The 115,343-nt window shown below is 63.9% G+C and carries 103 protein-coding genes, 1 pseudogene and 1 riboswitch (1 of these 105 running past the window's edge); of the genes and pseudogenes, 60 read left to right on the top strand and 44 right to left on the bottom strand.

The features are described from left to right. The 3 genes in view from AC5RTB_RS04390 to AC5RTB_RS04380 are tightly spaced (at most 45 nt apart) and all read left to right on the top strand, a layout consistent with a single transcriptional unit that may run on beyond the window. On the top strand, positions 1 to 365 hold the final stretch of the coding sequence (locus AC5RTB_RS04390; RefSeq protein ID WP_494059870.1) for an ABC transporter permease subunit. It extends 1,225 nt beyond the left edge of the window; 365 of the gene's 1,590 nt are visible here — the last part of the coding sequence; its start codon lies beyond the left edge, outside the window; its stop codon occupies positions 363 to 365. Then, complete coding sequence (locus tag AC5RTB_RS04385) at positions 365 to 1,300, top strand: sugar ABC transporter permease (protein WP_494059869.1); 936 nt, start codon at positions 365 to 367, stop codon at positions 1,298 to 1,300. Before AC5RTB_RS04390 ends, AC5RTB_RS04385 begins: the two co-directional genes overlap by 1 nt. Positions 1,301 to 1,345: 45 nt before the next feature. Then, positions 1,346 to 3,178 carry a glycoside hydrolase family 13 protein gene (locus AC5RTB_RS04380; protein WP_494059868.1) on the top strand — a complete coding sequence of 611 codons (1,833 nt, stop codon included), beginning with the start codon at positions 1,346 to 1,348 and terminating at the stop codon, positions 3,176 to 3,178. 105 nt (positions 3,179 to 3,283) lie between these two features. On the opposite strand, the gene AC5RTB_RS04375 is transcribed toward AC5RTB_RS04380, so the two are convergent. From AC5RTB_RS04375 to AC5RTB_RS04355, 5 genes are all read right to left on the bottom strand, one after another. After that, a complete protein-coding gene (locus AC5RTB_RS04375; RefSeq protein WP_494059867.1) occupies positions 3,284 to 5,659 on the bottom strand; it encodes a glycoside hydrolase family 3 protein in 2,376 nt (791 codons plus the stop codon). A gap of 9 nt (positions 5,660 to 5,668) precedes the next feature. After that, on the bottom strand, positions 5,669 to 8,251 hold the full coding sequence (locus tag AC5RTB_RS04370; RefSeq protein ID WP_494059866.1) for a family 78 glycoside hydrolase catalytic domain: 2,583 nt from the start codon (positions 8,249 to 8,251) through the stop codon (positions 5,669 to 5,671). A 68-nt stretch (positions 8,252 to 8,319) separates the two neighbouring features. After that, on the bottom strand, positions 8,320 to 9,150 hold the full coding sequence (locus AC5RTB_RS04365) for a carbohydrate ABC transporter permease (protein WP_494059865.1): 831 nt from the start codon (positions 9,148 to 9,150) through the stop codon (positions 8,320 to 8,322). Then, entirely contained in the window at positions 9,147 to 10,076 is a 930-nt protein-coding gene (locus tag AC5RTB_RS04360) for a carbohydrate ABC transporter permease (protein ID WP_494059864.1), read from the bottom strand. The genes AC5RTB_RS04365 and AC5RTB_RS04360 overlap by 4 nt, the downstream gene beginning before the upstream one ends. Positions 10,077 to 10,159: 83 nt before the next feature. Further along, on the bottom strand, positions 10,160 to 11,479 hold the full coding sequence (locus AC5RTB_RS04355) for an ABC transporter substrate-binding protein (RefSeq protein ID WP_494059863.1): 1,320 nt from the start codon (positions 11,477 to 11,479) through the stop codon (positions 10,160 to 10,162). 265 nt (positions 11,480 to 11,744) lie between these two features. Between AC5RTB_RS04355 and AC5RTB_RS04350 the strand changes: the two genes are divergently transcribed. The 6 genes from AC5RTB_RS04350 (at position 11,745) to AC5RTB_RS04325 (ending at position 16,166) form a co-directional block, all read left to right on the top strand. After that, entirely contained in the window at positions 11,745 to 12,770 is a 1,026-nt protein-coding gene (locus tag AC5RTB_RS04350) for a LacI family DNA-binding transcriptional regulator (protein ID WP_494059862.1), read from the top strand. A gap of 166 nt (positions 12,771 to 12,936) precedes the next feature. Then, entirely contained in the window at positions 12,937 to 13,218 is a 282-nt protein-coding gene (locus AC5RTB_RS04345; protein ID WP_494059861.1) for a hypothetical protein, read from the top strand. A 53-nt stretch (positions 13,219 to 13,271) separates the two neighbouring features. Continuing rightward, on the top strand, positions 13,272 to 13,760 hold the full coding sequence (locus AC5RTB_RS04340; RefSeq protein WP_494059860.1) for a DUF2243 domain-containing protein: 489 nt from the start codon (positions 13,272 to 13,274) through the stop codon (positions 13,758 to 13,760). A gap of 9 nt (positions 13,761 to 13,769) precedes the next feature. Next, a complete protein-coding gene (locus tag AC5RTB_RS04335) occupies positions 13,770 to 14,576 on the top strand; it encodes a cytochrome c oxidase assembly protein (RefSeq protein WP_494059859.1) in 807 nt (268 codons plus the stop codon). A gap of 9 nt (positions 14,577 to 14,585) precedes the next feature. Beyond that, positions 14,586 to 15,434, top strand: a complete 849-nt coding sequence (locus AC5RTB_RS04330; protein WP_494059858.1) for a DUF222 domain-containing protein — start codon at positions 14,586 to 14,588, stop codon at positions 15,432 to 15,434. 21 nt (positions 15,435 to 15,455) lie between these two features. Beyond that, complete coding sequence (locus tag AC5RTB_RS04325) at positions 15,456 to 16,166, top strand: HNH endonuclease signature motif containing protein (RefSeq protein ID WP_494059857.1); 711 nt, start codon at positions 15,456 to 15,458, stop codon at positions 16,164 to 16,166. Positions 16,167 to 16,238: 72 nt separating this feature from the next. Here the strand turns inward: AC5RTB_RS04325 and AC5RTB_RS04320 are convergent, their stop codons facing one another. From AC5RTB_RS04320 to AC5RTB_RS04280, 9 genes are all read right to left on the bottom strand, one after another. Next, a complete protein-coding gene (locus AC5RTB_RS04320) occupies positions 16,239 to 16,487 on the bottom strand; it encodes a hypothetical protein (protein WP_494059856.1) in 249 nt (82 codons plus the stop codon). A gap of 117 nt (positions 16,488 to 16,604) precedes the next feature. Further along, entirely contained in the window at positions 16,605 to 19,622 is a 3,018-nt protein-coding gene (locus tag AC5RTB_RS04315; RefSeq protein WP_494059855.1) for an alpha-mannosidase, read from the bottom strand. A 4-nt stretch (positions 19,623 to 19,626) separates the two neighbouring features. Next, positions 19,627 to 20,517, bottom strand: coding sequence for a carbohydrate ABC transporter permease (locus AC5RTB_RS04310; protein ID WP_494059854.1), 891 nt, complete (start codon positions 20,515 to 20,517; stop codon positions 19,627 to 19,629). Then, complete coding sequence (locus AC5RTB_RS04305; RefSeq protein ID WP_494060400.1) at positions 20,517 to 21,308, bottom strand: carbohydrate ABC transporter permease; 792 nt, start codon at positions 21,306 to 21,308, stop codon at positions 20,517 to 20,519. The genes AC5RTB_RS04310 and AC5RTB_RS04305 overlap by 1 nt, the downstream gene beginning before the upstream one ends. Positions 21,309 to 21,490: 182 nt before the next feature. After that, on the bottom strand, positions 21,491 to 22,864 hold the full coding sequence (locus AC5RTB_RS04300; protein ID WP_494059853.1) for an extracellular solute-binding protein: 1,374 nt from the start codon (positions 22,862 to 22,864) through the stop codon (positions 21,491 to 21,493). Positions 22,865 to 23,095: 231 nt separating this feature from the next. Beyond that, positions 23,096 to 23,725: a DUF305 domain-containing protein gene (locus AC5RTB_RS04295; protein WP_494059852.1), complete on the bottom strand. Its 630-nt coding sequence runs from the start codon at positions 23,723 to 23,725 to the stop codon at positions 23,096 to 23,098. Between the two features lie 72 nt (positions 23,726 to 23,797). Beyond that, entirely contained in the window at positions 23,798 to 24,286 is a 489-nt protein-coding gene (locus AC5RTB_RS04290) for a hypothetical protein (protein ID WP_494059851.1), read from the bottom strand. Between the two features lie 18 nt (positions 24,287 to 24,304). Further along, on the bottom strand, positions 24,305 to 26,458 hold the full coding sequence (locus AC5RTB_RS04285) for a heavy metal translocating P-type ATPase (RefSeq protein ID WP_494059850.1): 2,154 nt from the start codon (positions 26,456 to 26,458) through the stop codon (positions 24,305 to 24,307). A 311-nt stretch (positions 26,459 to 26,769) separates the two neighbouring features. Next, the gene (locus tag AC5RTB_RS04280; RefSeq protein ID WP_494060399.1) at positions 26,770 to 27,966 is read right to left on the bottom strand and encodes an ROK family transcriptional regulator; all 1,197 of its coding nucleotides are present in this window, start codon (positions 27,964 to 27,966) and stop codon (positions 26,770 to 26,772) included. Positions 27,967 to 28,119: 153 nt separating this feature from the next. Between AC5RTB_RS04280 and AC5RTB_RS04275 the strand changes: the two genes are divergently transcribed. Both AC5RTB_RS04275 and AC5RTB_RS04270 read left to right on the top strand, forming a co-directional pair. After that, positions 28,120 to 29,772, top strand: coding sequence for a sensor histidine kinase (locus AC5RTB_RS04275; protein WP_494059849.1), 1,653 nt, complete (start codon positions 28,120 to 28,122; stop codon positions 29,770 to 29,772). Positions 29,773 to 30,033: 261 nt separating this feature from the next. Then, on the top strand, positions 30,034 to 30,801 hold the full coding sequence (locus AC5RTB_RS04270) for a response regulator transcription factor (RefSeq protein ID WP_494059848.1): 768 nt from the start codon (positions 30,034 to 30,036) through the stop codon (positions 30,799 to 30,801). Here the strand turns inward: AC5RTB_RS04270 and AC5RTB_RS04265 are convergent. Beyond that, positions 30,798 to 31,199 carry an Hpt domain-containing protein gene (locus AC5RTB_RS04265; protein ID WP_494059847.1) on the bottom strand — a complete coding sequence of 134 codons (402 nt, stop codon included), beginning with the start codon at positions 31,197 to 31,199 and terminating at the stop codon, positions 30,798 to 30,800. The two genes, AC5RTB_RS04270 and AC5RTB_RS04265, sit on opposite strands and share 4 nt — an antisense overlap. After that, positions 31,192 to 31,371: a hypothetical protein gene (locus AC5RTB_RS04260; RefSeq protein ID WP_494059846.1), complete on the bottom strand. Its 180-nt coding sequence runs from the start codon at positions 31,369 to 31,371 to the stop codon at positions 31,192 to 31,194. The genes AC5RTB_RS04265 and AC5RTB_RS04260 overlap by 8 nt, the downstream gene beginning before the upstream one ends. 154 nt (positions 31,372 to 31,525) lie before the next feature. Here AC5RTB_RS04260 and AC5RTB_RS04255 point away from each other — a divergent pair, with 154 nt between their 5' ends. From AC5RTB_RS04255 to AC5RTB_RS04190, 14 genes are all read left to right on the top strand, one after another. Then, complete coding sequence (locus AC5RTB_RS04255; RefSeq protein ID WP_494059845.1) at positions 31,526 to 32,188, top strand: GntR family transcriptional regulator; 663 nt, start codon at positions 31,526 to 31,528, stop codon at positions 32,186 to 32,188. Between the two features lie 250 nt (positions 32,189 to 32,438). Continuing rightward, positions 32,439 to 33,206: an SDR family NAD(P)-dependent oxidoreductase gene (locus tag AC5RTB_RS04250; protein ID WP_494059844.1), complete on the top strand. Its 768-nt coding sequence runs from the start codon at positions 32,439 to 32,441 to the stop codon at positions 33,204 to 33,206. Continuing rightward, positions 33,199 to 33,792, top strand: a complete 594-nt coding sequence (locus AC5RTB_RS04245) for a carboxymuconolactone decarboxylase family protein (RefSeq protein WP_494059843.1) — start codon at positions 33,199 to 33,201, stop codon at positions 33,790 to 33,792. The genes AC5RTB_RS04250 and AC5RTB_RS04245 overlap by 8 nt, the downstream gene beginning before the upstream one ends. Before the next feature lie 56 nt (positions 33,793 to 33,848). Beyond that, a complete protein-coding gene (locus AC5RTB_RS04240; protein WP_494059842.1) occupies positions 33,849 to 34,862 on the top strand; it encodes a TAXI family TRAP transporter solute-binding subunit in 1,014 nt (337 codons plus the stop codon). A gap of 18 nt (positions 34,863 to 34,880) precedes the next feature. Next, positions 34,881 to 35,384, top strand: a complete 504-nt coding sequence (locus AC5RTB_RS04235; protein WP_494059841.1) for a hypothetical protein — start codon at positions 34,881 to 34,883, stop codon at positions 35,382 to 35,384. Beyond that, the gene (locus AC5RTB_RS04230; RefSeq protein WP_494059840.1) at positions 35,381 to 37,561 is read left to right on the top strand and encodes a TRAP transporter permease; all 2,181 of its coding nucleotides are present in this window, start codon (positions 35,381 to 35,383) and stop codon (positions 37,559 to 37,561) included. Before AC5RTB_RS04235 ends, AC5RTB_RS04230 begins: the two co-directional genes overlap by 4 nt. 23 nt (positions 37,562 to 37,584) lie before the next feature. After that, positions 37,585 to 38,793 carry an MFS transporter gene (locus AC5RTB_RS04225; RefSeq protein ID WP_494059839.1) on the top strand — a complete coding sequence of 403 codons (1,209 nt, stop codon included), beginning with the start codon at positions 37,585 to 37,587 and terminating at the stop codon, positions 38,791 to 38,793. Then, entirely contained in the window at positions 38,790 to 40,022 is a 1,233-nt protein-coding gene (gene lhgO / locus AC5RTB_RS04220; RefSeq protein ID WP_494059838.1) for an L-2-hydroxyglutarate oxidase, read from the top strand. The genes AC5RTB_RS04225 and lhgO overlap by 4 nt, the downstream gene beginning before the upstream one ends. Beyond that, entirely contained in the window at positions 40,019 to 40,909 is an 891-nt protein-coding gene (locus AC5RTB_RS04215; protein ID WP_494059837.1) for a dihydrodipicolinate synthase family protein, read from the top strand. The genes lhgO and AC5RTB_RS04215 overlap by 4 nt, the downstream gene beginning before the upstream one ends. After that, positions 40,909 to 41,682, top strand: coding sequence for an SDR family oxidoreductase (locus AC5RTB_RS04210; protein ID WP_494059836.1), 774 nt, complete (start codon positions 40,909 to 40,911; stop codon positions 41,680 to 41,682). Before AC5RTB_RS04215 ends, AC5RTB_RS04210 begins: the two co-directional genes overlap by 1 nt. Before the next feature lies 1 nt (position 41,683). Next, on the top strand, positions 41,684 to 42,544 hold the full coding sequence (locus AC5RTB_RS04205) for a fumarylacetoacetate hydrolase family protein (protein WP_494059835.1): 861 nt from the start codon (positions 41,684 to 41,686) through the stop codon (positions 42,542 to 42,544). A gap of 38 nt (positions 42,545 to 42,582) precedes the next feature. Next, entirely contained in the window at positions 42,583 to 43,761 is a 1,179-nt protein-coding gene (locus AC5RTB_RS04200) for a CaiB/BaiF CoA transferase family protein (protein ID WP_494059834.1), read from the top strand. A 14-nt stretch (positions 43,762 to 43,775) separates the two neighbouring features. Further along, positions 43,776 to 44,930: an acyl-CoA dehydrogenase family protein gene (locus AC5RTB_RS04195; protein WP_494059833.1), complete on the top strand. Its 1,155-nt coding sequence runs from the start codon at positions 43,776 to 43,778 to the stop codon at positions 44,928 to 44,930. Next, on the top strand, positions 44,927 to 46,624 hold the full coding sequence (locus AC5RTB_RS04190; RefSeq protein WP_494059832.1) for an IlvD/Edd family dehydratase: 1,698 nt from the start codon (positions 44,927 to 44,929) through the stop codon (positions 46,622 to 46,624). Before AC5RTB_RS04195 ends, AC5RTB_RS04190 begins: the two co-directional genes overlap by 4 nt. A 1,233-nt stretch (positions 46,625 to 47,857) precedes the next feature. On the opposite strand, the gene AC5RTB_RS04185 is transcribed toward AC5RTB_RS04190, so the two are convergent. From AC5RTB_RS04185 to AC5RTB_RS04170, 4 genes are read right to left on the bottom strand one after another with little or no spacing between them, the layout of a single operon-like run. Next, positions 47,858 to 49,285: an aspartate ammonia-lyase gene (locus AC5RTB_RS04185; RefSeq protein WP_494059831.1), complete on the bottom strand. Its 1,428-nt coding sequence runs from the start codon at positions 49,283 to 49,285 to the stop codon at positions 47,858 to 47,860. A gap of 31 nt (positions 49,286 to 49,316) precedes the next feature. Beyond that, positions 49,317 to 50,477: a M20 family metallopeptidase gene (locus tag AC5RTB_RS04180; RefSeq protein ID WP_494059830.1), complete on the bottom strand. Its 1,161-nt coding sequence runs from the start codon at positions 50,475 to 50,477 to the stop codon at positions 49,317 to 49,319. Then, positions 50,467 to 51,138, bottom strand: coding sequence for a DUF1028 domain-containing protein (locus AC5RTB_RS04175; RefSeq protein WP_494059829.1), 672 nt, complete (start codon positions 51,136 to 51,138; stop codon positions 50,467 to 50,469). Before AC5RTB_RS04175 ends, AC5RTB_RS04180 begins: the two co-directional genes overlap by 11 nt. Further along, positions 51,135 to 51,560: a RidA family protein gene (locus AC5RTB_RS04170; RefSeq protein ID WP_494059828.1), complete on the bottom strand. Its 426-nt coding sequence runs from the start codon at positions 51,558 to 51,560 to the stop codon at positions 51,135 to 51,137. Before AC5RTB_RS04170 ends, AC5RTB_RS04175 begins: the two co-directional genes overlap by 4 nt. A gap of 162 nt (positions 51,561 to 51,722) precedes the next feature. Here AC5RTB_RS04170 and AC5RTB_RS04165 point away from each other — a divergent pair, with 162 nt between their 5' ends. Further along, entirely contained in the window at positions 51,723 to 52,697 is a 975-nt protein-coding gene (locus AC5RTB_RS04165; protein ID WP_494059827.1) for a LysR substrate-binding domain-containing protein, read from the top strand. On the opposite strand, the gene AC5RTB_RS04160 is transcribed toward AC5RTB_RS04165, so the two are convergent. Then, complete coding sequence (locus AC5RTB_RS04160; RefSeq protein ID WP_494059826.1) at positions 52,694 to 53,308, bottom strand: TetR/AcrR family transcriptional regulator; 615 nt, start codon at positions 53,306 to 53,308, stop codon at positions 52,694 to 52,696. The two genes, AC5RTB_RS04165 and AC5RTB_RS04160, sit on opposite strands and share 4 nt — an antisense overlap. An 80-nt stretch (positions 53,309 to 53,388) precedes the next feature. Continuing rightward, the gene (locus tag AC5RTB_RS04155) at positions 53,389 to 55,371 is read right to left on the bottom strand and encodes a primary-amine oxidase (RefSeq protein ID WP_494059825.1); all 1,983 of its coding nucleotides are present in this window, start codon (positions 55,369 to 55,371) and stop codon (positions 53,389 to 53,391) included. Between the two features lie 119 nt (positions 55,372 to 55,490). Between AC5RTB_RS04155 and AC5RTB_RS04150 the strand changes: the two genes are divergently transcribed. From AC5RTB_RS04150 to AC5RTB_RS04125, 6 genes are all read left to right on the top strand, one after another. Next, positions 55,491 to 55,949, top strand: a complete 459-nt coding sequence (locus AC5RTB_RS04150; protein ID WP_494059824.1) for a hypothetical protein — start codon at positions 55,491 to 55,493, stop codon at positions 55,947 to 55,949. 41 nt (positions 55,950 to 55,990) lie between these two features. Beyond that, positions 55,991 to 57,484 carry an aldehyde dehydrogenase family protein gene (locus AC5RTB_RS04145; RefSeq protein ID WP_494059823.1) on the top strand — a complete coding sequence of 498 codons (1,494 nt, stop codon included), beginning with the start codon at positions 55,991 to 55,993 and terminating at the stop codon, positions 57,482 to 57,484. Between the two features lie 179 nt (positions 57,485 to 57,663). Further along, positions 57,664 to 59,187: an APC family permease gene (locus AC5RTB_RS04140; RefSeq protein WP_494059822.1), complete on the top strand. Its 1,524-nt coding sequence runs from the start codon at positions 57,664 to 57,666 to the stop codon at positions 59,185 to 59,187. Between the two features lie 51 nt (positions 59,188 to 59,238). Then, positions 59,239 to 60,645 (top strand): purine-cytosine permease family protein, encoded by a 1,407-nt coding sequence (locus tag AC5RTB_RS04135; RefSeq protein ID WP_494059821.1) that lies wholly within the window; start codon positions 59,239 to 59,241, stop codon positions 60,643 to 60,645. Next, positions 60,642 to 62,294, top strand: a complete 1,653-nt coding sequence (locus AC5RTB_RS04130; protein ID WP_494059820.1) for an amidohydrolase — start codon at positions 60,642 to 60,644, stop codon at positions 62,292 to 62,294. The genes AC5RTB_RS04135 and AC5RTB_RS04130 overlap by 4 nt, the downstream gene beginning before the upstream one ends. Positions 62,295 to 62,489: 195 nt before the next feature. Then, positions 62,490 to 63,767, top strand: coding sequence for a flavin-containing monooxygenase (locus tag AC5RTB_RS04125; protein WP_494059819.1), 1,278 nt, complete (start codon positions 62,490 to 62,492; stop codon positions 63,765 to 63,767). 67 nt (positions 63,768 to 63,834) lie between these two features. On the opposite strand, the gene AC5RTB_RS04120 is transcribed toward AC5RTB_RS04125, so the two are convergent. Next, positions 63,835 to 65,163 (bottom strand): bifunctional o-acetylhomoserine/o-acetylserine sulfhydrylase, encoded by a 1,329-nt coding sequence (locus AC5RTB_RS04120; protein ID WP_494059818.1) that lies wholly within the window; start codon positions 65,161 to 65,163, stop codon positions 63,835 to 63,837. Between the two features lie 43 nt (positions 65,164 to 65,206). Continuing rightward, a riboswitch (SAM riboswitch) is annotated at positions 65,207 to 65,323 on the bottom strand. A 154-nt stretch (positions 65,324 to 65,477) separates the two neighbouring features. Here AC5RTB_RS04120 and AC5RTB_RS04115 point away from each other — a divergent pair. From AC5RTB_RS04115 to AC5RTB_RS04105, 3 genes are all read left to right on the top strand, one after another. Continuing rightward, complete coding sequence (locus AC5RTB_RS04115; protein WP_494059817.1) at positions 65,478 to 67,820, top strand: galactose oxidase-like domain-containing protein; 2,343 nt, start codon at positions 65,478 to 65,480, stop codon at positions 67,818 to 67,820. A gap of 167 nt (positions 67,821 to 67,987) precedes the next feature. Beyond that, a complete protein-coding gene (locus AC5RTB_RS04110; protein ID WP_494059816.1) occupies positions 67,988 to 69,406 on the top strand; it encodes a sensor histidine kinase in 1,419 nt (472 codons plus the stop codon). Then, positions 69,400 to 70,047, top strand: a complete 648-nt coding sequence (locus AC5RTB_RS04105; RefSeq protein WP_494059815.1) for a response regulator — start codon at positions 69,400 to 69,402, stop codon at positions 70,045 to 70,047. Before AC5RTB_RS04110 ends, AC5RTB_RS04105 begins: the two co-directional genes overlap by 7 nt. Before the next feature lie 55 nt (positions 70,048 to 70,102). On the opposite strand, the gene AC5RTB_RS04100 is transcribed toward AC5RTB_RS04105, so the two are convergent. After that, positions 70,103 to 70,726: a hypothetical protein gene (locus AC5RTB_RS04100; protein ID WP_494059814.1), complete on the bottom strand. Its 624-nt coding sequence runs from the start codon at positions 70,724 to 70,726 to the stop codon at positions 70,103 to 70,105. Positions 70,727 to 70,813: 87 nt separating this feature from the next. On the opposite strand from AC5RTB_RS04100, the gene AC5RTB_RS04095 reads away from it, so the two are divergent. The 9 genes from AC5RTB_RS04095 (at position 70,814) to AC5RTB_RS04055 (ending at position 80,488) form a co-directional block, all read left to right on the top strand. After that, positions 70,814 to 71,548, top strand: coding sequence for a DUF72 domain-containing protein (locus tag AC5RTB_RS04095; protein WP_494059813.1), 735 nt, complete (start codon positions 70,814 to 70,816; stop codon positions 71,546 to 71,548). 95 nt (positions 71,549 to 71,643) lie between these two features. Next, the gene (locus tag AC5RTB_RS04090; protein WP_494059812.1) at positions 71,644 to 72,747 is read left to right on the top strand and encodes a type I restriction endonuclease; all 1,104 of its coding nucleotides are present in this window, start codon (positions 71,644 to 71,646) and stop codon (positions 72,745 to 72,747) included. A gap of 66 nt (positions 72,748 to 72,813) precedes the next feature. Further along, positions 72,814 to 73,527 (top strand): DUF8548 family protein, encoded by a 714-nt coding sequence (locus AC5RTB_RS04085; protein WP_494059811.1) that lies wholly within the window; start codon positions 72,814 to 72,816, stop codon positions 73,525 to 73,527. Between the two features lie 198 nt (positions 73,528 to 73,725). After that, positions 73,726 to 74,577 carry an SDR family NAD(P)-dependent oxidoreductase gene (locus tag AC5RTB_RS04080; RefSeq protein ID WP_494059810.1) on the top strand — a complete coding sequence of 284 codons (852 nt, stop codon included), beginning with the start codon at positions 73,726 to 73,728 and terminating at the stop codon, positions 74,575 to 74,577. Then, the gene (locus tag AC5RTB_RS04075) at positions 74,574 to 75,941 is read left to right on the top strand and encodes an aldehyde dehydrogenase family protein (RefSeq protein ID WP_494059809.1); all 1,368 of its coding nucleotides are present in this window, start codon (positions 74,574 to 74,576) and stop codon (positions 75,939 to 75,941) included. The genes AC5RTB_RS04080 and AC5RTB_RS04075 overlap by 4 nt, the downstream gene beginning before the upstream one ends. 96 nt (positions 75,942 to 76,037) lie before the next feature. After that, complete coding sequence (locus AC5RTB_RS04070; RefSeq protein WP_494059808.1) at positions 76,038 to 77,678, top strand: LuxR C-terminal-related transcriptional regulator; 1,641 nt, start codon at positions 76,038 to 76,040, stop codon at positions 77,676 to 77,678. Positions 77,679 to 77,850: 172 nt separating this feature from the next. Beyond that, complete coding sequence (locus tag AC5RTB_RS04065) at positions 77,851 to 78,741, top strand: alpha/beta fold hydrolase (protein ID WP_494059807.1); 891 nt, start codon at positions 77,851 to 77,853, stop codon at positions 78,739 to 78,741. 56 nt (positions 78,742 to 78,797) lie between these two features. Beyond that, the gene (locus AC5RTB_RS04060) at positions 78,798 to 79,646 is read left to right on the top strand and encodes a class I SAM-dependent methyltransferase (RefSeq protein WP_494059806.1); all 849 of its coding nucleotides are present in this window, start codon (positions 78,798 to 78,800) and stop codon (positions 79,644 to 79,646) included. 140 nt (positions 79,647 to 79,786) lie between these two features. Continuing rightward, positions 79,787 to 80,488: a hypothetical protein gene (locus tag AC5RTB_RS04055; protein WP_494059805.1), complete on the top strand. Its 702-nt coding sequence runs from the start codon at positions 79,787 to 79,789 to the stop codon at positions 80,486 to 80,488. Here the strand turns inward: AC5RTB_RS04055 and AC5RTB_RS04050 are convergent. Both AC5RTB_RS04050 and AC5RTB_RS04045 read right to left on the bottom strand, forming a co-directional pair. Further along, positions 80,485 to 80,670, bottom strand: a complete 186-nt coding sequence (locus AC5RTB_RS04050) for a PspC domain-containing protein (protein ID WP_494059804.1) — start codon at positions 80,668 to 80,670, stop codon at positions 80,485 to 80,487. The two genes, AC5RTB_RS04055 and AC5RTB_RS04050, sit on opposite strands and share 4 nt — an antisense overlap. A gap of 56 nt (positions 80,671 to 80,726) precedes the next feature. Beyond that, on the bottom strand, positions 80,727 to 81,413 hold the full coding sequence (locus AC5RTB_RS04045) for a DNA alkylation repair protein (RefSeq protein ID WP_494059803.1): 687 nt from the start codon (positions 81,411 to 81,413) through the stop codon (positions 80,727 to 80,729). 157 nt (positions 81,414 to 81,570) lie between these two features. Here AC5RTB_RS04045 and AC5RTB_RS04040 point away from each other — a divergent pair, with 157 nt between their 5' ends. After that, positions 81,571 to 83,058: an MFS transporter gene (locus tag AC5RTB_RS04040; RefSeq protein WP_494059802.1), complete on the top strand. Its 1,488-nt coding sequence runs from the start codon at positions 81,571 to 81,573 to the stop codon at positions 83,056 to 83,058. 246 nt (positions 83,059 to 83,304) lie between these two features. After that, on the top strand, positions 83,305 to 84,006 hold the full coding sequence (locus tag AC5RTB_RS04035; RefSeq protein ID WP_494059801.1) for a hypothetical protein: 702 nt from the start codon (positions 83,305 to 83,307) through the stop codon (positions 84,004 to 84,006). An 84-nt stretch (positions 84,007 to 84,090) separates the two neighbouring features. Here the strand turns inward: AC5RTB_RS04035 and AC5RTB_RS04030 are convergent, their stop codons facing one another. The 7 genes from AC5RTB_RS04030 to AC5RTB_RS04000 form a co-directional block, all read right to left on the bottom strand. Beyond that, complete coding sequence (locus AC5RTB_RS04030; protein ID WP_494059800.1) at positions 84,091 to 85,029, bottom strand: DUF368 domain-containing protein; 939 nt, start codon at positions 85,027 to 85,029, stop codon at positions 84,091 to 84,093. 157 nt (positions 85,030 to 85,186) lie between these two features. After that, on the bottom strand, positions 85,187 to 86,386 hold the full coding sequence (locus AC5RTB_RS04025; RefSeq protein ID WP_494059799.1) for a serine hydrolase domain-containing protein: 1,200 nt from the start codon (positions 86,384 to 86,386) through the stop codon (positions 85,187 to 85,189). Positions 86,387 to 86,427: 41 nt separating this feature from the next. After that, entirely contained in the window at positions 86,428 to 87,207 is a 780-nt protein-coding gene (locus AC5RTB_RS04020) for an ABC transporter ATP-binding protein (protein WP_494059798.1), read from the bottom strand. Then, positions 87,204 to 88,142 carry an ABC transporter ATP-binding protein gene (locus tag AC5RTB_RS04015; RefSeq protein ID WP_494059797.1) on the bottom strand — a complete coding sequence of 313 codons (939 nt, stop codon included), beginning with the start codon at positions 88,140 to 88,142 and terminating at the stop codon, positions 87,204 to 87,206. Before AC5RTB_RS04015 ends, AC5RTB_RS04020 begins: the two co-directional genes overlap by 4 nt. After that, the gene (locus AC5RTB_RS04010; protein WP_494059796.1) at positions 88,139 to 89,122 is read right to left on the bottom strand and encodes an ABC transporter permease; all 984 of its coding nucleotides are present in this window, start codon (positions 89,120 to 89,122) and stop codon (positions 88,139 to 88,141) included. The genes AC5RTB_RS04015 and AC5RTB_RS04010 overlap by 4 nt, the downstream gene beginning before the upstream one ends. Then, a complete protein-coding gene (locus AC5RTB_RS04005; RefSeq protein ID WP_494059795.1) occupies positions 89,119 to 90,135 on the bottom strand; it encodes an ABC transporter permease in 1,017 nt (338 codons plus the stop codon). Before AC5RTB_RS04005 ends, AC5RTB_RS04010 begins: the two co-directional genes overlap by 4 nt. Before the next feature lie 48 nt (positions 90,136 to 90,183). Then, positions 90,184 to 91,764, bottom strand: a complete 1,581-nt coding sequence (locus tag AC5RTB_RS04000; RefSeq protein ID WP_494059794.1) for an ABC transporter substrate-binding protein — start codon at positions 91,762 to 91,764, stop codon at positions 90,184 to 90,186. 112 nt (positions 91,765 to 91,876) lie between these two features. On the opposite strand from AC5RTB_RS04000, the gene AC5RTB_RS03995 reads away from it, so the two are divergent. Next, a complete protein-coding gene (locus AC5RTB_RS03995; RefSeq protein ID WP_494059793.1) occupies positions 91,877 to 92,767 on the top strand; it encodes a LysR family transcriptional regulator in 891 nt (296 codons plus the stop codon). Between the two features lie 156 nt (positions 92,768 to 92,923). On the opposite strand, the gene AC5RTB_RS03990 is transcribed toward AC5RTB_RS03995, so the two are convergent. From AC5RTB_RS03990 to AC5RTB_RS03975, 4 genes are read right to left on the bottom strand one after another with little or no spacing between them, the layout of a single operon-like run. Then, a complete protein-coding gene (locus tag AC5RTB_RS03990) occupies positions 92,924 to 94,306 on the bottom strand; it encodes an MFS transporter (protein ID WP_494059792.1) in 1,383 nt (460 codons plus the stop codon). A 42-nt stretch (positions 94,307 to 94,348) separates the two neighbouring features. Continuing rightward, the gene (locus AC5RTB_RS03985) at positions 94,349 to 95,587 is read right to left on the bottom strand and encodes an NAD(P)/FAD-dependent oxidoreductase (RefSeq protein WP_494059791.1); all 1,239 of its coding nucleotides are present in this window, start codon (positions 95,585 to 95,587) and stop codon (positions 94,349 to 94,351) included. Positions 95,588 to 95,590: 3 nt separating this feature from the next. Further along, positions 95,591 to 95,914 carry a 2Fe-2S iron-sulfur cluster-binding protein gene (locus AC5RTB_RS03980; protein WP_494059790.1) on the bottom strand — a complete coding sequence of 108 codons (324 nt, stop codon included), beginning with the start codon at positions 95,912 to 95,914 and terminating at the stop codon, positions 95,591 to 95,593. Between the two features lie 30 nt (positions 95,915 to 95,944). Further along, complete coding sequence (locus tag AC5RTB_RS03975; RefSeq protein WP_494059789.1) at positions 95,945 to 97,258, bottom strand: cytochrome P450; 1,314 nt, start codon at positions 97,256 to 97,258, stop codon at positions 95,945 to 95,947. Between the two features lie 114 nt (positions 97,259 to 97,372). Here AC5RTB_RS03975 and AC5RTB_RS03970 point away from each other — a divergent pair, with 114 nt between their 5' ends. After that, a complete protein-coding gene (locus AC5RTB_RS03970; RefSeq protein ID WP_494059788.1) occupies positions 97,373 to 98,284 on the top strand; it encodes a LysR substrate-binding domain-containing protein in 912 nt (303 codons plus the stop codon). A gap of 45 nt (positions 98,285 to 98,329) precedes the next feature. Further along, positions 98,330 to 99,172, top strand: a complete 843-nt coding sequence (locus AC5RTB_RS03965) for a PhzF family phenazine biosynthesis protein (protein ID WP_494059787.1) — start codon at positions 98,330 to 98,332, stop codon at positions 99,170 to 99,172. Between the two features lie 13 nt (positions 99,173 to 99,185). Here AC5RTB_RS03965 and AC5RTB_RS03960 read toward each other — a convergent pair whose 3' ends face one another. Together AC5RTB_RS03960 and AC5RTB_RS03955 are read right to left on the bottom strand one after the other, a co-directional pair. Beyond that, positions 99,186 to 99,596: a RidA family protein gene (locus AC5RTB_RS03960; RefSeq protein ID WP_494059786.1), complete on the bottom strand. Its 411-nt coding sequence runs from the start codon at positions 99,594 to 99,596 to the stop codon at positions 99,186 to 99,188. Positions 99,597 to 99,614: 18 nt separating this feature from the next. Continuing rightward, positions 99,615 to 100,109: an anthrone oxygenase family protein gene (locus AC5RTB_RS03955; protein WP_494059785.1), complete on the bottom strand. Its 495-nt coding sequence runs from the start codon at positions 100,107 to 100,109 to the stop codon at positions 99,615 to 99,617. An 81-nt stretch (positions 100,110 to 100,190) separates the two neighbouring features. Here AC5RTB_RS03955 and AC5RTB_RS03950 point away from each other — a divergent pair, with 81 nt between their 5' ends. Together AC5RTB_RS03950 and AC5RTB_RS03945 are read left to right on the top strand one after the other, a co-directional pair. Then, positions 100,191 to 101,135, top strand: a complete 945-nt coding sequence (locus AC5RTB_RS03950; RefSeq protein WP_494059784.1) for an AraC family transcriptional regulator — start codon at positions 100,191 to 100,193, stop codon at positions 101,133 to 101,135. A 60-nt stretch (positions 101,136 to 101,195) separates the two neighbouring features. Beyond that, positions 101,196 to 102,269: an Ldh family oxidoreductase gene (locus tag AC5RTB_RS03945; RefSeq protein ID WP_494059783.1), complete on the top strand. Its 1,074-nt coding sequence runs from the start codon at positions 101,196 to 101,198 to the stop codon at positions 102,267 to 102,269. A gap of 20 nt (positions 102,270 to 102,289) precedes the next feature. On the opposite strand, the gene gdhA is transcribed toward AC5RTB_RS03945, so the two are convergent. Beyond that, positions 102,290 to 103,630, bottom strand: a complete 1,341-nt coding sequence (gene gdhA / locus AC5RTB_RS03940) for an NADP-specific glutamate dehydrogenase (protein WP_494059782.1) — start codon at positions 103,628 to 103,630, stop codon at positions 102,290 to 102,292. A gap of 419 nt (positions 103,631 to 104,049) precedes the next feature. On the opposite strand from gdhA, the gene AC5RTB_RS03935 reads away from it, so the two are divergent. From AC5RTB_RS03935 to AC5RTB_RS03905, 7 genes are all read left to right on the top strand, one after another. Next, positions 104,050 to 105,054 carry a LacI family DNA-binding transcriptional regulator gene (locus AC5RTB_RS03935; protein WP_494059781.1) on the top strand — a complete coding sequence of 335 codons (1,005 nt, stop codon included), beginning with the start codon at positions 104,050 to 104,052 and terminating at the stop codon, positions 105,052 to 105,054. Continuing rightward, positions 105,051 to 106,601: a sugar ABC transporter ATP-binding protein gene (locus AC5RTB_RS03930; protein ID WP_494059780.1), complete on the top strand. Its 1,551-nt coding sequence runs from the start codon at positions 105,051 to 105,053 to the stop codon at positions 106,599 to 106,601. Before AC5RTB_RS03935 ends, AC5RTB_RS03930 begins: the two co-directional genes overlap by 4 nt. After that, positions 106,594 to 107,580, top strand: coding sequence for an ABC transporter permease (locus AC5RTB_RS03925; protein ID WP_494059779.1), 987 nt, complete (start codon positions 106,594 to 106,596; stop codon positions 107,578 to 107,580). The genes AC5RTB_RS03930 and AC5RTB_RS03925 overlap by 8 nt, the downstream gene beginning before the upstream one ends. Before the next feature lie 48 nt (positions 107,581 to 107,628). Beyond that, the gene (locus tag AC5RTB_RS03920; RefSeq protein ID WP_494059778.1) at positions 107,629 to 108,573 is read left to right on the top strand and encodes a substrate-binding domain-containing protein; all 945 of its coding nucleotides are present in this window, start codon (positions 107,629 to 107,631) and stop codon (positions 108,571 to 108,573) included. Then, entirely contained in the window at positions 108,570 to 109,520 is a 951-nt protein-coding gene (locus AC5RTB_RS03915; RefSeq protein WP_494059777.1) for a ribokinase, read from the top strand. Before AC5RTB_RS03920 ends, AC5RTB_RS03915 begins: the two co-directional genes overlap by 4 nt. Next, entirely contained in the window at positions 109,517 to 109,900 is a 384-nt protein-coding gene (rbsD, locus tag AC5RTB_RS03910; protein ID WP_494059776.1) for a D-ribose pyranase, read from the top strand. Before AC5RTB_RS03915 ends, rbsD begins: the two co-directional genes overlap by 4 nt. A 76-nt stretch (positions 109,901 to 109,976) precedes the next feature. Continuing rightward, positions 109,977 to 110,990 carry a pirin family protein gene (locus AC5RTB_RS03905; protein WP_494059775.1) on the top strand — a complete coding sequence of 338 codons (1,014 nt, stop codon included), beginning with the start codon at positions 109,977 to 109,979 and terminating at the stop codon, positions 110,988 to 110,990. Between the two features lie 116 nt (positions 110,991 to 111,106). Here AC5RTB_RS03905 and AC5RTB_RS03900 read toward each other — a convergent pair whose 3' ends face one another. Beyond that, entirely contained in the window at positions 111,107 to 111,310 is a 204-nt protein-coding gene (locus tag AC5RTB_RS03900) for a hypothetical protein (protein WP_490890391.1), read from the bottom strand. Between the two features lie 115 nt (positions 111,311 to 111,425). Between AC5RTB_RS03900 and AC5RTB_RS03895 the strand changes: the two genes are divergently transcribed. Both AC5RTB_RS03895 and AC5RTB_RS03890 read left to right on the top strand, forming a co-directional pair. Then, positions 111,426 to 111,788, top strand: a complete 363-nt coding sequence (locus tag AC5RTB_RS03895; RefSeq protein WP_494059774.1) for a PadR family transcriptional regulator — start codon at positions 111,426 to 111,428, stop codon at positions 111,786 to 111,788. Then, positions 111,788 to 113,140, top strand: a complete 1,353-nt coding sequence (locus AC5RTB_RS03890; RefSeq protein WP_494059773.1) for a permease prefix domain 1-containing protein — start codon at positions 111,788 to 111,790, stop codon at positions 113,138 to 113,140. The genes AC5RTB_RS03895 and AC5RTB_RS03890 overlap by 1 nt, the downstream gene beginning before the upstream one ends. Before the next feature lie 121 nt (positions 113,141 to 113,261). Here AC5RTB_RS03890 and AC5RTB_RS03885 read toward each other — a convergent pair whose 3' ends face one another. The 3 genes and pseudogenes from AC5RTB_RS03885 to AC5RTB_RS03875 all read right to left on the bottom strand — a co-directional run. Continuing rightward, positions 113,262 to 113,885: an MBL fold metallo-hydrolase gene (locus AC5RTB_RS03885; RefSeq protein WP_494059772.1), complete on the bottom strand. Its 624-nt coding sequence runs from the start codon at positions 113,883 to 113,885 to the stop codon at positions 113,262 to 113,264. Further along, positions 113,885 to 114,988: an S-(hydroxymethyl)mycothiol dehydrogenase gene (locus AC5RTB_RS03880; protein ID WP_494059771.1), complete on the bottom strand. Its 1,104-nt coding sequence runs from the start codon at positions 114,986 to 114,988 to the stop codon at positions 113,885 to 113,887. Before AC5RTB_RS03880 ends, AC5RTB_RS03885 begins: the two co-directional genes overlap by 1 nt. Before the next feature lie 251 nt (positions 114,989 to 115,239). Then, a pseudogene (locus tag AC5RTB_RS03875) lies at positions 115,240 to 115,343 on the bottom strand (pyridoxal 5'-phosphate synthase lyase subunit PdxS); the annotation flags it as partial.

Here is a 115,343-nt window from a genome sequence, read left to right as displayed (position 1 = left end):
CCGAAGACGTCAATGAAGCCGCAAAGCTCGACGGCGCCACCCCGTGGAAGCTCTTCAAGTCCATCAAGCTGCCGCTCCTGCTGGTCTCCGTGGCACCGCTGCTGATCGCGAGCTTCGCGTTCAACTTCAACAACTTCAACATCATCTACATGCTCACCGACGGCGGTCCACGCCTTTCGGACACCACTGTGAACGTGGGCGCGACGGACATCCTGATCACCATGGTGTACGAGGTTGCGTTCGGCAGCGGCGTCGGCCGCGACTACGGTCTCGCCAGCGCCCTGTCCATCATCATCTTCTTCATCGTTGCCGCGATTTCGATCATCAGCTTCCGGCAGACCAAGGCCCTCGAGGAGATCCACTAATGGCCACCGAAACACCGACACCGCTCCTCGCCACGCCAGGAACGGGCACGACGCCGTCCGTACCATCCCAGCGCAAACAAACCTTCGGCGCTTGGTTCCGGGAGAAGGGCTGGCGGCACCTGGTGGGCGTCATCACCACCGCTTTCGCGGTGTTCCCGCTCCTGTACGTGCTGTCCGCCGCCCTTAACTCGACCGGCACCATGGCCGGATCCAACGTGCTTTTCAGCCGCATCGACGTCGGCAATTTCGAGCAGCTGTTCAGCGATCCCAACCGCCCGTTCGGCAAGTGGTTCATCAACACACTGGTGATCGGCGTCGTGACGAGTGCAGCAACGGTGTTCCTTGGTGCGCTGGCCGCCTATGCGTTCAGCCGCATGCGGTTCAAGGGTCGCCGGGTCAGCCTGCTCTCACTGCTGGTACTGCAGATGTTCCCGCAACTGCTTGCCGTCGTCGCGATCTTCCTGCTGCTGAACTTCATCACGGATGTTGTGCCGTGGCTGGGACTGGGCAGCCAGCTCGGCCTGATCATGGTGTACCTGGGCGGAGCGCTCGGGGTGAATACGTACCTCATGTACGGGTTCTTCAACACCATCCCGCCGTCGCTCGATGAGGCGGCGCGCATTGACGGCGCCAGCCATGTGCAGGTGTTCTTCACGATCATCCTGCCGCTGGTCACACCGATTCTCGCCGTCGTCGGGCTTTTGGCGTTCATCGGACTGAGCAGTGAGTTCGTCATTGCGAGCGTGGTGCTCACCGATCCCGACAGCCAGACCCTCGCCGTCGGCCTCTACTCCTACGTGGGCCAGCAGCGGTCCGAGAACTGGGGCGTATTCGCGGCCGGTGCCGTTCTTGCGGCGCTGCCCGTCATGGCACTGTTCCTCTACCTGCAGAAGTACATTGTGAACGGCCTGTCCGCCGGGTCGGTCAAGGGCTGACGGCTGATGTTTGCACTTCCGCATCACGATGGATCGGCCCTGTATGTGCCTTCTACTCCGGCACTTGGGTCTGCTGTGCCGGTTCGTCTTCGGGTGCCGCGGGCTTATGGCGACGTGCTGCGCATGTTTGTCCGGTCGCTTCGTGATGCTGAGCCGCACTATGACGAGGCGGTTCTGCTTGCTACGGGTGACGGCGCATGGGTCTGGTGGGAGGCATCGGTTCGCGTCGTGAACCCGGTGACGCGGTACCGGTTCCTGCTGGAGGTAGGCGTTCCCGATGGCTCGTCGTGGCGCTGGCTCAACGCCGAAGGGTTCTTCGAGCGTGATACGCCGGACGTTCACGACTTCCGTCTGGTGTGCCCCGAGCCGGCGCCCGAATGGGCCCGGCGTGGGGTGATTTACCAGGTCTTTCCCGACCGGTTCGCGCGCTCGGCATCGGCTGTTGTTCGGGAAGTGCCGGAATGGGCGGTTCCGTGTCAGTGGGATACCCCGGTGGTATCTTCGGGGCCCGACACTCCGTACCAGTTCTACGGTGGCGACCTCGACGGGATCACGGAGCGGCTCGACCACATCGCCTCGCTGGGCGCCACGGTGGTTTACCTGACGCCGTTCTTCCCTGCCCGGTCCAACCACCGCTATGACGCGTCAACCTTCGCTATGGTCGATCCGCTGCTGGGTGGGGACGAGGCCCTGATTCGACTCGTCGGGGCAGCGCACGAGCGTGGCTTGAAGGTATTGGGCGACCTCACCACCAACCACACCGGCGATGGGCATGAGTGGTTCCAGGCCGCTTCTTCGGATCCTTCCTCCGAGGAAGCGGGCTTCTACTACTTCTCCGAGGACCGCTCCGCGTATGCGGCGTGGTTCGGGGTGCCGAGCCTGCCCAAGCTGAACTGGCTCTCCCCGGCGCTGCGGGAGCGGTTCATCGGCGGCCCGACGTCGGTGGTCGCCCAGTATCTGCAACCACCGTTCAACCTGGACGGCTGGCGGATTGATGTGGCGAACATGACGGGACGCCACGGCGACGTGGACCTCAACCGCGCGGTTGCTTTGGCGGTGCGTTCCACCATGCGTGAGGTCAATCCGGACACTCTCCTGCTAGCAGAGTCCACCAACGATGCGGCTCAAGATTTCGACGGCGACACCTGGCACGGCGCCATGACGTACTCGAACTTCACTCGGCCCTTGTGGCAGTGGTTGGTTGGATCCTCTGCTGACGAGGTGAACTTCTTCGGCACGCCTCTGCCCGGGCCGAACCGTATTCCCGCCGAGCAGTTCGTGGAGCTGCACTCAGTGTTTGCTGCGGCGTTCCCGTGGCAGGTGCGGACGCAGAACATGATTGCGCTCAACACGCATGATACAGCCCGGGCGGCAACGGTCATGATTCCCGGTGGGCAGCTGATCGGACTGGGAATCATGTATACGATGCCCGGTATTCCGACGCTGTTTGCCGGAGACGAGTTCGGGCTGCAGGGAGTCAACGGCGAGGATTCGAGGACTCCGATGCCATGGGATTCGCTGCAGCAGCATCACCGGGACCTGCACGACGCCGTAGCGCACCTTGGCCGTTTGCGTCGCGACATCACTGCTCTGGCTGAGGGCGGCCTGCGATGGCTGTATGCGCGGGGCGATGTGCTTGTGTATGTCCGTGAGCATGCCGCGGGTTCGGTGCTGGTGGTGGCGTCCCGCTGCGGTTTCGACGGCGTCACCCTTCCGCTGGATCTGGTAGACATACAGGCTTCCGATACGATCGCTGACCTGTGGAGCACGGGCAGTATCGCGGCGGACTGGGCCGTTGACGCGGTGGCTTTCCGTGGCGACGGACCGGGAATCCGTTTGTGGCTCTTACCCGGGGTTTCGGGGCCGGCTTCATCCTGACCCTGACGCAGAAGTGGCCCTTAGCTGCAGATTCCGCTGCTTCCGGGCAACGGTCCTGCACCTAAGGGCCACTTCTGGGTGGAGTACCCCTGCAAAGGTCGGGCATCACCCCACGACGACCCGCGCGCTCCTTCGCAGGTCCCGCGAGGACAACCCAACATGCAGGACGTACTCCCCCGGATGCACCACGCGCTCAAGCCCCAACTCGCTGTACGCCGCGAGATCGTCCCGCGGAATCGCCATCACAAACTGGTGCACCCTACCCGCTGGTACGACGGCGGCGCTGAACGCCCGCAATGCGCGCGGCTGTCCGGCAGCCGACGGCGCATCCACGTACACCTGCGGCACCGCCTTGCCGGCCCGTTGCCCCAGGTTCCGTAACTCGATATCGAGGCGGACGCCGTCGTCGTTCGCTTTTGCAGTGAAGGCGGTGACCTCAAAGTCCGTGTAGCCCCGGCCGTGTCCGAAGGGGAAGGCCGGCTCCACACCCTCGGCGTCATACCAGCGGTAGCCGACCAGCAGCTCCTCGTCGTAGTGCACCACCGAGTCCACACCGGGATAGCGCTCCGGCGAACTCACTGGCGTCGCGTCCTCTGACGTAGGGAAGGTCAACGGCAGGCGCCCGCCGGGTTCGACGGTGCCGCTCAGCATCCGCGCCAACGCGGGGCCGAACCGCTCGCCCGGATTCCACACGTGCAGGATCGCCGCGACCTGGGACGCCCACGGCATCACAACCGGCCCGCTGCCGCACGTCACGACCACGGTCTTTGGGTTCACCGCGGCCACGGTCTCAATCAGCCGCTCCTGGTCACCCGGGAGCCTCAGTGACTCGGTGTCCATTGCTTCACCGCTGACCCTCCCAACGACGACGACGGCAACCTCCGCCGCCCGCGCAGCCTCCACCGCGTCCCGCAGCGCGTTATCCGGTCCGGCGAGACCGAGCCTCACCCCGGGGCGGATACCTGCCGGCGGCACCCGGATCCCCGAGCCGGTGCTGAACTCGACCCGCAGCTCAACCGGTTGCCCGGCCTCGAGGTCGAGGACGGCCTGCAGCGGGTACTCGGGTCCCTGGATCATCGGGGAGGCTTCGCGATAACCAGTGACCACCTCTACCTCATCGACCACCAACCTCGCGTCACCGGCAAACGTCAGCGCAAGTCGGTGCTCACCCGCTTCGGTCGGGGTGAACTGGTACAAGAGGACGGCGGACCACTCCTCCCCAATGCCTCCAAATGGATCCGCGAGCGCAAACTCCTCAAGCTCAAGGTGCACCTCGCGTTGAGTGACGTTATCCCGCACGGTCGCGGAGACAGGCCCGCCGAGAGTCGGCAGCGGGACATCGCCCAGCGTTCCCGGGGCGGCGACCACCTCAGCACCAGAAAACTCTCGCTTCAAAGCGTCCTCCAGCGACTCGATGCGCTCCGGCGTCAGAGTCACCGACGCTGAGCCGCCCATCACCAGCAGGTGGGACGGGTCTTCGATACCCGGAAGTGCAAGGGAACCCAGCGAATCAGCGTCAAGCGGCAGGACGCCGTCGTTCGCCAACAGCACGGCACCATCTTCGAGGATCCGCTGCGCGAGCTCCTGGGACGACGCGTCATCGAGCGGAACGGACGACGGCGGTGCTTCCTGCAATCCCACCGTCGAGATCGCATGCTGTACATGTGCGGCTATGCCGTCGAGCAGCTCGTCCGGCGCCTGGTCCACCATGTCTGCGGTGCGTCCTGCCGAACCATCGAGCGCGGGAAGGTCCAGCCCGGCGTGCAGGGCTTTCACGTTGTCGCGGACGGCGAAGATGAAGTCCGGCACAATGACGCCCTGCCAGCCCCACTCGTCCCGGAGGATACCGATCGCCTCGCGGCTTTCGGAGACGTAGTCGCCGTTGAGCCGGTTGTAAGAGGTGAGGATCCCCGCGACGCCATAGCTCAGCAGAGCGCGGCGGAACGGTTCAGCATAGATTTCGCGCAGTGCACGCGGCGAAATCCGGACGTCGACGGCGGGAGTCCGCCGTTCCGCGCTGCCCGCTCCGGTGCGCAGAATCTCGAAGTTGTTGGCGATGAAGTGCTTGGGGATCGACAGGACGCCGCCCGCCTGAATCGCCGCGGCCACCAGCCCACCGATCTCCCCGGTTAGGAACGGGTCCTCGCCCAATGACTCCGCGAGCCGGCCCGCCCACGGCACGCGCGCAATGTCCAGCCCGGGGCCGAGCATCACATTGCGTCCCGCGGAGAGGGTTTCACGTGCCATCGCCGCCCCGAACCTGGTGGCCAGAGCCAGGTCGAAGGACGCTGCCACCGCGAGCCCGGAGGGGAAGGCTGTGGCGCCGGCGGCATCGCGTACGCCATTGGGACCATCCGTATAGACGAACTCCGTTACGCCGGCCTGGGGGAAATTGTGCAGCGCGAGCGCGTTCTTTTGCGAAGTAGCCAGTTCGGGAACGCCCACAGTGGCACCGCCGTCGACCTCTGTTATCTGTTCCATCCCGCCCCGTTAAGCCGCATATTCGACGGCGAACTCGTGCCGTCCGGAGGTGACCTCATACGGATCCTGCCCGGGCAATTCAACCCGCGCGGTGGTCCCCGTGGGAACTTCGACGACGACGGTGAGCCCGCCTTCAGCAATGCGCCACTGCACGGAGGCCGTGCCGTACGGGGTCTCATGGCGCGTGTTTGCCCAGGTGAGCCCACCGCCCGGCTGGGGACGAACAAGGATCTTCCGGTAACCCGGCTTGAGCGGAGCCAGTCCGCCGACCACCCTGTGCATCCAGTCGGCCACCGCGCCCAGGGCGTAGTGGTTAAAGGAGGTCATCTCCCCCTCGTTCACCGTGCCGTCGGGCAGCATCGAATCCCAGCGTTCCCAGATTGTGGTTCCGCCCTGGTCCACGGCGTAGAGCCAGGACGGGCAGCTGCGCTCAAGCAGGAGGTCGTAGGCGGTTTCCACCTCACCGCCGATCGTGAGAGCGTCGGAAATCACCGGGGTTCCGGCAAATCCTGTGCCGATCCGGTTGCCGCCGTCGCGCACCAGCTGCGCGAGCCGCCGGGCTGCCTTCCGCTCGGTCGCCTCATCCGGGAACAGACCGAAAACGATTGCGAGCGCGTAGGCGGTCTGGGCGTCGCTGGTCATGCCTCCGTCGTCGTTGATGTATTCGCGGGCGAAGGCATCAGCCACCGCGCGGGAGAGCTCTAGGTAATGCAGCTCGTGGTCGGGGTTCCCTAGCGCGGCGGCCATCTTCGCCAGGTGGCGTGCCGACCAGGCGAAGTAGGCCGTAGCCACAAGGTGCGGGTCCGTCATGGCCTGGGTGGGGTCCTCCGGCGGAGCGGTGGGATCAAGCCAGTCACCGAGCTGGAAGCTGCCGTTCCAGAGGTGGCTCTCGCCAGCCAACCGATCGAGCAGGTCAACCCAGGCCTTGGCGCTGTTGTACTGGTCGGCGAGGATCTTCAGATCGTTGAAGCGGTCGTGGAGGGCCCACGGGGTGAGAACGGCGACGTCGCCCCATACCGCTCCGGGACGGATGGGCGTCCAGGCGTCCCCACCCGGAATCACGGGTACGTACCAGGGAACGGTGCCGTCCGGCAGCTGCTCAGCGGCAACGTCCTTCAGCCAGGAGGACAGCATGCCTGAGCAGTCGTAGAGGAAACTCGCGGTCGGGGCGAAGACCTGAATGTCGCCGGTCCAGCCGAGGCGCTCGTCGCGCTGCGGGCAGTCTGTCGGGATATCCACGAAGTTGCCCCGCATGCTCCAAAGCACATTGTCGTGGAGGCGGTTGAGGTCAGGATTGGAGGATTCGAACCAGCCGATCCGCTCCATGTCGGTGTGGTAGACGCGGGCGACGACGTTCTCGCCGATCTCCCCGCCGGTCCAGCCGTCGATCTCCGCGTACCGGAAGCCGTGGATCGTGAACCGTGGCTCCCATGTCTCATCCCCACCACCGGCGAGGGTGTAGACGTCGACGGAGTCTGCACCGCGCAGGGGCCTCGTGTACAGCTCACCGTCCTGCAGCACCTCGGCATGGCGCAGGGTGACCGTCGAGCCAGCCTTTCCATTGACCGTTATCCGCAGCCGGCCCACCAGATTCTGGCCGAAGTCCAGCAGGGTCTTCCCAACGGGCGAGGTCCACACGCGCACCGGACGGACTTCTCCAGTGCAGCGCACCGGCGGACCCTCCGGCGCCACCAGGGTGCGCGGATCACGCTCGACGGCGACAACCGGTTCCCAGCCTTCGTCGTCGAAACCTGGCCGGCTCCAGCCGGACGCGAGGGCCCGCGCGTCGTACGTTTCACCCTTATAGAGGCTGGAGAACTGGACCGGACCGAAGGAGGCCTTCCAGGACTCGTCGGTGCCGATCACGGTGGTGGAGCCGTCGTCGTGCGTGATGTGGAGCTGTGCGAGCAGCGCCACCTTGTCCCCGTAGAGATTCGCGTGGCCACCGTGGAAGCCGAGGCGGCCGCGGTACCAGCCGTCGGCGAGCCACGCGCCCACCGCGTTCGCGCCGTCGTTCAGGAAGTCGGTCACGTCATAGGTGTAGTAGCGCAGGCGGTCTCCGTACACGGTCCAGCCGGGCGCGAGGGCATCATCGCCGACGCGGATGCCGTTGATCTCCACCTCGTACAGCCCGTGCGCAGTCGCGTAGAGGCGGGCCGAAGCCACCGGCCGGTCGAGCGTGAACTCCTTGCGCAGCAACGGCGGCTGCCGGTCCGCTTCCGGGTCTTCGTCCCAAACTGGGGTGATGGCGGTGGCGGTCCAGTCGCCCGGTTCCAACAGTCCCAATTCAACCGACGACGCCGGACTCCAGTCGCTGGGCTCGTCATCTTCCGCTCCCCACACCCGGACCGTGACCTCGGCACGCTCACCCGAACGAAGCGGCGGCGCAGGCCATGGCACGAGGACGGACTCCCCTGAATTCACCCGTTCGCCGGTTTCAGTTCCGCCGACGGTTTTCACCGCGACCTGATACGCCACCTGGACCCAGCCCGGAGCTGCACTGGTCTTCCAGGAGATTCGCGGCGTGGCGGTGCCGATGCCGAGTGGCTGTGGGAGGTGTTCGAAGGTGGCGGCATGCACGGTAGTGGGCATGGGTTGGGGTCTCCTTGACGTGAAGGCCGCGGCGGCGCGGCGGACGGGCTCGGTCGTGCGGGTGGGGTTTAGCCCTTGACTGCGCCCGCCGTCATACCGGCCACAATCTGGCGGTTGAAGAAGAGGTACATGACAAACGGCGGGATGGTGATCAGCAGGATGTTCATGAAGAGCAGGTTGTACGCGGTGCTGAACTGGCTCTGGAAGTTGAACAGCGTCAGCTGGACGGTGGCGTTGTCGTCTCCCGGAAGAAAGTACAGCGGATTCTGGAAGTCGTTGAATACCGCGACGGCCTGAACCACGATCACCGTGACGATGACGGAGCGCAGCAGCGGGAAGATCACCCGGAAGAAGAGCCGGATCGGTCCGCAGCCGTCGATCACCGCAGCTTCATCCAGTTCCTTGGGGATGCCGGCGATGAACGCGCGGAACAAGAGGATGCAGAAGGACACACCGAACGCGACCTCGATCAGGATCAGTCCGGAGAGCGTCTTGAACAATCCAAGGGACTGCAGCACCCAGATGGTAGGAACCACCGCCGGAGGAATGATCAGGCCGGACAAGACAAGGAAGTTGATGAATCCGTTCCAGGGGCTGCGGCGTCGCTGGAGCACCCAGGCCACCATTGCCGCCAGGACCACCATGATCGTGACGCTTGCAACGGTCAGCACGGTGGAGTTGATGAAGGCGGTCACGAGCATGAAGTCCCGGGTGGAGACCACCTCGACGAAGTTCTCCACGAAAGCGAACTCGGTGGGCCAGGAGAATTGGAGCCGGTTAGCCTCCTGCCGGCTCTTCAGCGCAGTGAGGATCATGAAGAGCAGCGGGATGATGAAGATGACGATTGTTGCGGCGATAGCAAGGACTCCAACTCCGTAGCGCCTCAGTGTGACGGTCATGCCTCGACCTCCTTGCGGTTCAGCAACATGGACAGCGGAACAACGATGGCGGTGACCACCAGGAACAGCACCACGTTGCCGGCGGTGGACAGTCCATAGAAGCCGGACTGGTACTGCTTGAAGATCACCGACGCAATCACGTCGGAGGTGAAGCCGGGGCCGCCGCGGGTCATCGCCCAGATGAGGTCGAAGGAGCGCAGGCCGCCGATGAGCGAGAGGATGATCACCGTGGCCGTGGCAGGTCGGGCGAGCGGAAGCGTGATGTTCCAGAAGCTCTTGAAGGGGCCGGCGCCGTCGACCTTTGAGGCCTCAAAGTACTCCTGCGGAATGGACACGATACCGGCAATGTAGATGACTGTTGCCAGGCCGACACCCTTCCACACGTCGACCAGGGCTACGGAGAGCAGTGCGAGGCTTGGATCAGTCAGCCACGCAGGACCATCAATGCCGATGGTCGCGAGCGCCGTGTTGATCAGGCCGTCCCGGGGATCCATCAGGACCGTGAACACCAGGCCTACACCGATGCTGCTCAGCAGGACCGGGAAGAAGATCACCGAACGCAGATAGCCGCGGGCAATAATCTGGGAGGTGAGCAGGACACCGAGGACCATGCCGAGTACGACCTTCAGGCCGGAGGTCACTACCGCGTAGATGAAGGTGTTGGTGAGGCCTTTTACAAGTGCCGGTTCCTGGAAGAACTGGGCGAAGTTGTCGAACCCTATCCAGGTTGCCTCTGTCAGGTTCCAGCGGGTGAAGCTGTAGTAGAACGAGGCGAAGGTCGGTACCAGGAACAGGACTGCGTAAATCACCGCAGTGGGGATATAGAACCAGTACGGGTAGGAGGACTTACGCTTCGGGCGCTTTGTCCCATCGGGGCGACGCGCGGGCGACGCTGGGGATGTGGTTATTGCTGTGTTCGCTGTCATGGGGTCTCTCCAGGTGGCCGTCCGGGCCCGCGCCGCTTATTCGGGCGGGAACCGGACGGCCTGGTCCTAGTTCGGGGTTCGGGTCAGCTCCAGCCGGGCAGGTTCAGCTGCTTGGCCTGCTTTTCGACGTCCTGGTCGTACAGGGCGGCGCCGTCCTTTGCGGGACGGATGCCCGAGCCCACCTCGACGGTGATCTGTTCCAAGGCCGGTCCCTTGATCGGGGAGAGGAACTCAAGTGCAGGACTGTTGCGGGACTCGTCCTCGAAGTACGGCAGCATGTCGCTGACCGCAGGGGGGACATCGTCGGGAAGGTCGCAATCATCGACGAGGTATGGTCCGACGACGCCAACCGCGGCGGTCTGTGCATCACAACCCTCAGGGCTTGCGATGAAGGCCTGCAGCTTCTTCGCCGCTTCGGGGTTCTCAGTGTTCTTTGAGATGTAGACAGCACCGGGAAGCCAGATCGTGAGGGGGTTCTTCTCTGCATCCTCACCCGGAATCGGGAAGAGACCCAGGTCATTGATCTGCTCAGGGAAGCTCACCGCGATTTCGGAGAGTGCGAACGTGAGGATCGGGTAATGCACGCCCTCGCCGCTTGTCAGCATCTCAAGTCCGTCACCGTAGGAGGCGGAGGTGAAGTCCTCGTTGAACATGCCGGCCTTGAACGCTTCCTCCTGGTGCTCGAAGCCCTTCACTGCAGCTGGGTGCGTAGCGTACTTCGCTTCATTGGCGGTGTAATCCTCAGCGAAATTGGGATCGGCTGCAGCAACATTGGCGAAGTCACCCAGGACGAACAGCTGTGAAGTCCACGTGTCCTGATAGGTCTGGATGATCGGGGCCTTTCCCGCTTCCTTGATCTTCTCGTTGTTGGCCATGAACTCGTCCCACGTTGTGGGCACCTCCAGACCGAGCTCTTCGTACACCTTCTTGTTGTAGAGGATTCCGCCGGCCATGCCAGTGCCGAAAGGTACGCCATACACTTCTTCGCCTGCCTGGACAACAGGCTGGAAGGAGTCGGAGACGTTCTCCATGTAGGGCTCGCTCGTGACCGGCAGGAGGTTCTGCTCCGGGTTGAGCTGCTGGAACAGCGAACCGGTGTTGTAGGCGAAGACATCTGTCATCTCGCCCGTGGCCAGCCGCGTCTTGACGAGGTTGTCACCCTCGCCGCCCTGAGGGCGGGTCTCCAGCTCCACGCTGATGTCTGGATTCGCCGCTTCGAAGTCCTCGATGATCTGTTCGGCCGATGCAACCGAGGTCTCGGTGTTGTCGATCAACCAGGTGATACTTTCGCTTCCCCCGGCGTCAGCTTCTCCCCCGCCTCCGCCGCAGGCGCTCAGCGCCAGAGCAAGAGCGGCGAACCCACCAACCATCGCAGTTCCACGGCGCCTGTTGGATGTGGTCATCTTTACCTCCTCGTAAAGGAACCGGGAGCGTCCCGGCTGAAACGTTTCATATGTCCCGAAATCAATTCCTCGCCTTCGCGGAGGAATGTGGAATCGGAAGATCGTGCACTGTGTTCAAACCGTCGTGTAGACCGTTCTACACATGACTATAAGCTACATCACACTTCCCTGCCAAGGGCTAGGATAAAAAAGTCTTTGCACCATCCCGGTGCTCCATTTCTGCGCTGTGAAGCCCGGTCGTGTGCCGGAGGAACGCGAGAGGTCCATGCTCGAAGAACCGAAGCGCGCCACCATCCGCGATGTAGCGCGGCACGCAGGAGTCTCCACCGCTGCGGTCTCGAAGGTGCTGCGGGATGCCTACGGAGTCAGCCCGGCAATGAAGTCCCGTGTCGAAGAATCGATTGCAGCGCTCAGTTACCGGCCCATGGCGTTGGCCCGTGGCATGCGCGGCAACAGCTACACGATAGGCGTGTTTCTGGTGGACCTCTCGAATACCTTCTTCTCTGTCCTCATTGAGGGAGTCCGGGACATAGCGGAAGACGTGGGTTACCAGGTACTGATCGGCGAGGCCCGCCGTGGCCTCGAGGCGCAGACACGGCTGATCGATGCCATGGTGGACCGGCGCATGGACGGCCTTCTGCTGATTGCCCCGTTCGGCCCGAACGAAGAGCTCGAGCGTCTCGGCCGGACTCTCCCCGTCGTCGTCATCGGGCGGCATGGACCCGCCGACCATTTCGATACCGTGGCGAGCGACGACATCGCCGGTAGCGGCCTTATTGTGGACCACCTCGTCGGTTTGGGACATCAGCGCATCTCTTATCTCGCCAATGACAGCGTCGAGGACGCGCCGAGCATGCCGCAAACCGTCCGCGGTCGTGGGTACGATCTCGCGATGGCGCGGCATGGCCTGGAGGAATGGATCGACCATATTCCGGGTCGTTGGGTAGCTGAAAGCGGCAAGGAAGTCGGCCGCACGATCGCCGGCCGTGGACGTTCCATGCGGCCTACGGCCATCCATGGCGGCGCAGACATTGCAGCGCTGGGTGCCTACACCACGTTGCTGGAGGCGGGGATTCACATCCCGGAGGACCTCTCGATCGTCGGCTACGACAACGTTCCCGCCACCGCGCTTCCGCCCATCGGACTCAGCACCGTCGACCAGTCCGGTGTCGCGATGGGCCGGCAGGCGGCTGAGCTTTTACTCTCCCGGATCGAGGGACGCACGCAGCCGGAGCACGTCCTCATCCCGCCGCGCCTCGTGATCAGGAAGACGACGGCGCCGCCTTCCTGATCAGCGATCGCTTACCTAGAGGGCCCGTACCGTATTGGACATTACGGACGAGGGGCTGCCCTGAAGCTCATGAACGCGGGGGCGGCGTGTGCCGGCGTCGGCTTTGTAGTCCTGCTTGCAGCGGGCGTTTATCCAGGCCGTGTTCTTCGGAGGAGACTTCCCCGGCATGCCGTATCTCGTCGTCGCCGGCATGGTGGCCCTCATTGTCGGCTTCGTGCTGATCGGGATCTTCATCCTTCGGTCGGGCGTGCTCCCGCGATGGCTTGGCGTCCTGCTCGTGGCAAGCAGCGCATTGCTGCTGGTCTCGAACGAGCAGACCTCGGCGGTGCTGCTCGCCATTCCGTTCCAGCTCGCCATCGCGGCGGCGGGGTTCTTCATGTGGGATAGAACCAGGCAGCAGCGCGACTCCCGGGTGAGCCAGTTCGGTGGACCGGTCGTTGATCACTGACACGGTGGCCAGCACAATGGGGGAACAGATCACGGCCAGCTAAGGGGGTCTCGATGTCCAGTGCTGAGACGAAGCCCAATCGTGGAGCCGGAACCAAGTCTCCGTTCGACCGACGGTTGTTGCTGTCAGGGTTCCTGTTCGGCTGCGGGATTGCCGCTTCGATGATCGATCTGTTCATTTTTCATCTGGCTTTGCAGTGGCACCACTTCTATGACCTGTCCACAACCCGCGTTGCGCTGACGACGGACGGGTTCTTTCATGCCTTCGGCTGGTTCATCACCATCTGGGGGTTGTTCCTGCTCGCCGAAGTCCGCCGCCGGACGCACATCGTGTGGAGTCGCTGGGCTGGGGCGGTGACCGCCGGCGTCGGGTTTTTCCAGCTCCTCGACGGAGTGGTCAGCCACAAGTTGCTTCGCATTCACCAGATTCGTTATGAGGTGGACCTGTTGCCTTATGACCTGACCTGGATTCTTTCCGCGGTCCTCCTCCTGGTAGTCGGGCTGCTCGTTCTGTGGCGAACCCGGCCTCGCGCCTCTGCCTGAGGAGCCGAGATGCATGACCATTCGACGGGCGGCGGGCTGGGATGGGTGCTACTCGACTGCGTGGCTGTAGTGGTCCTGCTCGCTGCCGCCGTTGGTTACGCAGTAGCGCTTCAGGCTGCGCGGAACCGCGGACGGTGGCCCATCTACCGGGTTGTCCTTTGGTATGTGGGGTTGGCCTGTGCCGGGGCGGGATACCTGTACGCCGCCGCTGCTGGCACTTTCACTGCACACATGGTCAGTCACCTGCTGGTCGGGATGATGGCGCCTTTGCTGCTGGTCCTGGCCGCACCGGTCACCGTGATGCTTCGGGCGCTGCCGGTGTCCTCAGCGCGGTCGCTCACGCGCGTTCTTCGTGCCCGTTGGTTTCGGGTCCTGACGCATCCCGTAGTCGCAGCGACGTTGAACATCGGCGGTCTCTGGTTGCTCTACACCACAGACCTGTATCAGCTCATGCACTCCTCTGTGCTGGTTCATGCAGTTGTCCATGCCCACATTTTTCTGGCCGGGTATATCTTTACGGCGTCCATCATTGGTGTGGATCCCAACCCGCATCCGACGTCGATGCGGCTCCGATCGGCCGTGCTTATTCTCTTCATTGCCGCCCATTCAATCCTCGCCAAATGGCTCTATGCGGATCCGCCGACTGGGGTTTCCGTTGATGATGCCCGGGTTGGCTCGCAGTTGATGTACTACGGCGGTGATGTCGTTGATGTGACGCTGGTCGTTCTATTGTTCGCCGGCTGGTACTCGGCGACCCGTCCTCGTGAAGCTGTGGCCAGACAGTCGAACTCAGGAATGTCGGAGCCGGGTTGTTGACTGTTTTGCATGAAGACCAGGACCAAGGAGATTCTTGAGGACGCTCACGAGCTGACTCTTGAACACGCCTATGCGGAGGCGGACCTGGCCTGGTCAGAGGTTTCGTATGAGCATGCCCTGGATCCAGACGGCGTGGACATCGACTGTGGAGCTTTCGATGAGCACGCGCGTGCGGCCGTGGAGAATGCGTCACCGTATGGTCTGGTGCACCGACTGCAAGACGCCGCGTCGGTGCAGTCCCGGCAGTTCCGGACCATGCCTGACACGTTGGACCTGCTGCGGGCGGCGGACCGGTTGGCGTCATGGGTTGCAGCGAAGCAGGCCGCGCTCACCGCCGAAGTCTTCCACCACATCGAGAACCACGAGGTCTCCAGGAGCGGTAAGGCGCATCCGCAGTTCACCCTCACCCTGGCCGCACAGGAAATTGCTCCGCTGCTGCGGGTACCCGGGCGGACCGCGCACCGGATACTCAGTGAAGCGTTGAGGCTCACTGAGGAACTACCGGCGACGCGGGAAGCGCTCGAGGACGGCCGGATCAGCCCGGCGCAGGCGCAGGTCATCGTGGAGGAATCCGGGGCCATCCCGGTCGAGGGCGTGTCCGGGTTCGAGGAGACAGTGCTGGAAACGGCGGGAGCCTTGACCCGCCCGAAACTTGCCCGACACTGCCGGCGACTGCGCGAGGAACTGCACCCGGAATCGATTGCCCTCCGCAAAGCCCGGGCAGTGAAGGACCGGGCCGTCACGGTGCAGCCCGAGCAAGACGGCATGGCCTGGCTCGGCGCGTACCTCCCCGCGGAGCAGACACACGGGATCTTCAACCGGGTCGACGCCGCGGCACGCTCCCTGCAGGGTCCCTAGGAGCCGCGCACACTGTCCCAGTTGCGGGCAGACGTATTCGCTGACGTGCTCACACACACGTGTACCGGGGACCCGCAGAAAGGCACCGGCTACCGCGGAATCAGCGCGAGCGTGTTTGTCACCGTCCCGGTGATGACCCTCCTCGGTCACCGCAGATCAGACTGGCAGGACACCACGAACGGTGCAGCGGCATCAGTGCCTGCCGAAAAGGCAGCCGCGCCACTCGGCAACCCGGCGGACGGTTTCGAGCGTAGCTTCTTGGGCACTACGCGGGACTCGGGCAGCAATGCACCCGACCTAACCGGCTGCGCGAACGGGTTGCTGGACGGTTACGGTCCGATCGACCCGGAAACCGCTCGGAACCTCGCCGCCCACGCACCTAGTTTCACCAGAATCCTGGTCCACCCGGAAACGGGGGCTGTGCTCAGCGTCGGCAGGGACAGATACCGGCCACCAAAACACCTGCAGGACTGGGTGAGAATCACCAACCCGACCTGCGTCCATCCCGGATGTAACCGCTCATCGATGTCCTGCGAGATCGACCACGTCACTCCTTGGGCGCACGGCGGAAAAACTGCACTCGAAAATCTCCGACCGCGGTGCAAGCTCCACCACATGCTGAAAACGGAGGGCATCTGGCCTGCCGGGCAAGACGACCAACGGACCCATCACGTCTCTTCACTCGGAGGCAAGACCTACACTACGCTGCCCGAACCCCCACCACCCTTCTAGCGACAGGTTGGGGTTAGGGTTTGAGTCGCGCGGTCCCGCTCGGTCCTCGCGGATTATGTCCCCGCGGCCCGCTCAATCCTCGCCGCTGGAGTCTCCTCGTTCCGTCCCATCCTCGCGGGTGAAGTCGCGGTCAGCGTCTTCACCGCGGCCCACCGAATCTCGACGTTCCGCTTCCTCCACACGCTCCTGCAGTTGCTCTTCGGCCTCCTGCCGCCGGTGCAACATAGCCTGAAGATCCTGATTACCGCTGTGCTCGTCGGGCGTCTTCGGGCGCCGCCGCTCGTCGTGGTGGTGCTCGTCTTCGTGCGAAGTCTCGCTCATGCAAACCATGCTCCCACCGGTTGGAGCGTAAGGGAACAGGTGAGAAGTCGCCGGGACCCGGTCAGCGGAAGGAACAACCAAAGCGGAGGCGAGCCGATCGAAACGATGCGCACCCAACTAGCGCGAAAGCGTCCCCATCCGAAAGCGCAACGTCACCAACTGGAACGGCCGCAACGTAAGGCGAACACCGCCGTCGTCGGAATGCATGAAGTCAGCCGGAACTGAACGCTCCAACAAATCAGTGGCAACCACCGACGAGTATTCAAACCCCGGCACAACCACCGCCGACGCCCGACTACCGAAGGCCTCATACAACCGCACGACGACGTCGCCGCTTCGGTCCTCCGCGAGCTTCACCGCCTCGACAACCGCTGCAGGATTGGACACCGTCACCACCGGATCGGCTGACGACGCCGCCACGCCGGTCACCGCCCGTATCGGCAGGTTCACCCGGTACCCCTCCGCGACCGCATCAGCGATGCCGGAAGAAGGCCGCAACGAGAACTTAAAGGTGTGGGGTCCCTGATCAGCCTGCGGATCCGGGAACAGCGGCCCTCGCAAAACCGACGCCCGCATCAGCGTGTACGGCACACCGGAGCGGGACTCGGAACGGGAGATGTCGTACCCGTACGTCGAATCATTCGCCAACGACACCCCGAACCCGGGCTCCCCCACATGCACCCAGCGATGCGCCACCGTCTCAAACCTGGCAGCATCCCACGATGTGTTCGTGGCGGTGGGCCGCTGAATATGTCCGAACTGAATCTCGGACGCGGCCCGGTCCGCCAGGACATCCACCGGGAACGCGAGCTTCAGGAGCTTCTGCTGCTCGTGCCAGTCGGCCTCGATCGACATATCCACCGCCGTGCCGTCAGCACTCAACGAAATCCGCTGAACCAGACGGGACTTACCGAACACCCGATCCACCCGCAGCACCGAACCAACCACGTCAACAGCGGCCGCCTCCGTCAGCTCCGTGACGTTGAACTTGTAGTGCTCGTCGATGTCCCATGCGTCCCACTGGTTCGGCGTATCACGGAACAGCTGGAAGACATTGCCCCGCGTACCGGCCGGAATTACCTCCCGGCCGCCGGCGACCAATGAACTGAACAACCCGTTCTCATCGACCGTCAATCGCAGGGAATCGCTCTCCAGAACAAAAGAGGACCCCTCCCGGACCGGCTCATAGTCAGCCGACGACGACGGCACGGCGCCTCCCAGCGCAGGCACGCCACCGACGTCGTACGGTCCGCCATTCAACGCAACCGTCGCCGATCCGGTGCCCAACAGCGCAGCCAGCGCCGCCGCGATGAGCGACTCGAGCGAGGACTCGACAGCCGCATAGTTGCGCTCCGCTTCCTGGTGGACCCAGGCAATCGAGGATCCGGGCAGGATGTCGTGGAACTGCTGCAGCAGCACAGTGTGCCAGGCGGTTTCGAGCTCGTCGTACGGGTAGGCGAACCCGGAGCGCAGCGCAGCAACGGCACACCAGAGCTCTGCCTCCCGCAACAGGTGCTCACAGCGTCGGTTGCCCTGCTTGGTCCGCGCCTGCGACGTATAGGTCCCGCGGTGGAACTCAAGGTACAGCTCCCCCGACCACACCGGAGCATCCGGATACTCCGTCGACGCTGTCTCAAAGAACCGGGCCGGCGAAGACATCGTCACTGCAGGCGACCCCTCCAAAGAAGAAGTCCGTTCAGCCGCCGCCAGCATCTCGCGGGTGGGTCCGCCACCGCCGTCGCCCCAACCAAACGGAACCAGCGACGTATTCGCCACGCCCTTCTCCCGATAGTTCCGCTGCGCACGGGCGAGGTCGCGGGCACAAAGGTCCGAGTTATAGGTGTCAACGGGAGGGAAGTGAGTGAACACCCTCGTGCCGTCGATGCCCTCCCAGTTGAAGGAATGGTGCGGGAACAGGTTCGTCTCGTTCCAGGAGATCTTCTGTGTCAGGAAGTACTGTGATCCAGCCGCGCGAACAATCTGCGGCAGGGCGGCCGAATACCCGAAGGAATCCGGCAACCACACCTCCTGCGGCTCCACGCCGAAGTTCTCGAGAAAGAACCGCTTGCCTGCAACGAACTGCCGGGCCAGGGCCTCTCCGCCGGGCATGTTGGTGTCCGATTCCACCCACATGCCGCCCGCGGGCACGAACTGCCCGGACCGGACCTTCTGGGCAACCCGCTCGAACAGGTCCGGATAGGACGACTTGAGCCAGGCGTACTGCTGCGCCGACGAGGCAGCAAACACAAAGTCGGGTTTACGGTCCATCAGCTCCAGCACGTTGGAAAACGTCCGTGCCACCTTCCGAACCGTCTCGCGGACCGGCCACAGCCAGGCACTGTCGATGTGCGCATGCCCGACGGCGTGCATCCGGTGCGCACTCGCATAAGCGGGCGATGCCAGGACGCCAGCGAGACACGCACGCCCGGCCGCAGCGGTACCGCCGACGTCGGACGGGTCGACCGCATTGGCCGCCTTTTCCAGTGCACGCAGGATTTCGTGACGGCGGGGCAGATCCACGGGCAACTCGTGCATGAGGCCATTCAGCGTCCACACGTCCTGGCCCAGTTCCCACGCCTCCCGGTCGAACAGCGCCACCTCCGCGCGGCGGAACGTATAGAGAGGATCGGATCCTGCGGTGGCCAGGGAGCCCAGCGGAGTGGGCTGGTAGTCGAACCCGTCGATCACATTGGGATTGGAAGCCGCCTCAACATAGAACTCGACGGCGGTACCCGGCTCGGCATCCAACGGAACCCACATGTTCAGCGGCTCCAGTGCCTTGATCACCCGCCCATCCGGCGCATAGACAAGGCCCTCGGCCTGGAAGCCGGGCATGATCGTCGAGAATCCAAGGTCGATTACGGCCTCGACCTCATGACCGGCGGAGAGCGACCACTCAATCGGCACGGCACCTGCGAACCGGAACCAGGCGGTCCCCCAGGGCCGCCCCCAGGCGGAGCCGACCACGAACGGCTCGAACCGCTCCGACACCACCGAATCAAAAGGCACCGGCTCACCCGGTGCCTGCCAGACGGATACCTCGAGCGGCACCGATACCGGCCAGACCGCAGGCGTGAGCCGTTCGGTGAGCAAACGCTCGATTCGGGCCTCGACCAGGAGACGATTGTCGTGCATGGACCTAACCTTTCAGAGCGCCCGACATGGCGAACGACCCACCGAACACACGTGAGACAAGAACGTACAAGACAATCACTGGTAGAGCGTAAAGAATCGAGAACGCGGCGAGTTGCCCGTAGGCGACCGTCCCGAACTGCCCGAAGAACCGGAAGATACTCACGGCTGCGGGCTGGTTCTCCAGCGAAAACAGCAGGATAAACGGCACGAAGAAGTTTCCCCAGGCCTGGATGAACACAAAGATGAAGACGACGCCGATGCCCGGCCGCATCAGCGGCACCACTATGTGCCATAGGGCCTTCATCGCGGACGCACCGTCCACCCACGCCGCCTCCTCCAGCGACACCGGGACCGAATCCATGAAGTTTTTGGTCATCCAGATGGCCATGGGGAGGGACGTCGCGGCCATGAAGAACGTCGCCGCAGCAAGCGAATCCAGCAGGTTCAACTGCACGAACAGGCTGTACACCGGGACCATGATCGCCGTGATCGGAAGGCACGTCCCGAACAGCACCGTGTACAGGAACGGCCGGTTGAACCGCGTGTTGAACCGGGACAGCGGGTAGGCCGCCAGCACCGCCGCGATCACGGTCACCGCCGCCGATCCACCGGAAAGAATGAGGCTGTTCAACAGCGGCCGATACGTCTGTTCCGGCGTCAGGATCGCGGTGAAGTTGGCCACCGAGAACGACGACGGCAACGCCGTCTCGTACGTCGCCTCCGCATCGAAGGACGCGAGGACCAGCCAGCTCAGCGGCACCACAAAACACAGCGCGACGGCGGCCAGGACAGCACTCGCGCTCCAACTCGGTGAGCCCCTGCGACCACCGCGGGAGTTGCGTGTCGGCGCGACCACGGGCGCCGCCGTCGTCGTGCTGGAAATCGGCGCGGTCATCAGGGGTTCCTCTCGCGCAGGAGGCGGATGTACGCGAGGGAGAACGCGGCGCCGATGATCAGCATGACCACGGCGATGGCGGTGCCGTAGCCGATGTCGCTGTACCGGAAGGCTTCTTCATAGGCCATGATCGGCAGCGTGGTGCTGCGGTTGGTGGGACCGCCGGCGGTCATGACGTAGATCAGGGTGAACACCGCGAGCGTCTGCAGGGTGATGAGCATCAGGTTGGTCGCGATGCTGCGCCGGATCATTGGAATTGTCACGTACGCCAGCGTCTTCGAACCGTTCGCTCCGTCGATCTCCGCCGCCTCCGTGACCTCCCGCGGCACGTCGTTGAGCGCGGCTTGGTAGACCATCATCGAGAACGCGGTGCCCCGCCAGATATTCGCCAGGATGATGGCGAGCATCGGGTGCTCGAACAGCCAGTCCACAGCCGGCAGGCCAGCAAAGCCAGAGAGCTGGTTCAGCGTCCCGTCGCGGAAGAAGAACGCGTACGCAACAAACGCGGCCACGATTTCCGGGAGCACCCATGCTGCCACCACGCACACGCCGACGACGGCGGCAACCGCCCGGTGCGCCCGCCGCATCAGCAGCGCGAGGCCCAGACCGAGGAAGTTCTGCCCGATCACCGCCGAGACCAGCACGAAGACGACGGTGAGCAGCAGCGACTGGGGAAACAGCGGGTCGGCGAACAGGGTGGTGTAGTTCTCCAGCCCGATCCACTCCGGGTCCTTCGCGTTGGCGCCGGTCAAGGCCGCGTTGGTGAAGGAGCCGTAGAAGGACCACACAATCGGCCCGGCTAGGAAGATCCCGATGAGGATGATCGCGGGGGCGAGGGGCAGGAGCTTCAGCCCGGCAGATAGGGAGCGGGAGGCCCGTCCGTTGCGCTCCCGCTCCTGCCTGTTATTCCCGCGGGTGCCGCGGTGCCCGGCGCCGGAGGACGCGCCGCGGGAAGTGACCGTGGAGGAAATGGTTACTCCTCGACGACGTTCTCTTCGCCGACAATAGACGTGAGTGCTTCGTCGTAGGTAGCTGCCGCTTCCTCCGGTGTTGCTCCACCTGTGATGACAGCTTCGGTGGCTTCCTGGACCGCAGTGGAGATCTCGGCGTAGTTCGACGTTGCGGGCCGGTAATGCGTCACATCGAGCACCGCGGAGACCTCGTCGACGAACGGATTGGCCTCAAGGTACTCGGGAGCTTCCGCGATGTCGCTACGCACTGCGATCTGCGAGTTGTCCACCGTGTACTGCAGCAGGTTTTCCTGGTTCATCGCGGTAGTGAGGAACTCGAACGCGAGGTCCGGGTTCTCCGTGCCCGCGCCGACCGCCAGCGTCCAGCCTCCGGACATGCTCACAGCTCCGGGCTCCTGCCCGTCCTGCGTGGGGAACGGTGCGACGCCCATGACGTCGGCGTACTCCGGCCACGCGAACATGCCGCCTTCCTGCCAGAACGACGGCGCGTAGGAGCCTTCAACGGTGGCTCCCATCTGGTTCTCCGGCAGCATGGTTCCGAGCACTACCTGCCACACGTTGGGGTCGAGGGCTTCGGCAGGTGTGACGGCAAGTTCCTCGTCGTAGAGGGTCTTCAGGAAGGCAAGTGAGTCGATGAAACCCTGCGACCCTGTGACCCATTTCTGGGACTCTTCGTCGTAGAGGCCCCCGGTCTCCGTGCCATACAGCAGTTCATAGAAGCTCTGCATGACGGTGCCCTCGCCGGTACCGGTTCCGGCGTACATGCTGAAGGGACGGGAGTCGGGTTGTGCTTCCTTGACGGTGCGCGCCATGTCCAAAAGGTCGTCCCAGGATTCCGGTTGCCAGGGGACTTCAACTCCGGCGTCCTGGAGAACCTGCTTGTTGTACCAGATGACCCGGGTGTCGGTACCGAGGGGCACCGCGTAGATACTGCCGTCGTCGGCCTGTCCTGCTTCCTTTGCGGCCTCGTTGAAGGTGTCCCACTCGTCCCACCCTGCCAGGTGCTCGTCGAGATTCAACAGGTAGCCGGCCTCAACGTCGGAGCGCAGGCGGAAACTGTCCTCGTAGAAGACGTCCGGAGCGGTGTCCGGCGAGCGCTGCGACAGGGCGAGGCGGGTGTTGTAATCTTCGTCAGTGCCTTCGACCGGTTCCAGTTCGACGGTGACGCCTTCGTTGGCGGCTTCGAACTGCTCCTTGGTGCTCTGCATCAGGGTGTCCAGCGGTGAGCCCTCGCCGGCTTTCTGGTAGATGATGCGCAGCGATTGGTTGGCGGCTTCCTCCCCCTCTCCGTCTCCGTCACCGTCGCCGGAGCACCCGCTCAACACGAGCAGTGCGGCAAGCGCCGCCGCTGGGAGGGTTCGAGAGGCGCTGCGCATGGTTTCTCCTTTGAAACTAAGGCATCGGGAGACTTCCGATACCGGAATAGTACGTCGAGTGGATTTAAGGCACAATGGCCCCGGAAACCTTTCGTGCAGTTCCGGTGACTTCCCGACGTCGTCGGTCACCACAGCTGCTCAAAAGTTCCAGGACCACCGTGCCGAAAACCGTTATTCGATGCGGCCTGCGACCACCCTATCGCTCAGTGCAGACCTCAAACAGAGCCGCGCCTAGAGTTCTTCGAGCAAGGCCTCCATCTCCTTGATTTCGGCCTCCTGGGCTTCGACGATGGTCTCGGCGAGCGCGATGGCTTCGGGATTCTCGCCGTTCTTGATTTCTTCCCTGGCCATGTCAACGGCGCCGTTGTGGTGCGCGGTCATGGACTTAAGGAACATCCGGGATGCTTCCTCGCCGTCAGCGGCTTCGAGCTTGGCCATCTGGTCCTCGCTCAACATGCCGGCCTCGCCGTCCATTGCACCCATGTGGTGCCCCTCCATACCGCCTTCGATCTCAACGGGTTCCCCCCAGGCTTCCAGCCAGCCGGTCATGGCGTCGATCTCGGGGGCCTGCGCATCCTTGATTCGCGAGGCGAGTTCCGTAACTTCGGGGTTGATGTTGTCCTTGGCGAACATAATGTCACTCATCTCCACGGCCTGCTCGTGGTGGGGAATCATCATCTGCGCGAACATGACGTCGACATTGTTGTGCCGTGTGGAAGCTTCCGTAGCGGATTGAGTTGTCGACCCGGTTTCCTGCGTCGGAGTCGGCGGGTCGTTTGCGGGCCCGGTCTCGCTGCCGCAACCCGCGAGGGCAATAACGGCTGCAACGCTCAGTGCTGACAGGGAAAGGTAACGCTTCATGGTGATCTGATCCTTCTGGTTATACGTGCAAAGAGTCTTCCGTGGTGCATTCAGCGGGACGCGGCGGAAGGCTCACGTCCGGCTGATACAGAGCCGGATCAGTGAAGGAGCGGGAATGGACAGCGGCTCCTGACGGATAAGAGGCGGGCCGCGCAGGAGCACAGATCCGGGAACGCGCCTCCCAGCGGGAAGCAGGAACGCCAGGATGGTGACGACAATGAAAGCAAGAACGCAGAGTCCTAGTGCAGCGGCGTCGTGGTGCTGGTGGGAGACGGGCGCGATGGCGGCCGGCACCATATCGCCCACCGTGTGGGAACCGTGCGCCACCGTGTGGGAACCGTGCGCCACCGCGTGGGAACCGTGCGCCACCGCGTGGGAACCGTGCGCCACCGCATGAGAGCCGTGCGCGGCCGCCGGGCCGTGACCGCCCATCCAGACGTGCATCGCAAGGATGCCGACGATGACAGCCGTGAGGCCGAGGAAACCAACGACGGCGCGCGGAACGGCCAGGGCTGCCCTGATCTTCCCTGTGCCGCTCATCGCCGCCGCCTTCCTGCTCATCGAATCCAATGTAGTGAACTAGTGCGAAATGCGTTCGGGGCTGAGATCGATCCGGCGCAGCAGCTGCGCATTCAGCGCAACCACAATCGTCGACACACTCATCAGGACGGCACCGGCCGCCGGCGAGAGGACAATACCCGCGAACGCGAGCACCCCTGCAGCGAGCGGAACAGCGGCGAGGTTGTACCCGGTGGCCCACACCAGGTTCTGGATCATCTTCCGGTAGCTGGCCCGGGACAGGTCGATCATCGCCAGAACCGATCGCGGATCGTTTCCTGCAAGCACGACGCCGGCAGATTCCATCGCGACGTCGGTCCCGGCACCGATCGCGATGCCGACTTCTGATCGGGCCAGCGCCGGTGCGTCGTTCACGCCGTCTCCGACCATCGCTACCTTCAGGCCGCGAGCCTGCAGTTCGGCAACCTTGGAGTCCTTGTCCTGCGGCAGCACGTCAGCGAAAACCTCGTCGATGCCCAACTCGGAACCCACCGCGTCTGCCACCTGGCGCGCATCGCCGGTGATCATGGCAACCTTCACCCCGCGGTCCTGCAGGGCCTTCACGGCCGCCCGCGACTCGTCGCGAACGCGGTCCTCAAGCCGGAGGGCGCCGATGACTGCCCCATCGCGCACGACGTGGAGCACTGAGGCGCCGCGGGCAACCCACTCCCCGACCGCCCCCGCCAGGTCAGGCGGTGTGTCCAGGGCGAGTTCCCTCAGCATGTTGGGCCCACCGACAGCCACCTCGTCACCGCTGACTGTCGCGCGAACCCCGCGTCCGGTCATGGAGGAGAACCCACTCCCCCGGAACCCGAACGCCGCTGCCTCCGGGGAGTCCGCTGCGGCCTGCACGATGGCCCGGGCAAGCGGATGCTCGCTGTCGGATTCGGCTGCACCTGCCAGGGCGAGCATCTCGGCTTCGCTGATCTCCGCGGTTGCGGCGGTCGCGGTGACGGCAGGGCGTCCCTCCGTGAGGGTGCCGGTCTTGTCGAACAGGACGACGTCGACGGTCCGCATCCGCTCAAGCGCCATCCGGTTCTTGATCAGCACGCCACCCTTCGCTGCACGCTCCGTGGAAATGGCGATCACGAGCGGGATGGCCAACCCAAGTGCGTGCGGGCAGGCAATGACCAGCACCGTGACGGTGCGGACCACCGCGTCATTCGGGCTGCCCAGCAACAGCCAGGCGATGAAGGTGATGATGCCTGCGACCAGGGCGAAGTAGAACAGGAGCGCCGCCGCACGGTCGGCAAGGGCCTGGGCCCTGGACGAGGAGGCCTGCGCCTCTGCGACCAGGCGCTGGATCCCCGCGAGCGTGGTGTCCGAACCCACCGCGGTCACCTTCACCCGCACAGCGTTGTCGGTCGCGACCGTACCGGCGACCACCGTCTCGCCGGGAGTGCGTGAAACGGTGCGCGATTCGCCGGTGATCATCGACTCGTCGAACTCTGCCGTGCCGTCGACGATGTCACCATCGGCCGGCACGCGGGCACCGGACCGGACAAGGACCACGTCCCCGGGAGCCAGGGCGGTGACCGGGACCGTTTCGATACCCGCTTCGGTGACCTTGTCAGCTTCGTCCGGCAGCAGCGCGGCCAGTGCATCGAGGGCTCCGGCGGCTGAGCCGAGGGCCCGCATCTCCATCCAGTGGCCCAGAAGCATGATGACAACCAGCAGGGCCAGCTCCCACCAGAAGTCGAGGTTGAAGTTCCCGATTCCGAGTGTGGTTATCCAGGACGCGATGAAGGCGACACTGATGGCCATGGCAATCAGCAGCATCATCCCGGGCTGGCGGGACTTCAGCTCCATGATGCCGCCCCTGAGGAACGGCGCACCGCCGTAGAAGAAGATGACCGTTCCCAGCAGCGGCGAGACCCACATGGAGCCGGGAAACTCCGGTGGTGTGTACCCCACGATCATGGCGAACATGTGGCTGAAAAGGACAACTGGAACGGCCAGTATCAGGCTAATCCAGAAGCGGTTGCGAAACATGGCCGTCGAGTGTCCGGCATGCTGGCCATGCGTATGAACTTCGTGATCGGCATCCCGATGCTCTGTGGAGTGGCGCTGTACGTCATCGAGGGCGGATTGCGGGTGGGGCTCAGGCATGGCCTGGCCGTGTGTCTCGTGATCTGACACCGACGGGCCTGCCTGGCCGTGCATCTGGTGTTTCATGATAATTCTCCTTCGGTCACACAGGACGGATGTCCCGGACCTCGAAATCAGGCTTTGCTGTTGTAGTGGCCGCCTGCCCAGCCGCGGAGGGTACCGCCGCGGCGGAGAGGGCTGGCTAACGGTGACGGTGACCGTGGGGGCGGCGCAGCATGCGCATCCGGTGCTCTACACGCCGGCTCCAGCCGTATCGAGAGACCTTCAAGGAGTAAACGGCCCAGTCTGGGCTTGGACTTCCTGCTCCGGTAAGAAGAAATTTATACCCCTGGGGGGTATATGTCAACCCCAGTGATCCGAGGATTGTGCGGTAGGAATCAGCGTGCCAGCATCAGCCGTTCTGCCCTCGGGCCGAGTGTTCTCTCGAGCATGAGGCAGGCGGCACCGATAGCGGCAACGTCGTCGCCGATGCCGGTGGAAACTACCTCCACCGGGTGGATGCTTCGCGCGGCACGGAAGTCCAATAACGACGACGGCACGACCTCCAGATACCGGTTGGCCAGCGGCGCCCAGAACGGCCCGCCGAACACCACTCGATCGACGTCGAGCACATTGACCAGAACTGAGACTGCCCGCGCGGTGCGAACTGCAGCCCTGGTGATGATGTCGCATGCCACCTTGTCGCCCGCCTCCGCCGCAGCGCACAGCTGCAGCAGCCCGTCAGCCACATCGCCGTTGCGGTGATGTGGCTCGCTCAGCACTCCGCGCTCTTCCGCCTCACCTACCAGCGACTGCGGATCGCACGTCACCGCAATGCAGCCGCGCATTCCGCAGGCGCACTCCGGCCCGTTGGGGTCCGTGACGATATGCCCGATCTCGCCGGCGTTTCCCGAAGCCCCGCGCATCACCTCGCCGTCAACAACGATGCCGCTGCCAATGCCCGTACCGATGTAGACAAACACGAAACTCTGTGTGCTCTCGTGTCCGCCGCCCCATATCTCGGCGACCGCAGCCGCCGTCACGTCCTTCTCCACGAAGACCGGCATTTCGGTGGCCTCCGCCAGAGCATCCCGCAGCGGAACGCGGTCCCAGCCAAGCAGGAGCGGAGGGTTGACGACGGCGCCCGCGGGCTGATCGATGGGCCCCGGAGGTGCCACCCCGATTCCCTCAATGCGTGCCGGGTCCACCGAAGACTCCGCGAGCAGCGTTCGTATCTCGCCGGCGATCGCGTCGATGATCTGCCCGGGCTCAGTCCCCATCGGGGTTTCACGGACGCGGCGCTGTATCACTGTGCCCATGAGGTCCATCAGCACCACCGTCATCACAGCCGGATCAAGGTGCACGCCGACGGAGTACCGGCCGGACGGATTAATGCGAAGGATGGTCCGCGGCTTGCCCGGGCCGGTACCGGATTTCCCCGCCTCCACAATCAGTTCCTCCGCCAGCAGGCGGCGGGTGATATTGGAGACAGCCTGCGGCGACAACCCGATCAGGTCCACCAGCTCCACCCTGCTCAGTCCCTCATTGGAACGGCGAATGGCATCGAGAATGACACTCTGGTTGAAGTCCCCCATCCGGGGGAGATTGGTGCCACGTCGCACGTCTAGTGCCTTTCGCTCAGAGGCGGCTGATGCACGATACTACCGCCACTTTTCAGCACGGCAACCAGCACCTCGCTAGACTCGGCAGAACCTGCAACAACACAGGCAGAAGCAAGGGGACAGGTCTTGGGCGCAACCGGGGAGTTCGACGCTGCTGTGGGCACCGCTCTGGTGGTCGACTCCGACGTCGGCCTGCTCGCTGAGATAGCCAACAACCTTCGCGACGCCGGTTTCTCGGTTGCCGCTCACAGCACGGTCAATCCGGCGATTGAGGCGGCGCGCGAGGGCACCGCTGATGTCGCCGTCGTCGGCGCTGAAATTGCCCTCGAGTATCTCGCCACCATCGCGAAAGAAGCCGACCATCTGCTCCCGCGGAACATCCCCGTGGTGCTGACCGCGAAGACGGCGGATCAGGTCACGTCCCACCCCGAACTGACAATGCGCACGAGCGACTACCTGCTGCTGCCGATCGCCTCCGACGAGCTTCTGCACCGGGTCAACACAGCTATCCATCGCAACCGCCTACGCGAGGAACGGCGGCACGAGTCAGCGTTCCTGCGGGACCGTGTGCGGCGCATCTCCGACGAACTTCGCCAGACCAACGAGCCCTCGGAAATGGTCGAGATGGCGCTGCGTGGAATCGGCGAAGCACTTGATGCCGAAGACGTGACGCTGCACATTTTCGACGACGGGCGCATCTCCTCAGGTTCCGCACGCTGGCAGCGCGGGGGTGGACGCGTGCAACCCGGCGACGTCACCGAGCTCCTCGACGAACTGCGGATCCTGGGAACGGAACTGTGGCGGACCTCCGGCTCACTTGCGGTGATCGCCGGGCGGCTCGACGAAGTCCCGGAGAACCTGCCCAACATCCACGCCCGGATGGCCGGCTTCACAAGCAGCGGTCTTCTGCTGCCCGTCGGGGAAGGCTCAACACCGTTCGGCGTGCTCTGGATTGCCGCCGACCGCGGCACCCGCAAATGGTCGAGTGCCGAAATTGCCCTGTTGCAGCACCTGCTCGGCAATCTGGCGCACGGAATGGTTCAGGGCCAACTGATTGTCGGCCAGCAGCAGGTGGTGGACCGGCTCCGCGAGCTTGACGCCGCCAAGGACGGTTTCGTGGCGACGGTGCATCACGAGCTGCGCACTCCCCTGTCCTCGATTCTTGGGTACGTTGAACTGCTGCAGGACGGCGACGGCGGTGAACTGCCACCCGACGCGCACAAGATGCTGAAGGTCATCGAGCGCAACGGCCAGCGGCTGAGCACTCTCGTTGAGAACGTCCTGGCACTGTCTGTGCTCGATTCCGGCACCGAGCTCGGTTTTGCCCCGATCGACCTGGTTTCCCTGCTTGATTCGGTGGTGACGGACCTGCTGCCGCTCGCGGTCAGGAAACGCGTCTCGATCCAGCTCGCTCCCGCAGATTCACCGGAGCGGGTGAACGGAATGCGCGAACTCCTCGAACGCGCCTTCGTGAACGTGCTCTCGAACGCGGTGAAGTTCACGCCCGACGGCGGACTGGTCACCGTCAGGTTCCTGTCCGGCGACGGCGCCGTGCGCGTAACAATCGAGGACTCCGGCATCGGTATCCCCGAAGAGGAACTCCCCCACTTGTTGACCCGTTTCTACCGGGCGTCCAATTCGGTTGCGGCCGAGATTCCGGGAACCGGCCTGGGGCTGTCCATCGCAGCGCAGGCCGTGCAACGGCACGGCGGGCAGCTGTCCGTCCACTCCGAGCTGGGCGTCGGCACGACGGTCAGCATTGAGCTGCCGCGGATATGAGGAACAGTTCTGTGGCACCGGGGAGTGTGGGGAGACTCGACGGCGACCGAAGGAACGCTACGCTGCTGAACGATCCGACGGTCACCGCGCGGACGGCAGAAATCTCCACCAGTGCGGCGTTCTGTCCTCTTGGGAACAGGACCTACCCCCTCAGTGTGGCCCACCAAACTCAAGGATGTGCAGGAAGCTCCTCAAGATTTGGCAAAGACATTCGCGCAACCCGGCTCCCCGGGCACGCGCTCGTCTGGCAAGGTACTGAGTATGGGTACTGATTCTTTCGAGCGCACGGCAGTGATCGTGGAGGACGATTCTGACATCCGCGAGCTCCTGGTACTCACCCTTTCGATGGTCGGATTCAACATCATTGAGACCGCAAGCGGTAGGGAAGCGCTGGATCTGGTCCGGGAGCATCAGCCGGATCTCATCACACTCGACCTGAACCTGCCGGACCTCGATGGAATGGAAGTCTGCCGTCAGTTGCGGCCCCAGACGGACGCCTACATCGTCATGATCACCGCCCGCGTCGAGGAGATCGAACGTGTCATGGGACTGGAGATCGGCGCCGACGACTTCATCGTCAAGCCCTTCAGCCCGCGGGAGGTACGGGCAAGGGTTGCGGCGATGTTCCGCCGCCCGCGATCCTTCGTTGACGCTGGGGCGGCTCCCGGCACGGCATTACAGGGTAACGGCGACGGGACGCGGGACACAGTGGAAGGTGACGGTTCCGTCGTCGTGCATGGTGCCCTGACTGTGGATGTCGAGGGACGGGTAGCGCGGCTCAACGGTGCGGAACTGCCGCTGACAAAGATCGAGTTTGATCTGCTCGCCACGCTGATCACCGGTTCGCGCCGTGTGTGGACGCGGGAAACCTTGCTAGAACGCGTCTGGGGTGAGGGCTGGACGGATGATCATCACCTCGTCGAGGTCCACATCCGGAACCTTCGAAAGAAACTGGGTGAGGACACCAGGGAACCGCGTTTCATCAAGACTGTTCGCGGTGTCGGCTACCGGATGATGCCGGTCGATTAGTCCTGCGCCCGGTGTCTCCCGTGAGTGGGATTGAAACCGGAGCTAGAGGCACCGCCGTTGCCTGAATCGGCCAGGTAGGTGAGGAACCGCTCGGCTTCCCGCACCAGCGTCGGCAGACAGGCGGTCCTGCGACCGGCGCGAATGTCCGTGAGGCACTGGGACACCACATGCTGAAGCCGGGGTGCGCCCACCATGCTCGAGCCCACCTTGAGGCTGAGCAGCGTGGCCTGGGCGGCCTGCTCGTCCTTCGAGCGAATCTCGGCGGTGAGGGCCTGAATGCGCTCCGGGAGGAGTCTCGCGAAGTTGTCGCGATAGCGCAGGGCGTCTGCCACGGCGGGTAACTCGTCCGCGAGACGTCCAATGACCTCCGGCCGGTGTACGGGGAGATACTCAGGCACGCACTGCGCCGGTTCCAGATTCGATGCCGGTTTCGCGGGTAGCGCCCAGTTCAGTTTGCTCTTCAGCCAGGCCAACCTCACGCGCTCCCAACCCGTCGACGAAACCTGTCTCCGGGCCGGCGAACGGTCCGCCCCGGAGAAGTCTGTTTCCACTGTGAACCACATACTTCAAGCCACCGTGTCCTTTTGGGCGAAGCTTTCCTCAAGAATGGTGAAGACCCGTGGCAGGTGCTGATTTTCTGCTGCCGGGGGCCATCCGGAATGGGCTGTGTGTTGAACTAGAGTCAACAGGAAGTTTCGGCGACCGGAAGAGGGAGGACGCGTACATGGCCGCCACATCGCGCAAGCGGCCGCCTACCGCCCAGGCCTTTGCGCTGGCCGAACTGCGTCGCATGATCATCGCCGGCGAGGTGCAGCCGGGCGAGCCGCTGCGGCAGGATGCTCTCGCTGAGCGGCTGGGTGTCAGCCGGGTCCCCCTGCGCGAAGCATTCAAGATCCTTGAGGGTGAAGGGCAGATTGTCTACGAGCCGCATCGGGGCTTCAAGGTTGCCCGCCTGTCACTTGCGGATCTCCTGGAGGTGTACCGCATCCGGCAGCTTCTCGAAACCGAGGCCGCGCACGCCGCGGTCAAGCGGGCAGACGGATCGGTGCTGCAGGCCATGAAGGACGCCGCTCTTGAGGTTGAGGCCGCGAGCGCTGCCGCCGACATCCTGCCGATGACCGAAGCCAACCGCCGGTTCCACTTTGCGCTCCTTTCCGCGTCCGGGATGCCGCGCCTCGACCGGCTCATCCAGGTCCTGTGGGATGCCACCGACACGTACCGCTTCGTGTACTACGGCGTTCCCACCAACCGCCACCGCGTCGAGGAGGAGCACAACCTCATCATCGAGGCCTTCGCTGACCGTGATGCTGACCGGCTCGTCAAGCATCTGGACGACCACCGCGACCACGCCGTCGATGCCCTTCGCAGGTTCCTGGACGCCAAGTAGCGCAGCTGGGACATTGCTCAATCTCCGCCAGAACGAGCGAAATTCGCTCAGCGACGTCCAGATTGAGCAGTTTCTCTGAGGGGTTTGCCGCGGCAGGAACGCAGGGTCACGCCTGACCCAACCCGTCTTCCAGGACCTCCCCGAGTAACATGTCACACTCCGAAAAAGTCCCCCAAAACGAAGTTACCTCTGCTAACTTAAATGTGACGGGGGTTACAACCGGTCCTCGTTTTGTATACAATCTCCAATAGTGCTTTATTTCGAAGACGAAACAGAAGGACCGCAATACGTGGACAACTGGCTGGGACTTGCCGATAGGCGGGTGCTTATCGCCGGCGCCGGGGGCATCGGAGACGCCTGTGCCGCCGCGTTCAACGCGGCGGGTTCCCGGGTGATTGTTGCGGACATTGATGAGTCACGCCTCAAGGGCTACGAGGGCGGCCTAACAGTCGACTTCTCAACGGCGGGAGGCTGCGAAGACGCCGTCGAGGCGACGGTCGAAACGCTCGGCGGCATCGATATCCTCCTCCACGCTGTCGGCGTCAACCATCGCGTTCCCGTTCTCGAAACCAGAGACGAAGACTGGCAGCGCACCATCGACATCAACCTCTCCAGCGCCTTCCGCCTCGGCAAAGCCGCCGGGAAGCACATGGTCGACGCCGGCTGGGGCCGACAGGTGTACTGCTCCTCGGTCTCGGGCATCCTCGCCCACCCCGACCACGGCCCCTACGCCGCCAGCAAGGGCGGCATCAATCAGATGATGCGCGTCATGGCCCGGGAATGGGCCTCCAGCGGCGTGACCGTCAACGCGATCGCCCCCGGGTACACCGAAACAGAACTCACACGGACGCACCTGGACAAGCCGGGAGTCCGCGAGCACTACACGTCGCTGGTCCCCGCCGGGCGGCTCGGCAACGTCGACGACCTCACTGGGCCCGTCCTCTTCCTCTCCTCCGAGCAGGCGTCCTTCGTGACCGGGCACGTCCTCTACGTGGACGGAGGTCGAACCCTTGTCTGACCGCTTCCCCCTCCTGGCCCCCGGTGACCTGTCCCCGGACCAGCAGGAGCTCTACGACAGGATTACCGCCGGCCCGCGCGCCAACGGTCCGTTCACAATAATGTACGACGACGGCTCCCTCGCCGGCCCGTTCAATGCCCTCCTCTTCGCGCCCGGCATTGGCAACGCGGTGCAGGAACTCGGCGCTGCGCTGCGGTTCAAAGGCCAGCTCCCCGACCGCACCCGCGAGCTCGTGATCTGCGCCGTCGCGGCAGCCCTGAAGTCCGAGTACGAGTGGTACGCGCACAGCCGCGCGGCCGCCGTCGTCGGCGTTTCCGAAGAGGAGTTGGCCCAGCTGAAAGCGGGCAGCATCCCGACGGGCGCATCGGACAGCGAAACCGCTGCCCTCAAACTCACCCGGGAGCTGGTCGCTGAAGCCGGTGTGGGAGAAGACATCCATGCGGAGGCGCAGAAGCACTTCGGCGCCAGCGGGATGACAGAACTGGCAGTTCTCGTGGGGTACTACCGCACCCTCGCGGGACTGCTGGCCGTGGCCGACGTCCCGGCCCCGGCCGAAACGGCTCCACACAAGGGGCATCAGCAATGAGAACCAACGCCATCAACACCGCACCACACACCCACCACATATCAAGGGAGAAACCCATGACCAGCACCAAGAACAAGGTACGCGGACCGCGCATCGTTGCCGCCGCAGTCCTTGCACCGGCACTGTTCCTGAGCGCCTGCGGCAGCCCGCAGCCCGGCGGCGGAGGCGGTGGCGGCGAAGGTCCGGAGGCCGGCGGAGGTGGGGCTCTGTCCATCGCGACCGGCGGCACCGGCGGCGTGTACTACCCGCTCGGCGGCGGTTTCGCGACGGTCATCCGCGAAAACATCGAGGGCTACGACGCCACTGTTCAGGAAACCAACGCATCGGTGGACAACATCCTGCTGCTCGAAAGCGGTGCCGCGCAGCTCGCCCTCGCCGTGGGTGACGTGGTGTCGGACGCTTTTGAGGGAGTGAATGACTTCGAGGGCAAGCCACAGGAGATCTGCTCGCTCGGCAACGTCTACAACAACTACCTGCAGCCGGTCACTGTTGAGGACACCGGTATCCAGACCGTTCCGGACATGAAGGGCAAGGTCGTCTCGGTGGGCGCGCCCGGCTCGGCGACGGAAGTTGCCGCGCTCCGCACCCTTGAGGCCGCCGGCATTGATCCGGAAGCGGACATTGACCGCCGCCAGCTCGGTGTTGCCGAAACGGTGGCGGCGCTTCGGGACGGCACCATCGACGCCGGCTTCTGGTCGGGCGGCCTGCCCACCGGTGCGCTGATCGACCTCGCGGCCGACGGTGACATGGTGATCGTGCCGATCGGTGAGTACGCCGCACCGATGGCCGAGGAATTCGGTGAGTTCTACGTCGAGCAGGAAATTCCCGCGAACACCTACGAGGGACAGACGGAGGCGGTTCCCGTGATCGTCTCGCCGAACATCCTCGTTGCCCCGTCCAACATGGATGAGCAGCTCCAGGAGGACATCACCACAGCGCTCTTCGAGAACAAGGAACAGCTCATCCAGGTACACCCCGCCGCGGAAGAGATGGACCCCGCCACGGCCGGTGACGTTCCGTTCGTAGAGACCTGCCCCGGCGCGCAGAACTACTTCGACCAGGCCGGCTAGATAACAAGGACGCAGCTCGTGGCAGCTCGCTCAACAACTGTCGTCGCCGTGCTGTTGTGCCTCGGCACGCTGGCCGGCGTGACTGCCGGGAACGCTGAACCATCGCAGCGTGCCCTGGTGGTCTCGAACGACGGCGGCGAGCTCGCCACGGTGCCCCTGACCGGGGACACCTTCGCGGTGAGCTACCGCAACTCGATCTACCAGACCCTCGCCGAGGAGCGTTACGAGGTGCTCGCCGACGGCTCCTACCGCCTGGTGGAGATAGCGGCCGACCAGCTGGCCGTCCTCGAGGAGTACTACGGCGTTCCTGATGCCCCACTGCCTGCCGGTTCACAAGACCGGCGCAACTATGTTGTACCGCCGAACCCTTCCCGTCCGGTGGTCTTCCGGAGCCTTTCACTCGCTGCCACCGACCTCGGGCAGCGCACTCTCCACGTCCCCGGACAACCGCCGCTTGAGCTGTGGTCGCTCGTCGGGAACGACCATCCGTTCGTTGTGCTAGACATCAAGGAGACCCAATGACCGAGCGACCAGACGGCAAAGGTGCCGCACCCGCCCGAGCGGGAAAGCGACGGAAATCATTAGCCGAGGATCCCGACCACGAAACCCCGGCCGGCCACGGTTCTCACCGAATGACCGCAGCAGAGCGCAAAGCCGCCCGGCATGAGCGGATATCGAAGGAGGAGTTCAGGGCTTCTCCGGAACCCCACGAGGATCCCGACGGCAAGCTGGACGAAGAAGCGCTGATTGCCGAGTTCGAGGCCGAAAAGCCCGCCCGGCACCTCAGCGGCAAGCCCGCCGTGATCATCAAGGTGGTCGGCGTCGCGCTGTCCGCCTTCGGCCTGTACTGGGTGTTCAACCCGATGGCAACGCAGTTCTACCTGCCGGCGTTCCTGATGATCGGCCTGTCCATGACGTTCCTTGTGTACCGCGGTTGGGGCCGGACGGACAAGGACAAGGCAGCCGGCAAGTCAGACAATCCGCACATTCTCGACTGGGCGCTGGCCATCATCGCCGCCGTCCCGTTCTTCTACATCATCAGTGACTGGGACTCGTTCTTCCGGCGCGCGGTGGTTCCCACCTACCTCGACCTCATCATGGGTACGATCGCGATCCTGGTGGTCCTTGAAGCTGCACGGCGCACCGTCGGCATCCTGGTTCCGATAGTGGTGCTCGGCTTCTTCGCGTACGCCTACTTCGGTCCCTACTTCCCGGCGCCGTTCAATACGTCCTCATTCGGGTGGATCCGGCTGGTGGGACACAACGTGATGGGAACCCAGGGCATCTTTGGAGTGCCAACGGATGTGGCGGCGACGTACATCATCCTGTTCACTATTTACGGCGCCGTGCTCACGGCATCCGGCGCCACGAAGTTCTTCATTGACCTGTCCTTCTCCGCATTCGGCCAGTCCAAGTCGGGCCCCGGACGCACCGTGACCCTGGCTGGCTTCCTGCTCGGTACGGTCTCCGGTTCGGGCGTTGCAACCACCGTGACCCTCGGTGGTATCTCGTGGCCGCTGCTGAAGAAAGCCGGCTACCCGAAGGAAAACGGTGGTGGCGTCCTCGCGGCTGCCGGTATCGGCGCGATCATGTCACCTCCGACCCTCGGCGCCGCGGCGTTCATCATCGCCGCGCTGCTGAACGTCTCCTACCTGCAGGTGCTGATCTGGGCCACCATCCCCACCCTGCTCTACTACCTCGGCATCATCCTCGCGATCGAGATGGATGCACGGAGATTCAAGACCAAGCCCGTCGAGATGCAGACGAAGCCGGCAGGCAAGTTGCTTATGCGGTTCGGCTACCACTTCAGTTCGCTGGTGGCGATCGTGGTGTTCATGGCCATGGGCATGACGCCGTTCCGTGCCGTTGTGTATGCCACAATCCTTGCCTTCCTACTCAGCTTCCTGGACCGGGAATCGTGGATGTCGCCGAAGCGCATCTGGGATGCGCTGGCAATCGGCGCCACCGGCGCGCTGTCGGTCATCCCGGTGATGGCGGCCGCGGGCATCATCGTTGGCGTCATGACGCTGACCGGGCTCGGCCTGAAGCTCGCGAACATCATCGTCGACTTCGCCGGCGGGTCACTGTTCCTCACGGCCCTGTTCTCGGCGATCTCGGTGATCCTGCTGGGCCTTGCCGTTCCGGTGACTGCCAGCTTCATCATCTCCTGGGTCATCATCGGCCCGGCGCTGCAGGACGTCGGCGTCCCCGCGTTCGCCGCGGCGATGTTCATCTTCTACTACTCCGTACTCAGCGAGGTTTCGCCTCCGACGGCGCTGTCCCCGTTCGCGGCCTCCGCCATCACCGGCGGCAAGCCCATACCAACCATGTGGCTGACCTGGCGGTACACCCTCTCGGCCTTCCTGGTGCCGTTCATCTTCGTGCTCTCCGGCCCGGGCGTCGGCCTGCTGATGCAGGGTGGTGTTCCGACGGTGCTCCTGGCGCTGGTCATCTCGGCGATCACGGTGGCTTCCCTGGCCGTGGCATTCGGCGGCTGGATCGCAGGGCCGGCGAACTGGCTGGAACGTGCGCTGATCGGTCTCGGCTCGCTGCCGTTGCTGGTGATGGAGCCGATCTACATGATGGTTGGCGGAAGTATGGTGGCCCTCGGCCTGGTGCTGCACTTCATCCGCCGGAAGCGGCACTCCCACGATGAACCCACACCGGCAGCCGCCGGTGCCGCCGAAACAACCGCGTGAGCCTACCGTCCTCGGGACGGCCTGTGACCACCCTGTTGCAGGCCGTCTCCGTCACTACTACCGGGGTGCTGCCCGCGTTCCTCCTGGGTGCGCTGGCGGTACAGATCCGCGACGACCTCCACCTGGGGCCGGCTCAGATGGGCATCGCAACGGCAACCCTGTTTGCGGCGTCCGGGACCCTTGCCCGACCGCTGGGCGGAGTGGTGCAACGGGTCGGTGCCGGGCGCGGCATGGTCTTCTCGGCCTGCCTCGCGACTGTGGCGCTGGTGGGCGCCGGAGCAGCGCCGTCGTTCCCCGTTCTGGTGGCGGCGCTGTTCATCGGCGGCCTTGCCAACGCCATGGCGCAGCCCGCGGCCAACCTCGGCATTTCCCGCAGCATCGGCAGCAACCGGCTGGGTCTGGCGTTCGGTGTGAAGCAGTCGTCCATCCCGGCGGCGTCGTTGCTGGGCGGACTCGCGGTTCCCGGGGTCGCGTTGGTGTTCGGCTGGCGGTATGCCTTTTTCTTCGGCGCCGCGCTGGCGCTGTGCCTCGCCCTCTGGGCGCTGGTCCGTGGCCAGGCACCGATGGCAACGACGACGGCGGCCAGCCACCCGGAGGACCGCGGTACCCCGCGTGCCGGGCTGGTGGTCCTCACGGTCGGCGCCGGTCTCGCTGCTGCGGCTGCCACCTCGCTCGGCGTGTTCCTGGTGGACTCGATGGTGCAATCGGGCATTGCGCCCAGCACCGCCGGGTACCTCTTCGCCGGTGCGGCGGTCATAGGCCTCGGCATCCGCATCCTGCTCGGCGCGCTCATGGACAGGATGCCCACCCGCAGCCCCTACGTCTTGATCGCCAACCTGCTGGTGGCCGGCGTCGTCGGCTACTGGATGCTCAGTGTCGGGTCGACCGCGCTGATGGTGACCGGCACACTCCTTGCCTACAGCGCAGGCTGGACCTGGCCGGGGCTGCTGCACTTCGCCGTCGTGCGGGATAACCGGCTGGCGGCCGCGTCGGCGACCGGTGTGGTCCAGACCGGTCTCTCGCTAGGCGCGGCCGGCGGGCCGCTGCTGTTCGGGCTGCTGGTGAGCGCCACCTCATATTCCACGGCCTGGGTGGTGGCCGGCGTCGTCTCGCTGGCCGCTGCCCTTACGTTCCGCATCGGGCGCCGGATGATCCGCAAATCGCGCGGAGTTCCGGTGTTCACACTGTCCTCGCTGCGACGCAACCAGACCCCTGTTAAGGAGACCCAATGACAGCCACACGCTATGCGGTGATCGGCGGCGGCATCCTAGGCACCGCCGTCGCCCGGCGGTTGCTCCAGCAGCAGCCGGACGCGAAGGTCACCGTCCTCGAAAAGGAAGCCAAACTCGCCGCGCACCAGACTGGCCGGAACTCCGGAGTGGTGCACGCCGGCCTCTATTACACCCCCGGGTCGCTGAAGGCGACGCTGTGCCGCCGCGGTGTGGAGTTGCTGAAGGAGTACTGCAGCGAGCGCGGACTGATCTATGACGAGTGCGGCAAAGTGCTTGTTGCCCGGAACGCGGTCGAGGAATCGCGGCTGGGTGACATCATGACCCGCGCCCGGGCCAACGGAGTCCCGGGTGTGCGGATCATCAACCGCGACGAGCTTCGCGAGATTGAGCCGCATGTTGAAGGCGTCGGCGGACTGCACTCCCCACACACGGCGATCGTGGACTACGGCGCGGTGACGCGGGCGTTCGCCGAGGACATCGAGGCCGCCGGCGGCACCGTGCACACCGGCTTCGAAGTGACCGGCCTGACCACCCGCGGCGGAGAAACGCTCGTCACCGGACGCCACAACGGCGAGGACACCTGGGAGATCTTCGACTCCGTGATCATCTGCGCCGGGCTGCACGCGGACCGGGTGGCAAAACTCGCGGGCGACGACGAGGACCCGAAGATCGTCCCCTTCCGCGGTGAGTACTACCTCCTCAAGCCGGAGAAGCGGTCCCTCGTCAAAGGCCTCGTATACCCTGTGCCGGATCCGCGGTACCCGTTCCTTGGCGTACACCTGACCCCACGCACCGACGGCGAGGTGATGGTCGGCCCCAACGCGGTGCTCGCGCTCGCCCGCGAGGCGTACGGCTGGGGAACGGTCTCCCCCCGGGACCTGGGCGACGCCGTCGGTTACCCCGGTTTCCGAGCTTTCGCGAAGCAGCACTGGCGTACCGGCGCCGTCGAAATGGTGGGTTCGCTGAGCAAGCGTCGCTTCGTCGCCGAGGCACGCAAGTACGTGCCGGAACTGACGATTGACGACGTCGTTCCCGGGCCCAGCGGCATCCGCGCCCAGGCGCTGGACCGCGATGGTTCCCTGGTGGATGACTTCCGGATCACCCGCCACGGCTCAGTGCTGGCGGTGCGGAATGCGCCGTCGCCGGCTGCGACGTCGTCGCTCGCCATTGCCGAGCACATTGTTTCGCTTGTACTGAACCAAAATCCTGACAGTGAGGAAGCCGCATGACGCATCTAGCAAAGGGCCTGTGGGGCGTGCTTGCCACGCCGTTCGCCGGGCCGTCGTTCACCGTCGACACCGAGTCGCTGAAGCGGGAAGTCGAGCTGTACACGCACATTCCGGCCACCGGAATGGTGGTGCTCGGAGTGTTCGGCGAGGGCGCCACGCTTGATACCGGCGAGCAGATCCTCACTGTGTCCACCGTCGCCGAAGCTGCCGAAGATACCCCTCTCGTCGTGGGACTGTCGTCGCGCACCACGAACGTCGCGATCGAACAGGCCAACACAGCCGTCAGCGCTGCAGGGTCCAACCTTGCCGCGATCATGGTGCAGGCGAACACACCGAATCCGGACCTGCTGACCCGGCACCTCACTGCAATCCATGAGGCAACCGGCGCGGACATCGTGCTGCAGGACTACCCCGTGGCCTCCGGGGTGAAGATCAGCACCGCGCAGATTCTGGCCGTCGTCGAGCGCTGCCCGTTCATCTCCGCCGTGAAGTCAGAGGCGCCGCCCACCGCGGCGGCGATCGCCCAGCTCACTGCCAGGACCGATGTGCCGGTCTTCGGTGGACTCGGCGGCGTCGGTCTGATCGATGAGCTCGCGGCCGGTGCCGCCGGCGCCATGACCGGCTTCTCCCACCCGGAAGCGCTGCAGCTGGCTATCGAAGCGAACCGCGCCGGCGGCTTCCGCGCCGCCCGCGACGTCTTTGCGCCGTGGCTGCCGCTGGCGAACTTCGAGGGTCAACCCGGCATCGGCCTCGCCTTACGCAAGGAAATCCTCAGACGCCGCGGCATCATCGCCGAAGCGCTCGTCCGCCCGCCTGCACCCACGCTGCCGCCGGAACTGGTTGACATGATCGACGCACACCTCGAAGCTGTAAAGGAGCTCGCCTGATGGATACGGGACTCAAGGGTAAGAACGTACTGGTGCCGGGGTCGAGCTCCGGGATCGGGTTGGCTATTGCCAAGGCGCTAGCCGAGGAGGACGCCAATGTGGTGCTCGCCGCCCGCCGCGAGGATCTGGTGCGCGCCGAGGCAGAGAAGCTGCCCTCCGCCGTCGGGGTCGGGATTGACCTGAATCTGGAGGGCGCGCAGGAGCGGCTGGTCGAGGCGGCCGAGGCGGCGTTCGGGCCGATCGACGTACTGGTGCTCAACAGCGGTGGCCCGCCTCCCGGCGGCGCGGCCGACGTGTCGGATGAGCAGGCACTGGCCGCCGTGAACCAACTGCTGCTGCAGCACATCAAACTCACCAACCTGGTGCTGCCCGGTATGCGTGAGCGCGGCTGGGGGCGAATTATCGCCGTCGGATCCAGCGGGGTGCAGAGTCCGCTGCCGAACCTGGCGTTGTCCAACATTGGCCGCGCCGGGCTGGCCGGATACCTGAAGACGCTCGCCAACGAGGTTGCTGCCGATGGGGTCACGGTCAACATGGTGCTACCGGGGCGCATCGACACCGACCGGGTGGCGTCCCTCGACGAGGCCGCCGCGAAGCGCACCGGCAAGACGCCCGAGGAAGCCCGTGCTTCCTCCGAGGCAACCATCCCGGCAGGGCGGTACGGCAGGCCGGCGGAGTTCGGCGCCGTCGTCGCGTTCCTTGCCAGCCAGCCCGCAGCCTACGTCACCGGCGAACAGATCCGCTGCGACGGCGGCCTGGTAAGGAGCTACTGAGATGAGACACACCCTGCATCTCTGCTCGGTCCGCATGGGCGCGGACGAGTTTGCCGCCGTCGTGCACCCGCGGCGCGGCGTCGCGCTGGTCCGCGACCTGCTGCCCGGCTTCACCGGCGACATCCGCGACGTGCTGGTCGAAGAACTCCTGGACCAGTTGGAGTCGGCGGCGGATGCGGCCGACGACGCCGCCTTCCGCGACCCTTCCGATGTCATTTTCGGCGCTCCGTACCGGCACCCGCGGATGCTGTGGGGCATCGGGCTGAACTACGTGGAGCACGCGTCGGATCTGTCCGAGGGTGTGCCGGAGGAGCCGGCGTCGTTCATCAAGGGCGACCACACCATCATCGGGCCGGGTGAGGACATCCCCATTCCGTCGCAGAGCGAGCGGACGACCGCGGAGGCGGAGGTCGCAGTCGTCATCGGGCGGTATTGCCGCAACGTGGAGGTGGACGAGGCGCTGGACTATGTGGCCGGCGTCGTGCCCGTACTGGACCAGACGGCCGAGGACATCCTGCAGCGGAACCCCCGGTTCCTGACCCGGTCCAAGAACTTCCCCGGGTTCTTCTCGTTCGGGCCGCGGATTGTGCCGCTGGCCGAGGCAGTGGGTGACGGGATCCTCGCGGACATGGAGGTGTCGACGGTGGTCAACGGCGAGGTGCTGCGGACCAACACCGTGGCGCATATGCGGTACAGCCCCGAGTACCTGATCAGTTTCCACTCGAAGGTGATGCCGCTCTACCCGGGCGACATCATCTCCACCGGCACGCCCGGAGCCATCCACGTCAAACCCGGCGATACGGCCGAATGCCGCGTTGCCCGGGTCGGCACGCTGAGCAATCCCGTGACCGCGGGGCCCTGAGGCCACACAGCACCACCAACTAAGGAGGATGACGCGCAATGGGCACGTCAGCATCGCGAACCGGTCCCCTCGACGGCGTCCGGGTGGCGGACTTCTCCCGCGTCCTCGCGGGACCCTATGCGTCGATGATGCTCGCCGACTTCGGGGCGGACGTCATCAAGGTGGAGAGCCCTGCCGGGGACGACACCCGGTCCTGGACGCCGCCCGTCGACGAGCACGGCGTCGGCACTTACTTCTCGAGCGTGAACCGGAACAAACGCTCGGTGGTGTGCGACCTGCGGACTGACGAGGGGCTGGCGCGGGCTCGGGATATTGCGCTGCACGCTGACGTGGTGATCGAGAACTTCCGGCCGGGCGTGATGACGAAGTTCGGGCTGGACTACGAGACCCTGCACGCGGAGAAACCCGACCTCATCTACTGCTCCATCACCGGCTTCGGTGCGACGGCGGGGGCTCACCTTCCCGGGTATGACCTCCTGGTGCAGGCGGTCGGCGGGCTGATGAGCGTGACCGGGTCGCTGGACTCGGAGCCGAGCAAGGTGGGTGTTGCGTTGGTGGACGTGCTGACCGGGCAGAACGCCGTCGTCGGAATTCTTGCGGCGCTGCGGCATAAGGACGCGACCGGGCAGGGGCAGCGGATCGACGTGAACCTGCTGTCATCGCTGCTGGCGGGGCTGGTGAACCAGGCGTCGAGCACGCTGGCCACCGGTGAGGCGCCGCAGCGGATGGGCAACGCGCATCCGTCGATTGCGCCCTACGAGACGCTTGCCACCGCGGACGGGCCCCTGGCTGTCGCCGTCGGGACGGACCGGCAGTTCGCATCGCTCGTTCGTATTCTTGGTGTTCCTGAACTTGCCGACGATGAGCGGTTCCAGACCAACACCGAGCGCGTGGCGCACCGGGATGAACTGAAGGCTCTGCTCGAGGAGCAGCTCGCCAAGCGTCCCGCGGCCGAGTGGTCCGCCGTCCTGTCGAAGGAGGGCGTGCCGGCCGGGAAGGTGAACTCCATTGTGGAGGCGCTTCAGTTGGCCGAGGAGCTGGGACTTGATCCCGCCGTCGAAATGGCCGACGACGCCGGCCCACGCACCAGCCACCAGGTCGCCAACCCGATCCATCTCTCCGAGACCCCCGCGAGCTACCGGCGCCTGCCGCCGCTGCTCGGCGAACACAACGATGCGACGTTCGCGTCGCTCTCGACCACCACCCCTTCCACCTGAAAGCCGGTTGAACCATGACTGTCGACCTTCTGTCCATCGACTCACTCCTGTCGGAAGAGGAGATATCGCTGCGCTCCTCCGTCCGTTCCTTTGTGGACAGCGAGATCAAGCCAAACATCGCCGAGTGGTATGACAACGCGGTGTTCCCGCTGGAGATCGTGCCGAAGATGGCGGAGTTGGGCCTGCTCGGCATGCACATCAAGGGGTACGGCTGCCCGGGCCGCAGCTCGGTGGAGTACGGCCTTGCCGCGCTGGAGCTTGAGGCGGGCGACTCCGGCCTGCGGACGTTCGTGAGCGTGCAGGGGTCGCTGGCGATGAGCGCCATCGCCAAGCACGGCTCCGAGGAGCAGAAAAACGAGTGGCTGCCCCGCATGGCCAAGGGCGAGGCGATCGGCTGTTTCGGGTTGACGGAGCCCGGTTCCGGTTCCGATCCCGGGTCCATGGTGACCAATGCCCGTAAGGACGGTTCCGATTGGGTTCTGAACGGCGCCAAGCGGTGGATCGGGCTGGCAACGATTGCGCAGGTCGCGATCATCTGGGCAATGACCGACGACGGCGTCCGCGGCTTTGTGGTGCCCACCGATACGCAGGGCTTCACTGCGACGGCGATTCGGCAGAAGCTGTCGATGCGGGCGTCGATCCAGTGCGATATCGAGTTGGTCGACGTGCGGCTGCCCGAATCGGCGATGCTCCCCAAGGCTCGCGGGTTGCGTGGTCCGTTCGAGTGTTTAAACGAGGCACGCTACGGGATCATCTGGGGCGCAATGGGTGCGGCGCGGGACAGCTATGAGGCGGCGCTGGCGTACTCGAAGGAGCGCATGCAGTTCGACAAGCCGCTCTCCGGGTATCAGCTGACGCAGCAGAAGCTCGTGAACATGGCGCTGGAGATCAACAAGGGCATGCTGCTGGCGCTGCAGGTCGGCCGGCTGAAGGATGCCGGGACGCTGGAGCCGCACCAGATCTCAGTGGGCAAGCTGAATAACTGCCGCGAGGCGATTGAGATCTGCCGGGAGGCGCGGGCGATGCTCGGCGGCAACGGGATCACGCTGGACTATTCGCCGCTACGGCACGCGAACAACCTTGAGAGCGTGCGCACTTATGAAGGTACTGACGAGGTGCACACCCTCATCCTGGGCAACCACATCACGGGAACGCCTGCGTTCCGGTGACTTCATCTGAGCCTTCGGGTCTGCGCCGGGGCCTCACGAGCTACGGCGACGCCGAGTTCTCGCTGTTCCTCCGGAAGGCGTTCATCAAGGGCGCCGGGTATTCGGATGATGCGCTGGACCGGACCGTCGTCGGCATTGTGAACACCGGCAGCGGCTACAACCCGTGCCACGGCAACATGCCGGCGCTGGTCGAGGCAGTGAAGCGCGGCGTGATGTTGGCCGGTGGGCTGCCCGTGGAGTTCCCGATCATCTCGGTGCACGAGAGCTTCTCCTCCCCCACCAGCATGTTCCTGCGGAATCTGATGTCGATGGACACGGAGGAGATGATCCGCGCGCAGCCGATGGACGCCGTCGTACTCATCGGTGGGTGTGACAAGACGGTGCCGGCGCAACTGATGGGTGCGGCGTCGGCTGGCGTGCCCGCGATCTCGCTGGTCACCGGGTCGATGTTGACCGGCGGGTATCGCGGCGAGCGGGTCGGAGCGTGCACGGACTGCCGCGCGTACTGGGGCAAGTTCCGTGCGCAGGAGATTGCAAAACCAGAGGTCGACGACGTGAACTCGCGCCTGGTGGGTAGCGTCGGCACCTGCTCGGTGATGGGAACGGCGAGCACCATGGCGTGCATTGCCGAGGCGATGGGGATTGCGCTGCCTGGGTCTGCTTCTGCGCCGGCTGTGACGGCGGACCGGGTGCGGATTGCCGAGGCTACGGGGACGCAGGCTGTGGCTCTGGCTGCTGCCGGTGTTGCGCCGTCGTCGATCCTGACGCCCGAGGCTTTCCAGAACGGGCTGCGGATGCTGCTGGCGATCGGCGGGTCGACGAATGCGATCATCCATCTGACCGCTGTCGCGGGACGGCTGGGGATCAAGCTGTCGCTGGATGAGCTGGACCGGATGAGTGCCGAGACGCCGGTGCTGGTGGACCTGAAGCCGTCGGGCAAGTACTACATGGAGGACTTCCACCGTGCGGGCGGCGTTCCCACCGTGCTCCGCGAGTTGGGTTCGCTGATCAATCGCGATGTACTCACCGTGACCGGGCGGACGCTGGGCGAAGAGATCGACGACGCCGGTCCGGGCTTCCCGCAGGACATCATCCGGCCGCTGTCGGATCCGATCTATCCGCAGGGCAGCCTGGCGGTGTTGCGCGGGAACCTGGCTCCCGGTGGGGCGATCATCAAGCAGGCGGCCGTGTCTCCTGCGTTGCTTGAGCATTCGGGACCCGCGGTGGTGTTCGAGGACGCGGCCGACCTGGCTGCTCGAATCGATGATCCTGCGCTTGAAGTGACCGCCGATTCTGTTCTGGTGCTTCGGAACATTGGGCCGGTGGGCAACCCCGGAATGCCGGAAGCTGGTTATCTGCCGATCCCTAAGAAGCTTGCGGCCCAGGGCGTGAAGGACATGGTGCGGATTTCGGACGGCCGGATGTCGGGCACTGCGGCCGGCGCGGTGGTGCTGCATGTAACGCCGGAGTCTGCGGTCGGTGGGCCGTTACGGCTGGTGCGGACAGGGGACACGGTCGCGTTGAGTGTGAGTCGGCGGTTGGTGCAGCTTGACGTTTCCGATGAGGAGCTTGCGCGGCGTGCCGAAGAACTCGGGCCCGCGACCCCCTCGTTACCAGAGCGCGGTTATCGACGTCTCTACGTCCAAGAGGTAACCCAGGCGGTCGAGGGCTGTGACTTCAAGTTTCTTCAATAGCCTCCTCGAAGGAATACTGCTTCTCACCGAAGATGAGTGGGTTCACCGCTCCCGTAATCTCTAGCTGTTATACCGCATTGCCACCTTGGCGGGCGCGAACCTCCGCTTGAGAGCTCCCTATTTGCACGACCAACCAACGCCGCAGCCCGTCCGAAAGCGAGGTCATTGGCCCGTATATCGTCGTATGCCATTTGTCGCGCTGCGAAGGCCAGGACCATCCCCCAGTAGTCTCTGTCCCCCGTGGACCGCCTCGCCAGCCACTTCCATGCTTCCTGGAATACCGAGGGAGCCATGCTTCCCCCCCAAAAAAAGCTGAGATGGTGGGGTGCATCATCGGTCCGGCGAGGGAACTCCTCACAAAGTTCGACCGGCGGCCACTCATCGGTGGTGAAGGGTGAGTCACCGTTGAAGAGAGCGCCAAGGAGGAATCCGACAGATCCACACATCCGCTCCCCACCGTTTGGCTCTCCAGATCGATCAGGACAGCGGTGCTGCCACACACTAGGACGTTGCCCGGATGCAAGCCTCCGTGCTGTGCAAATACGCGCGATGTAACAATCATTTCTTGATCGAGCGACGCGAGACTGAGCTCCTGAAGTCGCTTGCTTAGGTCGGTCCACGAGATGTACGGGCGAACCAATTCTTCAAAGCTCAGTACTTATAAATTCACCGGTTGCAGCGCGTCCAGCGCACGCTCAACGTCGGAAAACACTAGTGCTGCATCCCGCTCCGCGGTACCCATCAAGTCAAAGAGAGTTCCGCGTACATCACCCGCGTACTGCGAAACCGTGGCAACATACCCACTGAGTAGCCCTATTTCCTTATGTATCGGACCGGCCACTGATGTTGAGGCAGGAAGAAAAAGTTGCAGTTCTCTACTATCCCGTCTCTTCCGAGAAACCTTAACAACAACGTCGGCGGCAGCACCGTGCACTGACGTTACAGTGCGTACGAGAGACCATACTATTCAATAGACGGCGAGAACCCGTATCAACCACCCGCGCAAGGTCCCGCGGAAGAATTCATCTTGGCGGGCGTAGCTGCGCCGCACGGTCCAGCGAGAGTGGTCCGTCATGTCAACCCGCCCGATGCCCTAGTGCTCTTGGTAGTAGCACCCACGTCCTGCTACGACGCTGTGGCGGTCGATGACGTGTAATGGGCAGACGATGCTCTCTAGCTAGGCGTCTGATCGGCGAACATTGGCACTGCCCAAATAGCCCGTAAGAGTGGGTGTTAGACCGACTTCCTCTCACCGGCGAGGCTGCAGGGTGACAGTGCAAGGTATAGGTTCTGTTCGTCTAACAGCCCCCGCTCGGTTACCAGTGCTGCGATCGTTCGATTGCTGACTAGGGCTTCCTTAGCGAGATCGGCCGCCGCTGAGTAGCCGATCAGTGGTGCCAAGGCAGTGACCACACTGATGGACTCGAGCATTCGCTGCTGAAGTATTGCAGTGTTCGCGCTGATCCCTTCGACACAGTGGGTACGCAAAAGACAACATGCCGCGGTAAGCCAGTCGAGAGATTCGAGAAGGGCATCAGCGATGACGGGTTCGAAGGCGTTGAGTTGGAGCTGACCCGCCTCAACTGCTATCGTCACCGTTGCATCGGCACCAACAATCCTGAACGCAACCTGGTTGACCATCTCTGGGATAACGGGGTTCACCTTGCCCGGCATGATCGACGATCCTGCCTGAACTGCCGGCAGGAAGATCTCCCCGAAGCCGGTCTGCGGGCCCGAGGAAAGCAGACGCAGGTCATTGCAGATCTTCGAGAGCTTCACTGCCGCCCTCTTCAGCACCCCGGATACCAGCATGAAGACACCGGTGTCACTCGTAGCTTCCACCAGGTCCGTCGCGGAAACCAACTGCAGACCGGTCAGAGCATTCAGTTCCTCGATGACGGCATCACGATACCCAGGCGGCGCGGTGATTCCTGTGCCGATGGCAGTTGCGCCAAGGTTGGACTCCCGAAGGTGAGGCAATAATTCCAGCAGCCGCTTCCTGTCTTCCCGGAGAGTTTCCGCAAACGCCCCGAACTCCTGGCCCAGCGTCATGGGCACAGCATCCTGCAGCTGAGTCCGCCCGACCTTGATGATGCCTGCGAATTCCTCGGCTTTAGCAGCGAAGGCGTCACTAAGTCGCTGATGCTCGTCGCACAGGGTAATCAGCTCACGCTGCAAAGCGATCTTGATGGCCGTCGGATAGGTATCATTGGTCGACTGGCTGCGGTTCACATCGTCAATCGGATGCAGGGCGGAGTAGTCGCCCTTCGCACGCCCCATTAGTTCGAGCCCGCGGTTCGCGATCACCTCGTTGACGTTCATGTTGGTACTGGTTCCGGCGCCGCCCTGAATGCGATCGACAAGGAAGTGCTCGTCAAGCAGCCCCTCCATCACCTCGCGCGACGCCGCCTGAATAGCCTCTGACCGAGCCGGTTCCAGCAGTCCGAGCTGTTCATTGGTACGAGCGGCCGCTGCCTTGATGGCGCCGAACCCCCACAGCAGCGAACGCATGCTTCCAATCGTTCGTCCGCTGACGGGAAAGTTCTCCACCGCACGCAGGGTGCTGATCCCGCAGTAGGCGTCGGCAGGAACTTCCCGCTCCCCCAGACTGTCTCTTTCCAGCCGAACGCTGCTAGTCGACGATGCCTCTTGGCTGTTCATGATCTCTTTCTGAGTGATTGTGATGTCCGGGCTACGCCAGATAGTCCAGCGCGGTGAGCGCCAAGGCGGCAGCGCCGTCGTAAATTGCTTGATTCGCTGCCTCACCAACGCAGTGGGCGGCGAAGCTTGGCTGGTGATTGGCTGCCGGGAAGCAGCCCAGACCTATATAGGGGTGAATGGCCGGAACCACCTGGGACACGTTGCCCATGTCGGTGGAGGCGCGGTTCATGGTCGCCTGCTCCGGGGGCGCATTGAAGTCCCGACCCAGCGACTCGGCGTGCCGAACGTACAGCTCAAGGGCCCGCTGGTCGGTCCGGAACTCTGAGTACGGTTCGGACTCCGGCGTGATCGACAGCTCGCACCCGGATGCCAGGGCGCCGGCCTCGAAGCACCGGTACACGCGCTCCTCCAGCCCTTCGAGGTCCGCCAGCGTTTCGGCGCGGACGTACCAGCGGCCCTCCGTCTTCTCCGGAATAGCGTTCGGCGCCTCTCCCCCGCGGGTCTGAATACCGTGCACACGAGTGCCCGACGGTAGCTGCTGCCGCAGCAGGCCGAGCGCAACCTGCGCGACGACAAACGCATCGTTCGCGTTGACGCCCATCTCCGGGTACGCAGCCGCGTGCGCTGACTTGCCCTGGAACTCGATGTGGCTGTGCGCGACGGCGTAGGGTCGGGCATCGGCGGAATCGACGGGACTCGGATGAGCCATCATGGCCAGTTCCAGCCCTTGGAAAGCTCCGCGCTTCAGCAGCTCGATCTTGCCGCCGCCGCCCTCCTCAGCAGGCGTTCCGTAAACCTCGACGGTGAGGTCCCGCTCCTCGGCGAATTCGGCGAGCGCAGCAGCGGTGCCACAGGAGATTGCGGTGATGATGTTGTGCCCGCAGGCATGGCCGAGACCGGGAAGCGCGTCGTACTCCGCCATGAGCCCAACCCGTCGACTGCCCGTGCCGAAGACAGCACGGATAGCCGTGGGGAAACCGAGGTACTCCTTCTCGACCTCGAAGCCGAGACTCGTCAGGTACTCGGCGGCCCATTCGGCGGCCTGGTGTTCCTGCCAACCGAGCTCGGGATTGGCGTGCAGTTGCTCGGAGAGCCCCATCAACCGCTGGTGCTCGGCGGTCACCGCCTCAAGTACGCGGGCGCGTTGCCCCGCATCGACGGAGACATCCGCCGTCGTCTGCTCAGCGGTCATCGCCGGGCACTCCGTAACTGACCGAAGCGGCCGGATCGAGCCCGCGATCCACATAATCTTCGCGCTGTGGCAGCCACACCTCGAGCAGCCGCTCCAGCTCGGCGATGGGATCCTCACGCCAATCCACGCGCAGGTCGGTGTCCCGCCAGCCATGACCCGAAACAACCGAGAGGCCCGCCGACATCACGGGCCCCGCCTCTCCCCCGGCGGCTTCGGCAGCCTTCAAAGCAGCGAGAAGGCGCTCTTCCAATTCTCCCGTGGCAGCCTCGAAACCATCACACAGCGCCTGCGCGACGGCGGAGCTCGTCAGCATGTTGCCGGCAGACACACAGTTCCGCCCCCTGCCCTCGCCGAAGGTGCCGAGCGTATTGGCCCCGCTGAAGACGGCGGATCCACCGGAGGCGTCCAGAACGACGAGCTGCCGGAAATCAATCCCAGGAGCGTCGCGCACGACGGCGACCAGTGCCTCCTGCGCGGACGATCCCGCCTCCATACGGTCCAGGAGCTCAACGCCGAGCCGCGGATCGGTGATGTTCTGCGAACTCACGACGCCGACACCGTCACGCAGGTGCGCACACCGGGCCGCAACGGCGGGTGACGAAGAGGAGACAGCAATGCCAAAACGTCCGTTGCCGTCGGTAGCGGCGATGCTGAACGTCACTTCTCGCCCTCCGGCGTCGAAAGCACAGCGGTCGCGTCGATCTCTACCAGCCACTCGGGCCGGGCGAGTGCCTGCACAACGATGCCCGTCGAGACGGGATACACGCCCTTGAGCCACCGGCCCATGGTGCGGTACACGGTTTCGCGGTAGCGCGGGTCGACCAGGTACACGGTCACCTTGACGATGTCCTCCAGGCCGCTGCCGGCTTCCTTCAGGAGCATGTCGATGTTCGCCATGGCCTTCTCGGTCTGCGCTTCGACGTCGCCGATCCCGACGGACTCGCGGGTGTCCAGATCCTGGCCGATCTGGCCACGAAGGTAGACGACCCCGTTCGCGACCACGGCCTGACACAGGTCGTTGTCGAGGTTCTGCTCCGGGTAGGTCTCCTTCGTATTGAAGGTACGAATGCGCTGGTGCTTCACGTGGCTGCTGCCTCTCCGCTTTGAATGTTCCTGTTCACGGTCACCCTGCTGGTTAAGCAAAGGGGTGCTGGTTCCACCTTCCTCCCGCAGACTGAATCTGTCTAACAGTCATTTCCGACATGTTGCATCAGCAGAAGTGTTGAAGGGAGTAGGCTGTGGCGCATGGATGTCACCTTGACCCAACTGCGCTATTTCGTCGAAGCCGCCGCCCAACAGTCGATGACCGGAGCTGCCCTTCGCCTGAATGTGGCGCAGTCCGCAGTGTCGGCCGCCGTCTCCCAATTGGAGAAGAGCGTCGGCTCACAGTTCTTCATCCGGCAGCGATCCAAAGGTCTGCTGCTCACGCCGGCTGGCGAGCTCTTCCTCCGTGATGCCCAGGCGGTACTCGGGCATCTGGAAGAAGCACTCGACCATGCCAAGGGCGAGCAGCGCAGCGTCGAAGGCCGCATCCGCCTGGTCTGCTTCAGCACTCTGGCGCCCTTCATGCTCCCCGGACTACTGGGACGACTCCGCACTGATCACCCGCAGTTGGAACTCGAAGTAACCGAAGCCGACGCCACCGGCTGCTCAGCCGCCCTCCTCACCGGTCAGGCCGACCTCGCCCTCTGCTACGACCTCGGCCTCCCGGAAGCGATAGCGGTTACCGCCGTCGACAGCGTCCGTCCCTACCTGGCCCTTCCGCCGGAGCACAAACTGGCCTCACGGAAGGAAGTATCGCTGTCCGAAGTGGCCGAGGAACCGTTCGTCCTGCTCGACCTCCCGCACAGCCGCGAGCTGATGCTCTCCATCCTGCGCAGCGCCGGCTTCGAGCCCAACGTGCAGTTCCGCTCCGCCAGCTACGAGACAGTGCGCACCTTCGTGGCCAATGGCCACGGCTACTCGATCCTGCACCAGCGCCCGCAGCACGGACTAACGTACGACGGCGGGCACGTCGCCGCCGTCGCCATCAAGGACAAAGTGCCGGAGCTGAGCATCGTTTTGGCCCGGCTGCGGACCCAGCGCCCGACCGCGCGTATGAGGGCAGTGGCACAAAGCGTGCGCCAGCAGCGCGCGGCGGCGGGTCAGCAGCGCGCGGCGGCGGGTCAGCAGCGCGCGGCGGCGGGTCAGCCGAAGCAGGCAGCGAAGGAAAAGGCCTAAACCACACCCGCGGCTTGCCCGGAGGAAAGCCGGCCCAGTGCTCGCTCCATCATGTGGCGCTGCCGCGAGCCCGTGACCACATAGGGGTCCAGCATCGAAGTGACGTGGAGCCCCATCATGATGTTGAGGAGCTCGTCGACGACCGAATCGGGATCCACCAAAGGCGGGCACTCGCCGTCGTGCTCTGCTTCCGCAAGGAATCCCATCATCAGGCTCCGCCAGTGCAGCAGGGCGTCGCGGCCCACTGCACGCAACGACTCCTCGGTCTGCGCACGCTGCCAAAAGGAGATGGCCACGCGCGCCTCTACGACGGTCAGCGGGTCTGCCGGAATGATCTCCAGACACAGACCGCGCAGCGCCGCGAGTCCGCGGCGACCCTCGGTGCCTGCCTCGATCCGCTCGTTGGTCCGCTCGCAGATCAGCTGGTACGACGCCAGCAGCAAAGCATCCTTGTTCGGAAAGTAGTGGGCCAGGACGCCGGGCGCCGCGTAACCGCACTCCCGCGCGATGTCCCGCATGCTGGCGTTCTCGATGCCCTGCTCAGCGATCAGCCGCCACGTGGTCTCGATGATCGAACGGCGTCGCTCCTGGTGATCTACCAAGCGGGGCATGACGCTCACTCCTCTGTTGCTGGTCTTTGGCCGTGTGCACACTACCACCGCGGGGAATGCTTCCCCGCGGTGGCTCGGTGCTAGTGGCAGCCGCCCGCATCGGAGTGCCCGCCGGTGCCCGCGGCTGTGCTACCAGCTCCGCTTCCGCTGGCGCAATGCCCCGAGGACGACGGCGGCACATTCAGTGTGGGATTCACGTCGAAAAAACCGTGCGGCTTCAGCTTGAAGCCTGTCGTGTCCACGGGCATGATCGGCCAGTCCTCCGGGCGCGGAAAGTGGGTCAATCCGAAGGAGTGCCACACCACCAGGTCCTGGCCGTCGATGTCGCGGTCCTGCGCCACGTAGGCCGGGAGGCCCGCTCCACCGGGATGCTGGTTCACGAAGTCTCCGGCCGCGTACAGTTCGTCCTCCGCATGACGGGTGACCCAGAGGTGGTGGCGCGCAAAAGCCGCCCGCGAAGCGATCGAGGAATCATCCGCCATCGCGAGCGTGGGACCACCCTCCGGGTAGAGCGTGTAGCCCACCGGATGCCCAAGCTGGTTCAGCGACTCCGGGTTGCTGATGTGCCAGACGCGGCCCTTGCTGCCGTCGGCGTCGCGGACCGCTTCGGATTCACGGGCCAACAGCGTGCGCTTCTGCGTGAAGGCATTGCCGTGCGGATTGGCCGTGCTCTTCGGCAGGCGCACCAGGTCCAGCTCCTCGACACGGTTGGCAGCGCCGTCGATCATCATGTCCAGCCGTGCGCTGAAGAGGTGCTGGTGGTAGGGCGCTCCGAGGCCCGGAGCGATTTCCGAGGCGTACGGGTAGTCCTTGTCGGGAAGGGCGGCGGTGAAGACGATGCCGGTTGCCTTGGCCTCGAACTCGATGGTGCCGTCCAGGTAGAGGTACCAGTAGAAGCCGTAGTCGTAGTTGCCGACAGTGGTGAAGAACGAGACCACGAGGCGGCGGTTGCGGCGAACCTCGTTGGAATTGGCCCACTCGTCGGTGTGCTTCCAGAGGATGCCGGCGTCCTCCTCGTGAATGCAGATGCCATTCTCGATGGTGCGAGGATTCCCGAAGTCGTCGGCGACGATTGGCGACATGTACGTGATCTCGCCCAGGCAGTCACAGCCGAGCTTGAGCGAGTTGGCGTCGCGTCCGACCAGGTATTCACCTGAGTCGAAGTAGTTTTGCCAGCTCCGGTACGGCGAAGGGTCGCCGTAGGGAACCACCATTTCCGAGATCGACGCGCGGTGGACCAGCGGGCGCCGTCGTCCGTTGTGTGTGTGGTGGAGCTGCTGGAGGACCAGCCCTTCGCGAGCGTCGAATCCCACCCGCAGGTCCCAGCCGGCCCAGGTGAGAAGGTTGCCCTCGACCGTGAAACTGGGGCCTTCGGGCTGCGTGATCTCGATCGGCTTCAGATCAGTGCGGAGTTCACCGTGGATCGCCGGCTCGGTGTAGTTGCCGTTCACCTCGGGGACGGCGACGGGGCCGTCGTCAATCAGGTGATCCACCCGGCGGTTCTCCACATCGACGAACGCCACGAGACCGTCGATGGGATGAGCCCAGGGGTGGTCACTCGCGTGGTCCTGCCGGAATCCCAGGCCGCGCAGCAGCCGCTTGCCCGTCTCGTTCTCGTACTCGAAGACGCCTGCTGACAGCGGTGCCACCCGGACCTGCTCCGGCGTGAGCCCCCGCGCGGCGAGAGAGGCATTCCATTCGGGATCCTTGGCGAGAATGTCCTCGATGAGCTCGAATTCCTCGAGGAGGACCGGGAGTTGGCCGTCGACGGCGGGGTTCAGCTCGCGCTGGTCGAGAACCCGGCCGCTGGTTAGGGACAGGCGCACATCCAGGGAGCGCGAGAGTGCGGCGTCCCAGAGCATGGCCCGGACGGTGCGGTCGACGTCTTCGTCCTCGACGGCGGCCTTCGGGGGCTCTATCAGGCCCAGGTAGGCAAACCGGGTCGTCTCCGCGACCAGACCGGCATCCGCGAGGATACGGCGGGCTTCGCGGATCTCCTCAGCGGCGAGCTGATCGAGAGGGTGCTGCGTCACTGCAGCCAGAGTGGGCGTCTCAAGGGTCATGACACTTCCTGAAAGTCGGGTTTTGGTGGTACAACTGTTCAACCAACAGTGCGATGTTACGCACCTCACAGGCCCGCCGTAAAGCCCACGGGTTAGGCAGCCGAAAAGTCAGGAGGGAAATGCACCCGTCTACTCAGTCGCGCCCTGCTCGCCTGGCGACTCGACGAATCCAAGTCATCCTCGTCAGTACCGCGGTAGCGATAAGTTCCGCCGCTCATGCGCTTGCAGCTGTCACCGGACCGGCCGGTCCGATGGCGTGGTGGATGGCTGCGATGACCATCCTTTGCCTGGCCTGCGCCGCTCCGATGGTGATGGGTCGACGCTGCTCCCCACGCGCGGCCGAACACCTGCTGGGTATGGGTGCCGCCATGATCCTGATCCATCTGACCGTTCTCGCCCTGCCTGGGACGGGTTCGCATCACGGAAGTGCCCACGGAGCAGGAGCAGCTCACGGTGTCGCGATGCTCGCACTGCTCGGCGTGGAACTCCTGTGCCTGATGCTGGCCTCCACCGCGCTGCGGCTCAGTCACCACAAACCTTCGTCCACACAAGCCTGGATGGCAGCACAGCCGCTGTAGTCCATCAACGCCCTTCATTGACCCAACCTCAAGGAGACCCCGTGAATACCAGCACCACCCTTTCCACCGACTGGCAGAGCCGTGCCGACGCGCTGGCCATTGACGGCCGCGCATTCATCAACGGCCGCCGCGTATCGGCAAGCGGTCAGCTCACCCGCGCCACCATCAGCCCGGTTAACGGCCGCACCCTGGCCGAGCTCGCCGCGTGCCGCGGTGCCGACGTCGACATTGCGGTCACGGCCGCCCGACGCGCCTTCCCGTCCTGGTCCCGCAGGGGTGCAGAACAACGGAAGGAGACCCTGCTTGCAGTCGCTGCCCTGATGGAGCGGCACGCCGACGAACTGGCGCTCCTGGAAACCCTCGACAGCGGCAAGCCCATCCTGCAGACGACGACGGTGGACGTTCCCGGCGCCATCTCCACCCTCCGGTGGTATGCCGAGGCGGCGGACAAGCAGAGCGGTGAGTTGCCGGCCGTCCCTCCCGGAGCCACAGCGCTGGTGACACGGGAGCCGCTGGGCGTAGTGGCCGCCGTCGTGCCCTGGAATTTTCCTCTGGAGATTGCGATCTGGAAGATCGCCCCCGCTCTTGCTGCCGGTAACACCATGGTGCTCAAGCCCGCTGAACAGACGTCGCTGAGCGTGCTGCGGGTGGCGGAACTGGCCGCCGAGGCCGGACTTCCCGACGGTGTCCTGAACATCATCACGGGTAGCGGCAGGGAGGTGGGTGCTGCGCTGGCGCACCACATGGATGTCGATGCCCTGGCGTTCACCGGGTCCACCGCGGTTTCGCGCACTCTGCTTGAGGCGTCCGGGAAGAGCAACCTGAAGCGACTGAGTCTTGAGGCCGGCGGGAAGAGCTCGAATCTCATCTTCGCCGATACTGCGGACCTCGTCACAGCTGCTGCCAAAGCCGCATTCGGTGCCTTCTACAACCAGGGCCAGGTGTGCTCCGCCAACTCGCGCATCCTGGTTCAGCGGGAGATCCACGACGAGTTCGCATCGCTGCTGGCCGACGCAGCGGCCGACTATCGGGCAGCGGATCCGTTGGCCGGCCTTGAGGGGAACGGTTCCCTGATCAGCGGTGCACACACGGACGACGTCGAGGGCTGGATTGTTCGCGGCCGCACCGACGGCGGGGTACTTTTCGGCGGCGAGCGCCGGGAGATCCGCGGCTCGAACGCTTACCTGGAACCGACCCTGCTGGGCGGCCTGCCTGCGAACCATGACGTCCATCGGGACGAGATCTTCGGCCCCGTGGCGGTGCTGCACGCCTTCGACACGGAAGCTGAAGCGGTGTCGCTGGCCAACGCGACAGACTACGGCCTGGCCGCGTCCGTGTGGACCTCGAACCTGTCACGTGCCCACCGTGTAGCCGGTGACCTGCTCGCCGGCACCGTGTCGGTGAACACGGTTGATGCACTCGGCAACACCACACCGTTCGGCGGATTCAAGCAGTCAGGGTTCGGGCGTGACCTGTCGTTGCACGCCTTCGACAACTACACCGCGCCAAAGACGACATGGATCCAGTTCGGCTGACGACATTCATCTGATGAAGTGATGAAGAGTATCGGTATTCAATGGTGTACGTGATGCAGTTCACAGGCCTACGCTTCTGGCAGTGATGACGCCGGCACCCGTAAGACACGGCGAACGACGGCACCCTTCCCGCCCGTTTTGCGCGCAGTAGCAAACTTAGCAAGAGCAAAGGACCGATCATGGATCAGCCAGTAGGCAAAACCCGCCTCGCGGAGGAACAAAGCAAGCATCTGCAGAAATCGCTCGGCCGCTTCGACATCCTGCTGCTGGTTGTCGCTGCAGTAATCTCCGTCGAGGTCCTGGGACAGGTCTCCGGCTTCGGCGGAGAGACCTTCACCTGGACGCTCATCTTGGCTGTGACCTTCATGATTCCCTACGGCCTCATCTTCGCGGAGACCGGCGGCGCCTTCACTGAGGAGGGAGGGGTGTACGTCTGGACGAAGATGGCGTTCGGCCGTGTGGTCGCCGCAATCACGTCGCTGTTCACCTGGGTGACGCAGCCGGTTTGGGTCGGCGGAGCGATGGCATTCGTCGCAGTGGAAACCTGGTCCGAATACGTCGGCCACATCGAGGCCGGCAGCGCAGGCGACTACATCTTCAAGCTGGTCTTCATCTGGATCACCGTGACCTCAGCCATCATTAGTCTGAAGCATGGCAAGTGGCTGCCTTCGCTGGGAGCCATCCTCAAGGTGCTCTTCCTGACCTTCTTCATCCTGGTCACCATCGTGTACGGGTTCCAGCACGGGTTCAACGGACTGGATCTCGGGTTCTTCTCCCCCACGTTGGCCGGGTTCCTCGGCGTAACACCGTTGCTGCTCTTCTCCTTCCTGGGCTTCGAGTCAGGCAACAGTGCAGCCGGGGAAATGAAGAACCCCGCCAAGGACGTTCCCATTTCTGTCGCCCGTTCCTCGGTGATCGCGGCCGCCAGCTACCTCCTGCCGATCCTTGCCATCCTGCTGGTGGTTCCGGTGGACCAGATCACAGGCATCGGCGGATTGTTCGGTGCGATTGCCACCGTCTACACGGTCTTCGGTCCTGCCGCCGAGATGATGTTGGCGATCTCCGCGATGGTCTTCTGCTTCGTGCTCGTTTCCCAAGGCGCCGCGTGGATGATCATCAGCGACCGCATGCAGGCGATGGCCGCCGCCGATGGTTCCTTTTTCGGAGGCTTCTTCGGTTACTTCCACCCCAAGCTGGGCACCCCTATCCGCGTCAACACGTTGTCAGGCGTAGTGGCGACTCTGTTCATGCTCGCTGCAATGCAACTGACCGGTACCAGCAGCGCCCTGTTCGGAGTGGTGCTGACCATCGCGATCTCCACCTTCCTGCTCAGCTACCTGCTGGCTATCCCGGCCGCAGTGAAGCTCCGCACCAAGTACCCGACTACCTATCGCCCATTCAAGGTCCCTGTCTCCGATACCGGATTCAAGGTGCTCGGCGCCATCTGCTTCGGCTGGATCCTGATCGGCTCATGGGTTGCGATCTTCCCCGGCACGCTCGATGTTCTCTTCGGCCTGGAATACAACTTCGAAGAGATCTGGGGCGTCTCCCAATTCACCTTCGAAGCGTTCGCCCTCGGTACGCTCGGCTGCATCCTCGCCCTGGGAATCGTGGGGTATGTCCGGGGCAAGAAGGTCCGTGACGCTGTGGCCCCTCGCGACGCCGCTGTAGCCGAGAACGAGCCGTTCACGTCCGGCGTCTGACTCAACCGGTCCACCAATCGTCCGCAACTCATCGCACGAAGGAGTGCACTCATGCTTGACACACTCAAGAACTCCCGCTCAAACAGGGCCACAAAAGGGGTCACCTTCGAACGCCGTCATATCCGCCCGATTCCCCTGGATGAACGACACGGCACCACGCGAGGATTGTTCTTCGTATGGCTCGGAATCAACATGCTTCCGCTAACGGTCGTCACCGGCGCGCTCGGGCCGACGCTGTTCGGTCTGTCCCTCGGCTGGACCATCACTGCGGTAATTATCGGCAATGTCATCGGTGGGTTAGGGGCTGCCTTGCACGCTTCCCAGGGACCCCAGCTGGGAATTCCGCAGATGCTTCAAGCCCGTGGGCAGTTCGGCTACTTCGGCGGAAGCATCCTCGCGCTCATCGCGCTCATCATGTTCCTTGGTTTCTTCGCTTCCAACCTCGTCGTTGCGGCGCAGAGCTTCGCGGCGGTTTTCCAGAGTGACTCGATCAACGCCGGGATCATTGTCTGTGCCGTGATCGCTCTCGCCGTCGCAATCTTTGGTTACGACCTTGTGCGCAAGCTGATGGGCATGTTCTCCGTCGTCGTCGGGGTACTCGTAGTGATCTCCATCTTCATCGCGGCGTCGAACCCTGCGACCTTTGCAGTGCAAAGCGACCTCGGCTTCACCGCGGCCGGCTTCTTCGGAATGCTCGCTATCGGCGTCACCTGGCAGCTTGCCTATGCACCCTACGTCTCCGACTACTCGCGATACATGCCACGCGAGGGCGGAGCAAAGCAGGCGTTCTGGGCCACCTACCTCGGTCTCGTCATCGGCACAGTGCTGGTAATGATCCTCGGTGCGTTCGTCGGCCTCACGACCACCGACGGTGACGCCATGGCTGCGCTTGGCGGACTGCTCGGAGGATTCGGTCCGATAGTGCTCTTTGCGTTCGGAATCGCCTCGGCGGTGATGAACTCGTCCAACATCTACTCCGGTGTGATGTGCTCTCTGACCGTATTCGAGACCCTCTCATCCAAAATTCGTATCGATACGGTCAAGCGCGTTGTCATGACAGTTGCTTATGCACTTCTTGCCATGCTCGGAGCGCTGCTGGGAAAGGATGACTTCCTGGTCATCTTCGGCAACTTTGTCACCATCCTGCTGTACGTCCTCATTCCCTGGTCGGCGATCAACCTGGTTGACTACTTCATCCTGCGGAAGGGTCACTACGCGGTGGATGAAATGTTCCGGCGTGACGGAGGGATCTACGGTCGTTGGGACAGGATCGGACTCGTGAGTTACCTCGTCGGCATCCTCGTGCAGATTCCTTTCATGGTGACCACGATGTACACCGGGCCATTTGCGGAGCCGCTCGGTTTCGTCGATGTTGCGTGGATGGTTGGGTTCGCGGTACCAGCAATCGTTTATGGTTTTTGGAAGCGTTCCGCGATCACCGCAGTGGGGGTGCAGTGAGCTCTCCGAGCCTCGTCATTACCGGCGCGCAGCTGTGGTCCCCTGACCGCAGCCGCGCCACCGCGCTAGCCGTCACTGATGGGAGGATTACCGCAGTCGGCAGCGACGATGAGATCCTCCCGCTTGCCGGTTCCGAGACTCAACTGATCGCAGCCGCAGGTGCGGCTGTCCTGCCAGGTTTCCATGATGCGCACATCCACGCACAAGCGGGTGGACTTGCGCTACTTGGATGCAATCTCGACGCCGCGCACTCACTCGAGGGATACGCCGGCCTCATTCGTGCCTTCGCGTCGAACCATGTCGGCGAATGGGTGGTGGGGTCCGGTTGGTTCGGTGACGTGTTTCCCGGCGGCCTACCGTCCCGGCATCTGCTCGACGAACTGGTGCCGGATCGGCCCGCTGTCTTCACAAGCCACGATGCACATGGCGTTTGGGTGAACACCGAAGCTCTTCGCCGAGCGGGCATCGACAGGAACACGCCTGATCCTGCGGCAGGTCGAATCGTCCGGGACTCACACGGCGAGGCAGCAGGCGTGCTTATGGATGCAGCGGGCGAGCTCGTCTCCAGGCTCATCCCTCCTCTCCGTCCAGAGGATCTCCGCCAAGGGCTACTGACGGCTCAACAGCACCTGTTCTCCCTTGGGATCACCTCGTGGCATGATGCAATCCTCGGTGCCTACCTGACCCTGCCCGACTCCCTTCCTGCCTACATCGAAACCATCATTGACGGTTCCCTGCGCGCACGGGTGACGGGGTCCATGTGGTGGCCTCCAACAGCCGGACCCGAGTACGTCCCAGAGATGCTCGAACGGCTAAGGGCGAGCGGTGAGGCTGGCTTCAACGTGCATAGCGTGAAGATTATGCAGGACGGCATCTGTGAAAACTGCACAGCCGCACTTATCGAGCCGTACAGGGGCGTGCATCCAGAAGCCCGCGGTGATTCCGTGATCAGCCCCGAGCACCTCGGCGAAATTACTGCAGAGCTCGACGCCGCCGGGCTCAGCATCCACTTTCACGGAGTCGGCGACCGCGCGGTCCGAGAATGCCTGGATGCCGTGGCCCACGCTCGCCGCCGGAACGGTAGGGGACAAAGACACCAGATAGCGCACCTTGACGTCGTCGATCCAGCCGACTTCGGCCGGTTCGGCGAGCTCGAGGTAACAGCCAACCTGCAACCCCTGTGGGCTCGGAACGACCAGGAGATTCTTGAGCGGAAGTTTCCCCTTATTGGCGAGGAACGGGCCCGATACCACTTCCCCTTCGCATCACTTCGCGACGCCGGCGCGCATCTCGCGATGGGCAGCGACTGGCCGGTGACCAGCCCTGATCCGCTGTGGGGCCTTCACACGGCGTGCACACGCACTGCTCCTTCAGAGGATGTGCACGCCCTGAATCCCGAATCGCGGGAGCCTGCCCAGCCGGAGGAACAGCTTGGTATTGATGAGGCCATTCGGGCGTACACGCTTGGGTCAGCCGAGGCTTCGGGGACAGCAGGCGAGCTGGGAAGCTTACAGCGGGGCAAACTCGCCGATCTGGTGGTTCTTACCGGCCGGATCGAGGGCCCCGAAGGTTTCGATCGCGTGCAAGTGGCCAGGACCATACTTGGCGGCGAGACGGTGTATGAGCGAGCACTAGATCAAACGTTATAGTCAAGCAGTCGAATCTGAATTTCAGATTCAAAAGGTCGGATTTATTAGTTATGCAGATGAAACACCACGGACAAGAATGAGATGACAAGGAGGTGCAACGGCAGCCATTTGATGGAGCCGGTCATCGCACCAGAGCGCACAACTTCGAATGTCGCTCACCCCAATCACAGTTCGTCTCATGCAGAGGAGATCCACATGTCCAACCCCGAGGTTGAGGTCCTCGTTGTAGGCGCAGGCCAAGCCGGCGTCGCGATGAGCGAACATCTGAGCGAGCAGGGAATTCCGCACCTGGTTCTGGAACGACACCGCATCGCAGAGCGGTGGCGCTCCGAACGGTGGGACTCCCTGGTTGCGAACGGGCCAGCCTGGCACGACCGCTTCCCCGGCATGACGTTCTCCGGCGTAGAGCCGGAAGCTTTCGCTTCCAAGGAGCAGGTCGCAGATTACTTTGTCGCCTACGCCGAGAAGATCGGAGCACCGATCCGATGTGGTGTGGAGGTGACGTCCGTGCGCCGGAACGTCGGCGCACCCGGTTTCAAGGTGACGACGTCGGCGGGAGACTTCACCGCACGCTACGTGGTGGCTGCTACCGGGCCGTTCCAGCGTCCGGTGATTCCCGCCGTCGTTCCCGACACCGCTGGTTTGACCCAGATGCACTCGAGCAAGTACCGCAACCCGGACCAGCTGCCCGAAGGTGCAGTGCTTGTGGTGGGAGCCGGATCATCCGGCGTCCAGATTGCCTCCGAGATCCAGCGGTCAGGCCGCCAGGTGTACCTGTCAGTGGGTCCCCATGACCGGCCCCCGCGAAGCTACCGCGGACGGGACTTCTGCTGGTGGCTCGGAGTGCTCAACAAGTGGGAAGCTTCCGCTCCTCCACAGGGCGCGGAGCATGTGACGATCGCGGTGAGCGGGGCCGACGGCGGCCACACCGTCGATTTCCGCACTCTCGCCGACGACGGCATCAAGCTGACGGGCCGGACCGTCTCTTTCGACAAGGGAACCCTGCGCTTCGCCGAGGATCTTCGGGACAACATCGCTAACGGTGATGCGCACTACCTTGCGCTACTGGACGAGGCTGATGCCTACGTCGAGCGCAACGGCCTTGATCTTCCCGAGGAGCCGGAGGCACGCGAGTTGCGACCGGATCCGGAGAGCGTATCCAATCCCCTCCTCGAACTGGATCTTGCAGATGCCGGCGTCACCACAATCATCTGGGCAACGGGCTTCGCCGTTGACTACAGCTGGCTGGAGGTCGATGCATTCGACGAGAAGGACCGTCCGCGGCAGCAGCGCGGGGTTTCCACTGAGCCCGGCATCTACTTCCTTGGGCTACCCTGGCAGTCACGCCGCGGATCGAGCTTCATCTGGGGCGTGTGGCATGACGCCAAGTATGTCGCTGACCAGATCAGCATTCAGCGCAGCTACCTTACGCACAACGAGCAGTCCGCGGTGGTGGCAGGCCTTTCAGCTTAGCGCGGTAACAGGCGCCGAATCCGCGGCCGGTCAGGGACTAAGACTCCTGACCGGCCGCTAATTTTCACTACTCGGCGCTGGCTGCACCCTTCGCCGCACGGAAGCCGGTCTCGAGATCCGCCAGAATGTCGTCAATATGCTCAAGTCCCACCGAGAGCCGGACCAAACCAGGCGCGACACCAGCGACAACCTGCTGTTCCGGGGAGAGCTGGCTGTGCGTGGTGGATGCCGGGTGGATGACCAGGGACCGGACGTCTCCGATGTTCGCGACGTGTGAATGCAGCTCGAGCGCGTCTACAAACCGCTTGCCGGCCTCGGCTCCGCCGGCCAGGTTGAAGGAAACAATGGCACCGGTCCCCTTGGGTCCGTAGTGACGACCGCGCTCGTACCACGGGCTTGACGGAAGCCCGGCGTAGGCGACGGATTCGACGTCGTCCCGTGCCTCCAGCCAGCGGGCAACTTCCCCCGCGTTGGCGACGTGGCGTTCCATCCGCAAGCTCAACGTCTCCAGTCCCTGGGAGATCAGGAAGGCGTTGAAGGGCGACACCGCTGAGCCCAGGTCGCGCAGGAGTTGAACGCGTGCCTTGATGATGTAGGACAGGTTGGCACCCAGGGCGCCGCCTTCCCCAAGGTCACGGCTGTAGACCAACCCGTTGTAGGTGGGGTCCGGCGTGTTGAAGCCGGGGAAGCGCTCCGGGTCCTTGCCGAAATCGAACTTGCCGGAGTCCACGATTACCCCGGCGATCGCTGTGCCGTGGCCGCCAAGGTATTTGGTCGCGGAGTGGACCACGATGTCCGCGCCCCACTCGAGCGGGCGGATCAGGTACGGCGTCGACAGTGTGTTGTCCACGATCAGCGGCACTCCTGCCTCATGGGCAGTGCGGGAAACGCCCTCGATGTCGAGGACGTCCTGACGGGGATTCGACACAACTTCGGCGAAGAACAGCTTGGTGTTGGGCTGGACGGCGTCGCGCCACTGGTCGAGATTGTCGGGGTCCGCTACGAAGGTGACGGAGATGCCGAACTTCTTCAGCGTGTGGGCAAACAGGTTGTAGGTGCCGCCGTACAGGCTTGGGCTGGCGACAATGTGGTCGCCAGCCTCGGCAACATTCAGGACCGCGAAGGTTTCCGCCGCCTGCCCGGAGCTGAGCAGGAGGGCAGCCAAACCGCCCTCCAGGCTCGCGATCCGCTGCTCCACCGCGTCCTGGGTGGGATTGCCGATGCGCGTGTAGATGGGCGCCAGCTCGGCCAGCGCGAAGCGATTAGCGGCGCTTTCGGCGCTGGGGAATACAAAGGACGTGGTCTGGTAGATGGGCAGTGCCCGGGCACCTGTGGTGGCGTCAGGCTCCTGCCCGGCGTGGATCTGGCGTGTTTCGAAGGACCATCCGTTGGACATTCAAGGCTCCTCTACTATTGGCCCGGCATGCTGGGAGCACCACGGGCCGCGCTTGCCATCCGGCCCTTCGCCGGACAGCCAGGTCCTCACCCGGGGCACCCCGCCGCGGATGGAGGGTTGCCGGCCAGCAAGCCGGGGCTTAATGCTGGCGCTCATGACCTACGCACAGTGTAGGCAGGCGAGCTGTAGTGGGCGCCAAGATGACGAAGATGTATCCGTCGAGAGCGAAGCCAGGTGAGCGGTCCCAAGATTCCTCCATGGCGCCCGCGTTAGCTTTTGCTAAGCGCGGGATGAATCCGGACGGAGGCGCACCGATGTCTCGACTTGTATCTGCGGTTGTGATGGTCTCCCTGCTGGTCGCGGGATACGGGGCGTCGGCTACGGCTTCGGCCGAGCCTTCGAGCGCGACCGGAGTACACGAGCACGGTCCGGTGGCTCCGGCTGTCGTCTCGGATGCGGCCCCGGAGTCCGAGGAACCCACCGCGAACCTGACGGTTCAGGCTGTGACAAGTGAGTCGCAGGGATCCTGGGGCCCGACGATCAAATTCCCGCTTGTCCCGGCTGCGGCGGCGCTGCTGCCTGGCAACAAACTGCTGACCTGGTCCGCCTACTCCCCCACCACGTTCAGCGGGGCCAGGGGATATACCCAGACGTCCATCCTGAACCTCACCACCGGCGAGGTGAGCCAGACCCAGGTGTCCAACACCGGTCACGACATGTTCTGCCCCGGGACGTCGATGCTGCCGGACGGGCGGATCATGGTCAGCGGGGGCAGTAACAGCACGAAGACCTCGCTGTACAACCCTGAGGCGAACAGCTGGACCGCGGGGCCAGCCATGCAGATCGCCCGCGGTTACCAGTCCAACGTGACCACGTCCACCGGCGAGGTGTTTACCATCGGCGGGTCATGGTCCGGCGGCGTCGGCAACAAGCACGGCGAGGTGTGGTCCGCCGTCGGGGGCTGGCGAAGGCTGCCAAATGTGTTGTCCGGCAGCATCCTGACCGCTGATCCCGCGGGCGAATACCGTTCCGACAATCATGCCTGGTTGTTTGCCGCCCCCGGCGGCCGTGTGTTCCACGCCGGGCCGAGTCGCCAAATGAACTGGATCTCCACCACAGGCAATGGCAGCATCACCCCGGCGGGTCTGCGCTCCGATAGCCCCGACGCCATGAATGGTAACGCCGTGATGTACGACATCGGGAAGATTCTCACCGTGGGCGGAGCACCTGCCTACTCGGGTATAAATGCCACCGCGCGGGCGGACACGATCGACATCAATAACGGAGTCACCGCGGCCCGGACCTCAAACATGGCCGTCAACCGGACGTTCGCGAATGGAGTCGCGTTGCCCGATGGCCAAGTGTTGGTGGTCGGTGGTGAGGCCGGGCCTGCTCCGAGGGCTCCGGAAATCTGGAACCCGGCGACCGGACTGTGGACCACGCTCGCCTCGATGGCCACCCCCCGCGCCTATCACAGCGTTGCCCTGCTGCTCCCGGATGGCCGTGTCTTTGTCGGCGGTGGTGGACTGTGCGGCAACTGCACAACAAACAATTTGGACGGACAGATCTTCACGCCGCCCTACCTGCTGAACGCAGACGGCAGCCCGCGCACCCGGCCGGAAATTTTATCCGCACCGACGTCGGCCGCGCCCGGCAGCACGATTGCGGTGACCACTGGAGCGCCGACCACCGAGTTCTCACTGATGCGGATGGGTACGGTGACCCACTCCGTGAACACCGATCAACGGCGGGTTCCGCTGACCGCGACAGCGGTTTCGGGCAACACAGCGTCGCTAACGTTGCCGGTGGATCCCGGCGTGCTGGTGCCGGGCAATTACCTGCTCTTTGCCGTGGACGGCAACGGCGTGCCCAGTGTCGCCTCGACGATCAAGATCGGTTCGCAGCAACCGGCTTCCGCTCCATTCCGTCCGAGCATCGGCAGCGCCGCAGATATAGTGGCGGCCGGGCCGGACGGCGTGCTGTGGAATTACCCGGCTACAGGCCAGGGCGGCTTCCAGCCCCGGCAGAAGATCGGTTCCGGTTGGTCCGGGCTGTCGAAGGGGTACGTGACCGACTGGAACAGCGACGGCGTCTTCGACATCATCGCGCAATGGAAGGACGGCCGGCTGAGTTTCTACTCCGGGAAGCATGGTGGAGGGTTCGCGCCCGCCCAGGCCATCGGTTCAGGATGGAGCAGCTACCACTTGACAATCGGCAGCTGGCGCACGGCCGACCGGTATCCGGGCATCGTTGCCTACGACGCTGCAGGGACTCTCTGGTACTACGGCAACGGCGCGGGAAAGGGCTTGAGTCCGCGCACCAAGATCGGAACCAGCTGGGGCGGCCTCTACCTCACCATGGTGGACTTCGACCAGGACGGAAGGCAGGACCTTCTCGCCAGGCGCAGCGACGGCAATCTGCTGCTGTACCGCTCCACGGGATCCGGCACCTTCTTCACCGAGCCCAGGCGCGTGGTAGGCACCGGGTGGAACGCTGTCGACAGCATCACCACGGTGGCGGCATTCACCAGCGGAAGCCAGGGAGTCATCAGCCGACTGACTGACGGAAGGCTCGCCCACTACCCCTATAGCAGGGGTGCGTGGGGCACGCGCACCATCGTCGGCTCAGGCTGGGGCGGATACAACATCTTCCGGTGACCCTCGGGCAACCAGCGGCAATCCGTGAGGATGCCCGGTTGGGTGCTGTTGGTCCCAAGGTTCCTTCAACCTGCGGAGGATACGAATGGTGGGCGGACGCTACCGCTGAAGCTGGTATCGAGGCTAGTCCGAGAGGCTCAATGCACCCGGACCGAGTGGGGGGACCGATGTCGAGTGACGAACGCCTTGGTGGGGAAAGCCCGGGACGCGCCCTTCGCCTGACGCTGGCTGGGTGGGCCGTTGGGATCGTCGTTACCGGCCTTGTGGTGTGGAGTCCCCACGTGCTGTTTGGCTACCGCAGTCCTGCCGTGCACTTAGTGCTGGACTCTGTGGACGCGTGCGTGGCTTTGCTGGTGGCATACCTGCTTGCCGGCCGGTTCAAGCGGCGGAGAAGGCTTCAGGACTTGCTCCTCGCCCAAGGCCTCGTGCTTCTGGCTGCCGCCGGAACGGGCATGTCGTGGCTGACGGCCTCCTTGACAGGGGACCGCGAGGGGAGCCTCGATGTGTGGCTTCCGCTTGCGCTCCGGTCTATCGGTGCAGCGCTCATCGCGACCGCGGCCCTGGTAAGCCCGAACCGGGAGTCACCGTCACGTTCGGGGCTGCGGACGGTGACGATTCCAATAGGTCTTGTCATTTTGGGGTCTGCGGCCCTGTGGGCGGTAAGGGGCCACCTGCCCGCTGCCTTGGACCGCTCCATGGACGCAACGACGCAGCCTTCGCTGTTTGCCGTCCACTTTCTGTTTCTGGCAGCCCAAGCCGCGGCGGCTCTGTGCTTTTTCCTGGCATCCGTCGCCTTCACGAGGCGTGCGGCTAACCGCGACGACCCCTTGCTGCACTGGCTTGGCCCGGCTTGCGCCGTTGCAGCGTGCGCCCGCGTCAACTACGCGCTGTTTCCCTCGCTATACACGGATTGGTTCTATACCGGCGACCTGCTGCGGACCGGCTTCTACGTCTTGTTGCTGATCGGCGCCAGCCGGGAGATCAAACAATATTGGGACGCGTCTTCCCGGGTTGCCATGCTGGAGGACCGGAGGCGGCTCTCCCGCGAACTGCATGATGGTGTCATCCAGGAGCTCGCTCTGCTCCGGATGGAAGGTTACTCCCTGCCGTCCGATTCGCCGGCGCGGACCCGGATCCTCGCTACCTGCGATCGAGCTCTGGACGAAGCCCGTGCCGCCGTCCACGCCCTCGGCCATGGCGGGGACGAGTCGCTGGATTTCGTTTTGCGCCGGACAACGCGAGAGCTGGCGCAAAGGTACCGCGTGCATTTGGACATCGAGGTCGATGATTCCATCGACGCAAATTCGGAGGAGCAGCACACCTTACTGCGGATCACCCGCGAGGCAGTGGCAAACGCAGTGCGCCACGGCCACGCTGAGCAGGTAAGCCTGCGGTTGGGCAGGGACCGTGACCGGCGGCAACTGGTTGTTGAAGACGACGGCGTGGGTTTCGATGTTGACGGTGCGACGGGCGCCAATGCCGGCTACGGGTTGATCAGCATGCGGGAAAGGGCTCGAACCCTGCCTGGGTTCGTTGACATCACGTCCCGGCGGGGAGAAGGAAGTGTGGTTACGGTGACATGGTAGAGCAGCAGCGTTTACGGGTAGTGATGGCCGATGACCATGCCAGGATCCGGGCTAAGGTCCGCGAGGCGCTCCAAACGGGCGGCTGGCAGGTTTGCGGGGAGGGTGCCACTGCCGGGGAGGCGGTTGAGCTGGCACTGGAGCACCGCCCCGACGTGGCCTTGCTTGACATCCACATGCCCGGCAACGGGATCTCGGCCGCCCAGCAGATCAGCAGGACGCTGCCGGAAACCGCGGTCGTCATGCTGAGCCAGTCAGCGGACGATGAGGATCTCTTCGATTCCTTGCGGGCAGGAGCGTCCGGATATCTGCTCAAGACCACGGACCCGGCGACTCTGACCGATGTCCTACGCGGGGTCCTCTCCGGCGAAGCGGCGATGTCCCCTGCACTCGTGACCCGCATCCTGCAGGAGTTCAAAGCACCCGCCCGAAGGGCTTTGAGCTGGAAGCCGGCGGCCGTGGCGAGACTGAGCCCGCGCGAGTGGGAGGTCATGGAGCTTCTTGCCACTGGACTGTGCACCGAGGACGTCGCCAAGAAGCTCTTTGTTTCTCCGACGACGGTGCGGGTGCATGTGTCAACGGTCCTGCGGAAGCTCCGGGTGAAGGACCGGCAGAGCGCCTTCCGTATATTGAGCGAGCAGTAAGCAAAGGGTGCGCGATCCGTCATCGAAGATCACGCACCCTCCAAACCGCGCTCTGCTAAGGAAGCAGTACGGAAGCCCCTTGATAGCCGATGTAGAGGCCGCCGGAGGAACCTGTCTGAACGACCGATGACCACGTTCCACCATGGCCTTCGTTGCCCATGCAGGGTCCGCCAACCTCTGGAACGGAGCCCGAGGAAGTTGAACTGCCCAAGCCGGTGAGATTGAAGCCGGTGATTTGGTTCTTCACCCGGAGATCATAGGCGACGGAGCTTGCAACGCCCGTGCTCACCTTGTGGGAGACGGTGTGGGTTTTCTCGCCCTTCTTGCCCTCGCCTGTAACCCACTCACATACGCCGTCGTACGTGTCCTCCGACTCATAGGAGAAGGTGACACCGGAAGCGTTCTTTTGTAACTGCTGGTTGTTCCAGACAAAGGCAGTCTGTACATCCCCCTTACCGACGAAACCAGTGCCGGTGGCCGGATCGAAGGTGACAGCTGCGGAGGCCGGTGCCGCCAGGACCAGTGAAGCTGAAAATGCGGTGGCCGCCGCAGCCATCAAGACGTTTTTGCGCATGGTGATCTCCCGATTGTTGCCCGCTAAGGGCATTGTGTTTGGAAAGAGCAGGGATAACGAGGTTTCCCTTTCGTGCGTATCGGCCGGCCCGCTACGTTGATTCAAGGCTACGTTGAAAAGGTGCAATAGTGCCCTGCATCGAGCGTTCAAAAGCCTAAACGCCTGCGCGGAGACGTCGGTAGTGTGTCTGAGGTGAGTGAGATCCGCATTGGCACCTCCGGGTGGAGTTATGACCATTGGAACGGCGTCTGCTACCCGCACGGTACGCCGTCGGTGAAGCGGCTGGACCACTACAAGGCGCGGTTCGACACGGTCGAGCTGAACGCCAGTTTCTACCGATGGCCGCGCGACACAACGTTCGCCGGTTGGCGACGTCGTCTTCCCCACCGATTCGCTCTGTCAGTCAAAGCGCCACGTGGGCTGACGCACGGAAAGAAGCTGTACGCGCCGGAGGTCTGGATCGAGCGGATCGCCCGCTGCTGGCATGAGCTCGGCGACCGCCGCGCCGTGCTGCTCGTTCAGCTCCCACCGGCTATGGCGCGGGACGACGCCCGCCTGGACTACTTCCTGTCCCGCGTGCCGTGGTGGATCCGTGTGGCAGTCGAGTTCCGTCACCCGAGCTGGGACGACGACGCCGTCTACGCGCTGCTCGAGCGGCACGGGGCTGCGTATTGCGTGATGAGTGGAGCCGGACTGCCGTGCGTCCTGAGGGCAACGGCGCCGTTCGTGTACGCGCGGCTGCACGGGCCGGACCACGGGTACCTGTATGCGGGCTCGTACTCGGACGAGGATCTGCGCTGGTGGGCGAACCGGATTCTGGAGTGGCACGGGGCCGGCCGGGACGTCTATGTGTACTTCAATAACGACGGCGGCGGAAACGCCGTGCGGAATGCGGACACGCTACGGGGAATGGTCGGGGCGGGGTAACTCTCCGGTAACAGGGCCCAGCCGAACCGTGTTCCCGGTCACAAGCGAAGTGGCTCTTAGCTACTGTGAGGAGCAACTACTTCTAGGGGGAAACAATGGAGTTCGCAGAACGATTGACCGCGCTTGCCGCAAAGGTGCGCCACCAGAAGGGTCAAATCGAAACAGAAGAAGCGACTAAGAACGCTTTTGTTATGCCGTTCATCTCGACGATTCTCGGATATGACGTGTTCAATCCGCTTGAGGTTGTGCCTGAGTTCGTTGCCGACGTCGGCGTAAAAAAGGGCGAGAAGATCGACTACGCCATCATGCATGGCGGCACAGTACAGATTCTTATTGAGTGCAAGAAGTCCAAAGAACCCCTGCGAATAGAGCATGCGTCGCAGCTCTTCCGGTATTTTGCCGTGACGAACGCCCGCATCGCCATCCTCACCAACGGCGAGGTGTATCAGTTCTTCACAGACCTCGACGCGCCGAACAGGATGGATGCCAAGCCCTTCCTGGTGCTCGACCTGAACGACGTCGATGAGACCCTCATCCCCGAGCTGATGAAGCTTTCAAAGGACGAGTTCGATCTTGATTCCATCATCAGCGCCGCGGGCGAACTGAAGTACATCGGTGCCATCAAGAGAGCCATCGCCACAGAGTTCAAGGAGCCGAACGACGACTGGATCATATTCCTGACGTCCAAGGTCTACGACGGTCCATTCACTCAGAAGGTGCGTGATCAGTTCACCGGCCTCGTCACCAAAGCCACCAAGCAGTTCCTGAACGAGCAGGTCAACGATCGTCTCAAAACTGCGCTGGGTGCTCCGAACTTCCCGATGGCCAACGACGCAGAGATCGCGGCAACGGTTACTAGCGAGCTTTCTGTAGAAGAAGACCTGGTGGAGACCGGCATCGAGACAACCTTGGAAGAGATGGAGGGCTTCCACATCGTCCGTGCAATCGTCTGTGGCGATGTTAAGCCGGCCCGTGTTGTTCAGCGTGATGCCAAGTCGTATTGCGCCGTCTTGCTCGACGACAACAATCGCAAGCCAATTGCGCGCCTGCACTTCAACCGCTCGCAGAAGTACCTCGGTCTGTTCGACGAGAACAAGGCGGAGACTCGAGTGCCAATCAGCTCTCTGGACGAGATTTATGAGCACACGGAAGCGCTCCGTGCTTCCGTGAAAACCTATCTGGAGCCTTCAGCCAACTGACGTTTACGTGCATGAGAAGGACGTGCCAATTCGACGTTCCACCAACCGCAACTGATGGGGAACAAAATGACAACAGTCTCAGCACAACTGAACAATCTAGCCGGTGCGGTCGCGGACCTGAAACCTCAACCGCGCGGTGCACGATGGGCACACCTCTCACTCTGTACCCTCGACGCCACGTTCTCCATCAACGCCCGTTACGATTCCGTAGTTGCGCCTCTCGTCCGGCGATATGCCGAGTGGGCTGAGCTCCATAAGGTGCTGCTTCGCGGAGATGACCTGGTAAGCGGGACGCCACGGGAGGATGAGCAACGACTTAGTGACTTCCTCAAGTCCTTCAATCGAAAGACCGATCAAGAGTTTGCCGCGGACGTCGTGCGCAACAGGAACCGGACATCATCGCGAGGTGGGGTCCTGAAGGCGGAAGCTGCCCGAAGGATTTCCCAGATCCTCGTCGAGCACGGCGTCGAGACCCTAGACGATGTCAGCGAATTGCTGGCGGACCTGGACCGAACTAAAAGGGTCGAAAAGGCTTTAGCCGTAGTGCCCGGGCATGGATCGGGGATCCGCACCAGCTACGTCTGGATGACAGCCGGTGATGACCAGCAAGTGAAGCCGGACCGTCACGTCCTCGGATGGTTGACGCAGAAGATGGGCCGGAACGTCGGGGTGTCTGAGGCGCGTGTGCTGCTGGCCAATGTAGCAGCCCAGCTCGATACAACTCCTTGGGCGGTCGACCACGCGATATGGGTAAGCAAGGCCCGTCGACAAGCCGCCTGAGCAAACCTGGTTGTCTGGAAGGGATCAGGCTGCGGCACGGTTTGATCCTCCGCTCGGTGTCGCACAACCACGGTTCACGACGCCAGCGGCTGGTCCACGCGCACTTCCTCCACCGAACGACTACAGTCGGTGCGACGACCACCCGATGCACATCACAGTGGGAATCTTTCCCCGGTCATCTTTTGAGAGGGGCCCATCGTGGTATTCACGGTTCGCGGACGCACCATACTGATCACCGGCGCCGGAATGGGGATGGGCAAGCTGTATGCCGAGCGAGCCGTCGCTGAAGGTGCTGCCGCCGTCGTGCTGTGGGATATTGACGGATCCGCCCTTCAAAACGTCGCAGCGGGTCTTGCGTCCAGCGCGACGGCGGTTCACACCTACGTGGTCGATGTAGCCTCGGTGGAATCGATCACCGGCGCCGCGGCGTCGGTGATGAACGACGTCGGTGTGCCGGATGTTCTCATCAACAACGCCGGGATCATCCGAGGAAAATACTTCTGGGAGCACGACCACCACTCGGACATAGATCTCACCCTCCGCATCAACACCGGCGGGCCGATGCATGTCACGCGCGCATTCCTTCCGGCGATGATGAAACGTGGAACACCAGCGCGCATCCTGAACGTCGCCTCCGCGTCCGGGACACTCTCCGTTCCCCGAATGAGCGTGTATGCGGCGTCGAAGTGGGCCGTCATCGGCTGGAGCGACTCCCTGCGTCTCGAATTGAAATCCACCGGCCACCCAATCGCCGTCACAACCCTCATCCCCAGCTACATCAAGACCGGAATGTTCGAGGGAGCGCGCGGGCCCCTGCTGACACCGCTCATGGAACCGGAGTACGTGGTGGACAAGGTCTGGCGGGCAACCATCGCAGGCAAGGCCCGCGTTCAGCTGCCGTGGACCGTGCAACTCGGCGGAACCCTTCGCAACATCCTCCCGCAACCCGTCTGGGACCTCGTCGCAGGCCGTGTCCTCAAGGTGTACAGCTCGATGGATCACTTCACTGGACGGTCGGATCCCACAAACCAGGAGGATGGCAGCCGATGAGCGCCGCAGCGCTTCTAACTGACCAACGGGAGTACTTCCACACCGGCGTCACCCGGCCGGCCGAATGGCGACGGGGACAGTTGAAAGCTCTCCTGCGAATGCTTGCCGAACGTGAGGACGAGCTCACCGGTGCCTTGGAGGAGGACCTCGGAAAGAGCCGGACGGAAGGCTTCCTCTCCGAGATCGCCGTCGTCCGGGCGGAAGCGGCTTATGCCCTGAAACACCTTGACCACTGGATGGCGCCGGAAAAGGTCTCTGTTCCCACCGGCCTGCGTCCGGCCCGAGCGTGGACGCAGGCTCGCCCGCTCGGCGTTGTACTGATCATAGGACCCTGGAACTATCCTCTTCAGTTGATCTTGGCGCCGCTGGCCGGTGCGCTCGCTGCCGGGAATGCAGCGATACTCAAGCCCAGCGAACTGGCTCCCGAGACCTCCCGGGCACTCGCCGATCTCGTTCCGCAATACCTCGATACATCGGCAGTAGCCGTCGTCGAAGGCGGAGTGGACGTTAGCACCGACTTGCTCGCGCAACCGTTTGACCACGTTTTCTACACGGGTGGGGAGCGCGTGGGAAAGATCGTCATGAAAGCCGCCGCCGAACACCTGACGCCGGTGACCCTTGAGCTGGGAGGCAAGTCCCCCGCCGTCGTCGTCGGTGGTGACCTCCGGGCCGCAGCCCGGCGCATCGTCTACGGCAAGTTCATGAATGCTGCCCAGACCTGTGTGGCACCGGACTACATACTGACGACGCCGGATGCCGCTCCCGTGTTGGTGACAGCGCTCGCGGACGCTGTCCGGGATTTCTACGGGAGTGATCCGCGAACCTCCGGGGACTACGGGCGGATCATCAACGAGCACCACTTCGACCGGCTTGTAGGACTCATGGCGGACGGTACCGTCGTCTCCGGTGGAAGCCACGAGCGATCCGAGCGGTACATTGAACCGACTATCCTGCGCGACGTCAACCCCGGTTCCGCGCTCATGCAGGAAGAAATCTTCGGCCCGCTCCTGCCGATCCTCGAAGTGGAAGACCTCGACGACGCGATCCGGTTCATCGGCGAGCGCCCCCATCCGCTCGCTGCGTACCTCTTCAGTGACCGAAAGAAAGACCTCCAGATCTTCACTGATCGGGTCCAGGCCGGGGGTATTGCCCACAACGTCTGCACCATCCAGCTAGCGGTACCGGGGCTGCCCTTCGGTGGCGTCGGCACGAGCGGCACCGGCAGCTACCACGGCCGGCAGTCCTTCCACACGTTCAGCCATGTGCAACCGGTCTTCTCCAAGCCCACCGCAGTGGACACGCTTCGGTTTGCCTACCCGCCCTTTGGTCCCATCAGGAGGAAACTGCTGCGCAAACTCCTCTGAGTGGGCAGGCTCGGGCGTTCGTTGAGAGACGTCCTTGTTCACCTCGATGCGCGCTGAGTCGACCGCGTAGAATATATGCCCTGGTGAGAGGCAACCATGGGGATCAAGGAATCGGTGGAACTCGGCCGCGAAGCATATGAACGCGGCGCCTGGGAGGACACCTACAAGCTGTTGTCGGAAGCGGACATCTCGTCCTCTCTGGCAGCGGCGGATCTCGAACGTCTTGCGTTTGCCGCCTATCTGACGGGCCGGGAAGACGTTGCCGTCGAAGACCTGCAACGTGCATATCAGGCTTATCTGGAGCAGGACGCGACCAGCCGATCCGTGCACTGCGCCTTCTGGTTAGGCATCACGCTGGTCCTGGGCGGTCAGCACGCGCGTGGCGGAGGATGGCTGGGCCGGGCACAACGGCTGGTCGAGGAGCGATTGCCCGATTCGGTTGAAGAGGGATACCTGCTGATACCTGAAGGTCTGCAAGCCCTGGGCAGCGGTGATCCTGCTACCGCTTATGAGTCGTTCGGCAAAGCCACAGCGATCGCCAGGAAATTCAAAGACGCCGATCTCATCGCTCTCGCTCAACTCGGCGTCGGCCAGGCTCTGGTAGCCATGGGCCAACCTGGACGGGCTGTCGCAATGCTCGATGAGGCAATGCTCTGTGTGACCACCGGAGAGGTGTCGGCGGTCGCCGCAGGGATTGTTTATTGTGCCGTGATCCTGGCGTGCAGGGATATTTTCGATCTGGGACGGGCCGAGGAGTGGACGGCGGCACTCAGCCACTGGTGCGTGAAGCAGCAGGGCCTCAAACCGTACCGCGGACAGTGTATGGTGCATCGCTCGGAGATCATGCAATTGCACGGCCAGTGGGCGGACGCAATGACTGAAGTTCTCCACGCCTGCGAACACTTCTCGACACAGCAGAGTGCGCAGCCGGCCTTGGGAATGGCACAGTACCAGCGCGCAGAGATCCTCCGGTTGCGCGGCAAATACGCGGAGGCGGAGGACGCCTACCGCCAGGCTTCCGCTCTGGGGCACCCAGTGCACCCGGGGATGGCCCTCCTGCGGCTGGCCCAGGGCAACGTCAGCGATGCATATGCGGCGATCCGCCGGGTGGTGTCAGGTACCGAGGGCCCGGTTGGACGACCCAAAGTCCTTGCAGCTCTCGTCCCGATTGCACTGGCGGCAGATGATGCTGACACTGCCCGATTGGCAGTCGCAGAGCTGGATGAAGTTTCCGGACGCTTCCACTCCCCTTACTTGCAGGCAATGGCCGGGTTGGCACGCGGAACTATGCAGCTTCACGACGGCGAATACACCGCCGCCTGCGCCACCCTGCTGCAAGCCCGGGCTGCTTGGCGGGACGTGGATGCGCCCTACGAAGTGGCGCGTCTTCGCGTTCTCATGGCCCGCGCGTATCAGGCACTTGGCGATGACGACACCGCGAAGCTGGAACTCGATGCAGCGGGCTACGTCTTCGAACAGCTCGGCGCGGAACCCGACCTGGTCGAACTTTCAGCGATATCGCATCGTGCGGCCACACACGCCTCCGGTGGACTGAGCAGGCGGGAATTGGAGGTCATCCGTCTCGTCGCCACCGGCGCCACCAACCGCCAGATCGCGCAGACCCTTGTGATCAGCGAAAAAACCGTCGCCCGTCACATCAGCAACATCTTTAACAAGCTCGGGCTGTCATCACGGACTGCTGCAGCAGCTTATGCGTACGCCCACGGGCTCGTATAACACTCGCAACCGCACCAGCGGATACCTTCCGTCGGGCGAGCGCCGGGTCGCCTACACAAAATGACCCATTCCATTCGCACGCCCTCTTTGGGCCATATATCCGATGCTCCCGCGTGCGTCGGAGTGAGACCCTCAACCACAAGGAATACTTCGAGCACAACAGGTGAGAAAGATGAGCAGCGTTGGCAAGCAGGGTGGCAGCCATCCCCGGAACAGTGAGGTACGACGACGGCTGGCCGCCATAATGCCGCTGGCTGAAAACATCCGCGACATCCACGGTGTCTCCACCGCTGTTTTCGAGGGCGGGGAGGGTTCACCCATGGTCCTCCTTCACAGCATCGGAGAGTTCGCTGCCGTGTGGCAACCCGTGATACCTGAGCTGATGAGAACACACCACCTCGTGGTTCCCGATCTACCGGGACAAGGTGCCTCCGAAGTCGCGGGCGAGTTTCCCGACGCGGAGGGTGTGCTCCGGTGGCTCGATGAACTCATACGCCAAACCTGTGATTCGCCCCCAGTGCTGGCGGGTCACCTACTGGGCGGTGCCATCGCCGCAAGATACGCGGTTGAACATGGGGGAAGTATTTCCGGGTTGGTTCTCGTCGACACCCTCGGACTGGAGTGGTACCGGCCCTCGCTGAGATTTGCAGCACCGATGATGGGCTTCATTGCCCGACCCTCCGCCGAGAGCCAGGACCGGTTCTTCGACAAGTGCTTCCTCGATCGGGATCGTGTCCGGAGTGAAACCGGCGACAACTGGCAGCCGCTCATGGACTACGCGCTCGATCGTGCCCGCACCCCGAGTGTTCAGGCGGCAGTGCGCCAGCTGGTGCGCAAGTTTGGCATGCCTCCGATCCGATCGGAGGATCTGTCCAGTATCGGCGTTCCGACGACGCTCATTCACGGCCGGTACGACCTGCAGGTGCGTCTGAAAACAGCCGAGCAGGCCGCTGCACGATACGGCTGGAGACTGCACGTAATCGAAGACTGCCGCGACGATCCTGCCATCGAACAGCCCTCGGCCTTCGTCGAGATCCTGCACAGTGCGTTGGGGCCTTCTTAGCCTTGGTTCAGCATTCCGAAATACCAGCACACACATATACCGAGTAGGAGTTCACCGTGACTGCCAACCCACGAACCGGTCCCGGAACCGCCCCAACGGTCCGAGAACCCTGGGACCTGATTGCACCGGCGTTTGACGAATACGTCACGCCTGAGAACATCGCCTGCGGACAAGAGGTGATTCGTAGGGCCAATCTTGGACCGGGCACTGCATTTCTGGACGTGGCCGCCGGCAGCGGCGCCCTCAGCATTCCGGCCGCTCGCTTGGGCGCAGACGTCCTCGCGGTCGACATATCGCCGGTAATGATCGAACTTCTCGTTGAACGCGCCCGGTCTGAATCATTGCCGAATCTGCGTGGCCGAGTGATGGACGGCTGCGCCCTAGACCTCAACGATGACACGTTCGACGTCGCCGCGTCGCAGCACGGGGTTTCCATCTTCCCAGATCTGATGCGCGGACTCTTTGAGCTGCGGCGAGTGACCAAACCCGGCGGCCAGGTGATTGTTGCGGCTTTCGGCGACCTGCGGAAAGCCGAATTCCTAGGGCTCTTCCTGGGCGCCGTTCAGGCGGCGGCGCCGGAGATCCCGTCCCTGCATGCGGATTCTCCCCCGTTGCCATTTCAGTTGGCGGATCCCATCGTCTTCCGCGACAAACTCACGGAAGTGGGACTGTCAGATGTTGCTGTCGAAGCGACCACCTGGAACATGCAGGTCGGGTCCGCCCAGCACCTATGGAACACCGTCACGTCGAGCAACCCACTTGGAGCAGGCATCAATGCACGTCTGTCCAACAAGGAACGCTCGGATGCAATCCAGATACTGGATGGAATGCTGCGTGAGCGATCCGCCGACCAACCGGAAGCCGTCCTCCACGCAGAGCTCAATATCGGTACTGGGCGGAAGTGAGAAAATGAGGGTTGGAGGTGTTCGCGGAGGTGCCAGGCCGGCTCTTGACTTGTACCGCCAGCGGGATAAGCATGTGCACAAGCCCGACATTCGTGTCCGGCGCCCACTGCTGCAGCACCCCCGTAAGGCGATGATCCAGAATGTCCAGCCCTCAATCGTGGGACCCCAATGGTCTGCCGGTAGTGCGGGTTCCGCTTCAGGTCTCGGCCGTTTGCATGGCGGTTAGCGGCTTGTTGGTGGCGGCTGCCACGCCGCCGCATCCCAATATCCTCAACACTTCAGTCAGCGAGTCCGTGACGGGCACCCCTCTGTGGGCCGTCCTTCACCTCGCCCTGCTGATGGCCATAGCACTGGCTTTCGTGGGGGCTTGCGGCATAGTGGCCGCGCACGGCAATCGGCTTGGGCGCTGGGGTCAGGTGGCCTTGGCGGCCAGTCTCGTGGGTAGCGTCGGGGGGGCTGCCGTCATGGGGCTGGAAGCGATCGCTTTTCCCACCCTGGCAGCCGAGGCTCCGGAACTCCTTGCTCTCGACGGTCCCTTGCTTACCTCTCCGACGATGATCGGTGTGGCGATACTCCTCCTGGGATGGCCGATCGGCTTGACCATTCTTGGAGTGGCCGCTGCGCGTGCTCGTGTTTTCCCCCGCAGTGCGGGCGTGCTTCTTGCCATTGGTGCTCCGGCCTTCATCGCCCTTGAGGGGCCGTTCCTGCCTGTCCTCGGAGTGTTGTCCGCCTTCGTCTTGGCGGCGGCTCAGCTCTGGTGGGGCTGGCTGCTCTGGCGTTCAGGCGCACGCGTTCGACGGGATGACAGCTCAGTGTCTCTCCCGCACGTGCGCCGTGGTTAGTAGTTTTCTTTGGGAAGCACGATCCACAGAATGATGTAGACCAACTCCCCAATTCCTACCAATCCGAAGATCACGAATCCGATCCGGACGAGCCACTTGGGCAAGCCGAACCCGGTCGCAAGAGCCGCGCAGACTCCTGCTATTACTTTGCCGCTACGAGGACGAACCAGTGTGCCAGCCATGCGGCGACTCTACGCCTCCGGTTGTAGTGATGGAACCCCGGGTCAACGGCGCCCCCCTACGATTCACTTTTCCGCCGGACCATCTCGCCGATCCAGATCGGTGCGAACGGTGAAGTGCAGCCCGGCGGCGTCGGGTAGTCCTTGAGCACTTCCAGTCGCTCACCGATCTCGAGCGCACGGTCACGGTACTCGGCATGCTCGATCCCGATCTGCGCCAGACAGGTGTTCATCGCCCACTGCAACCGCTCGGGCGCATCCTTCATCTGCCCCTCGATGAGGTTGAGCAAGCCAGACAGATCGATGTCCTCCGGCTGCTTCACCACTCGCTCGGATGTGAGCGCCCAGCCCGCACTCGCCACCACCGGATCCGCATCGTTGAACCACGCCAGCCTCAACTCCTCAACATGCGCCGACTTTTTCACCACGTAGTTCACGAGCCAGTCCTGTACCTTCAGCGAGCGTGACTGGCGCAGCATCGCGTCCAGCTCGTCGCGTCCAAAATCCTTCGGCCGGCAGATCAGTAACGCGAGCAGCCGCGCTGCGGAGTCGCCGGTCGCCCAGAGCTTCTGCGCGAGGTCCTGCTGGGTCTTGAGCCGCTTCGCCACCGCCCGCAGCTTGGTGAGGTTGACCCCGTGGTCGTCACCGTGCTTTTCATTCACTTCGCGGATCCTTGGGTCTTCGAGGGCCGCCAATTCAGCTAGTACCTCGTCCACCGTCGTTTCACTCGTTGCTGTCGTGGCCATGTCACGCTCCTGTCGTCTGGTCCAAGATCCAGATTACGAGGGTCCTCCGATCGAATCGAGCCCTGGCTGACCGCTCGGAGCACAAGACTCGATCTACTGGCGGTGAGGGTTCGGAAAGCTAGTAGCCGAGCCAAGACTTGCGAGTAAACTGATGCGCATGACCGGGCAGGATCCGGCTCCGTTGGGAGCCGGCGCGGTTTCTCACGGTGGGGGCCTCTCCGAGGAAGTGGCAATCCCCTCCATTCGAGCCGGTGGAGCTGGCGCTGCGCTACCGCCTAATGACGACGTCATTGACACATCACTACGCAGCCCGGCGGAAAGATTCCGCACTTTCGTGGGAATCCTGACGAACACTGCGGTCGCGAACATCACTACCAGTTATCTCTGGTTCGCCCTGACATTCTGGGCTTACCTCCAGACGCGGAACGTGATCGCGACCGGGGTCATCGGCGGCGCGTACATGCTGTTGATCGCCCTTTCGAGCGTCAGCTTCGGCACCTTCGTGGATCGCTACCGCAAGCTGGCAGTGATGCGATTCGCCGCCGGGTTCACCCTGGTGATGTTCGTGCTCGCCGGGGTGATGTTCCTGCTCACGCCCAGGACCAGTCTGCTCGACCTGAGACAACCGTGGTTCTGGGTCTTCACGCTGATCATCCTGGTTGGTGCGGTTGTAGAGAATATGCGCAACATCGCGCTCTCCACCACTGTCACCATCCTCATCGAGCCGGATCGGCGGGCCAACGCCAATGGGTTGGTAGGGATGGTGCAGGGCCTTATGTTCATCATCACCTCCGTGCTCTCCGGGTTGTCGGTCGGACTACTCGGGATGGGTTGGACTATCGTCATCGCCCTTGTGCTGACGGCGTTGGCGTTCGCGCACCTGCTCACGCTGCGCATGCCTGAAGAAGTGCGCGCCGCTGCCTCTGATGCGCACGGCGGCTTCGACCTACGCGGTTCCTTTACCGCCGTGATGGCCATTTCGGGTCTGTTCGCCCTGATCCTTTTCTCCACGTTCAACAACTTCGTCGGCGGCGTCTACATGGCGCTGATGGACCCCTACGGCCTCGAACTGTTCCCGGTGGAGTTGTGGGGAGCCTATTTCGCACTGGGCGCTACCGGCTTCATTGTGGGCGGTGCCCTGATCGGTAAGTTCGGCCTCGGGCCCAATCCGTTACGCACTATGCTCATCGCCGTAGTCCTGATGGGAGTTATCGGCGCTGTGTTCACGCTGCGCGAGTGGGCATGGCTTTACATCGCCGGGATCTGGCTTTATCTGGTGCTGGTGCCGTTCATCGAGGCAGCCGAGCAGACTGTAATCCAGCGGGTGGTTCCCCTGCCCCGGCAGGGGCGGGTGTTCGGACTCGCCATGGCTCTCGAGTCCGCGGCGGCCCCGATCACCGCGTTCCTCATCGCGCCGATCGCTGAAATCTGGATTATCCCCTACGCCCGTTCAACCGAAGGCGCAGCCCAACTGGCCCCACTACTCGGGGAGGGTACCTCCCGAGGGATAGCCCTGGTGTTCCTGGTCGCAGGGATCATCATTATTGTTGCCGCGCTGCTGGCCTTCGTAACTCCGGTCTACCGTCGGGTCTCCGATTCATATGCACGGGCGGCGGCCGGGACTCCGGGGGCGTTCACACCGTGACGAAGCGACTGTCCCACTAGGGCGTCGGCGTAAGCACTTCACGTGCGATGCCCCGTCGACCAGCCTCTCTCAGGCTGACATACCCATTTTGGGGAGTCTGCCTAGTAATAAGCGTGCTTCCTATCTGACCGGTTTGGAATTACCGTTTAAGTACGACGTCGACATCCTAAGTACGACGTCGACATCCGAAGGCCGTCAACTAGCGAATTCCATCCACTAGCACTGAATAAGCCCCCAGGAGAGACCATGAGCACCAGCGCAGGATCCGCCCACAGCGGGCCGGACGACAACGACCGGGATCGCACCCGGCGCCTCGACAGCGACCCGGACCACACACGGCGCGACGACATCGACCGCGACCACACGCGGCGCGACGACATCGACCGGGACCAGCGGGACCACCTGCTGGAACGGGAAAAGGAAGAGTTCGGCGGCATCAAGATCGGTTCGGCCTTCTTCGGTTGGCTCACCGCCACCGGAACCGCAGTCCTACTCACCGCTCTAGCCGCGGCACTCGGCGCAGTTATAGGCAACGCAACGAACACGAACGTGGCGAGCGAAGCCACGCAGGACCCGCAAACCGCCGGAATCATCGGGGCGATCATCCTGCTCGTGATCCTGTTCATCGCCTACTTCTGCGGCGGTTACGTCGCCGGGCGAATGGCCCGGTTCAACGGTATGAAGCAGGGCATTGCGGTGTGGGTCTGGGCCGTCGTCATTGCGATTATCGTCGGAATCCTCGGCGCAATCGCTGGAGACCAGTTCAACATCCTCGCCCAGGTCAACACCTTCCCGCAGATCCCCAACGCGGAGAACCTGACCACGGCGGGCATCATTTCCGCAATCGTCGCCGCGGTCGTAGCCCTCGTCGGAGCGATCCTCGGCGGCATGGCCGGAATGCGCTTCCACCGCAAGGTCGACAAAGCCAACCTCCTCGACAACAGGTAGAGCCGAGCCCTAGCGCTCGTATTTCGGCCCGCCTCCCCAGCTGGGGAGGCGGGCCGTTGCCTGTCCTGATGATTATTCGGGAGGCTAGGAGAGCCGGATCGCGCGGTGCTCCCGCAGCCAGAGGAGAGTAACCGTCGCGGCGCCGGCCACTGCTGCAGCAAGGGGCCAAGCCCAGTCATTCGGATCTGGGGCAAGGAGCACCGTACCGTCCTGCCAAGGCCAGATGGCCCGGAGGGAACCAAGGATCAAACCGGTAGCGACCAGCAGAGTGGGGCGGCGGTGTTCGCGCAAGAGGTAGGCGAGAGCCCGTACCAGGGTTGCGAGTCCGACCACCGTGCCGGCACCAAAAAGGGCGATGTACCCCAGGTCCCGGGTGCTCACTGCTTCAAGGGTTGGCTCATACATACCCACGGTAAGCAGGACGAAAGAACCCGACAATCCAGGCAGTACGAGCGCGCAGATAGCCACCGCTCCGCTGATGAGCAGTACCCACCACCTCGGTTCTTCCACCTGTATTGCGGGGATGCCGAGGAGGAGGAAAACAGCCGCTGCCACAGCGAGTACAACGCAGGCGTTACGGAGAAGAGGGGCGCGGCCGGGCGGAGTCAGCCTCTGAACCATAGTCGCCGGCACCAGCAGGCTAGCGAGGACCATCCCCAGGAAGAGCGCGCGTGAGATGACGGGTTGAGTCTCCACGAAGTGGTGGAGCGGCCCCGCCAACATGAACAGGGCCACAACCATGCCGACGAGCAGCGGAAGGACCAGCGCCCACTCGACCTGCTTGAGGTGTGCCGCGGCCAGCGTTCGGCCCCGCCTGCCCAGGAGCGAAGTAGCTGCCCGTACAACATGGTTCGCGGAGTGGATCAGGCGGTCGTAGATCCCGAGGACGAGGGCGATGGTGCCTCCGGATACACCGGGCACCAGTTCCACGAGGCCCATCAGCGCCCCCTGAAGAATGGCAGGAAGCGACCGACCCCATCCCGTCGAAGGTGCAGGTGCGCTGGATGCGGGTACATGGCTCATCCCTTTTACCGTACGTGAGGTCATCGAACCACGAGATATCAATCGCCCCGAATGACCCTACTTGTGACCAACCACGCAGTCGACGCAGTTAATGTGGGCTGACGGAGTCAGACCGCCCGCTCAGATGCTGGATGATGTCCGGCTGCGTGGGATACCGCTACGAACCGGCACAAGCTGACCCCTCAAGCAGTTCAACGACGCGACGGAATCCCTCTGCGTGCCGCCGATTGTGTTCGACGGAGGTCGGTTCCGGTCCGGAGGAGAACTTCACGATGACCGTTTGGCTGAGGGGATCCGTCCAGATGAATTGTCCGTGTATGCCTGCGGCGTAGACAGCCCCTCGTTCATCACCGGGGACCCACCACTGGCTGCGGTAGGAGCCGTTCGGGTGAACCTGTTGGTAGGCGCTGCTGCGCGCGAGCGAGGGATCGCCGCCCTGGAAGATGTCGGTAATCCATTCTTCGGGAATGACCTGCCGGGTGTCTTGTCGTCCACGGTTCAGCATCAGCTCTCCGATGCGGAGCAGATCCCGCGCAGTACAGGCGATGCCACCGTTCGCGAAGGCGAATCCAGCTTCGTCTGTGGTGATGTAGGCATCGTCCTCGCAGCCAATGAGCGACCATAGTTCTTCTGAAACGACCTCCGGGTAACGGCTGCCGGTGACGTTCTCTGCAATCCAGGCTAGGACGTCCGTACCCGCAGAACGGTACTTGAAGGAGGTCCCGTGCTCCCCCGCTGCCCGTAGTTCTGTGAGGAACTGATACGTGTCGGCCGGGTCATTTGGCAGCGGATTGTTCCACCGGGCTACCCGGTCCTGTACGCGTACTTCTGAGTCGGGGTCCGCGTAGTCCTCGCTGTAGTGGACTGCGGCGGTCATGTCGAGGACTTGCCTGACTGTTGCATCACCGTAGCCGGTGCCGGCGAGCGCGGGCACGTAGGCTTCGACCTGCGCTTCCAGGTCAATAAGCCCCTTCCCCACCAGCGCACCGATGACGAGGGAGCAGATCGACTTGGACACCGACATCAGGATGTGGCGGTCCTGTCGCCGGAACGTCCCCAGGTACCTCTCATAGGCAATCCTGCCTTTGTGGAGGACGACAAACGCGTCCGTGTACGTCTCCTCCAGGAAACGGTCCACCTCGGCCCACTCAGGGCTGGAAGCCGACGCCGTGCTCAGGATCTCCCAGGGACGCGCTGCGTCACTGCCCCTGCGGATACTCGCCGTCGTGATCAGTTCGCTGACATGGGCGAAGCCCCACCTGCTGTAAGGCGCCTGCTGCCAATTTTCGAGCGTAATGGGCGCCGGGAAGTTTTCTCCCGGGTATCGGTCTACTTTGATGCTGGATTGGACGTGCACGTGTTGGCTGCCTTCTGTCTTGGCCGGAATCGCGGGGCGAACTAGAGCCTGCTGGCGTGCCCAGGAGTCGCTGCGATGAGTTCTTTGGTGTAGTCGTGGGATGGGTTGTCAAAGACGTCGGAGGCCGTGCCGGACTCAAGAATGCGGCCTTTCCTCATCACGGCGACGTCATCGCTCAGGTACCGAACCACGTCCAGATCGTGGGAGATCACCAGGTAGGTCAGGTCCATCCGGTTCCTGAGGTCCTGGAGCAGATTCAGGATCTGCGCCTGGACTGACACGTCAAGAGCGCTGGTCGGTTCGTCCAGTACAACCAGTTTTGGGTTGGTGGCCAGCGCCCGGGCAACCCCCACGCGTTGGCACTGACCCCCTGAGAGCTGATGAGGGAAACGGCGATAGTGGTCCGGCCCGAGGCCTACTTCATCGAGGAGCTCCAGTACCCGTGATGTTACGCCGGTCTTGGAGAGGTTCCCGTGCGCCTGGAGCGGCTCCGAGATGGAGGCCCCGATGGTCATTCGCGGATTCAACGCCGCGATCGGGTTCTGCAGGACGAAGCCGATGCGTGCGCGGATCTTCCGCAGCTCGCGTTCACTGGCCTGGCACAGGTTCCGGCCCTCGAACCACACCTCGCCGCTGGTGGGGCGGATCAGCTGCATGGCGCACCGCACCAGGGTGCTCTTGCCTGAGCCGGATTCTCCTACCAGCCCGAAGACGGACCCGGAGGTGACTGACAGCGACACCTCGTCAACCGCCTTGATTTCGGTCCGTGCGGGGCCCCTGAAGGTCTTGGTGACGCGCACTATGTCCAGCAGGTCGTTCACAGTTCGTCCTTCCGGAAACAGGCAGCGGAGTGGTTGCCGCCGACCTGTTCAAGCTCCGGGTCGTTGGTACGGCACGTTGCGATTTCGAGTGGGCACCGGTTAGCGAAAGCACAGCCTTCAAGGTTGAGCAGGTTACCCGGAACGGTGCCCCCAATAGCGGCTAGACGCTCGCCGGGCGCCTTACCTGCGGGCAGTGCGCCGATGAGTCCTTTGGTGTACGGGTGGCGGGGGCGGCTCAGGACGTCAGCTACGGGTCCGGTCTCCACCACCCGGCCCGCATAGAGCACGGCAACACGATCACAGGTGTCCCGGATGACTCCGAGGTTGTGGCTGATCAGCAGGACCCCGAATCCGAGTTCATTGCGCAGCTGGCCCACGAGTTCCAGAATCTGCTTGGAGACCGTTACATCCAGGGCCGTGGTGGGTTCGTCGAGGATGAGAAGGCGCGGCTTGCGGAGCAACGCCATTGCGATCATGGCGCGCTGCAGCATCCCACCGGAGAGCTCATGCGGGTATGCGCCATAGACACGCTCCGGATCAGGTAGCCGCACCTGCCCGAGCTGGTGCAGCACCTCGGCTTTGGCTTGCTTCTTGCCCATGGGCTTGAAGCGGGTCAACACATCCGTCAGCTGCCTGCCGAGTGTGAAGACCGGGTTGAAAGCTGTACCGGGATTCTGGAAGACCGTGGCAACCGCTGGGGATCCGTCGTCGTGCCGGGAAGAGTGCAGCACTTCTCCCGAAGACACCAGCCCCTGCGGAAGGTGCCCCAGGATGGCTAGCCCGGTCAGGGATTTGCCGCACCCGGTTTCACCGACCAGGCCGAGGATCTCCCCCGGCGCAAGATCGAGGTCGATTCCGCGGCACGGGCGGTTTGTCACCGTTCCGCGGTCCACCACTTCCACGTTCAGGTCTCGGACCTGCAGCAATGCGGTCATCGCTTCACCTGCCGGGGGTCGAGGAGATCCCGCAGGGAGTCTCCGAGGAGATTGAAACCGAGGACGGCCAGGAAGATGGCCATTCCGGGGAACACCGATATCCACCAGGAGGTGAAGACCACACCGCGGCCTTCGGCGACCATCAGTCCCCAGTCGGGCAACGGTGGTTGTGTACCCAGGCCAAGGAAGGCCAGGGACCCGGCCGCCAGGATGACGCTGCCGATGTCCACTGTGGCTTGGACAAGGATCGGAGTGGTGCAGTTCTTCAGGATGTGGCGCGTCACAATGCGGACCGGCGAGATTCCCATGGCCCGCGCCGCTTCGACGAACGGGCGCTCTTTCAGGGAGCGCGCTTCCGCCCGGACAAGCCGGGCGTACCAGGGCCACCAGCTGATGGCCAGAGCGATTCCGGCGTTCGTCAGGCTGGGTCCAAGGATCGCGACAGTGACCATCGCCAGAAGCAGCGGCGGAAACGCCTGGAAAACCTCTGTGATGCGCATAAGCATCTCGTCGATCCAGCCGCCCCGATAGCCAGCGACGGCGCCGAGAGGTATCCCGATCAGGGCAGCAATTGCAACCACCATCATGGACACGGCCAGAGCCGGCTGGGCGCCCATGACGATTCGGCTGAGGACATCGCGCCCCAGTTGGTCCGTACCCAGCCAGTTCATCGCGTTGGGAGCGAGATTGCGGTTTGCCGAGTCGGTAGCACCCATCCCCTGTTCGGGGAACGGGACAATCCAGGGCGCGAACAGCGCGGAGAGGACAAACGCCACGATGATCACCAGCCCGAATGCTGCCAACCGGTCGCGCCGGAGGATGTTGAGGATGTGTCTGGCCGTTCCCGGGGGTCGGCTCTCCGTTCCGGCGTCCGGCACCGGTGTGGACGCCGGGCCAATTGCTGTTGGGAGTGTTCCGTCGGTTGCCGGCTGCGGATTCCGTGCTTCCACAGCCGGCTCCTGCTCGGTTCGGTTGGTCATGAGATTGCCACCCTTGGATCGATCCTGGCTTGCACGACGTCGACCACCAGATTTGCGACCAGGTAGCCGAAAGCTCCCAGGAGCGTGATGGCCATGATGGCCGGGTAATCGACCGCCAGCATGGACGAGCTGGCGAACTGGCCTATGCCGGGCCAGTTGAAGACGATCTCGACGAAGAACGTACCGGTCAGCGTGTACGCCGTCGCCATGCCGGTGACCGTAAGGACGGGCGGGAAAGCGTTGCGCAGCGCGAGGCGCCACCGGATGCTCCGTTGACGCAGGCCGTAGGCCTGCGCGGTGAAGATGTAGTCCTGGTTCAGGACCTCAAGCATCGAGGACCTGGTCATCCGCGCAACCAGTCCCAGCGGGTACGCGGCCAGAGTGATGGCCGGCAGGATCAGATGCTGGAGCCCGTCGCCGAACGCTGCAAGGTTGCCGGTCAGGAGGCTGTCCAGCATCGGAAAGCCGGTCACTGCAGTGATGGGGTTCGTGTACCGGAGGTCGTTGCTGAATTGCCCTGTTGCCGGGAGGAGTCCCAGCCCTCCCACGAACAGCAGCTGAAGCAGCAGGCCCAGCCAGAAGGCCGGCATCGACACGCCGCCGATGGAGAGGAAACGCACCAGCCCGTCCACGAGCTTGCCGGGCTTCCGTGTCGCCCATACGCCGAGGACGACTCCACCGGCAACGGCCAGTCCCATAGCCGTCACGATCAATTCAAGCGTGGCGGGCAACCGGGTGAACAGTTCTTCCAACACCGGGCGCTTGGTAGCCAGTGATGACCCCCAGTCACCCGTGAGCAGGTCCCTCAGGTACGCGAAATACTGCTCGTAGACCGGCCGGTCGAATCCCAGTTCAGTCCGGATGCGAGCCAGTTCCTCCGGGGGCGCCTTCGGCCCGGCGTAGATTACGGCCGGATCGCTGGGGACGAGCCTCGAGAGGATGAACACGAGCGCGGTCAGCACCAGCAGAACCAGCAGCGAGGTGACCGCTCGTTTCACGATAAAACGCAGCATTTGATTACCCGATGTGTAGAGGTGGGGCAGGAAGGATCCGGCGCTGAATCACGAGCCCGGCTTCATCCCGGAGAAGAACACCGTGAACGGGTAGTTCTCATTGAAGGGCGGGGCCTCAAGGCCTGCGGGGACGACTGAGACCGCCTGGGCATCGTAGAGGAACGCGGCCGGAGCCTCCTGATGCAGAAGTTCCATCGCCTTGGAGTACAGCTCCTGCGCACCTTCCCTGTCGCTTCCGGACAGTGTGACGGCCTCATCCACCAGCTTGTCGTACTCGTCGTTCTTCCAGTAGCTCAGGTTAAAGAACGGGTCTTCGCTGGAGTGGAACAGGGACACCAGGTTGTCGCTGCCGGCGTCGCTGTAGGTCGGCCAGTAGTAGAGCACAAAGATGTCCTGGGCATTTGCCGGATCGGCCTTGGCGCTTTCCCACTGCTGGTTGAACAGCTCGGCCTTGACCTCGAGGTTCACGCCGATCTTCGCGAAGGCGTCCTTGATGAGGGGGACAAAGCGCACTTCGGCCGGGTTCTCCGAGGCGTAGGTCAGTTTGAGGTCCAGGCCATCACCATGGCCGGCTTCCGCGAGGAGTTTCTCGGCCTTGTCGAGGTCCTGCTCATACTGCGGAACCGACTCGTCAAAGGGGTAGATGCCCTTGGGAACGGGCCCGTGGGCCTGTGTTCCATATCCCTGTCCTCCGACGTCGATTATCTCGTCGTAAGGCATCGCGTAGCTTAGCGCCTGCCGCACCTTGGGGTCATCCAACGGTGCGCGTTCGGTGTTGAACATCGCGAGGAAGTTGAACGGGGAGTTGTATTCGTTGACGGTGAACCCCTGCTGCTGCAGCGACTCGACGTTCTCCAGCGGAACGCTCGTGGCGTAGTCGACCTCACCCGCGGAGAGCATCTGCTGCGCGGTGACGGAGTCCGGCGTGATCGAGACGTCGATGATGTCGTAGTGCGCCGGTGACTCGGTGTTCCAATGCTCTTCGAACTTCTTGAGGACCACCTTGGAACCGGGGGTATAGGAATCGACCGTGTACTGGCCGGTTCCGGCGTCGATACCTTCCTGGAAGTAGTCCTCATCTTCGGTCGACGCCTCCAGCGCCTTCGGCGACACAATCCAGGCGCCGTAGGTGGAAGCGGCAATCAGGTCCAGGGGCGCCGCATAGGCGAGTCGGATGACGACGGTCTGCTCATCAGCGGCTTCGATCGACTCAACCGGGGCCCAGATGAACGAGGCTGCTGCCCGCTCCCTGGCCGCGTCGATGCTGGCCTTCACTGCTTCGGCGTTCACCGGTTCGCCGTCGTGGAACGTCGCTCCGCTGCGGATGGTGAACGTCCATGTTTTCCCATCCTCGCTGGCGGACCAGGATTCGGCGATGCCCGGCGAGAACTCTTCAGCCGACCCGGCCGGGTTCTTCCACAGCAGGGGCTCGTACACGTTCCCCAGGTAGAGGGCCTCAGTCGAGAACGAACGGATGGGGTCCCAGGTGGTGACAGCAGCCGACGCTGCTGCGGAGAAGACCTTCGGGGTATCCCCGGATTCCGGGCTGCTGCACGCCCCGGTTCCGATGGCCAAAGAGATTGCTACGGCTGTCGCCGCAACGGCGCGGCGAGTGAGAGTGAAAACCATCAAAGTTTCCCTTGGTTAGAAGTGGTTGAACGGGTACCGGGATCGAGTCTAGGCGCGGTCGCATATGCCTGTGAAATGCCTATACTGGTCGAAAAGCATGCCTAGGAGGCATATGGAACTCCGACACCTGCGCTACTTCACGGCCATCGTCGACGCCGGATCGATCAGCCGCGCTTCCGATCAGCTCCTCATTGCGCAACCGTCGCTTTCCCGGCAGCTCAGGGCGCTGGAAGCGGAGCTGGGGCTGGCGCTGTTCGAACGTCAGGCCAAACGGCTCATTCTCACCACGGCAGGAAAGGCTTTCCTGGGCCTCGCCCGCGACCTGGTCGCACGTGCGGATCAAGCGATGACCGCCGCCCGCAGCATGGCATCGGGGGCCGCCGGATCTCTGCGGGTTGCAGCGGCGTCGGCCACCATCTCCGACATCATCACGCCGTTCATCGCGAGCCAGGGCGCGGAAGGCATCCTTAATGACGTCGTCCAGGCCACGCCTGCCCAGGTGTACGGAGAACTGGCCTCGGGCGAAGCCGATTTCGCGCTGGGAACACGCCCGCCGCCCGCCGAGTACGCCTCAATGGTGGTAGGTCAGGCATATTTGTGGGCGCAGTGTTCCCCGGAACATCCAATGGCGGAACTTGAGCGCGTGCCCCTTGTTCAACTGGTCCAATGGCCACTCATCACGATGACCCGGGATTTCTGGGTCCGGCGTCTCTTTGACGATGCGGTCGCTGGAGGGAAGCTCACCTACGTCGCCGAGTATGAGCGCCGGTCAACGGAGGTGATACAGGCGCTCGCTGCTGCAGGCAGGGGGGTAGGCGTGCTGTCCGACGATCCCCGTTTTGGACTACAAGCCAGGCCGATCATACACGACGGCAAGGACCTGGCCTTCACGATCTACGGGGTGTGGCGCCCACTGCACTATGCGGCCCCAGCGATACTCGAGTGCCTGACCGACATGAAGAAATTCATGTCGGTCCTCTATGCACCGCCGGAGGATAGCTGACGGTTGGACATCGGAGCTAACTGCGATCGGCCAGCGAGCGTAGAGCCAGGGCAAGAGCTTGTTGGGGATCATTCCGCGCTAACAACTACGCAGTGAAGGCCGGCTGCCCTGGCCCCCGTGGAGTCCAGGACAGCCGGCTCTCTTGGAACCTGAAGGTTAGACACCCACCTTCGTGTAAGCCGGTTCGCGCCGCTTGTCGAAGACGGTTGCGCCGACTTCCTGCTCACCCTGGTTGTCGATGGACAGGTCTATTCCCTTGCGGTCCCGCAGAATGAGCACTGCAGTGACCGAGAGCAAGGTCATGCCCAGAAGGTAGAGCGACACTGACGCGCTGGTACCGGTGCTCTGGATGAGGGCCTGCGCGATTGTGGGTGCGAAGGCGCCGCCGAGAATCGCTCCAAGTGCGTAGGAAATGGATACGCCCGAGAAGCGAACCGAGGCCGGGAATATCTCGCTGTACCAGGCGGCCTGCGGACCGTAGCTCAATCCCAAACCGATGGTGAAGAGTCCGAGTGCGACATAGAGCAGCGGCAACGACCCCGTGTCAATAAGCCAGAACAGCGGGAACACCATGAGCGCCTGTGAGCTGAACCCGATTAGGTACGTCCTCTTGCGGCCGATCCTGTCAGCGAGGTAGCCGGAGATGAACGTGAAGACGAACCACATCGCCGCGGCGAAAGTAATTGCAAGGAGTACATCCGTGCGGTCCAGGCCCACCTCGGTTGTTGCATAGCTGGGAATGAACCCGCCGGTTGCCATGTAGCCTGCGGCGTTGTTTCCGGCGAAGACGAGAGCCGCCAGGAGAACCAACAGCCAGTGCTTGCGGAAGAGCTCGGCGGCAGGCACCTTTGTCTGCTGCTTCCGTGCAGCGATTTCCTCGAACACCGGTGACTCATCCACTGCACGCCGGACCATGTAACCAACGCCGATCAACACGATGCTCAGGAGGAAAGGAACCCGCCAGCCCCATTCAATGAACGCTTCACCGGGAGACACCCACCCGGTCATCACAGCCGTAACGCCCGAAGCCAGCAGCATTCCCAGGGGAACACCCAGCTGAGGGAAGGAACCGGCGCGCCCACGACGGTCGCGCGGAGCGTGCTCCACGGCCATCAGCACTGCGCCGCCCCACTCTCCACCCGCCGAGATCCCCTGCAGGATCCTCAGCAGCAGCAACAGGATCGGGGCCAGGACCCCGATGCTCTCGTAGGTCGGCAGCACACCGATCAGGGTGGTGGCCGCGCCCATGAGGATCAGGGTCATCACCAGCATGGGTCGCCGACCGATTTTGTCACCAAAGTGCCCGGCCAGGAACGCACCCAGCGGACGGAAGAGGAAGCTGATGCCCACCGAGGCGAACGCCAACAGCAGACCAATGGATTCCCCTGCCGGCGCGAAGAAAACCTGCGCGAAGACCAGGCCGGCGGCCGTGGCGTAAATGAAGAAGTCGTACCACTCAATGGTCGTTCCGACGATGGTGGCGAAAGCAACGCGCCGCTGCGTCGTCTTCGACGCGGCACCTGCCGATACTGCACTCATAGATGCTCCTGGATAGGGATGGATGATGCGGTGGCTGAAGGGCTACGCAGGGCTGAGCAGGGCAAGCCGTGCGTAGGCTTTGAGACTGAATCCGGCCGTGGCGGCCTCTGCGGCGGAAGGGCCCACACCCGCAGCGAGCAGTTTCCGGGCTGCCATGTGATCCGACGGGGAGTTCACGGATTCGACCGCCACAAGTCGCTCCCCGCGGTAGCAAAGAACAGAGAAACTCGCAGCGCCCGGATCCCCGATGACCAGGGTTTCGTCCTCTGCACGGGCCATCCCCACCATTTGGAGACGCAGAGAACCCTGGGTTGACCAGAACCAGGGAGTTTCTGTGTAGTCGCTCGCGGAGCCGAGGATGGTTTGCGCTGCATGGCGGCCGTGCGCCGCAGCGTTCTGGACGGACTCGAGGCGAGAGACAGTTCCGGTGTGAACGCTGGGGAAGCTCGCGCAGTCCCCGATGGCGAGGACCGCCGGGTCTGAGGTCCTGAGCGCCGAGTCCACCAGGATCCCATTTCCGGTGCCCAGGCCGGCCCGCGCTGCAATGTCATCATTCGGTACGACGCCGATGCCCACTACGACGAGATCGGCGGCATATTCGTTCCCTGCGGTGGAAACGGCGGTGGTGACCCGGCCATCCTGACCGCCTTCAAAATGGCCGATACCCTCGTTCAGGCATATTTGAATGCCATTTTCCTGATGGACGGCTGTGAACCACTCCGCCGTCGTCGCAGTCAATGCGCGCCCCATCGGACGAGGCGCGAACTCCAGCACAGTCACAGCGCATCCATGGGCACGGGCGGCCGCGGCGAACTCCAGGCCGATAAAACCTGCACCGACGACGAGCACGTTCCGAGCCGTAGTGAGCGCGCCGTGCAGCAGTTGAGCGTCCTGAAGCGTTTTGAGGTAGTGGACGCCTTCCAGATCCGCTCCGGCACACGAGAGCTCCCGGTTCCGCGCACCCGTAGCCAGGACAAGATGCTCGTACTCAAGGACGGTCCCGTCTGAGAGGGTGACCGTCTTCGCGTCGCGTTGGATTTCGGTCGCGGCGACGCCGGCTCGCAGGTCAACGTCCTTGTCGGAATAGAACGACGCCGGACGCAGCGGCAATGGAGCCGGGTTGCCTGTCGGGGCGAGATAGTCCTTCGACAGCGGCGGTCGCTGGTAAGGGAGGCCCTGCTCACCCTCAAGGATGGTGATTGACCCGGTGTAGCCGCCGGAACGGAGGGAGTCGGCTGTCTGCAGCCCGGCGTGACCCGCGCCGACGATGACGATGCCCACCGTCTACACCTGGTCCGAAGGGACGTCGACGATGATGCCGTCCAGTTCCGCGCCGACGCTTACCTGACAACCGAGGCGGGAATTATCGGTGCGTTCCGCCGTCGTGCAGTCCAGCATTTCCTCCTCATCCTCACTGATCTCAGGAAGCGCGTCACTGAATTCGGGACGGACGTACACATGGCAGGTGGCGCACATCGCCTGCCCGCCGCACTCCCCCACAATCCCGTCCACGCCATTGACGACGGCGGCGCGCATCAGGGAAGTGTTCTCGTCCACGGTGACGGTGTCTGACTGTCCGGTCGGCTGGACGTAGGTGATGGTAGGCATGGTGCTCCTTAGGGGTAATGAAACGGCCGGTCAGTTCCAGAGAACCGGCATCTTGATCAGGCCGCGGAATACCCAACCGGCATCGATCGACGCATGGTCAGGGTCCAGCCGCAGGCCGGGAAGGCTTTCGAACAGGGCAGGCATGGCGACCTGAGCCACCTGTGCCCGTGCAATCCAGGTGCCGGCACAGAAGTGCTCGCCACCGCCGAAGCCAAGGTGCGGCTTCTTGGGACGGTGGATGTTGAAGGACTCGGGGTCCTCGAAGACTGCGGGATCGCGGTTGGCTGCGCCGAGCACCACACCGAGACGGGCGCCTTCGGGGAGGCGTACGCCTTCCAGCACGGTCTCGCGTGTGGTTTGCCGGGGGTACATCCCGATGGGTGCAACCCACCGCACCGATTCCTCGAACGCGACGGGGAACAACTTGGGGTTCGCCAGCACGTCGGACAGTTGCGCGGGGTTCGAGAGCAGTGCCCAGACCGTCGTCGCCAGGACATCGCGCGGCTCGTTGAGACCGCCGCCGATCGTCATTTTCAGGTTTGCCCTGATGGCTTCCAGCGGGATCGGCATGGAGGCCAATCCGGAGAGGAGGGAGGGATCAGGGTTCTTCAGCAGGTACGGGATCATGTCATCGATCGCCGCGTCGACCTCGGCTGACGCCGTCTCGCTCTTGGCCCAGACATCAGGATCATCGGCGTAGTTGCCCGTACCGTCGATCATGGACTGGCTCCAGCGCTGCAGGTCTTCCTGCGTGGAGTTGTGGAATCCGCAGATGAGTCGAAGGTTCTCCGCTGCATAAGGGGCTGCGTAGTCCCACACGAAGTCAGATCCCGGTCCCTTGGCGAGAAGTTCATCCAGGTACTTGCGGTTGTTTTCCTCGAAGATCGCCGCCCAGTGCTTCTTGATGGTGCCCGGACGGAGTGTGCTCCCGTAGGAGTCGCGCTCGACTCGGTGTTCCGGATCATCCTTGCGCAGCATGGAGTGCCCCATCGCGCGTTTCATGAGCGAATCGGTCTCATTGGCGGAGAAGATGCCGGCGTCCTGCTCGATCGCGTGGCAGGCGGCGTAGCTGGTCACCATGTACCGGTTGACGGCGGGCACCCAGTGTACGGGCGCTTCCTCGCGCATCCGCCGGTAGATCGGGAAAGGATCGCGATGCAGGTCGGGGATGGTGACCCAGTCGGCAACGGGTGGCTCCGCGGCGGGCTCCGGGTCCCCTCCGACCACCGGGCCGGCGTGGTCCTCAGGAATTGAGGCCAGCGCTGCTGCCCTCTCTGCCGGATCGTCCGGTAGCTCCCCGCTGAAGGGACAGCCTTTGGTTTCCTGGGTTCCCGGGTCAATCATCGATGATCTCCTACGTGAGCGACGCTGCTTTGTTCCTGTCCCAGTGTGAGGTCGTTCATATCATCGGGTAAAGTACAAGTTAGCGGGTATATTCCACGGTTTTGGTGAGGTGTGGTGGCCAGATATACGCTCCGGCAGCTCGATGCGTTCGTCGCTGTTGCTGAACAGGGAAGCCTGACGGCCGCGGCCGAATCCCTCCACGTCTCGCAGTCCGCTATCTCCGGCGCGCTCAACAGCCTCGAACGGGTGTTCGGTGCGCAACTGACCATCCGGCGCAAGGCCCATGGAGTAACGCTCACACCTGCGGGCCGGTACGTCCTTGACCGCGCGAAAGGCCTCCTGAACGCGGCATCCGACCTGGAGCTGCATGCGGCCGACGCCGGTGCTGAGCTGCGTGGCGCCCTAACACTTGGCTGCTATCTGACGCTGGCACCGACCGTTCTTGCTGGGCTGATCGATCACTTCAACCGGCGCCACCCGCTGGTCGAGTTGGACTTCTTCGACGGGCCCCAATCCGAAATTCAGGCCCGCCTCCTCTCAGGTCGCCTGGACCTCGCCGTCGCCTATGACCTTTCCCTACCTGCCGGCCTTCAGCGCCAGCGGCTTTACGACGCCGCACCCTCCATCGTCCTGGCGGCTGACCATCCATTGGCCACACGTGCTTCGCTCGGACTCAAGGACGTGGCCGATGAACCCATGGTGCTTCTGGATGTCGATCCAAGCCGCGAAAACACCATGATGATGTTCTCAAGCGCGGGCCTGCAGCCAAACATCCGGTTCCGGACCACCGACTATGAAGTCACCCGGTCCCTGGTGGGGCGCGGAATGGGCTACGCGATCCTGATCCAGCAACCAGCCGGGAACCAGACCTACGAGGGCCGGCCGCTTGTGGTCCGTCCGATCGAACCCAGCGTCCGAAGCATCCCGGTCTCCATCGTGTGGCCCCAGAACGTCAGGCCGTCCCAAAGTGCTGCGGCCATGGTTGACCTCGCTCTAGAGCTTTATTCCGGAACCGGGTGGCAGTAAGGCGGGGCTGGCCTCTCCCACATCAGTCCTGACAGACTTCTTCTCATGACTTCTTCCCGTCCTTTTGCGCAGGTCGATGTGTTCTCTCCGACTCCCTACCTTGGCAACCCGGTCGCCGTCGTACTGGATGGAGAAGGACTGGAGGACGAGGCGATGCAGCGCGTCGCGCGGTGGACCAACCTGTCCGAAACGACGTTCCTGCTGCCGCCGACCAGCCCGGAGGCAGACTACCGGGTACGGATTTTCACACCGGGAGGCGAACTGCCGTTCGCCGGTCATCCGACCCTCGGTTCCGCGCATGCCTGGCTTGAGGGCGGCGGCACGCCACGGCGGGACGACATCATCGTGCAGGAATGCACTGCGGGCCTGATCAATGTCCGGCGCGGAAACGGGATCCTGTCATTTGCTGCTCCCGCCACGAAGCGCACCGGCGAAATCGAGAGCGAATACCTGGCGCAGATCGTGGACGCGTTCGGCATCCGCGAGGACCAGCTCCTCTCCCACCAGTGGGTGGACAACGGGCCGGGGTGGGCGGTCATCCGGCTCGCCACCGCCCAGGAGGTGCTCGACCTCGAGCCCGACCTGTCGCGGATTCCGACGGCGATGATCGGCGCGATCGGCGCCTATCCCGAAGGATCCGAACACGCCTATGAGATGCGTACCTTCGCCCCGGGCGTCGGCATCGTCGAGGACCCGGTCTGCGGAAGCATGAACGCCTCCGTGGGTCAGTGGCTGACCGGTGCCGGCGAGGTGCCCAGCAGTTACCGGGTTTCCCAGGGCACCCGGCTGGGCAGGGCCGGAGACATCACGATCACCGCCGACGACGACGGCACCGTCTGGGTGGGCGGCGCCACGACCACCTGCTTCAGAGGCACTGCCGGCATCTGACGTTTTGAGGGAGCTAGTGGGCCACCGTATTCACGACGGCGGTGGCTTCCACCTCGATGGCCGCTCCATGGTTGAGCGCGCTGACCCCAACGACGGCTCGAGCCGGCCGATGCGAGCCGATCCACTCGCCATAGATTTCGTCGAACCCCGGCCAGTCGGACATGTCGGTGAGGTACACCCTCACCTGGACCAGATCGGAGCGGTGAAGTCCTGCAGATACGAGGCAAGCGTCGAGATTGTGCAGTGTTTGCTCGGCTTGCACGGCGAAGGTCTCGGAGGTGACCGGTTTGCCCTCACTGTTCACCGGTAACTGTCCGGAGATGTAGGCAGTGCCGTGGGCGATGGCGACGTGACTGTACTTCCCCCGAGGAGGCATCAGCCCGTCTGCGTTGATTTGCTTGATGTTCGGTTCGTTCGGTTGCATGGCGTTCACCTTACGGAGTTATGGAGCGCCGTCCACAGGTCTCCCAGTCAGGGAACCCGCGAGTGCTGCTGCACCGGCGAGCGCCAGGACGCCTCTGACGGTATTTGCGCGGGCCCACGGACGTTCGAACGCTCGCCATGCGTTCAGGTCCATGCCCCCGGCCGGCACGCGGGCGAGCGCGTTGTTGAGGGGAACGTTGACGGCGATCGTCACCCCGAGGCTCGCCAACGACAGTGCCGCACCGGTCAGCCTCAGCACGGGCGACTCCGAGGTGCCGGCGGTCACCGCTGCGACCACGGAGGGAAGTGCGCCACCGAAGAAAAGGACCATGAACGGTGGTCGGACCGCCATAACGTTGATGCGCTGCATTGCGCCGATTGCCTCACTCCCCGCTCGGACATTCAGGGCGGGCATGACCATGGTGGAGAACGCCACGTAGACGCCGCCGGTGGCCCCGGCGCACACCGCCGCTGCAGTTGTAGCGACCGTTTCGAGGAAGTCTGAAGCTGTCATGGATCAAGCACATCGCGATTCGCTCAGACTTTACATAGTTGTCCTGCGCGACTTCATACGTAATCGTCTAATGTAGGCAGCGTGGATCCCCTCGTTCACTTTCTGGACGGCCCGCACGCCCGCCGGGCCTTCGCACTACGTGTGGCGATGACCTCTCCGTGGTCGCTGGATGTGAGGGACCGGGCTCCGTTGACAGTGATGGCTGTGCAGTCGGGGCAGGCGTGGCTCATCGCGGACGGCGAATCAATCTCACTTGGTGCCGGCGATATAGCGCTCGTTCGAGGGCCGGAGCCCTACGTCGTCGCTGATAAACCTGGCCGCGAGCCGAGCATCGTGATTTACCCCGGCCAGGAGTGCGCCACCTTCGTCGGCGAGCCGGTGCACCTGACCATGAGCCACGGGGTCCGCACGTGGGGGAACACTGCGTCCGGCGAGACCACCATGCTGATCGGCACCTACGAGAGCGACGCCGAAATCGGCTCCGCGGTGACGGCAGCCCTGCCGCGGACCGCCGTCGTTCCCGCGGGTGCCGTGAATCCCGCACTGGTGCAATTCCTTGCGGAGGAGGTTGGAACGGACGCGCCCGGGCAGGGAAGCGTAATTGACCGGATGCTGGACGTACTCCTCGTCCACTGCGTGCGTGCGTGGACCGATGCGCATCCCGAGAGCTCTACGGGCTGGCTGTCGGCGAGTGCCGACTCCGTCGTCGGGGAGGCTCTGGAGTTGCTTCATGAACTGCCTGCGGAGCCGTGGACGCTGGAATCACTAGCCCACCGCCTCAATGTCTCGCGTGCCACGCTGGCCGCCCGCTTTCGCTCCGCCGTCGGCGAGCCGCCGATGACGTACCTGACGAACTGGCGGATGCTTCTGGCCAGCGAACTACTCGTGGACCCTCACCGCACCACTGCGCGGATCGCGAGCGAGATCGGATACGGCAGTCCGTTCGCGCTGAGCACGGCCTTCAAGCGCCGGTTCGGTGTAAGCCCAACCGAGTACCGCCGTCGTAAGTATGCGGCGCCTGCGTAAGCAGGTTCACCTTACGTAGTGTGGGAAGCAGATCAGCACTCACGATGACGAGGGGCAGCTATGAAGCAGTACGCCGCAGACACCGTACGGGAACAGATCCTCGCGGTCCTTTCCGCCTGGGGCTTGGCTCCGGAGAAGGCTGAAACCACCGCCGGGGTCATGGTGGAGACCGATCTGATCGGAATCGACTCGCACGGGATCTCCATGCTGCCCATGTACCAGCAGCTCATCGACGCGGGGAAACTCAACACAGGCGCCGACGCGGTCATCGAGCAGGAAAGCGCGTCGACCGCGGTCCTCGACGGTGGGCACAACCTGGGACACTCAACGATGGTGACAGCGATGCAGCTTGCCACCTCGAAGGCACGTGAAACCGGTGTCGCGGTGGTCACCGTGCATCGTTCGCACCACTTCGGCGCGGCGGGACACTACGCCACAATCGCCGCCGAGGCCGGCCAGCTCGGGCTGGTCAGCTCAACCACGCCCACCAAATCAGTGGTCCCCACCCGCGGGTCGCGGCCTGTGCTCGGGACCAACCCGCTGGCATTCGCAGCACCGAGCACCCACGCCGATGAGCCCTTCGTCCTGGACATGTCGACGAGCACCGTCGCAGTAAACAAGGTGAAGGTGTACGACTACCTCAATCAGCCGCTGCCCGTCGGGTGGGTGCTCGACGGCCTCGGCCAGCCCGTCACCGACGCACACGCCGCCTACAGCCAGCTCCGCGGTGAACAACAGGGTGGATTGAGCCCACTGGGAGGAACCGAGTCGCTATCCAGCCATAAGGGCTACGGGCTCGCCGTCATGGTCCAGATTCTGGCGGGCGCGCTCGCCGGCGCCACCTTCGCTCCACTGAGGAGGCCTGCGGACCCGAACGACATCGGGCACTTCTGTCTGGCCATCGACCCCGGGTTCTTTGGAGAGCCCGAACAGTTCACGGCGTCGGTTTCACAGATCCTGGACACGCTCCGTTCCGAACCTCCGGCGTCCCCGGATCGTCCGGTCCTCGTGGCCGGCGACATGGAGCGGACCGTGCGCGCGGAACGGCTGAACACGGGCATCCCGCTCAGCGACGTCCTGATCGGCCAGATCCGCGACATCTGTGCCCGGAATCAGGCGCCGTTCCACCTCTAGACTCGGGTCGGATGCGCGCGCTACACCACACCCAGCGCAAGCATCGCATTGGCCACCTGAACGAAGGCGGCGATATTCGCGCCCGCCACATAATTCCCCGGCAAATCGTACTCATCAGCCGTTGAAGCGCAGCGCTCGTGGATATTGGCCATGATGTCCTCCAGCCGCTGCTCCGTGTAGTCGAAGGACCAGGCATCGCGGCTGGCGTTCTGCTGCATCTCCAGAGCCGACGTTGCCACACCACCTGCGTTGGCCGCCTTACCGGGGCCGAAGAGGATTCCCGCCTCCTGGAACAGCTCGATCGCTTCCGGCGTGCTCGGCATGTTGGCACCCTCTGCGACTGCGACCAACCCTCGGGAAAGAAGCCTCTTCGCAGCGACGTCGTCCAGTTCGTTCTGCGTGGCGCAGGGAAGGGCGACAGTAGCGTCAACGTCCCACACCGAGCCGTCTGCGACGAAGACTGCTCCTGACCCGCGCTCCGCCGCGTAATCGCTGACGCGGCCACGCCGGTTTTCCTTGATATCCCGAAGTAGTTCAGTGTCGATGCCGTGCTCCTCCACGACGTAACCCGAAGAGTCAGAACAGGTAACGACGTTTGCGCCAAGTGCTTGCGCTTTGGCGATCGCGTGCAGCGCGACATTCCCGGAGCCGGACACCACAACGCGCTGCCCCTCAAACCCGAGACCCCGACTGGCGAGCATCTCACGGGTGAACAGGACGGCACCATAACCGGTTGCTTCCGGCCTGACCAGGGATCCGCCCCAGCCGGTCCCCTTGCCGGTCAGAACACCGGACTCGTAGCGATTGGTGATCCGCTTGTACTGGCCGAACATGTAACCGATCTCGCGGGTGCCGACACCGATGTCACCGGCGGGAACGTCCGTATGCTCACCGATGTGGCGGTAGAGCTCCGTCATGAACGACTGGCAGAAGCGCATGACCTCGCCGTCGCTGCGGCCGCGCGGGTCAAAGTCGGATCCACCTTTGCCGCCGCCTATCGGCAAGCCGGTCAGCGCGTTCTTGAAGATCTGCTCGAAACCGAGGAACTTGACGATGCCGAGATACACCGAAGGATGGAACCGGAGCCCGCCCTTGTAGGGACCCAGAGCGGAATTGAACTCGACGCGGAAGCCGCGGTTGATGCGCACCTTGCCCTCGTCATCGACCCACGGGACGCGGAAGATGATCTGGCGCTCAGGCTCGCAGATGCGTTCAAGGATCGATGCCTCGACAAACTCCGGGTGCTTCCTCAGCACCGGGGTGAGGGAATCGAAGACCTCGGACGCGGCCTGGTGGAATTCAGTCTCTCCGGGGTTCCGGCGGGCTACTTCATCGCGGATCGCTGCCATTACCGGGTCCATAATGAGCTCCTTCGCTATGTGATTCACCAAGCCAGCGTACAAGTCTGCACCTAAACAGCCACAGCCGCTCCCGAGGTCGTGCACCCTCCGCAGTCACAATGGAACAGTGGAACAGGGCTGACACGCCGGAACCCGGGTGCTCGCGCGTGGGCCTCTTCGCTTTTGGTCGCCAGTCACCGTTCAACGGCTTCCTCCCCCGTCCCGGATTCCCCAACTCCTGCCTGAAGACAACGCGCAATGGCGGCGTGTCGCGGAGACACGCCGCCGGGCCGGCCAGAACCCGGGGAAGGTGGTCCGCAGCGCAAACCGAAACGCGTCTGGAGACCGCTGTTGACCTCCCCCAGTGACCTGTGCCATAGTTTGTAATCGATTCCATGGAAACGATTCCATGAGCAAACTCAGGAGCACAGGTGCGATCAGTGACGATCAAAAACGTCGCCGACATGGCGGGCGTTTCAGTAGCCACCGCCTCCCGCGTGCTCTCCGGCCACCCCTCCACTTCCGAGGAAGCACGGGCAGCGGTCAACGATGCAGCCAACAAGCTAGGCTTCCGCCCGAACGCGCAGGCGCGATCGCTCCGCAAGACCAGCACGCAGACCATCGGCCTGGTGCTCCCCGACGTCCGCAACCCCTTCTTCGCGGACCTTGCCCATGCCGTCGAACAGCGTGCCCGTGACTTCAAATACCTCACGCTTTTCGGCAACGCCAACGAGGATGCTGAACAGCAGGACCGTTATTTCGACATCATGCTCACGCAGCGCGTCGACGGCTTGATCGCCGCCCCCCAGGGAGACATCGCTGATCTTCAGGCAGTCCTCGACAGCGGCGTCCCCACCGTGTTCGTTGACCGTGTCATCCCCGGCACCGCTGTCCCGAGCGTGACTCCGGACAACACCACGGGCATTCAGGAAGCCGTCCGCCATCTGACCAACCTGGGTCACCGCCGCATCGGCTACATTGCCGGGCCCCAGTCCACCTCGACCGGACGCGAACGTCTCGCCGCGTTTCAGGACGCACTCGCGGACACCAACGCCGACGACGACGCCGGCCTCATCTTCTTCGGTGACTTCCAGTCAGCCAGCGGTGCAGCGGGCGCCCACCACCTGCTGGAACTCCCCCAGCCGCCTACCGCCCTGCTCGCCGCCGACAGCCTCATGAGCATCGGCGCCATCGGCGTCTGCAACGAACGCGGCCTGGCCATCGGCACCGACCTCGCGTTCGTTGCCTACGACGACATCGAAGCGTTCACCCTCATCAACCCGGCTCTCACCGTGATCGCCCACGACGTCGATGCCATGGGCCGTCTCGCCGTCGACCTTCTCACCCAGGTCATCGCCGGCGAAACCCCCGAATCCGTGATCCTCCCCAGCCGCCTCATTGTCCGCGGTTCCACCCCGTCCCTTCCAGGAGGCATATCATCGTGAGCGATAACGCAGGGACCGACAATCCCATCCTGACGTTGGAAAACGTCACGAAATCCTTCGGGCCGGTGGCGGTCATCAAGGGTGTGACCGTCAGCGTCTACCCCGGCAAAGTACAGGTGCTCCTCGGAGAGAACGGCGCCGGCAAGTCCACGCTCATCAAGATGATGGCCGGCGTGTACCAACCTGATGGCGGCCGCATCCTCGTCGACGGCAAGGAAGTCCGCCTCGCCGACACCAACGCCTCTGAAGCCCTAGGTATTGCCACCATCCACCAGGAACTCAACCTCGTGGGCTCGATGACCGTCGCCGAGAACATCTGCATGGGGCGCTTCCCCCGCCGCTTTGGTCTGGTGGACCGACGGAAAATGCGCGAGGTCGCTCGAGAGGCCCTCAGCATGATCGGGCTCGACATCGATGTGGACCACAAGGTCGGCGAACTGGGCATCGCCCGCCAGCAGCTGGTCGAGATCGCGAAGGCGCTCAGCCTGAACGCCCGCATGCTGATCCTTGACGAGCCGACGGCGGCACTCACCAAACGTGAAATCTCCGCCCTGTTCTCCGTAGTCGAGGATCTCCGCCAGCGCGGTGTGGGCATGGTCTTCATCTCGCACCACCTGGACGAAATCGCCGCCATCGGCGACTCCGTGTCGGTACTGCGCGACGGCGAATTCGTCGCCGAGGTCCCCGCGGACACCCACGAGGACGAACTTGTCCGGCTCATGGTCGGGCGCTCCATCGAACAGCAATTCCCCCGCCGCCGGGAGTACGACGGCCCGGCCGACACACTGCTCGAAGTGGAGGGCCTCTCCACCAAGGGCCTGGTGAACAACGTTTCCTTCACCGTGCGGGCCGGTGAAATTGTGGGTCTGGCTGGGCTGGTCGGTGCCGGACGCACCGAGGTGATCCGTGCCGTCGCAGGTGTCGACCCCTACATAAGCGGGTCCGTCCGCGTGCGGGGCAAGGAGCTGCCCAAGTCCAGCATCGGCGCGGCCATCCGCGCCGGCGTCGGGCATGTCCCGGAAGACCGGAAGGCGCACGGGCTGGTGCTAGGCGCACCGGTCAACGAGAACATCGGGTACGCGACGCTCGCTGCGACGGCGAAATCCGGACTCGTGGACCGCACCGGCCAGCGCAAGCGCGCACAGGACGTCGCGGACAAGCTGCGCATCCGCATGCACAACCTCGACCAGGTGGTGGGTTCCCTCTCGGGCGGCAACCAGCAGAAGGCGGTTTTCGCGCGCTGGATCGTGGCGGGTTCCAACGTCCTGCTGCTGGATGAGCCGACCCGCGGCGTCGACGTCGGCGCCAAGGTCGAAATCTATGAACTGATGAACGCAATCACCGCAGCGGGCGGCGCCGTCGTCATGGTGTCGAGCGAACTGCCCGAGGTGCTCGGCATGAGCGACCGCGTGCTGGTGATGAGCGGTGGACACATTTCCGGTGAATTGAACGCCGACGACGCCACGCAGGACGCCGTGATGTCGCTGGCGGTGCGCGATGTACAGCGCGATCTTGAAGACAAGCTGATGGAGGACGGTCATGAATAAGGTTGCAACGGCTACCGCGCCGAAGAAGACGCGCGGCGGCGGCTCACAGGTGGGCCGGTTCCTGGCCGACAATGGCGCGCTGGTTGGGCTCTTCGTCCTTGGACTGGCGCTGTTCATCGCGACGCCGGACTTCCTCACCGGGCCCAACCTGCTGAACATCGGCATCCAGGCCTCCGTCATCGCGGTGCTTGCGTTCGGGCTGACCTTCGTCATCGTGGCCGCCGGTATCGACCTGTCGGTCGGCTCCGTCGCGGCGCTCTCGGCCATGGGGTCCGCGTGGATGTTCTCGCAGGGCTCGATGCCGGGATGGGTCGCGCTTGTCGGCGGGCTCCTGATCGGCGCACTCAGCGGTGCGGTGAGCGGCTTCGCCGTCGCGTACGGCCGGCTGCCTTCCTTCATTGCGACCCTCGCGATGCTGAGCGTCGCCCGCGGACTCACGCTGGTCATCTCGGACGGCCGGCCCATCAGCACCGCCGCTGAGGTGTCCTTCCTCGGCGGCAACATCGGCGTGATTCCCATGCCGATCATCGTCCTGGTCATCGCGGGCATCGTTGCAGCATTCATCCTGAACTTCACGGTCATGGGCCGCTACATGTACGCCGTCGGCGGCAACAAGGAAGCGGCGCGCCTGTCCGGTGTGCCCGTCCGGAAGGTGCTGGTCACCGTGTTCGCGCTCTCCGGGCTCTTCGCCGGCCTCGCCGGTCTCCTGCTCTCCGGACGCCTCGACTCCGCCCAGCCGCAAGCGGCCGCGGGTTACGAGCTCGATGCAATTGCCGCCGTCGTCATCGGTGGCGCTTCACTGGCAGGCGGCGTCGGGCGCATCAGCGGCACGCTGGTAGGCGCGCTGGTGCTCGTGGTGATCCGCAACGGCCTCAACCTCCTCAACGTCTCCTCCTTCTGGCAACAGGTGGTCATCGGCCTGGTGATCGCCGTGGCCGTAGGAATCGACTCCCTGCGCCGGAAGAACACCCCGCACTGAAGACCTTCCGTCAGAAAACCCGTCCAACACATCGAAAAGGAACCAACAATGAAGTTCTCCGCACCCCGCAAGGCAGCCGTGCTCACCATGTCGCTTGCCCTCGCTTTCACCGCCACCGCGTGCAACCGCGGCGGCGAAGAGGCGGCCGAAGGATCAGCATCCGTCACGCTCGCCCTGTCCACCCTGAACAACCCGTTCTTCGTTGAACTGCGCGACGGCGCCGAAGCTGCCGCGGAAGAGGCCGGCATCGACCTAGAGGTGGTCGACGCGCAGAACGACTCCGCGACCCAGACCAACCAGCTGGCCACCGCCGCGACGAGCGGCACCGACGGCGTCATCATCAACCCGGTCGATTCGGACGCCGCTGCGGCCGCAGTTGCCCCGCTGGTCCAGGGCGACATCCCGGTGGTCGCCGCAGACCGCGCAGTCAACGGCGCTGAGGTGGCCTCCCTCGTTTCCAGCGACAACGTAGCCGGTGGCAAGCAGGCAGCCGATGAGCTCGCCAAGGCCATGGGTGAAGAGGGCAAGGTCATCGTCCTGCAGGGCGTGGCCGGTACCTCCGCCAGCCGGGACCGCGGCGCAGGCTTCGAAGAGGGCATTGCTGCGTACCCGAACATCGAGGTGGTAGCCATGCAGACCGCCAACTTCGACCGTGCTGAAGCCCTCAACGTTGCCACCAACCTGCTGCAGGCTAACCCCGACGTCACCGGCATCTTCGCGGAGAACGACGAAATGGCCCTCGGCGCCATCCAGGCCCTCGGTGACAAGGCCGGGTCCGAGGTCAAGGTGGTCGGATTCGACGGCACCGAGGACGGTCTGGCCGCCATTGAAGGAGGCACCATGACTGCCACCATCGCGCAGCAGCCGGCCGAACTCGGCAAGCGCTCCGTCGAGGTCCTTCAGCAGGTTCTTGCCGGTGAGACCGTCGAAGAAACCATCCCTGTTCCGGTCACCACCGTGAACACGGAGAACGTTGGTGAATTCACCGAATGAGCACTCAGTCGCCGGGCGTCGTCGTTGTAGGGTCCATCAACGCCGACCTCGTAGTAACACTGGAACGCCACCCCCAGCCGGGCGAGACCCTGCTGGGACGGACCATGACGGTGATGCCCGGCGGCAAGGGCGCCAACCAGGCCGTAGCTGCGGCGAAGCTTGGAGCCCCAACCACCATGATCGGCGCGGTGGGGCGGGACTCCTATACCGACGTCGCACTCTCCGGACTGCATGCGGCCGGCGTCAATACTGACGCTGTGCAGCGGGTCGGGGACACTACCGGCGTCGCCATTGTGGAGGTCGACGACGCCGGCGAGAACACTATCGTCGTCATCCCCGGTGCGAACGGCGGAGTCACGCCGGAGCTGGTCGCCTCCGCAGCGGATAGAATTGCCGACGCCGGTGTGCTGGTTCTACAGGGCGAGATCCCTGCCGCGTCGGTTACTGCGGCGGTTGGGGCTGCGCTTTCCGGCGGTCGTACGCGGGTGCTGATTAACCTTGCACCGGTGATCGAACTGGACCGTAAGACGCTGCTGTGCGCAGACCCGCTGGTGGTCAACGAGCACGAGGGGGCGCTGGTGCTGGCGCAGCTCACCGGCGCTCCGGCACCCTCTGATCACGCCGAAACGACCAGGGCTCTTCTTCGGTGCGGCTTCCAGTCCGTCGTCATGACGTTGGGCGGCGCGGGCGCGTTGTTGTCGAATCCTGCCGGTGTCCTCGAGGTGCCCGCGCCGTCGGTATCGGTCGTAGATACCACGGGCGCCGGGGACGCCTTTGTGGGAGCGTTGGCTGCCCGGTTGGTTGCTGGAGATGCGCTGCCCGACGCCGTTCGTGTCGCCGTGCGGGTCGGCGCGTTCGCCGTCGGTGCGGAGGGTGCACAACCTTCCTACCCGTCGTTGACCGATGCGCTCCCCGAGGCGCCGACCCCGCAAGGAGCCGAGGCTTGAAGAAGAACGGAATACTGAACGGCCCCATCAACACCCGGCTCAGCACTTTGGGCCACGGGCATCTGGTGATGATCACGGACTGCGGCATGCCGCTGCCTGACTCTGCCGCCGTCGTCGACCTCGCCCTGGTGAAGGGGACGCCGGCATTCGCGGAGGTGCTGCGCGCGGTGCTGGCCGACCTCGAGGTTGAAGGTTCAGTCATCGCATCGGAAGCAGCCGGGACCGTTGTTGAGGACACCGTCCGGGCCGAGGGCCTCTCCCCCGAGTCGGTGAGCCACGAGGAGCTGAAGACACTGCTCGCGGAGGCAAGGCTCATCATCCGGACGGGCGAAGCGACGTCGTACGCGAACGTTGCGCTCCGCTGCGGGGTGACGTTCTAGGGGCCGTCAGGGCCGACCCTGCTAGATTTCTTGCAGGCCACTCTGAACCTACCCGCCACCGCAGCAGAGGATTGTGATGACCAATCTGGACGCGCACCCGCAGGAAATGCATTGTGCAGGAACCCCAGCCCCGGTTGCTGCTGAGCTGCTGGCCCCCCGCGATGTGCCGCTGGGAGGGCCGCGGGCAATGACCGTGCGCCGGACCCTGCCGCAGCGGCAGCGCAGCCTGATCGGCTCATGGTGCTTTCTGGACCATTACGGCCCGGACCCAGTGTCGGAGTCCGGCGGAATGAGCGTGCCGCGGCACCCTCACACCGGACTGGCCACCGTTACCCTGCTCTTCACCGGAGGGATCAGCCATCACGATTCCTCCGGCGCCGGTGCGCTGGTGCGCCCAGGAGAGGTCAACCTGATGATCGCCGGGCGCGGGATCTCCCATCAGGAATTCTCCACACCCGACACCTCGCTCCTGCACGGCGTGCAGCTCTGGTACGCCCTGCCCGACGCCACCCGCCACATGCCGGCGACATTCGAACACTACGAACCCGAGCCGGTCACAGGTGAGGGAACGCTGCTCCGGGTGTTCCTCGGATCCCTGGCGGGGTCCACGTCACCGGTCGAGACCTACACGCCACCGCTGCTGGCCGCCGAAGTCAATCTGGAGGCCGGAGCCCGGTTGGATCTGAACCTGGACCCGAAGTCCGAGCACGGCGTACTGCTGGACACCGGTGACCTCATCCTCAATGGCTCAGAGGTTCCGGGAAACCACCTGGCCTACCTCCGGCCCGGGCAGCGCTCCCTGGTGCTGGAGGCCGGAGAGCAACCTGCTCGGCTCATCCTGATCGGAGGCGAGCCCCTGGCCGAGCAGATCGTCATGTGGTGGAACTTCATCGGGCGTACCCATGACGAGGTGGTCGCCTACCGTGCTGCCTGGCAGGCCGAAATCGGCGCGGAACCGGCCGGCGCACCCGCTGACGACCACTACGACGACGGCGCCCCCTACCCTCGCTTCGGCCCTTACCCGGAGGGGCAGCCTGCTCCGCTGCCGGCGCCGGTGATGCCCTCAGTACAGTTGCGTCCCCGGGGCTAGGCGCGGGAGACGCGGCGACCTCGCAGGCTGTCCTGGTCTTCGCGAGCGGCTGGTCCAGCTTCATCACCTGATGTGCCAATTTGTCGACGGTGGCATGGTGATGCGGTCACCGACCCTCAGTCCACGAACTCCGACTGGATTTCAATGAAGTCCCAGTCACGCGGGTCGAGCGTGGAACCGCTCAGGTCCGGCCCGCCCGCCTCACGCACCGCGTTCGCGGCACCCGGGTCAACCTCCGGCGCGCGTAGATTTTCCCGGAACCACTCCTTGTGCCTGGTGTCCAGAAGTATCCACCACTGCTCAATGCGAAGCTCTGCCATGATGCACCCTTCGAATCGGTCTGGGGCTTCCACGGTAGGCCCGTGGACCCGACGGCAACATACCTAGCGCTGCTATGCTTCTTTTACCTAACACCTCTAGGTATCTGGAGACATTGTGCGCATCGACAAAGACCTCGTGGCTGCCTCCGCCACCCCGCTCGTCCTGGGCATCCTCGCGGAGGGTGACCTCTATGGCTACGCCATCCTCAAACGCGTCAGCGAACTCTCCGGCGGCAGCATGCAGTGGACCGACGGAATGCTCTATCCCCTGCTGCACCGGCTTGAACGGCTCGGCTACGTGGACTCATCGTGGGGCACATCGGAGGCCGGCCGCCGTCGTAAGCACTACGCCATCACCCAAAGCGGGCGGGAAGCCCTCGCCGAACGCCAGCAGCAGTGGACCGTCGTCGCCGATGCGCTCCGGCAGGTGTGGCGCACCGCGCCGAGACCGCCCGCAGTAACCGAGGGGTGGGCGTGATGGCGATGCACGCAGAGCTCGAGGTGCAGATCGGCCGCTGGCGCAGCTACGTTCAGCGCCGGCAGGCGATCTCTCCCGCCGACGTCGATGAGCTGGAAGACCACCTCCGTGAACAGATCACTGAGCGGCAAGCCACAGGCCTCGACGACGAGGAAGCGTTCCTCGTCGCCATCAAGCGCCTGGGCAACCTCGACGCCGTCTCCCGCGAATTCGCCCGCGAACACTCCGACCGGTTGTGGAAGCAGCTTGTGCTGCTCCCCGAAACAACCAACGACGACGGCGGCACCCCACCGTGGCGTGAACTGGCCGTGGTCCTCGCCCTGGCTGTGGGGGCGGGCACCGCAGTGAAGGTCGGCCTTTCCCTCATCGAGAACGAAAACGTGTTCGCGCGAAACCTCGGACTGCTGGTGTTCCCGTTCCTGGCCGGCTACTTCGCCTGGAAGCGGCAGCTCACGCCCTATTTCGGCGCGGCATTGCTCATTCCCTTCGCGGCCCTCGCCGTCATACTCAACGTCTATCCGTTCTCCCCCGGCGGTTCCACGGAGTTACTCGCGGTTCTCCACGCCCCGGTGGTCCTGTGGCTGCTGGCGGGGCTCGCCTATGTCGGCGGGCGATGGCGGTCCGACGGCCGCCGCATGGACTTTGTCCGCTTCACGGGCGAGTTCGCGATCTACTACACGCTGCTTGCCCTCGGCGGCGCCGTGCTGATCGGCCTCACCGTCGGCGCCTTCGCGCTCATCGGCACCGACTTCGAACCGGTCCTGGCTGAATGGATCCTGCCATTCGCTGTGCCCGGGGCACTGGTGGTGGCAACCTGGCTCGTGGAGGCCAAGCAGAACGTCGTCGAAAATATCGCGCCCGTGCTCACGCGCATCTTCACCCCGCTCACCATTGTGATGCTGTTGGCGCTGCTGGGGGTGATTGCTGCCGCGGGCGGCCTCGTGGACGTCGACCGTGAACTGCTCATCCTCATGGACGCAATCCTCGTGCTCGTGCTGAGCCTGCTGCTGTACTCGATCTCCGCGCGGGACTCACTCGCGCGGCCCAACCTGTTCGATGGGTTGCAGCTCGTTCTGGTCGCGGCGGCAATTGCCGTCGACGCGGTGATGCTGACCGCGATGCTCACACGGATCGCCGAGTTCGGCTTCAGTCCCAACAAGATCGCTGCGCTCGGGCTGAACGTTCTCCTGCTTGTGCACCTGATCCGGGCGGCGTGGCTGACCGCCAGCTTCCTGCGTAGACGGCGCCCGTTTGCGCAGCTCGAAAACTGGCAGACCCGGTACCTGCCGGTCTACGGCGCGTGGGCAGCCGTCGTCGTCGTTGTGTTTCCACCGCTGTTCGCCTTCTCCTGACCGGCCACTCAGAGAAGCGGCTCACGGCTCCCGCCAGGAAGAGCGAAAGCGGCATGTTCGAGCAAGAGTTGCCCGGACATGCCGCTTTCGGTCGAGAATGTCACTCGACCTTTGGAGTGAACTACCCCTTCTCAGCCGCAGCCAGCGTCACGCGTTCAGCCGCGATGGTCGTGTCGTCGCCGTGACCCGTGTGAACCACGGTGTCTTCGGGCAGCGTGAGGAGTTTTTCCTGGATTGAGGCCACGATGGTCGGGTAGTCGCTGTAGGACCGCCCAGTTGCACCGGGACCGCCGTTGAACAGCGTGTCACCCGTGAAGACCGTTCCTTCGCTCTCCAGGTAGAAGCAGGTGGACCCGGGCGAATGGCCGGGAGTGTGCAGCGCCCGCAGTTCCCCGCCCGCAACCCGGAAAACGTCGCCGTCGTTGAGCTGATTATCCGGCTGCAGGTCCGTGTAGACCTGCTCCCACAGGACCTGGTCCTCGGGGTGCAGATAGAGGGGGGCCTTGACCGCTTCGGCAACGTCGCGGGCCGCGCCGATGTGGTCGTTGTGCGCATGGGTCAACAGGATGGCCAGGACTTTGCGGCTGCCAACCTGGTTGATGATCGCGGCGGCGTCGTGCGGGCAGTCGATGATGACGCATTCGTCGTCGTTACCCACTATCCAGACGTTGTTGTCCACGTCCCAGGTGCCGCCGTCGAGGGAAAACGTTCCGGATGTGACCAGCTTCTCAATACGGAGGCTCATTAGGAGACCACCGACCGATCGATCTCGACGACGGAGCGGAGAACTTTACCTTCGTGCATCTTGCCGAAGGCCTCCTCCACCTGGTCTATGCCGATGCGTTCTGTGACGAACGCGTCCAGGTTCAGGTTGCCCTGCTTGTAGTGGCTGACGAGCATGGGGAAGTCACGCGAGGGCAGGCAGTCGCCATACCAGGAGGACTTCAGCGATCCTCCGCGGCCGAAGACATCGAGCAGCGGCAGTTCCAGCTTCATCTCCGGCGTCGGGACACCCACCAGGACCACTCGTCCGGCGAGGTCACGGGCGTAGAACGCCTGCTTGTAGGTTTCAGGACGGCCGACGGCGTCGATCACCACGTCCGCGCCGTTGCCTCCGGTCAGCGCCCGGATAGCCTCGACGGGGTCTTCGGCCCTGGAGTCCACGCCATGGGTTGCGCCCAGTTCCTTGGCCATCTCGATCTTGTTGGCGTCGATGTCGACGGCAATGATCGTGGTGGCCCCGGCCAGCTTTGCGCCGGCGATCGCGGCAATACCCACGCCGCCGCAACCGATCACAGCTACCGATTCACCGCGCTTGACCTCACCGGTGTTGATGGCCGCGCCGATGCCTGCCATGACACCGCAGCCCAACAGCCCGACAGCGGCGGGATCCACTTCCTCGTCCACCTTGGTGCACTGCCCGGCAGCAACCAGGGTCTTCTCCGCGAAGGCGCCGATGCCGAGTGCGGGGGAAAGCTCAGTGCCGTCCTCAAGGGTCATCTTCTGCGTCGCGTTGTGCGTGTTGAAGCAGTACTGCGCCTGGCCCTTCGCACACGCGCGGCACTCACCACACACGGCACGCCAGTTCAGGATCACGCGATCGCCGGGAGCCACCTCGGTGACATCCGGACCGACGGCGCTGACCACGCCCGTTGCCTCATGTCCCAGCAGGAACGGGAAGTCGTCAGAGATGCCTCCCTGCTGGTAGTGCAGGTCGGTGTGGCATACCCCGCAGGTGAGGATGTCCACCAGCGCCTCTCCCGGACCCGGATCCGGTACCAGAATCGTCTCCAGTGTGACCGGAGCGTTCTTTTCCTTGGCAATGACAGCTTGGACTTTATGAACCATGAGTTGGTTCCTTTCCAGAGACGCAGGGACTCAAAGGGTCGTGGATCGTCGGCCGAGCGCAGTTGGCACCTGTGCCACGATTCGAATACAAGTATTAAGCTGATCAGACAACTGATATATGAGTACGCTAATCTGGCGCTCATAGGCTGTCAAAGCGTGACGCTATATCCGCTGTTCCAAGCTTGTACCCGCCGGCAGAGAGGACACAACCTTCCCGCGCCTTCGCCGCGGATCTCGCCGTCGAGCCGGTTTTACCAACCGCGCTCGGCGAGGCGGTGCGGCTGCGGGATCTCTTCGACGTTGATCCCGACCATGGCCTCGCCCAGGCCGCGGGAGACCTTGGCGATCATGTCCG

The organism is Arthrobacter sp. M71 S08 (assembly GCF_059089725.1).
The sequence above is the reverse complement of the archived record's forward strand: the minus strand, read 5'-3'. Positions and strand labels throughout refer to the sequence as shown.

Excerpts from the sequence above, each read along its gene's own strand:
- AC5RTB_RS04005 (WP_494059795.1), bottom strand. The coding sequence starts at position 90,135 with ATGCTGCGTTTTATCGTGAAACGAGCGGTCACCTCGCTGCTGGTTCTG.
- AC5RTB_RS04205 (WP_494059835.1), top strand. The coding sequence starts at position 41,684 with ATGAGACACACCCTGCATCTCTGCTCGGTCCGCATGGGCGCGGACGAG.
- AC5RTB_RS04000 (WP_494059794.1), bottom strand. The coding sequence starts at position 91,764 with ATGGTTTTCACTCTCACTCGCCGCGCCGTTGCGGCGACAGCCGTAGCA.
- AC5RTB_RS04070 (WP_494059808.1), top strand. The coding sequence starts at position 76,038 with ATGGGGATCAAGGAATCGGTGGAACTCGGCCGCGAAGCATATGAACGC.
- AC5RTB_RS04195 (WP_494059833.1), top strand. The coding sequence starts at position 43,776 with ATGACTGTCGACCTTCTGTCCATCGACTCACTCCTGTCGGAAGAGGAG.
- AC5RTB_RS04335 (WP_494059859.1), top strand. The coding sequence starts at position 13,770 with ATGCATGACCATTCGACGGGCGGCGGGCTGGGATGGGTGCTACTCGAC.
- AC5RTB_RS04065 (WP_494059807.1), top strand. The coding sequence starts at position 77,851 with ATGAGCAGCGTTGGCAAGCAGGGTGGCAGCCATCCCCGGAACAGTGAG.
- AC5RTB_RS04055 (WP_494059805.1), top strand. The coding sequence starts at position 79,787 with ATGTCCAGCCCTCAATCGTGGGACCCCAATGGTCTGCCGGTAGTGCGG.
- AC5RTB_RS04075 (WP_494059809.1), top strand. The coding sequence starts at position 74,574 with ATGAGCGCCGCAGCGCTTCTAACTGACCAACGGGAGTACTTCCACACC.
- AC5RTB_RS04270 (WP_494059848.1), top strand. The coding sequence starts at position 30,034 with ATGGGTACTGATTCTTTCGAGCGCACGGCAGTGATCGTGGAGGACGAT.
- AC5RTB_RS04300 (WP_494059853.1), bottom strand. The coding sequence starts at position 22,864 with ATGCGCAGCGCCTCTCGAACCCTCCCAGCGGCGGCGCTTGCCGCACTG.
- AC5RTB_RS04365 (WP_494059865.1), bottom strand. The coding sequence starts at position 9,150 with ATGACCGTCACACTGAGGCGCTACGGAGTTGGAGTCCTTGCTATCGCC.
- AC5RTB_RS04295 (WP_494059852.1), bottom strand. The coding sequence starts at position 23,725 with ATGAAGCGTTACCTTTCCCTGTCAGCACTGAGCGTTGCAGCCGTTATT.
- AC5RTB_RS04105 (WP_494059815.1), top strand. The coding sequence starts at position 69,400 with ATGGTAGAGCAGCAGCGTTTACGGGTAGTGATGGCCGATGACCATGCC.
- gdhA (WP_494059782.1), bottom strand. The coding sequence starts at position 103,630 with ATGGACCCGGTAATGGCAGCGATCCGCGATGAAGTAGCCCGCCGGAAC.
- AC5RTB_RS04125 (WP_494059819.1), top strand. The coding sequence starts at position 62,490 with ATGTCCAACCCCGAGGTTGAGGTCCTCGTTGTAGGCGCAGGCCAAGCC.
- AC5RTB_RS03880 (WP_494059771.1), bottom strand. The coding sequence starts at position 114,988 with ATGGTTCATAAAGTCCAAGCTGTCATTGCCAAGGAAAAGAACGCTCCG.
- AC5RTB_RS03980 (WP_494059790.1), bottom strand. The coding sequence starts at position 95,914 with ATGCCTACCATCACCTACGTCCAGCCGACCGGACAGTCAGACACCGTC.
- AC5RTB_RS04165 (WP_494059827.1), top strand. The coding sequence starts at position 51,723 with ATGGATGTCACCTTGACCCAACTGCGCTATTTCGTCGAAGCCGCCGCC.
- AC5RTB_RS04110 (WP_494059816.1), top strand. The coding sequence starts at position 67,988 with ATGTCGAGTGACGAACGCCTTGGTGGGGAAAGCCCGGGACGCGCCCTT.
- AC5RTB_RS04040 (WP_494059802.1), top strand. The coding sequence starts at position 81,571 with ATGACCGGGCAGGATCCGGCTCCGTTGGGAGCCGGCGCGGTTTCTCAC.
- AC5RTB_RS04370 (WP_494059866.1), bottom strand. The coding sequence starts at position 8,251 with ATGCCCACTACCGTGCATGCCGCCACCTTCGAACACCTCCCACAGCCA.
- AC5RTB_RS04200 (WP_494059834.1), top strand. The coding sequence starts at position 42,583 with ATGGGCACGTCAGCATCGCGAACCGGTCCCCTCGACGGCGTCCGGGTG.
- AC5RTB_RS04120 (WP_494059818.1), bottom strand. The coding sequence starts at position 65,163 with ATGTCCAACGGATGGTCCTTCGAAACACGCCAGATCCACGCCGGGCAG.
- AC5RTB_RS03995 (WP_494059793.1), top strand. The coding sequence starts at position 91,877 with ATGGAACTCCGACACCTGCGCTACTTCACGGCCATCGTCGACGCCGGA.
- AC5RTB_RS04150 (WP_494059824.1), top strand. The coding sequence starts at position 55,491 with ATGCACCCGTCTACTCAGTCGCGCCCTGCTCGCCTGGCGACTCGACGA.
- AC5RTB_RS04045 (WP_494059803.1), bottom strand. The coding sequence starts at position 81,413 with ATGGCCACGACAGCAACGAGTGAAACGACGGTGGACGAGGTACTAGCT.
- AC5RTB_RS04285 (WP_494059850.1), bottom strand. The coding sequence starts at position 26,458 with ATGAAACACCAGATGCACGGCCAGGCAGGCCCGTCGGTGTCAGATCAC.
- AC5RTB_RS04215 (WP_494059837.1), top strand. The coding sequence starts at position 40,019 with ATGACGCATCTAGCAAAGGGCCTGTGGGGCGTGCTTGCCACGCCGTTC.
- AC5RTB_RS04290 (WP_494059851.1), bottom strand. The coding sequence starts at position 24,286 with ATGAGCAGGAAGGCGGCGGCGATGAGCGGCACAGGGAAGATCAGGGCA.
- AC5RTB_RS03915 (WP_494059777.1), top strand. The coding sequence starts at position 108,570 with ATGAGCACTCAGTCGCCGGGCGTCGTCGTTGTAGGGTCCATCAACGCC.
- AC5RTB_RS04115 (WP_494059817.1), top strand. The coding sequence starts at position 65,478 with ATGTCTCGACTTGTATCTGCGGTTGTGATGGTCTCCCTGCTGGTCGCG.
- AC5RTB_RS04360 (WP_494059864.1), bottom strand. The coding sequence starts at position 10,076 with ATGACAGCGAACACAGCAATAACCACATCCCCAGCGTCGCCCGCGCGT.
- AC5RTB_RS04050 (WP_494059804.1), bottom strand. The coding sequence starts at position 80,670 with ATGGCTGGCACACTGGTTCGTCCTCGTAGCGGCAAAGTAATAGCAGGA.
- AC5RTB_RS04340 (WP_494059860.1), top strand. The coding sequence starts at position 13,272 with ATGTCCAGTGCTGAGACGAAGCCCAATCGTGGAGCCGGAACCAAGTCT.
- AC5RTB_RS04140 (WP_494059822.1), top strand. The coding sequence starts at position 57,664 with ATGGATCAGCCAGTAGGCAAAACCCGCCTCGCGGAGGAACAAAGCAAG.
- AC5RTB_RS03890 (WP_494059773.1), top strand. The coding sequence starts at position 111,788 with ATGGCGATGCACGCAGAGCTCGAGGTGCAGATCGGCCGCTGGCGCAGC.
- AC5RTB_RS03945 (WP_494059783.1), top strand. The coding sequence starts at position 101,196 with ATGAAGCAGTACGCCGCAGACACCGTACGGGAACAGATCCTCGCGGTC.
- AC5RTB_RS04350 (WP_494059862.1), top strand. The coding sequence starts at position 11,745 with ATGCTCGAAGAACCGAAGCGCGCCACCATCCGCGATGTAGCGCGGCAC.
- AC5RTB_RS04185 (WP_494059831.1), bottom strand. The coding sequence starts at position 49,285 with ATGAACAGCCAAGAGGCATCGTCGACTAGCAGCGTTCGGCTGGAAAGA.
- AC5RTB_RS04210 (WP_494059836.1), top strand. The coding sequence starts at position 40,909 with ATGGATACGGGACTCAAGGGTAAGAACGTACTGGTGCCGGGGTCGAGC.
- lhgO (WP_494059838.1), top strand. The coding sequence starts at position 38,790 with ATGACAGCCACACGCTATGCGGTGATCGGCGGCGGCATCCTAGGCACC.
- AC5RTB_RS03955 (WP_494059785.1), bottom strand. The coding sequence starts at position 100,109 with ATGACAGCTTCAGACTTCCTCGAAACGGTCGCTACAACTGCAGCGGCG.
- AC5RTB_RS04160 (WP_494059826.1), bottom strand. The coding sequence starts at position 53,308 with ATGCCCCGCTTGGTAGATCACCAGGAGCGACGCCGTTCGATCATCGAG.
- AC5RTB_RS04010 (WP_494059796.1), bottom strand. The coding sequence starts at position 89,122 with ATGACCAACCGAACCGAGCAGGAGCCGGCTGTGGAAGCACGGAATCCG.
- AC5RTB_RS03920 (WP_494059778.1), top strand. The coding sequence starts at position 107,629 with ATGAAGTTCTCCGCACCCCGCAAGGCAGCCGTGCTCACCATGTCGCTT.
- AC5RTB_RS03885 (WP_494059772.1), bottom strand. The coding sequence starts at position 113,885 with ATGAGCCTCCGTATTGAGAAGCTGGTCACATCCGGAACGTTTTCCCTC.
- AC5RTB_RS03925 (WP_494059779.1), top strand. The coding sequence starts at position 106,594 with ATGAATAAGGTTGCAACGGCTACCGCGCCGAAGAAGACGCGCGGCGGC.
- AC5RTB_RS04155 (WP_494059825.1), bottom strand. The coding sequence starts at position 55,371 with ATGACCCTTGAGACGCCCACTCTGGCTGCAGTGACGCAGCACCCTCTC.
- AC5RTB_RS04320 (WP_494059856.1), bottom strand. The coding sequence starts at position 16,487 with ATGAGCGAGACTTCGCACGAAGACGAGCACCACCACGACGAGCGGCGG.
- AC5RTB_RS03905 (WP_494059775.1), top strand. The coding sequence starts at position 109,977 with ATGACCAATCTGGACGCGCACCCGCAGGAAATGCATTGTGCAGGAACC.
- AC5RTB_RS04180 (WP_494059830.1), bottom strand. The coding sequence starts at position 50,477 with ATGACCGCTGAGCAGACGACGGCGGATGTCTCCGTCGATGCGGGGCAA.
- AC5RTB_RS04085 (WP_494059811.1), top strand. The coding sequence starts at position 72,814 with ATGACAACAGTCTCAGCACAACTGAACAATCTAGCCGGTGCGGTCGCG.
- AC5RTB_RS04330 (WP_494059858.1), top strand. The coding sequence starts at position 14,586 with ATGAAGACCAGGACCAAGGAGATTCTTGAGGACGCTCACGAGCTGACT.
- AC5RTB_RS03960 (WP_494059786.1), bottom strand. The coding sequence starts at position 99,596 with ATGCAACCGAACGAACCGAACATCAAGCAAATCAACGCAGACGGGCTG.
- AC5RTB_RS04280 (WP_494060399.1), bottom strand. The coding sequence starts at position 27,966 with ATGGGGGACTTCAACCAGAGTGTCATTCTCGATGCCATTCGCCGTTCC.
- AC5RTB_RS04015 (WP_494059797.1), bottom strand. The coding sequence starts at position 88,142 with ATGACCGCATTGCTGCAGGTCCGAGACCTGAACGTGGAAGTGGTGGAC.
- AC5RTB_RS03965 (WP_494059787.1), top strand. The coding sequence starts at position 98,330 with ATGACTTCTTCCCGTCCTTTTGCGCAGGTCGATGTGTTCTCTCCGACT.
- AC5RTB_RS03990 (WP_494059792.1), bottom strand. The coding sequence starts at position 94,306 with ATGAGTGCAGTATCGGCAGGTGCCGCGTCGAAGACGACGCAGCGGCGC.
- AC5RTB_RS04135 (WP_494059821.1), top strand. The coding sequence starts at position 59,239 with ATGCTTGACACACTCAAGAACTCCCGCTCAAACAGGGCCACAAAAGGG.
- AC5RTB_RS04090 (WP_494059812.1), top strand. The coding sequence starts at position 71,644 with ATGGAGTTCGCAGAACGATTGACCGCGCTTGCCGCAAAGGTGCGCCAC.
- AC5RTB_RS04230 (WP_494059840.1), top strand. The coding sequence starts at position 35,381 with ATGACCGAGCGACCAGACGGCAAAGGTGCCGCACCCGCCCGAGCGGGA.
- AC5RTB_RS04385 (WP_494059869.1), top strand. The coding sequence starts at position 365 with ATGGCCACCGAAACACCGACACCGCTCCTCGCCACGCCAGGAACGGGC.
- AC5RTB_RS04035 (WP_494059801.1), top strand. The coding sequence starts at position 83,305 with ATGAGCACCAGCGCAGGATCCGCCCACAGCGGGCCGGACGACAACGAC.
- AC5RTB_RS03900 (WP_490890391.1), bottom strand. The coding sequence starts at position 111,310 with ATGGCAGAGCTTCGCATTGAGCAGTGGTGGATACTTCTGGACACCAGG.
- AC5RTB_RS04375 (WP_494059867.1), bottom strand. The coding sequence starts at position 5,659 with ATGGAACAGATAACAGAGGTCGACGGCGGTGCCACTGTGGGCGTTCCC.
- AC5RTB_RS04240 (WP_494059842.1), top strand. The coding sequence starts at position 33,849 with ATGACCAGCACCAAGAACAAGGTACGCGGACCGCGCATCGTTGCCGCC.
- AC5RTB_RS04255 (WP_494059845.1), top strand. The coding sequence starts at position 31,526 with ATGGCCGCCACATCGCGCAAGCGGCCGCCTACCGCCCAGGCCTTTGCG.
- AC5RTB_RS04345 (WP_494059861.1), top strand. The coding sequence starts at position 12,937 with ATGCCGTATCTCGTCGTCGCCGGCATGGTGGCCCTCATTGTCGGCTTC.
- AC5RTB_RS04355 (WP_494059863.1), bottom strand. The coding sequence starts at position 11,479 with ATGACCACATCCAACAGGCGCCGTGGAACTGCGATGGTTGGTGGGTTC.
- AC5RTB_RS04315 (WP_494059855.1), bottom strand. The coding sequence starts at position 19,622 with ATGCACGACAATCGTCTCCTGGTCGAGGCCCGAATCGAGCGTTTGCTC.
- AC5RTB_RS04030 (WP_494059800.1), bottom strand. The coding sequence starts at position 85,029 with ATGAGCCATGTACCCGCATCCAGCGCACCTGCACCTTCGACGGGATGG.
- AC5RTB_RS04310 (WP_494059854.1), bottom strand. The coding sequence starts at position 20,517 with ATGACCGCGCCGATTTCCAGCACGACGACGGCGGCGCCCGTGGTCGCG.
- AC5RTB_RS03975 (WP_494059789.1), bottom strand. The coding sequence starts at position 97,258 with ATGATTGACCCGGGAACCCAGGAAACCAAAGGCTGTCCCTTCAGCGGG.